99 protein-coding genes (2 of these 99 cut by a window edge) are annotated in these 115,343 nt (G+C 37.6%); 49 read left to right on the top strand and 50 right to left on the bottom strand.

The annotated features are described in order from the left end of the window. From BCL90_RS13370 to BCL90_RS13360, 3 genes are all read right to left on the bottom strand, one after another. Positions 1 to 98 carry the 5' portion of an Rne/Rng family ribonuclease gene (locus BCL90_RS13370; RefSeq protein WP_121284448.1) on the bottom strand. 1,453 nt of this gene lie to the left of the window's left edge, so 98 of the gene's 1,551 nt are visible here — the first part of the coding sequence; it begins with the start codon at positions 96 to 98; its stop codon lies off the left edge, out of view. Positions 99 to 376: 278 nt separating this feature from the next. Next, a complete protein-coding gene (locus BCL90_RS13365; protein WP_121284447.1) occupies positions 377 to 1,255 on the bottom strand; it encodes a tetratricopeptide repeat protein in 879 nt (292 codons plus the stop codon). Between the two features lie 11 nt (positions 1,256 to 1,266). Continuing rightward, positions 1,267 to 1,569 carry an HU family DNA-binding protein gene (locus BCL90_RS13360; protein WP_025143406.1) on the bottom strand — a complete coding sequence of 101 codons (303 nt, stop codon included), beginning with the start codon at positions 1,567 to 1,569 and terminating at the stop codon, positions 1,267 to 1,269. 169 nt (positions 1,570 to 1,738) lie between these two features. Here BCL90_RS13360 and mutY point away from each other — a divergent pair, with 169 nt between their 5' ends. Together mutY and BCL90_RS13350 are read left to right on the top strand one after the other, a co-directional pair. Next, positions 1,739 to 2,800 (top strand): A/G-specific adenine glycosylase, encoded by a 1,062-nt coding sequence (mutY, locus tag BCL90_RS13355; RefSeq protein WP_121284446.1) that lies wholly within the window; start codon positions 1,739 to 1,741, stop codon positions 2,798 to 2,800. A gap of 55 nt (positions 2,801 to 2,855) precedes the next feature. Then, positions 2,856 to 3,293, top strand: coding sequence for a single-stranded DNA-binding protein (locus BCL90_RS13350; protein ID WP_121284445.1), 438 nt, complete (start codon positions 2,856 to 2,858; stop codon positions 3,291 to 3,293). A gap of 143 nt (positions 3,294 to 3,436) precedes the next feature. Here the strand turns inward: BCL90_RS13350 and BCL90_RS13345 are convergent, their stop codons facing one another. Beyond that, positions 3,437 to 4,861 carry a DUF4270 domain-containing protein gene (locus BCL90_RS13345; protein WP_121284444.1) on the bottom strand — a complete coding sequence of 475 codons (1,425 nt, stop codon included), beginning with the start codon at positions 4,859 to 4,861 and terminating at the stop codon, positions 3,437 to 3,439. A 21-nt stretch (positions 4,862 to 4,882) separates the two neighbouring features. After that, a complete protein-coding gene (locus BCL90_RS13340; protein ID WP_244094986.1) occupies positions 4,883 to 5,707 on the bottom strand; it encodes a glycogen/starch synthase in 825 nt (274 codons plus the stop codon). A 149-nt stretch (positions 5,708 to 5,856) separates the two neighbouring features. On the opposite strand from BCL90_RS13340, the gene panC reads away from it, so the two are divergent. From panC to BCL90_RS13320, 4 genes are all read left to right on the top strand, one after another. Continuing rightward, complete coding sequence (gene panC / locus BCL90_RS13335; protein ID WP_121284442.1) at positions 5,857 to 6,702, top strand: pantoate--beta-alanine ligase; 846 nt, start codon at positions 5,857 to 5,859, stop codon at positions 6,700 to 6,702. 186 nt (positions 6,703 to 6,888) lie between these two features. Further along, positions 6,889 to 7,239, top strand: a complete 351-nt coding sequence (gene panD, locus BCL90_RS13330) for an aspartate 1-decarboxylase (protein WP_121284441.1) — start codon at positions 6,889 to 6,891, stop codon at positions 7,237 to 7,239. Between the two features lie 4 nt (positions 7,240 to 7,243). Further along, a complete protein-coding gene (locus BCL90_RS13325; protein ID WP_121284440.1) occupies positions 7,244 to 8,224 on the top strand; it encodes a lysylphosphatidylglycerol synthase transmembrane domain-containing protein in 981 nt (326 codons plus the stop codon). Positions 8,225 to 8,683: 459 nt separating this feature from the next. Beyond that, complete coding sequence (locus BCL90_RS13320) at positions 8,684 to 9,823, top strand: acyl-CoA dehydrogenase (protein WP_121284439.1); 1,140 nt, start codon at positions 8,684 to 8,686, stop codon at positions 9,821 to 9,823. A gap of 63 nt (positions 9,824 to 9,886) precedes the next feature. Here BCL90_RS13320 and BCL90_RS13315 read toward each other — a convergent pair whose 3' ends face one another. Next, positions 9,887 to 10,231 (bottom strand): phage holin family protein, encoded by a 345-nt coding sequence (locus tag BCL90_RS13315; protein ID WP_121284438.1) that lies wholly within the window; start codon positions 10,229 to 10,231, stop codon positions 9,887 to 9,889. Between the two features lie 62 nt (positions 10,232 to 10,293). Here BCL90_RS13315 and BCL90_RS13310 point away from each other — a divergent pair, with 62 nt between their 5' ends. The 5 genes from BCL90_RS13310 to BCL90_RS13290 all read left to right on the top strand — a co-directional run bounded on the left by BCL90_RS13310 (position 10,294) and on the right by BCL90_RS13290 (position 17,142). Continuing rightward, entirely contained in the window at positions 10,294 to 10,680 is a 387-nt protein-coding gene (locus BCL90_RS13310) for a hypothetical protein (RefSeq protein ID WP_134380385.1), read from the top strand. Between the two features lie 121 nt (positions 10,681 to 10,801). Then, on the top strand, positions 10,802 to 11,266 hold the full coding sequence (rimP, locus tag BCL90_RS13305) for a ribosome assembly cofactor RimP (RefSeq protein WP_121284436.1): 465 nt from the start codon (positions 10,802 to 10,804) through the stop codon (positions 11,264 to 11,266). 67 nt (positions 11,267 to 11,333) lie between these two features. After that, a complete protein-coding gene (gene nusA, locus BCL90_RS13300; protein ID WP_121284435.1) occupies positions 11,334 to 12,578 on the top strand; it encodes a transcription termination factor NusA in 1,245 nt (414 codons plus the stop codon). Positions 12,579 to 12,640: 62 nt separating this feature from the next. After that, positions 12,641 to 15,739 carry a translation initiation factor IF-2 gene (gene infB, locus BCL90_RS13295; RefSeq protein ID WP_121284434.1) on the top strand — a complete coding sequence of 1,033 codons (3,099 nt, stop codon included), beginning with the start codon at positions 12,641 to 12,643 and terminating at the stop codon, positions 15,737 to 15,739. Between the two features lie 170 nt (positions 15,740 to 15,909). Then, positions 15,910 to 17,142 (top strand): ATP-binding protein, encoded by a 1,233-nt coding sequence (locus BCL90_RS13290; protein ID WP_121284433.1) that lies wholly within the window; start codon positions 15,910 to 15,912, stop codon positions 17,140 to 17,142. 33 nt (positions 17,143 to 17,175) lie between these two features. Here BCL90_RS13290 and BCL90_RS13285 read toward each other — a convergent pair whose 3' ends face one another. Further along, entirely contained in the window at positions 17,176 to 17,430 is a 255-nt protein-coding gene (locus BCL90_RS13285; protein WP_121284432.1) for a helix-turn-helix transcriptional regulator, read from the bottom strand. A gap of 189 nt (positions 17,431 to 17,619) precedes the next feature. Between BCL90_RS13285 and BCL90_RS13280 the strand changes: the two genes are divergently transcribed. The 3 genes from BCL90_RS13280 to BCL90_RS13265 all read left to right on the top strand — a co-directional run bounded on the left by BCL90_RS13280 (position 17,620) and on the right by BCL90_RS13265 (position 22,418). Beyond that, on the top strand, positions 17,620 to 18,921 hold the full coding sequence (locus tag BCL90_RS13280) for a S41 family peptidase (protein ID WP_121284431.1): 1,302 nt from the start codon (positions 17,620 to 17,622) through the stop codon (positions 18,919 to 18,921). A 141-nt stretch (positions 18,922 to 19,062) separates the two neighbouring features. Beyond that, positions 19,063 to 20,562, top strand: a complete 1,500-nt coding sequence (locus BCL90_RS13275; RefSeq protein ID WP_121284430.1) for an MAC/perforin domain-containing protein — start codon at positions 19,063 to 19,065, stop codon at positions 20,560 to 20,562. 401 nt (positions 20,563 to 20,963) lie between these two features. Further along, positions 20,964 to 22,418, top strand: coding sequence for an MAC/perforin domain-containing protein (locus tag BCL90_RS13265; RefSeq protein WP_121284428.1), 1,455 nt, complete (start codon positions 20,964 to 20,966; stop codon positions 22,416 to 22,418). A 116-nt stretch (positions 22,419 to 22,534) separates the two neighbouring features. Here the strand turns inward: BCL90_RS13265 and BCL90_RS13260 are convergent, their stop codons facing one another. Next, a complete protein-coding gene (locus tag BCL90_RS13260; protein ID WP_121284427.1) occupies positions 22,535 to 23,605 on the bottom strand; it encodes an acyltransferase family protein in 1,071 nt (356 codons plus the stop codon). Between the two features lie 76 nt (positions 23,606 to 23,681). On the opposite strand from BCL90_RS13260, the gene BCL90_RS13255 reads away from it, so the two are divergent. Further along, positions 23,682 to 24,572: a glycosyltransferase gene (locus BCL90_RS13255; RefSeq protein WP_121284426.1), complete on the top strand. Its 891-nt coding sequence runs from the start codon at positions 23,682 to 23,684 to the stop codon at positions 24,570 to 24,572. Here BCL90_RS13255 and BCL90_RS13250 read toward each other — a convergent pair. The 7 genes from BCL90_RS13250 to BCL90_RS13220 all read right to left on the bottom strand — a co-directional run bounded on the left by BCL90_RS13250 (position 24,559) and on the right by BCL90_RS13220 (position 32,253). Continuing rightward, positions 24,559 to 25,338: a glycosyltransferase family 2 protein gene (locus BCL90_RS13250; protein ID WP_121284425.1), complete on the bottom strand. Its 780-nt coding sequence runs from the start codon at positions 25,336 to 25,338 to the stop codon at positions 24,559 to 24,561. The two genes, BCL90_RS13255 and BCL90_RS13250, sit on opposite strands and share 14 nt — an antisense overlap. A gap of 38 nt (positions 25,339 to 25,376) precedes the next feature. Beyond that, a complete protein-coding gene (locus tag BCL90_RS13245; RefSeq protein ID WP_121284424.1) occupies positions 25,377 to 26,342 on the bottom strand; it encodes a glycosyltransferase family 2 protein in 966 nt (321 codons plus the stop codon). Between the two features lies 1 nt (position 26,343). Further along, positions 26,344 to 27,444, bottom strand: a complete 1,101-nt coding sequence (locus tag BCL90_RS13240) for a glycosyltransferase WbsX family protein (RefSeq protein ID WP_121284423.1) — start codon at positions 27,442 to 27,444, stop codon at positions 26,344 to 26,346. 2 nt (positions 27,445 to 27,446) lie between these two features. After that, positions 27,447 to 29,282 carry an ABC transporter ATP-binding protein gene (locus tag BCL90_RS13235; protein WP_121284422.1) on the bottom strand — a complete coding sequence of 612 codons (1,836 nt, stop codon included), beginning with the start codon at positions 29,280 to 29,282 and terminating at the stop codon, positions 27,447 to 27,449. A gap of 183 nt (positions 29,283 to 29,465) precedes the next feature. Continuing rightward, the gene (locus tag BCL90_RS13230; RefSeq protein WP_121284421.1) at positions 29,466 to 30,266 is read right to left on the bottom strand and encodes a DUF5672 family protein; all 801 of its coding nucleotides are present in this window, start codon (positions 30,264 to 30,266) and stop codon (positions 29,466 to 29,468) included. Further along, positions 30,263 to 31,330, bottom strand: coding sequence for a glycosyltransferase family 4 protein (locus BCL90_RS13225; protein WP_121284420.1), 1,068 nt, complete (start codon positions 31,328 to 31,330; stop codon positions 30,263 to 30,265). Before BCL90_RS13225 ends, BCL90_RS13230 begins: the two co-directional genes overlap by 4 nt. A gap of 47 nt (positions 31,331 to 31,377) precedes the next feature. Next, positions 31,378 to 32,253, bottom strand: a complete 876-nt coding sequence (locus tag BCL90_RS13220; protein WP_121284419.1) for a glycosyltransferase family 2 protein — start codon at positions 32,251 to 32,253, stop codon at positions 31,378 to 31,380. A 57-nt stretch (positions 32,254 to 32,310) separates the two neighbouring features. On the opposite strand from BCL90_RS13220, the gene meaB reads away from it, so the two are divergent. Continuing rightward, positions 32,311 to 33,207 carry a methylmalonyl Co-A mutase-associated GTPase MeaB gene (meaB, locus tag BCL90_RS13215; protein ID WP_121284418.1) on the top strand — a complete coding sequence of 299 codons (897 nt, stop codon included), beginning with the start codon at positions 32,311 to 32,313 and terminating at the stop codon, positions 33,205 to 33,207. A gap of 93 nt (positions 33,208 to 33,300) precedes the next feature. Here meaB and BCL90_RS13210 read toward each other — a convergent pair whose 3' ends face one another. Further along, complete coding sequence (locus tag BCL90_RS13210; protein ID WP_121284417.1) at positions 33,301 to 34,590, bottom strand: aminopeptidase P family protein; 1,290 nt, start codon at positions 34,588 to 34,590, stop codon at positions 33,301 to 33,303. Positions 34,591 to 34,761: 171 nt separating this feature from the next. On the opposite strand from BCL90_RS13210, the gene BCL90_RS13205 reads away from it, so the two are divergent. From BCL90_RS13205 to BCL90_RS13175, 7 genes are all read left to right on the top strand, one after another. Then, positions 34,762 to 36,105, top strand: coding sequence for an OmpA family protein (locus tag BCL90_RS13205; protein ID WP_121284416.1), 1,344 nt, complete (start codon positions 34,762 to 34,764; stop codon positions 36,103 to 36,105). Positions 36,106 to 36,202: 97 nt separating this feature from the next. Beyond that, positions 36,203 to 36,340 carry a DUF6728 family protein gene (locus BCL90_RS26150; protein WP_315417948.1) on the top strand — a complete coding sequence of 46 codons (138 nt, stop codon included), beginning with the start codon at positions 36,203 to 36,205 and terminating at the stop codon, positions 36,338 to 36,340. A gap of 10 nt (positions 36,341 to 36,350) precedes the next feature. Next, on the top strand, positions 36,351 to 36,731 hold the full coding sequence (locus BCL90_RS13200; RefSeq protein WP_121284415.1) for a RidA family protein: 381 nt from the start codon (positions 36,351 to 36,353) through the stop codon (positions 36,729 to 36,731). A gap of 305 nt (positions 36,732 to 37,036) precedes the next feature. Next, entirely contained in the window at positions 37,037 to 39,142 is a 2,106-nt protein-coding gene (recG, locus tag BCL90_RS13190) for an ATP-dependent DNA helicase RecG (RefSeq protein WP_121284414.1), read from the top strand. Between the two features lie 462 nt (positions 39,143 to 39,604). Further along, positions 39,605 to 42,877 carry a SusC/RagA family TonB-linked outer membrane protein gene (locus BCL90_RS13185; protein ID WP_208529778.1) on the top strand — a complete coding sequence of 1,091 codons (3,273 nt, stop codon included), beginning with the start codon at positions 39,605 to 39,607 and terminating at the stop codon, positions 42,875 to 42,877. Between the two features lie 35 nt (positions 42,878 to 42,912). Beyond that, the gene (locus BCL90_RS13180) at positions 42,913 to 44,787 is read left to right on the top strand and encodes a RagB/SusD family nutrient uptake outer membrane protein (protein WP_121284412.1); all 1,875 of its coding nucleotides are present in this window, start codon (positions 42,913 to 42,915) and stop codon (positions 44,785 to 44,787) included. Between the two features lie 239 nt (positions 44,788 to 45,026). Next, complete coding sequence (locus BCL90_RS13175; protein WP_121284411.1) at positions 45,027 to 46,313, top strand: MFS transporter; 1,287 nt, start codon at positions 45,027 to 45,029, stop codon at positions 46,311 to 46,313. 603 nt (positions 46,314 to 46,916) lie between these two features. On the opposite strand, the gene BCL90_RS13165 is transcribed toward BCL90_RS13175, so the two are convergent. From BCL90_RS13165 to BCL90_RS13155, 3 genes are all read right to left on the bottom strand, one after another. Continuing rightward, positions 46,917 to 47,132, bottom strand: coding sequence for a PLDc N-terminal domain-containing protein (locus BCL90_RS13165; protein WP_121284409.1), 216 nt, complete (start codon positions 47,130 to 47,132; stop codon positions 46,917 to 46,919). Positions 47,133 to 47,150: 18 nt separating this feature from the next. After that, positions 47,151 to 48,902 carry an ABC transporter ATP-binding protein gene (locus tag BCL90_RS13160; protein ID WP_121284408.1) on the bottom strand — a complete coding sequence of 584 codons (1,752 nt, stop codon included), beginning with the start codon at positions 48,900 to 48,902 and terminating at the stop codon, positions 47,151 to 47,153. A gap of 102 nt (positions 48,903 to 49,004) precedes the next feature. Next, complete coding sequence (locus BCL90_RS13155) at positions 49,005 to 52,214, bottom strand: TonB-dependent receptor (protein ID WP_121284407.1); 3,210 nt, start codon at positions 52,212 to 52,214, stop codon at positions 49,005 to 49,007. A gap of 265 nt (positions 52,215 to 52,479) precedes the next feature. Here BCL90_RS13155 and BCL90_RS13150 point away from each other — a divergent pair, with 265 nt between their 5' ends. After that, positions 52,480 to 53,922: a hypothetical protein gene (locus BCL90_RS13150; protein WP_121284406.1), complete on the top strand. Its 1,443-nt coding sequence runs from the start codon at positions 52,480 to 52,482 to the stop codon at positions 53,920 to 53,922. A gap of 205 nt (positions 53,923 to 54,127) precedes the next feature. Here BCL90_RS13150 and BCL90_RS13145 read toward each other — a convergent pair whose 3' ends face one another. Both BCL90_RS13145 and BCL90_RS13140 read right to left on the bottom strand, forming a co-directional pair. Continuing rightward, positions 54,128 to 55,444 carry an amidohydrolase family protein gene (locus tag BCL90_RS13145; protein WP_121284405.1) on the bottom strand — a complete coding sequence of 439 codons (1,317 nt, stop codon included), beginning with the start codon at positions 55,442 to 55,444 and terminating at the stop codon, positions 54,128 to 54,130. Then, positions 55,434 to 58,454 carry an amidohydrolase family protein gene (locus BCL90_RS13140; RefSeq protein ID WP_121284404.1) on the bottom strand — a complete coding sequence of 1,007 codons (3,021 nt, stop codon included), beginning with the start codon at positions 58,452 to 58,454 and terminating at the stop codon, positions 55,434 to 55,436. Before BCL90_RS13140 ends, BCL90_RS13145 begins: the two co-directional genes overlap by 11 nt. A gap of 112 nt (positions 58,455 to 58,566) precedes the next feature. On the opposite strand from BCL90_RS13140, the gene BCL90_RS13135 reads away from it, so the two are divergent. From BCL90_RS13135 to BCL90_RS13085, 10 genes are all read left to right on the top strand, one after another. Next, the gene (locus BCL90_RS13135) at positions 58,567 to 59,013 is read left to right on the top strand and encodes a cytochrome B (protein ID WP_121284403.1); all 447 of its coding nucleotides are present in this window, start codon (positions 58,567 to 58,569) and stop codon (positions 59,011 to 59,013) included. A 930-nt stretch (positions 59,014 to 59,943) separates the two neighbouring features. Next, positions 59,944 to 61,341 (top strand): anthranilate synthase component I family protein, encoded by a 1,398-nt coding sequence (locus BCL90_RS13130; RefSeq protein ID WP_208529779.1) that lies wholly within the window; start codon positions 59,944 to 59,946, stop codon positions 61,339 to 61,341. 55 nt (positions 61,342 to 61,396) lie between these two features. After that, on the top strand, positions 61,397 to 61,987 hold the full coding sequence (locus tag BCL90_RS13125) for an anthranilate synthase component II (RefSeq protein ID WP_121284401.1): 591 nt from the start codon (positions 61,397 to 61,399) through the stop codon (positions 61,985 to 61,987). 117 nt (positions 61,988 to 62,104) lie between these two features. Then, a complete protein-coding gene (gene trpC / locus BCL90_RS13120; protein ID WP_121284400.1) occupies positions 62,105 to 62,887 on the top strand; it encodes an indole-3-glycerol phosphate synthase TrpC in 783 nt (260 codons plus the stop codon). 365 nt (positions 62,888 to 63,252) lie between these two features. Further along, the gene (hflX, locus tag BCL90_RS13110; protein ID WP_121284398.1) at positions 63,253 to 64,443 is read left to right on the top strand and encodes a GTPase HflX; all 1,191 of its coding nucleotides are present in this window, start codon (positions 63,253 to 63,255) and stop codon (positions 64,441 to 64,443) included. 373 nt (positions 64,444 to 64,816) lie between these two features. Further along, complete coding sequence (rbfA, locus tag BCL90_RS13105) at positions 64,817 to 65,194, top strand: 30S ribosome-binding factor RbfA (protein WP_090503026.1); 378 nt, start codon at positions 64,817 to 64,819, stop codon at positions 65,192 to 65,194. Between the two features lie 6 nt (positions 65,195 to 65,200). Next, positions 65,201 to 65,830 (top strand): PAQR family membrane homeostasis protein TrhA, encoded by a 630-nt coding sequence (gene trhA, locus BCL90_RS13100; protein WP_121284397.1) that lies wholly within the window; start codon positions 65,201 to 65,203, stop codon positions 65,828 to 65,830. 6 nt (positions 65,831 to 65,836) lie between these two features. Then, positions 65,837 to 66,523: a peptidoglycan DD-metalloendopeptidase family protein gene (locus BCL90_RS13095; protein ID WP_121284396.1), complete on the top strand. Its 687-nt coding sequence runs from the start codon at positions 65,837 to 65,839 to the stop codon at positions 66,521 to 66,523. A gap of 181 nt (positions 66,524 to 66,704) precedes the next feature. Beyond that, on the top strand, positions 66,705 to 67,358 hold the full coding sequence (locus BCL90_RS13090) for a TonB family protein (protein WP_121284395.1): 654 nt from the start codon (positions 66,705 to 66,707) through the stop codon (positions 67,356 to 67,358). Then, on the top strand, positions 67,359 to 67,748 hold the full coding sequence (locus tag BCL90_RS13085; protein WP_121284394.1) for a hypothetical protein: 390 nt from the start codon (positions 67,359 to 67,361) through the stop codon (positions 67,746 to 67,748). On the opposite strand, the gene BCL90_RS13080 is transcribed toward BCL90_RS13085, so the two are convergent. Next, positions 67,737 to 68,609: a diacylglycerol/lipid kinase family protein gene (locus BCL90_RS13080; protein ID WP_121284393.1), complete on the bottom strand. Its 873-nt coding sequence runs from the start codon at positions 68,607 to 68,609 to the stop codon at positions 67,737 to 67,739. The two genes, BCL90_RS13085 and BCL90_RS13080, sit on opposite strands and share 12 nt — an antisense overlap. A gap of 60 nt (positions 68,610 to 68,669) precedes the next feature. Between BCL90_RS13080 and BCL90_RS13075 the strand changes: the two genes are divergently transcribed. Further along, entirely contained in the window at positions 68,670 to 69,644 is a 975-nt protein-coding gene (locus BCL90_RS13075) for an App1 family protein (RefSeq protein ID WP_121284392.1), read from the top strand. Positions 69,645 to 69,934: 290 nt separating this feature from the next. Here BCL90_RS13075 and BCL90_RS13065 read toward each other — a convergent pair whose 3' ends face one another. Then, positions 69,935 to 70,303, bottom strand: a complete 369-nt coding sequence (locus BCL90_RS13065; RefSeq protein ID WP_121284390.1) for a YccF domain-containing protein — start codon at positions 70,301 to 70,303, stop codon at positions 69,935 to 69,937. A gap of 106 nt (positions 70,304 to 70,409) precedes the next feature. Between BCL90_RS13065 and BCL90_RS13060 the strand changes: the two genes are divergently transcribed. Further along, entirely contained in the window at positions 70,410 to 70,760 is a 351-nt protein-coding gene (locus tag BCL90_RS13060; RefSeq protein ID WP_134380388.1) for a hypothetical protein, read from the top strand. A 60-nt stretch (positions 70,761 to 70,820) separates the two neighbouring features. Here BCL90_RS13060 and BCL90_RS13055 read toward each other — a convergent pair whose 3' ends face one another. Both BCL90_RS13055 and BCL90_RS13050 read right to left on the bottom strand, forming a co-directional pair. Then, the gene (locus BCL90_RS13055) at positions 70,821 to 72,020 is read right to left on the bottom strand and encodes a DUF1501 domain-containing protein (RefSeq protein WP_121284620.1); all 1,200 of its coding nucleotides are present in this window, start codon (positions 72,018 to 72,020) and stop codon (positions 70,821 to 70,823) included. 92 nt (positions 72,021 to 72,112) lie between these two features. Continuing rightward, the gene (locus BCL90_RS13050) at positions 72,113 to 73,558 is read right to left on the bottom strand and encodes a DUF1800 domain-containing protein (RefSeq protein ID WP_121284388.1); all 1,446 of its coding nucleotides are present in this window, start codon (positions 73,556 to 73,558) and stop codon (positions 72,113 to 72,115) included. Between the two features lie 70 nt (positions 73,559 to 73,628). On the opposite strand from BCL90_RS13050, the gene aat reads away from it, so the two are divergent. Further along, positions 73,629 to 74,261 (top strand): leucyl/phenylalanyl-tRNA--protein transferase, encoded by a 633-nt coding sequence (gene aat, locus BCL90_RS13045; protein ID WP_121284387.1) that lies wholly within the window; start codon positions 73,629 to 73,631, stop codon positions 74,259 to 74,261. A gap of 187 nt (positions 74,262 to 74,448) precedes the next feature. On the opposite strand, the gene BCL90_RS13040 is transcribed toward aat, so the two are convergent. From BCL90_RS13040 to dapF, 8 genes are all read right to left on the bottom strand, one after another. Beyond that, positions 74,449 to 75,051: a TMEM175 family protein gene (locus tag BCL90_RS13040; RefSeq protein ID WP_121284386.1), complete on the bottom strand. Its 603-nt coding sequence runs from the start codon at positions 75,049 to 75,051 to the stop codon at positions 74,449 to 74,451. Between the two features lie 109 nt (positions 75,052 to 75,160). Further along, positions 75,161 to 75,943, bottom strand: a complete 783-nt coding sequence (locus BCL90_RS13035) for a 3-keto-disaccharide hydrolase (protein ID WP_121284385.1) — start codon at positions 75,941 to 75,943, stop codon at positions 75,161 to 75,163. A 65-nt stretch (positions 75,944 to 76,008) separates the two neighbouring features. Continuing rightward, positions 76,009 to 76,326, bottom strand: coding sequence for a YgaP family membrane protein (locus tag BCL90_RS13030; protein WP_121284384.1), 318 nt, complete (start codon positions 76,324 to 76,326; stop codon positions 76,009 to 76,011). A 260-nt stretch (positions 76,327 to 76,586) separates the two neighbouring features. Then, on the bottom strand, positions 76,587 to 79,478 hold the full coding sequence (locus BCL90_RS13025; protein WP_121284383.1) for a DEAD/DEAH box helicase: 2,892 nt from the start codon (positions 79,476 to 79,478) through the stop codon (positions 76,587 to 76,589). 1,186 nt (positions 79,479 to 80,664) lie between these two features. Further along, the gene (locus tag BCL90_RS13015; protein ID WP_121284619.1) at positions 80,665 to 82,065 is read right to left on the bottom strand and encodes an efflux transporter outer membrane subunit; all 1,401 of its coding nucleotides are present in this window, start codon (positions 82,063 to 82,065) and stop codon (positions 80,665 to 80,667) included. A 10-nt stretch (positions 82,066 to 82,075) separates the two neighbouring features. Next, entirely contained in the window at positions 82,076 to 85,258 is a 3,183-nt protein-coding gene (locus BCL90_RS13010; protein WP_121284381.1) for an efflux RND transporter permease subunit, read from the bottom strand. 48 nt (positions 85,259 to 85,306) lie between these two features. Next, a complete protein-coding gene (locus tag BCL90_RS13005) occupies positions 85,307 to 86,476 on the bottom strand; it encodes an efflux RND transporter periplasmic adaptor subunit (RefSeq protein WP_121284380.1) in 1,170 nt (389 codons plus the stop codon). A gap of 784 nt (positions 86,477 to 87,260) precedes the next feature. Then, a complete protein-coding gene (dapF, locus tag BCL90_RS12995; protein ID WP_121284378.1) occupies positions 87,261 to 88,043 on the bottom strand; it encodes a diaminopimelate epimerase in 783 nt (260 codons plus the stop codon). 393 nt (positions 88,044 to 88,436) lie between these two features. On the opposite strand from dapF, the gene BCL90_RS12990 reads away from it, so the two are divergent. Then, positions 88,437 to 89,984 (top strand): trypsin-like peptidase domain-containing protein, encoded by a 1,548-nt coding sequence (locus BCL90_RS12990; RefSeq protein WP_208529780.1) that lies wholly within the window; start codon positions 88,437 to 88,439, stop codon positions 89,982 to 89,984. A gap of 57 nt (positions 89,985 to 90,041) precedes the next feature. Here BCL90_RS12990 and BCL90_RS12985 read toward each other — a convergent pair whose 3' ends face one another. Next, the gene (locus tag BCL90_RS12985; RefSeq protein WP_121284376.1) at positions 90,042 to 90,386 is read right to left on the bottom strand and encodes a four-helix bundle copper-binding protein; all 345 of its coding nucleotides are present in this window, start codon (positions 90,384 to 90,386) and stop codon (positions 90,042 to 90,044) included. Positions 90,387 to 90,901: 515 nt separating this feature from the next. Here BCL90_RS12985 and BCL90_RS12980 point away from each other — a divergent pair. The 6 genes from BCL90_RS12980 to BCL90_RS12955 all read left to right on the top strand — a co-directional run bounded on the left by BCL90_RS12980 (position 90,902) and on the right by BCL90_RS12955 (position 96,166). Beyond that, positions 90,902 to 91,405 carry a hypothetical protein gene (locus BCL90_RS12980; RefSeq protein ID WP_121284375.1) on the top strand — a complete coding sequence of 168 codons (504 nt, stop codon included), beginning with the start codon at positions 90,902 to 90,904 and terminating at the stop codon, positions 91,403 to 91,405. A 323-nt stretch (positions 91,406 to 91,728) separates the two neighbouring features. Beyond that, on the top strand, positions 91,729 to 91,920 hold the full coding sequence (locus BCL90_RS12975; protein ID WP_010599638.1) for a cold-shock protein: 192 nt from the start codon (positions 91,729 to 91,731) through the stop codon (positions 91,918 to 91,920). Between the two features lie 297 nt (positions 91,921 to 92,217). Beyond that, positions 92,218 to 92,352, top strand: coding sequence for a GxxExxY protein (locus tag BCL90_RS12970; RefSeq protein WP_208529809.1), 135 nt, complete (start codon positions 92,218 to 92,220; stop codon positions 92,350 to 92,352). Positions 92,353 to 92,632: 280 nt separating this feature from the next. Beyond that, positions 92,633 to 93,313: a succinate dehydrogenase cytochrome b subunit gene (locus BCL90_RS12965; RefSeq protein WP_121284374.1), complete on the top strand. Its 681-nt coding sequence runs from the start codon at positions 92,633 to 92,635 to the stop codon at positions 93,311 to 93,313. A gap of 17 nt (positions 93,314 to 93,330) precedes the next feature. Beyond that, a complete protein-coding gene (locus tag BCL90_RS12960; protein WP_121284373.1) occupies positions 93,331 to 95,310 on the top strand; it encodes a fumarate reductase/succinate dehydrogenase flavoprotein subunit in 1,980 nt (659 codons plus the stop codon). A gap of 85 nt (positions 95,311 to 95,395) precedes the next feature. Further along, positions 95,396 to 96,166, top strand: a complete 771-nt coding sequence (locus tag BCL90_RS12955; RefSeq protein WP_121284372.1) for a succinate dehydrogenase/fumarate reductase iron-sulfur subunit — start codon at positions 95,396 to 95,398, stop codon at positions 96,164 to 96,166. A 450-nt stretch (positions 96,167 to 96,616) separates the two neighbouring features. Here BCL90_RS12955 and BCL90_RS12950 read toward each other — a convergent pair whose 3' ends face one another. The 8 genes from BCL90_RS12950 to BCL90_RS12915 all read right to left on the bottom strand — a co-directional run bounded on the left by BCL90_RS12950 (position 96,617) and on the right by BCL90_RS12915 (position 102,707). Next, entirely contained in the window at positions 96,617 to 97,015 is a 399-nt protein-coding gene (locus tag BCL90_RS12950; RefSeq protein ID WP_121284371.1) for an energy transducer TonB, read from the bottom strand. Positions 97,016 to 97,041: 26 nt separating this feature from the next. Further along, complete coding sequence (locus tag BCL90_RS12945) at positions 97,042 to 97,674, bottom strand: TonB-dependent receptor plug domain-containing protein (protein ID WP_121284370.1); 633 nt, start codon at positions 97,672 to 97,674, stop codon at positions 97,042 to 97,044. Between the two features lie 12 nt (positions 97,675 to 97,686). Further along, a complete protein-coding gene (locus BCL90_RS12940) occupies positions 97,687 to 99,678 on the bottom strand; it encodes a M56 family metallopeptidase (RefSeq protein ID WP_121284369.1) in 1,992 nt (663 codons plus the stop codon). After that, positions 99,675 to 100,052, bottom strand: coding sequence for a BlaI/MecI/CopY family transcriptional regulator (locus BCL90_RS12935; RefSeq protein WP_121284368.1), 378 nt, complete (start codon positions 100,050 to 100,052; stop codon positions 99,675 to 99,677). Before BCL90_RS12935 ends, BCL90_RS12940 begins: the two co-directional genes overlap by 4 nt. 212 nt (positions 100,053 to 100,264) lie before the next feature. Beyond that, positions 100,265 to 100,906, bottom strand: coding sequence for a response regulator transcription factor (locus BCL90_RS12930; RefSeq protein WP_121284367.1), 642 nt, complete (start codon positions 100,904 to 100,906; stop codon positions 100,265 to 100,267). Between the two features lie 2 nt (positions 100,907 to 100,908). Further along, positions 100,909 to 101,700, bottom strand: a complete 792-nt coding sequence (locus tag BCL90_RS12925; RefSeq protein WP_121284366.1) for a sensor histidine kinase — start codon at positions 101,698 to 101,700, stop codon at positions 100,909 to 100,911. After that, a complete protein-coding gene (locus BCL90_RS12920) occupies positions 101,667 to 102,314 on the bottom strand; it encodes a hypothetical protein (RefSeq protein WP_121284365.1) in 648 nt (215 codons plus the stop codon). Before BCL90_RS12920 ends, BCL90_RS12925 begins: the two co-directional genes overlap by 34 nt. 3 nt (positions 102,315 to 102,317) lie before the next feature. Then, positions 102,318 to 102,707: a hypothetical protein gene (locus BCL90_RS12915; RefSeq protein ID WP_121284364.1), complete on the bottom strand. Its 390-nt coding sequence runs from the start codon at positions 102,705 to 102,707 to the stop codon at positions 102,318 to 102,320. Between the two features lie 295 nt (positions 102,708 to 103,002). Here BCL90_RS12915 and BCL90_RS12910 point away from each other — a divergent pair, with 295 nt between their 5' ends. Then, positions 103,003 to 103,233, top strand: coding sequence for a response regulator transcription factor (locus tag BCL90_RS12910; protein ID WP_121284363.1), 231 nt, complete (start codon positions 103,003 to 103,005; stop codon positions 103,231 to 103,233). A gap of 136 nt (positions 103,234 to 103,369) precedes the next feature. Here the strand turns inward: BCL90_RS12910 and BCL90_RS12905 are convergent, their stop codons facing one another. Genes BCL90_RS12905 through BCL90_RS25720 form a run of 3 tightly spaced genes read right to left on the bottom strand, consistent with a single transcriptional unit; the run spans position 103,370 to position 105,253 of the window. Continuing rightward, positions 103,370 to 104,167, bottom strand: a complete 798-nt coding sequence (locus tag BCL90_RS12905) for an ABC transporter permease (RefSeq protein WP_121284362.1) — start codon at positions 104,165 to 104,167, stop codon at positions 103,370 to 103,372. 1 nt (position 104,168) lies between these two features. Then, positions 104,169 to 105,077: an ABC transporter ATP-binding protein gene (locus BCL90_RS12900; RefSeq protein ID WP_121284361.1), complete on the bottom strand. Its 909-nt coding sequence runs from the start codon at positions 105,075 to 105,077 to the stop codon at positions 104,169 to 104,171. A 5-nt stretch (positions 105,078 to 105,082) separates the two neighbouring features. Continuing rightward, positions 105,083 to 105,253, bottom strand: coding sequence for a hypothetical protein (locus BCL90_RS25720; protein ID WP_166792099.1), 171 nt, complete (start codon positions 105,251 to 105,253; stop codon positions 105,083 to 105,085). A 449-nt stretch (positions 105,254 to 105,702) separates the two neighbouring features. On the opposite strand from BCL90_RS25720, the gene BCL90_RS12890 reads away from it, so the two are divergent. Next, entirely contained in the window at positions 105,703 to 106,632 is a 930-nt protein-coding gene (locus tag BCL90_RS12890; RefSeq protein ID WP_244214194.1) for a sensor histidine kinase, read from the top strand. Positions 106,633 to 106,685: 53 nt separating this feature from the next. Continuing rightward, positions 106,686 to 107,435: a LytR/AlgR family response regulator transcription factor gene (locus BCL90_RS12885; RefSeq protein ID WP_055908986.1), complete on the top strand. Its 750-nt coding sequence runs from the start codon at positions 106,686 to 106,688 to the stop codon at positions 107,433 to 107,435. A gap of 244 nt (positions 107,436 to 107,679) precedes the next feature. Here BCL90_RS12885 and BCL90_RS12880 read toward each other — a convergent pair whose 3' ends face one another. The 4 genes from BCL90_RS12880 to BCL90_RS12865 all read right to left on the bottom strand — a co-directional run bounded on the left by BCL90_RS12880 (position 107,680) and on the right by BCL90_RS12865 (position 113,009). Continuing rightward, positions 107,680 to 108,438 (bottom strand): lysophospholipid acyltransferase family protein, encoded by a 759-nt coding sequence (locus BCL90_RS12880; RefSeq protein WP_121284358.1) that lies wholly within the window; start codon positions 108,436 to 108,438, stop codon positions 107,680 to 107,682. Between the two features lie 36 nt (positions 108,439 to 108,474). Next, positions 108,475 to 108,936 (bottom strand): IS200/IS605 family transposase, encoded by a 462-nt coding sequence (tnpA, locus tag BCL90_RS12875; RefSeq protein ID WP_121284357.1) that lies wholly within the window; start codon positions 108,934 to 108,936, stop codon positions 108,475 to 108,477. A 922-nt stretch (positions 108,937 to 109,858) separates the two neighbouring features. Further along, the gene (locus BCL90_RS12870; protein ID WP_121284356.1) at positions 109,859 to 110,413 is read right to left on the bottom strand and encodes an NUDIX domain-containing protein; all 555 of its coding nucleotides are present in this window, start codon (positions 110,411 to 110,413) and stop codon (positions 109,859 to 109,861) included. Between the two features lie 109 nt (positions 110,414 to 110,522). Continuing rightward, complete coding sequence (locus BCL90_RS12865; RefSeq protein WP_121284355.1) at positions 110,523 to 113,009, bottom strand: TonB-dependent receptor domain-containing protein; 2,487 nt, start codon at positions 113,007 to 113,009, stop codon at positions 110,523 to 110,525. 218 nt (positions 113,010 to 113,227) lie between these two features. Here BCL90_RS12865 and BCL90_RS12860 point away from each other — a divergent pair, with 218 nt between their 5' ends. Both BCL90_RS12860 and BCL90_RS12855 read left to right on the top strand, forming a co-directional pair. Next, positions 113,228 to 114,157 carry an NAD(P)-dependent oxidoreductase gene (locus tag BCL90_RS12860; RefSeq protein WP_121284354.1) on the top strand — a complete coding sequence of 310 codons (930 nt, stop codon included), beginning with the start codon at positions 113,228 to 113,230 and terminating at the stop codon, positions 114,155 to 114,157. A 332-nt stretch (positions 114,158 to 114,489) separates the two neighbouring features. Then, positions 114,490 to 114,966, top strand: a complete 477-nt coding sequence (locus BCL90_RS12855) for an OsmC family protein (RefSeq protein ID WP_121284353.1) — start codon at positions 114,490 to 114,492, stop codon at positions 114,964 to 114,966. A gap of 162 nt (positions 114,967 to 115,128) precedes the next feature. On the opposite strand, the gene BCL90_RS12850 is transcribed toward BCL90_RS12855, so the two are convergent. Next, on the bottom strand, positions 115,129 to 115,343 hold the 3' portion of the coding sequence (locus tag BCL90_RS12850) for a M1 family metallopeptidase (protein ID WP_121284352.1). 1,666 nt of this gene lie beyond the right edge of the window; 215 of the gene's 1,881 nt are visible here — the last part of the coding sequence; its start codon lies off the right edge, out of view; it ends in the stop codon at positions 115,129 to 115,131.

Here is a 115,343-nt window from a genome sequence, read left to right as displayed (position 1 = left end):
TTGATTTGTTCTTTGTGAAGCTCAACAAGTTGTTTGTCTTCAATCAATGCTATGGTAACTCCGGCAGGAGTCGAATTGATAATTAATTCTTTTACCAACAGCTACAGATTTAAGGCTTTCGCCCATTAACAAATGGATAGTAAATAAAACAGTGATATAGCCAGAAACATATATAATAAAAAATCATATAAATTGTTTAAACCTCATAGTGTTTACTATGAGGTTTAATTGGCTTAATCAAAATAAGAAACTATTTTTTCTTATGTCTGTTTTTTCTTAAACGTTTTTTACGTTTGTGGGTAGCCATTTTATGTCTCTTTCTTTTTTTACCGCTTGGCATAGTTTTAAGTTTTAAATGTTTTTATTAATCTGTTAATTAATTTTTATTCTTTAGTTCAGCCACCTTCTTATCAATGAATGATGCTAAGGTTGGGTTAGCCGCTAATTTTTTGCTTGATAAGTAAGCATTTACTGCTTCTTTATTTCTGCCTAAATTTTCTAAAGCTGTTCCTAAATAAAAATAGGCTTCAGGGGTTGGAGCTATAGCAATTACCGTGTTAAAACGAGGAATTGCTTTATCAAACTGACCTGATTTTATAGAGAACAATCCTAAATTCATATTCGCTTTTACATTTTTAGGTTCTTTAGCCACAACCTCCAGCAACATTGCAATACCTTGCATTGGTGCGCCCAAGCCATTTACTATCGTTACACCTAAGCCTGTTTTAGCTTCAATGTTTGTAGAGTCTTTCTCTAATGCATTTTTATAAGATACATTGGCTTTCTGCAATAAAGCAGGCTGCGCTATGCTATCTTGTGTGCTTTCAAAAGCTTTTATAAATTGATTTCCGGCCGCTAACCACGATTTTGCTGATGGTTCGCCTTCGGCAACAACTTCTAAATATAAGGCAGATGGAGTAATTTGTTCAACATCATCCCATTTCTGAGCCAGTTGTTTAGCAAGTTCAATCTTTTCTGCGCCATTTGCGCCTTTGTAGCTATTTTCTAAAGCTGTAATATCTGTGGCCAAATTTTTATTGATCACATTCTTTGCAGCTGTAGACGAAGTTTCGAGGTTTAATACCGATGCTGTAGATGGAGAAGCTGCTCCGGCCATTGGGCCACTTGAAGGCATTTTCCCATTTTCTTCAGTTGGTTTAACTAAACCCTTAATGTCTCTTGTAAATAAGAATGCAACAAGCAATACAATCGCTCCAATAACAATGGTTTGTTTTGATCTGATGTTGCTATTCATATATATAAGACTTAGGCTTCTACGTTAATTTTTTTTGAATTACTTTTCACTTTATCAACAAATACTTTTGCTGGTTTAAAGCTGGGAACAAAGTGTTCAGGGATAATTATTGCAGTGTTTTTTGAGATATTTCTCGCAGTTTTTTGCGCTCTCTTTTTAACAACAAAGCTCCCGAAGCCTCTAACGTATACATTTTCACCGCCAATCATGCTGGTTTTGATAACCTTGAAAAATGCCTCAACTGTTTCCTGTACATCAACCTTCTCAATTCCGGTTTTTGTTGATATTTCTGAAATAATATCTGCCTTAGTCATATTTTATTATTTATTATATATTATGTTTTAATATTACTACTGTTTTGGGGTTGCAAAAGTATTGCTTTTTAATGAGATAGGGAAATAAAAGATGATTTTTTTATCACTAGACTTATCAGGCTATTGCAAGTTTTTTTTTAATCGGATAAATAGACCGTAATTTGCAGTAATGACATTTCAAAATGAACTCATCAATTGGTATCGGCTTAACAAGAGAGATCTGCCCTGGAGGCATACCAATGATGCTTATACCATCTGGTTATCAGAGGTTATATTACAACAAACAAGGGTAGAGCAGGGCCTTCCTTATTTCAATAAATTTTTAGAGAATTTTCCTACTGTTAACGATTTTGCCAATGCTACCGAAGCAAAAGTTTTGAAGCTTTGGCAGGGATTGGGCTACTATTCGAGGGGAAGAAATATGCATGCAACTGCTCAAATTGTGGTGAAAGATTACCATGGAATCTTCCCAAATCTGCATGATGAGCTCATAAAATTAAAGGGAATTGGCGAATATACAGCTGCTGCAATCTCTTCTTTTTCGTCTGGAGAGGCGCGTGCGGTGGTAGATGGAAATGTATTCCGGGTACTTTCCAGGTATTATGGCGTTGCTACCGCAATCAATTCTCCGGCAGGGAAAAAGGAGTTTTTTACTTTAGCAAATGAACTGCTTTATCAGGATGATCCTGCCCTTTACAATCAGGCAATAATGGAATTTGGGGCCATGCAATGCAAGCCTAAATCGCCAAATTGTGGTATTTGTCCGCTTAACCAAACCTGTTACGCCTTTAACCATAAAATGGTAAATGAGCTACCTGTTAAGTTAAAAAAGGCGGCGCAAAAGCACCGTTATATTAATTATTTTGTTTGTTTTGATGGAGAACAGGTATTGGTAAGAGAACGGCAGGCTGGAGATGTTTGGCAGCATTTATACGATTTTCCAAGTATAGAAACGCTTATACCTGAAGATGCAGATGGCGGCTTTTTCGCCGATATGGTGAAAAATACCTTCGGGAGCAGTGCAGATTTTATGTTGATCAGCACAAAAAAGCACCTGTTAACTCACCAAATAATCCATATACAATTTTTTGCATTAAAAAATTATATATTTAACTTTAATAAACAAAAGGAACTTAATTGGGTTTCTTTAAGTAAATTAGATGAGTTACCGCAGCCAAAAGTAATCCATGATTTTGTTCTGGAATATTTTTATAAGGACAAAATGGAGTAACTAACCATCTTGTTTGGCGCGCATTTAGAAAACGAAAAACTAACCAAAAATATTTATGTCTGGGATTAACAAAGTTATTTTAGTAGGCCATTTAGGCAAAGACCCTGAAGTGCGACATTTAGACGGTGGCGTAACCGTAGCCAGTTTCCCATTAGCTACCTCGGAAACATACAACAAAGACGGTAAGAGAGTAGAGCAAACAGAATGGCACAATATTGTGTTATGGCGTGGCTTAGCAGAAGTTGCTTCCAAATACCTGCAGAAAGGCAAATTAGTTTACATAGAGGGCAAACTAAGAACAAGATCCTTTGAAGATAAAGAAAAGGTTAAAAAATATGTAACAGAAATTGTGGCCGAAAACTTTACCATGTTAGGCAGAAAAAGCGATTTTGAGCAAAGTCCGACAACGCCAACCCATCAAAACACTGAAACTAAAATTGAAGATGAATTTACAATCGGCCCGTCAGATGAAAATGGAGATCTTCCGTTTTAATTAAAGGCTAAAATGCATAAAAAAGCTAGCGCTCATCAGGTAGCTTTTTTTATGCACTTATTATTTCTTTGCCTTAAAATAATGATATAAAAAAACTCCTGCCGGTTTTGCTGGCAGGAGTTTTTACGATTACACTAAAAACATTAATTAATTTTAGTGTAATAAATATTCAGTTTTATCTTATTTGCAGTTGCATTGCTGGCGCCTATAATGGATCTTTCAGCAGAAGTAGCACTAGAAACTCTCTGAAAATCGGTATAAGATGTAGGAGCCAGGAATGTGCCGTAATCTTCAATGTTTTTATCAATCAAGCTCTGAACGTAACTGGTTACGACAAAAATATAACGTTTCTTTAACGAATCGAAATAACCACCAAAAAGTGCTGGGGTGCTGGAAAATGTTGTAAAATCAGGTAGGTCTGCAGGCTGGTGTGCAATATCCCAACGGTATAAAGAAAGTCGTTGAGCAGCATTAAAAGGGTATGCTGGCGCATTTTCACCAATCTCTACAACTAACTCTGCCTTATTGATAATTGCTTTTCCGTATGTGCTGGTAAATGTTGTCAATTCAGGGAACTTTAACATGGTTTTTACACCCGCCAAACCCTGTAAATAAGTTACGTTATATTGTTGAGTTGGATCTGTTGGAGTAGGAACATCAATTTGTTTTTGTATTTCTGTGCCTGTGTAATCGTGTTTAATATTGGCTGCTACTCCCGAAATTGAAGCACCTCCAGTAGAGTTTTGAACCAGCTTTCCGATAGGGAAATTTACACTTGTGGTATCTACGCCATTAGAGGAGTTCGTTTTTTTCCAAACCAGTTGCAGGTAAGAGTCAGTTCCCGAAAAGTTGAAGAATGCAATTCCGCCAACACCTGTAGAAGATGTTTTATTGATTTGTGCGTACAAACCTTTAAAAGATTCTATAAACTTAGTTTCAGTTGCGGTTCCTGCTGTACCCTGATTGAGTATGGCATTTTGGATGAATGCTTTATTTAAAGGAATTCTGATCTGTGCAGGTACAGTTTTTAAAGTATCAGCTTTGCCAGTGACAATATCATATACTTTTGTTTTGGTATTTGGTGCCAATTTGCCTGTAAAATTCCCCAATAAAGTATTGTTGATGGCTTGAATATCTGAACTTTTATAATTGGTTACCTTATTGGTCAGTTGGAATACATCTATACTATATTTAGAATTAGTGGTATCGCCATAAAATTTGGTTAACGTGCTGGATTCATCGAATTTTAATACTAAAACAGCTGAATCAAGCTGAGGTGCGGTTCCAAAATCGTAACTGGCGCTCACTGGATAAACAGTCATGGCTATACCAGCTTCTGTTTTGCCAAAAACAGGATCAGTCATGTAACCTAGTGGATAGCGGTTTAAACCTAAGGTGTTAGCTGCAGTTTCCTCAACCAATTGTGTGGTAACAGGAGATACTACCAGGGTTCCGGTAATGGCAGCATTTGGATCAACATCTAAACCAACACCATCTGGGTTTTTACACGATGCAAAAAGAAAAAGACCTATCAACAGGGTTAATAAGTCTTGTTTTGTAAATTTCATATTTTAAATAATAATACCTGATTAAGCTACTGAAACCAATTCATCATTTGAAATTTCTTCATAAAAAGTATAGAAGTTTTCAAAATTCTCGGTTAAGTTAAAAGCTAATGTTGGTTTATTGGAATCTTTAACAAATTTTAACACATCTTTGCTTAAGTTTTCATCCGCTAAAACCACTGCATCTGAGTGAGTTATAGCGCCGATGTGCATGCTGTCGCAATCAGATGGTAAAAATGCTTTTGTGTCATCCTCAGTCATATTGGCCATTATCGCTTTAGTAGCGAAATTGGCATTTAACTTTTCTGTAAAGCCATCCTCATAAATAGAATACACTACTTTAGAATTTTTAAAAGTAGGATCGTTTTTATAAGTAGTTTTGATATAAGCAGGAACCAATGCACTCATCCAGCCGTGGCAGTGAACGATATCCGGTGCCCAACCTAATTTTTTAACCGTTTCCAATGCACCTTTGCAGAAGAAAATTGTACGTTCATCGTTGTCATCAAAGAATTTTCCGCTGGCATCTTTAAATACCTGTTTGCGTTGGAAATATTCTTCATTGTCTAAGAAATAAACCTGCATGCGTGCAGCTGGGATGGAGGCTACTTTAATGATTAAAGGGTTATCGTTGTCATCAATAATGATGTTCATTCCCGACAAGCGTATTACTTCGTGTAAACGATTTCTTCTTTCGTTGATGTTACCGAATTTTGGCATCAAGATGCGGATTTCGAATCCTTTTTCCTGCATAGCCTGTGGTAATTGGCGCGTAATTTCAGAAATTTTAGTAAGCTCGAGGAAAGGCGACATCTCGTGTGTAACAATCAGCAGCTTCGTTTTTGCCATCTCCATATTCTAAGAAAATATTAAGTTAAATAAAAGATAATGAGCTGCAAAGGTAAGCATAATAATACTATTTATCAATATAGCAAGCATTTGTTTGGTTTCGTTTAGATTAATTTACACCTTTACGGCTTTAATTTAGATTGTCCAAATTGGAAATATTTAAAACCAAAGCAGCGCTCAAGGCTTTTTTGCAGCCGTTAAAAGCATCAGCTAAAAAAATAGCATTAGTGCCTACTATGGGCGCTCTGCATAATGGCCATATATCATTGATAAAACTGGCCCAGCAAAATGCCGATATCATTATCTGCAGCATTTTCGTAAACCCAACGCAGTTTACCGATCCGAAGGATTTAGAGAAATATCCCCGTCCCATTGAGCACGATTTAGCGATGCTCGAAGACGCAGGCTGTAATGGCGTGTTTATGCCCGATGTGGAGGAAATGTATCCGGCCGGAGCAGATGAAGCCTGGCATATTGATTTAGGCAATGCCGAATTTTTACTGGAAGGCGAATTTAGGAAAGGCCATTATCAAGGGGTAACACAGATTGTAAAAAAACTGTTCGATGCCGTTGAGCCTGATGTGGCCATGTTCGGGCAAAAAGATTTTCAACAGGTACTGATGATCAAGAATATGCTGGCTTATTTTAAGCTGCCTATTACCATTATCACCTGCCCGATAATTAGAGAAGATGACGGCCTGGCCATGAGCAGCCGCAATATCCATTTATCAGCCAGCGATCGCAAGCATTCATTGGTACTTAGTAAATCTCTGCAGTTCGTGATCGATCATTTTAATGAATATTCACTAGAAGAATTAGAAAGCAAAGCAAAATCATTCTATAATAATTTAGATGGTGTAGAACTCGACTACTTTACCATAGCCAATGGCGATACGCTGGAACCCGCTAAATCGAAAGATGAAAATAATCTTGTTGCCCTTGTTGCTGCAAAGGTAGGCTCAACGAGACTGATCGATAATATGATTATAAAGTGATGGAAAATGGGAGAGGTAAGATGGAAGAGGGATAAGATTAATGGTTCATCGTCTTATAGTTGATGGCAAGGGCCTGAAGCTATCATCTATGAACCTTTTCATGATGTACACGACCAACTATCATCCATTTTCCATATTACATCTTCCTTTAGTGTGAAACTCCAAACTGATTACTAACTTTGCCAAATGGTTATCACAATATTAAAATCGAAAATACACCGTGTTAGGGTAACACAAGCCGAATTGAACTATGTCGGCAGTATTACGATAGATGAAGATTTAATGGATGCAGCTAACATTATCGCTAATGAGAAGGTGCAGATTGTAAATAATAATAATGGTGCGCGTTTCGAAACCTATGTAATTAAAGGCGAACGCGGAACCGGAACCATTTGTTTAAACGGTGCCACGGCTCGTTTGGCGCAATTAGGTGATATTCTTATCATCATGTCTTACGGCTCATTACCAATAGAAGATGCCAAAAAATACAATCCAATATTAGTTTTTCCTGACGATAACAATCATTTGCTAAAATAACCTTGTGATATTCGATCTCAAAACAGCGCTAAAGTACATCATCCTGTTTTTAATCGGGATAGGGGTGCTATATTTAGCTTTTAGAGGTCAGGATTTAGAAAAGATTTGGCAGGAAATTAAAACAGCCAATTACTTTTGGGTGGTAATTTCTGCCATTGCTGTTTTAATTGCGCATGTGTTACGGGCTTTGCGCTGGCAGATGCTCTATCAGTCTATCCATTACCAGGTAAGTTTCTGGAATGCTTACCACGCGGTAATGATCGGCTATCTGGCCAATCTTGCTTTGCCACGTTTCGGAGAGATTGGTCGCTGTTCCGTTATACATAAAGCAGAAAAGGTACCCATGTTTGCTTCCATAGGTACGGTAATTACCGAACGGTTATTTGATGTACTGGTACTTTTTCTTACCAGTTTGGCGATGCTTATTTTTCAGTATGATATTGTAGCAGATTTTCTTTATCAAATCATATATCTCAATCTCATTAAAAAATTAAGTGCTATTAATTATTTATGGTTAGTTGGCGCAGGTGTTCTTATACTGCTGCTCATTGCTGTTGCAATATATTTTCTCCGTCAAAAATTCAGTAAAAAATTCTTACGCATTTTTGTAAGTCTGCGCCAGGGATTTGGCTCGTATAGCAAGTTAAAACAAAAAAGATTATTTTTAACTTATACACTAGGGATTTGGCTTTTCTACTCGCTTTCCATGTATTTCGCTTTTTCTTCTATACAAGCTACTTCCGGATTGCATTTTAATGCTGCATTTACCGCAATTGTTTTCTCAGGTTTTGCAATGGCAGCCCCTGTTCAGGGGGGTATTGGTGTTTTTCATTGGATGGTTGCCCAATCATTGGTGTTATATGGCATATCTTTTAATGATGGCTTAGCTTACTCAACAATCATTCACTCTTCTCAGGTTTTATTGATTCTGGTTTTAGGGAGTTTAAGTTTGTTCTTGATTTTGACTAAAAAAGAAATCAAATAATTCTTTTTCTGAGGCGTTTTAACACGCTATACGCTATATCTTTTTGGTTGTCCATAGCACCTAGCACACTATCTTTAGTTAAATAAACCTGACCGGCAGCGTTATCCAGATCCTTCCATCTGGATTAAGCAAAGGGCAGGGCTATCCAAACCGAAGTATTGCTGCTCTTGCTTTCCAAAAAAAATAACAATTAAATATTTGTTTAGGAAAGCAGGGAAGTAACTTATAGGTCGATTCCTGTCCCGTCATCCGTTATAGTCCAGATGAAGGATCTGGAGCTGCCACTACTGCCGGGTTTAGGTGGCCTGAATTGTACAACTATTTTTGGTTAGCAAACCAAAGCCTAAGCAAAGTTTTTGCCGCAAGGAAAAATAAAACGAAAATAAATTACTATGCAGCCATAGTAATTTCGATCAGAAATGCTACATTTGATTTACTAACCTTTTATACATAAATGTTATGCATTTTGAATTAAGTGAAGAGCAAATAATGATTCAGCAGGCTGCCCGCGATTTCGCGCAGCAAGAGTTAAAGCCTGGGGTAATCGAGAGAGACGAACATCAGAAGTTTCCGGCCGAGCAGGTAAAAAAACTTGGAGAACTTGGTTTTTTGGGGATGATGGTGAGCGAAAAATATAATGGAAGCGGACTCGATGCCATTTCTTATGTGCTGGTAATGGAAGAGTTATCTAAAATCGATGCCTCTGCCTCAGTAGTGGTTTCGGTAAATAACTCTTTGGTTTGTTATGGATTAGAGGCTTATGGGAGTGAGGCCCAAAAGGAAAAATATTTAAAGCCACTGGCTGCAGGGGAAAAAATAGGTGCTTTTTGTTTGTCGGAGCCCGAAGCGGGGTCTGATGCGACCTCACAACGCACAACAGCAGAAGATAAAGGCGATTATTATCTATTGAATGGTACAAAAAACTGGATCACCAATGGAAGTACCGCATCAACTTACCTGGTTATTGCACAAACTCATCCTGAATTAAGGCATAAAGGCATAAACGCTTTTATTGTAGAAAAAGGAATGGAGGGTTTTACCGTTGGGCCAAAAGAAAATAAATTGGGTATCCGTGGTTCCGATACGCATTCGCTGATGTTTAATGATGTTAAAGTGCCAAAAGAAAATAGAATAGGCGAAGATGGCTTTGGTTTCAAATTTGCCATGAAAACATTAGAAGGGGGCAGGATTGGTATTGCGGCACAGGCTTTAGGCATTGCACAAGGTGCTTTCGAGTTAGCTACACAGTATGCCAAAGAACGTAAATCGTTTGGGAAACCCATTTCTGAGCATCAGGCTATTGCTTTTAAACTGGCAGATATGGCCACCCAGATCGAAGCTGCCAGGTTGTTGGTTTATAAGGCTGCCTGGCTAAAGGATCAGGGATTGCCTTATACTCAGGCTGGTTCTATGGCCAAGTTGTTTGCTTCGAAAGTTGCTATGGATGTAACCATTGAAGCCGTACAGGTTCATGGTGGGTACGGGTTCGTTAAAGAATACCATGTAGAGCGGTTAATGCGTGATGCTAAAATTACCCAGATTTACGAAGGAACTTCTGAGATCCAGAAAATGGTGATATCTAGAGAAGTTATTCGGTAGTTTCGAGCCTGGAGTTGGGAGCTTGGAGTCACTTGTCCAAACTCTCAACTCAAAACTCCTAACCTAATCCTTCTCTCCGGCAACAGCACTAAATATCGCCTTAATCAAAGCGACTACAATCGCTAAAAATGCTGCAGCAATAAAACCTGAAGTGTTAAAAGAGGTCATCATGTTATCAACCAGTAAAATCATTAAAACGGTGATGATAAATGATACCAACCCTAAGGTTAAGAAATTGATTGGAAAAGTTAATAACCTAAGGATGAATCCGATGGTTGCATTTGCAAGAGCAATCAGTACCGAGGCGATAATGGCATTTCCAAAGCCATCAATACTTACCCCTGGCACCAGTTTTGCACCGACAAAAAATGCCAGTCCTGTTAAAAGGATTTCAATAATAAATCTCATAATTGTTATTTTTGTAAATGTTTAAATGCTTTTTAAAATACACGGTTTTAATTGTTGTTTCCATGTTTGCACTTTCATGTTCGAATACAAACAATAAACCGGTAATTAAGTTTGCTGGCGATAGTGCATCAATAGTAATTAAAAATATTGATGAGGCGAGCCTCTTACAGGTTAAAAATGCCTATAAAGCTAATGCAGATACACTTAATGTGATTTCGGTTCTGATAAAACCCGGAGAACTGGATAGTATTCAGGATGAGCTGGAAGTGCCCGGCAAGATCAAGGTACTAGGCGATTCGCTGGTATTCAGTCCCAATCAGCCTTTTATTAAGGGTAAAGAATATCTGGTGGAAAGTTATATTGGGGTGAAATTTGCAACCGCTGGCGATCTGATGATGGGGAAAGGTAAACAGAATCTAAAAGCACAGCGACAAACACTTAAACGGTAATAATCAGCATAATAATTAGTGCAGGTGTTTGATTTTTTGTAAAAAATTACTACATTTGCATCGTAATCGAAGAAAAGAGAAGGGGACAGTGTCCCCTTTTTCTATGAAATCAGGTTAAAATATGCAGGTAGAAAAGAGAGTTGCAGCCCTCGTAGAGGAAAAAATAGCAGATCGGCCAGAACTGTTTTTGGTTGAAGTAAAAATGTTGCCAAATAATAAACTAATTATTCATGTTGATGGCGACGAAGGGATTAGCATACAGGATTGTGTGGCCATAAGCAGGCATGTTGGTTTTCATCTCGAAGAAGAAAACGCAATAGAACAGGCTTATAATTTAGAAGTTTCTTCGCCAGGTGTTGGCGAGCCTTTAAAACTCATCCGTCAGTACAATAAAAATATTGGTCGTACGGTAAGCATTAAGCTTAAAGAAGGATTAAAAAAAGAAGGAAAGCTATTAGCGGTTACAGAAAATAACCTGCAGATTGAAGAGTCGGTTAAAGAAAAAGGGAAAAAGGCGGTAGCAATTCAAACAGATGTTCCGTTTAATGATATATTAGAAACAACAGTTTTAGTAAGTTTTAAATAGTAGGATTGGCTTGTTGCATAGGATAATCTGTGTAATCTTAACAATCGATTTAATCATAATTAAAAAAATGAGTACTACAACAATTAATTTGATCGACTCTTTTCAGGAGTTTAAAGATTTCAAAAATATAGATCGCCCAACGGTGATCAGTGTGCTGGAAGAAGTTTTTCGTAGCATGTTACGTAAAAAATACGGAACAGACGAAAACTGTGACGTTATCGTAAATCCGGATAACGGTGATTTGGAGATCTGGAGAACGAGAAAAGTAATGGAAGATGGATTTTCTGAAGATGATGATTTAGAAATCGAACTTGCTGAAGTTTCTAAATTAGACAGTACTTTAGAAGTGGGAGATGATTATATCGAACAGATTACTTTAGAGAGCTTTGGTCGCAGGGCAATTTTAGCAGCACGCCAAACCTTGGTTTCTAAAGTGTTGGAATTAGAGAAAGACGAAATCTTTAAAAAATATAAAGACAGGGTAGGCGAAATTGTAACAGGTGAGGTTTATCAGGTTTGGAAGAAAGAAACTTTGGTTTTAGATGATGAAGGTAACGAGCTTTTAATGCCTAAAACAGAGCAGATTCCGGCTGATTATTTCAAAAAAGGTGATTCTGTGAGAGCAGTAATCTCTAAAGTGGAAATGATCAACGCCAATCCGAAAATTATCATTTCAAGAACAGCACCAGAATTTTTACAACGCCTGTTCGAACAGGAAGTTCCGGAAATTTTCGATGGTTTAATTACCATTAAGAAAATTGTTCGTGAGCCAGGAGAACGTGCTAAAGTTGCTGTTGAATCGTATGATGACCGTATCGATCCGGTTGGGGCGTGTGTAGGTATGAAAGGATCACGTATCCACGGTATCGTTCGCGAATTGAAAAACGAAAACATTGATGTGATTAATTTCACAAATAATATTTCATTATACATTACTCGTGCTTTAAGCCCGGCAAAAATCACCTCTATTAAATTGGATGATGAAACCAAACATGCATCGGTTTACTTAAAACCAGATCAGGTTTCATTGGCAATCGGACGTGGCGGACATAATATTAAACTGGCTGGTAAATTAACCGGTTATGAAATTGATGTGTACCGTGAAGCTGGAGAAGAGAGCGATGAGGATGTTGATTTAGAAGAATTCTCAGATGAGATTGATAGCTGGATCATTGATGAATTAAAGGCTATCGGTTGCGATACTGCTAAGAGTGTATTAGCACTTACAGTAGAAGATTTAGTGAAACGCACCGACCTTGAAGAGGAAACCATTAAAGAAGTGGTTCAAATTTTGAAGTCAGAATTTGAATAAGTGGTGTAATTGCCAAATAAACACTACTTTTGTATTAAATAAAAAACAATAACAGGAGCTAAATGTCAGACGACAAACCAATCATTTTAATTAAAGCTATTAAAGAACTTAATATAGGCATGGGTACGGCCGTTGAGTTTTTAAACAAAAAGGGATTCTCTGCCGAGAAAAGCCCTATGTTTAAACTTACGGGAGACATGTATAATGCCTTGTTGAAAGAGTATCAGGGAGATAAGATCGTAAGAGAAGAAGCCAAACAAATAGTGATTGGTAAAATACGTCGTGACGAGCCTGAGACTGAAAAGCCAGTAGAAGCGCCGAAGAAAAATACCGATTTTGAGAAAAATGAAGAGATTTTAATTAAAAATACTCAATCATTTACCCCTCCGGTAGAAAAACCAAAGGTTGTAGAAACACCTAAGGCAGAAGCGCCAACACCAGCACCTGCGGCAGCAGTAGAGCCAGTAAAAGAAACTAAGGCAGAAGAAAAAGCAGAGGAAACCGGATTACCAGGCGTTAAAATTGTAGGAAAGATCGATTTAAATGATCTTAATCCTAAAACACGCCCGGCTAAGAAAGAAGAAACGCCTGCTGCACCAGCGCCTGTTGTAGAACCTCCAGTGGTTAAAGCACCAGAACCTGTGAAACCAGTGGAACAACCTAAAGTGGAAGCAAAACCGGTTGAGGTTAAAAAGGAAGAAGCTTCTGCTGCACCAGCACCAGTTGTAGAACCTCCAGTTGCCAAAGCACCGGAGCCTGTAAAACCAGTTGAACAACCTAAAGTGGAAGAAAAACCAGCTGAAGCAAAACCGGTAAGCAACGAGCCTGAAGTAATGAAAGCACGTAGCGTTAAATTAACTGGTCCGAATATTATTGGTAAAATTGTTTTACCAACAACTCCGGATAGAAGAAACGGTCCGGTAGCATCATCTAGCGATAGTGAAGCCGCTAAACGTAAGCGTAAACGCAAAAAAACTCCGGGAGCACCGGGCCAGCCAGGTCAACACGGTGGTCAGGGGCAGCAAGGACAAAATAACCCTGCAGGTCAGGGCCAAGGCCAAGGTGGCGCACCAGGCCAACCTCGTACACCATACCAGGGTAACAGACCAGGTGGCGGTACACCATACCAGGGTAACAGACCAGCCGGACAAGGCGGAACTCCTTATCAGGGAAATAGAAATAACAACAATAACAGACCAGGTTTCCAAAATAGAAATGCTACACCAAGCGGACCTAAAGAAGAACCTACTGAGAAAGAAATTCAAGATCAGATCAAAGCAACACTTGCCCGTTTAAGTGGTGCGGGTAAATCGGGTAAATTTGCACAACGTGCTAAATTACGTCGTCAGAAACGTGATGATGTGGCTTATAATGCAGAAGAGGCCGCAAACGAACTTGAATCGCAATCGAAAATATTAAAAGTAACAGAATTTGTTACGGCTAATGAGTTAGCGAGCATGATGGATGTACCGGTTACCAAAATTATTGGTACTTGTATGAGCCTTGGGATGTTCGTTTCCATTAACCAGCGGTTAGATGCTGAAACTTTAACCATTGTGGCAGATGAGTTTGGTTACGAAATTCAATTCGTAAAACCAGATGAAGATGAAGAGAACGTAATTGAAGAGGAAGATAAAGAAGAAGATTTAATCGAAAGAGCTCCGGTTGTTACGATTATGGGGCACGTCGATCACGGTAAAACCTCATTGCTGGATTATATCCGTAAAGCAAATGTGGTTGCTGGTGAGGCAGGTGGTATTACCCAGCACATTGGTGCTTATATGGTAACTACGCCAACCGGTAAAAAAGTAACTTTCTTAGATACTCCAGGTCACGAAGCCTTTACAGCGATGCGTGCACGTGGTGCTAAGGCAGCTGATATTGCCATTATTGTTATTGCTGCAGATGATGCAGTGATGCCTCAAACAAAAGAGGCGATTAATCACGCACAGGCAGCAGGTGTACCATTGGTATTTGCTTTCACTAAAGTAGATAAACCAGGTGCAAATGCAGATAAAGTACGTGAGCAGTTATCGGTAATGAATATCCTGGTTGAAGATTGGGGTGGTAAATACCAGTCACAGGAAATCTCAAGTAAAAGCGGCTTAAATGTTGATTTACTTTTAGATAAAGTATTGTTAGAAGCTGAATTATTAGAACTGAAAGCAAATCCGAATAAGAGGGCTACAGGTACTGTAATTGAGTCGGCATTAGATAAAGGACGTGGTATTGTAACTACGGTATTGGTTCAGGCTGGTACGTTAAGAGTTGGAGATCCAATCTTAGCAGGTAGTTACAGCGGACGTGTAAAAGCATTAACCAACGAGCGTGGTGCTAAAGTAGATTCAGCAGGTCCATCACAACCGGTACAGGTTTTGGGTATGCAGGGTGCACCTACAGCAGGTGACAGGTTTAATGCTTTAGAAAGTGAAACCGAAGCACGTGATATTGCAAACAAACGGATGCAGTTACAACGTGAGCAGGGATTACGTACACAGAAACACATTACCTTGGATGAGATCGGTCGTCGTTTGGCAATTGGTAACTTTAAAGAGCTTAACATCATTGTTAAAGGTGATGTGGATGGTTCAATTGAGGCTTTAGCCGATTCATTGTTGAAACTATCAACTGAGCAGATCCAGATCAATATCATCAGTAAAGGTGTTGGTCAGATTTCAGAGTCTGATGTATTGTTAGCTTCTGCTTCTGATGCGATCATTATTGGTTTCCAGGTTCGTCCATCAACAGGTGCACGTAAACTTGCAGAAGCTGAGCAAATTGATATCCGTTTATATTCTATTATCTACGATGCAATCAACGAGATTAAATCAGCGATGGAAGGTATGTTGGATCCGGAATTTGAAGAGAAAATTGTGGCTAACGTTGAGATTCGTGAGACTTTCAAAATCACTAAGGTGGGTACCATTGCAGGTTGTATGGTATTGGATGGTAAAATTACCCGTAACAGCAAAATCCGTATCGTTAGAGATGGTGTTGTAGTGTACACAGGTGAACTGGCATCTTTAAAACGCTTTAAAGATGATGTGAAAGAGGTGAATAAAGGTTACGAGTGTGGTTTAAACATCCAGAACTTTAATAACATCGAAGTTGGCGATATCGTAGAAGCTTACGAACAAGTTGAAGTAGCAAGAAAGCTCTAATTGCTTTTAAGAAATATGATTTAAAGTGGCCTCAAAAGGGTCACTTTTTTTGTTGGCGCATAATAGTTGCCTTAAAATTATCGGATAATATTGAGTTTGTATCTTAAAATTATCGGATAATATTGAGTTTGTATCTTAAAAATATCGATATTTGTATTTCAATTATCGATATGGAAAGATCAACTGCATTAAAATCGCTAAAAAATCACCTTAATAAACCTCAGCACACCATCATTATAGGGCCAAGGCAGATCGGCAAAACCACACTTGTTAAGCAGTTGGCAGAGCAATTGCAAATGGATAACGAGCTAGTGTATTTTTTAACCTTCGAAGATCCTGTCATTTTAGAGGCCGTAAATCATCATCCTGAAAATATATTCAATTATACCTTGTTGCCGGCCGATCTTCCTGCAGATAAGCGGTTATATGTTATTATCGATGAAGTTCAGTATGCAAAAGACCCCAGTAATTTTTTAAAACTTTTATACGATAAGTATTCCCCAAAATTAAAAATCATCGCTACAGGTAGTAGTGCGTTTTACATTGATAAGAGTTTTAAAGATAGTTTGGCGGGAAGAAAAAAGGTGTTCGAATTTTTTCCTTTGGCATTTGATGAATTTTTGCACTTTAAAGGTGAGGATGATTTAATCGCTGAGTGGGAGCAAATGAAAAAAAGAGTTACTTACCAGGGGCTCCAGCTTAAGCGTATAAATGCGCTGTTCGATGAATATTTGGTTTACGGTGGTTATCCTGCTGTTGTTTTAGCAGATACGGAACAGGAAAAGCAGGAAATGCTTAAAGAGCTTGTAAACAGTTATATGAAGAAAGATGCCTTAGAAGCGGGTATTAAGGAAGAACTTAAGTTTTTTCAATTGGCCAGGTTATTAGCCGATCAAACAGGCAATCTGGTGAATAATCATGAGCTGGGAAATACCTTGCAAATGGCCAGTTCTACGGTAGAAAACTACATTTATTTAATGCAGAAAACTTTTATCGTACAATTGCTTTCTCCCTTTTATGGTAATGTGCGAAAAGAATTAACCAAAATGCCAAAGATTTATTTTAATGATAATGGCTTGCGCAATGTTTTGTTAAATAATTTTACGAAGTTAAACGATAGAGCAGATAAAGGCGAATTGCTCGAGAATTATGTTTACTGCAGGTTAAGGCAGTTGCATGATTCTGATAGTTTACATTTCTGGCGCACTGCGGATGGTAATGAAGTAGATTTTGTGGTAGAAGAACAATTAAAACAGGGCCTGGCTTACGAGGTTAAATATCATGATGTGCAGTTTAAACCTAATAAGTATAAAAAATTTGTAGAGGCTTATCCTGATTTCAATCTGGAATGTGTTTGTAAATTAATTACCAGAGATGATTCAATAGAAGCGATTCGGTTATAGCTTGCTGATCAGAAGATGATATCAAATGATACATCAAAAATACGGATGCTCTTTTTGTTTTTGGGAAATTATCTTGGCTTGCTTAAAGGCTGATTGAATGATGATGTCCTGAATGGAAATTTCGTAAAGTTCAGCAATTTTGCCCAGTTGCGAGAGTGAAAAATCTACTTCATTGTTTTCCCACTTTCGGTAAGCAACCCTGCTTATTCCGATTACATCAGCGGCGTATTGCTGTGTATAGCTATACTTATCTCTGTACCTTCTTAAGGTAACCCCTATATCTAACATACTAAAAAACGTTAACGGCTATGTATTTTTATTATTTACCTGTTGTATATTAATAATGTAAATAATGATAATAAGGAATTGTCAAAAATAGCAAATAAAATCGGTTTATTTGTGTAGGTTTTAAATTGTCGAAAAACAAATAATAATCAAAAGGATTATTGTATTTAATTAAACTTTAGCTTTAAAAAATTGAAAATCTATAATACAGGTTGTACGTATGATTATAAGTTCATAAAAGGGATTCTCTTTTTATTTCTAATAGTGGCTTGCACTAGCTGTAAAAAAGATAAGCAGATCGAGATAGATAAGGAGGAAATTGTTTCGCCAACTACGGGTACAAGAACAGAATTTACGCTTGATTCTATTTTTTTATATGCAAAACAGGTTTATTTATGGAATGATGTGTTACCTGGTTACAGCACTTTTAAACCAAGAGAAAAATACGGAAATGCCCAATCTGAAATAAGCGCATTTAGAAATGAACTTTTCGATATTTCCCAATTTAAACTTAATCAGGCAACAGGTAAGCCATTTGAACTTTCAACTTACAATAACTTACCAAAGTACTCCTACCTCCAGATAGGAAGGACTTCTGGTGGAGGGAATCGGGCCGGGGCAATCAGCGGAGAAGCTGTGTTGGCTAAACGCCTTATTCGTTTAGACGACAAGGTGATTGCTTATGTAGCCTTGGGTTCATTCCCATCTTTAAGCACAGCTAAATCTAAATTAGATCAGGTTTTTGATGAAATTTCAGCGGATAAACCTAAATATCTTGTTTTAGATTTACGTTCTAATGGAGGCGGCTATGTTGAAACTGCAGAGTATGTTGCCAATTTAATTGCACCCAGTACATTAAATGGCAAAGTAATGTATTCAGAACAATTTAATCAGATACTTCAAAGCGGTAAGGCAACAATTCTGCGTCATCAGCCCTACCTGGACGAGAATGGAAAAACCGTTACGTATAATGGACGCCTGGCAACACTGGCCGATGTTGATTATACAGAAAGTGGCAATATATATAAATTCAATAAAAAGGGAAATCTGGAATCAATACAAGATGTGTACATTATAGTATCTGGCCAGACGGCTTCAGCGAGCGAATTATTGATCAGCTGTTTGAAACCTTATTTCAATGTGAAGTTAATAGGTGAAAAGACTTATGGAAAACCAGTTGGTTTCTTTGGGATAAATATCGATCAATATTCGGTTTATCTCAGCAGTTTCCTCATTAAAAATGCACAAGGATGGTCTGATTACTTTAATGGTATGGAACCGGATTTGAATGTTACGATGCCAAACAACCCAACATTAGGAGATACTGAAGAAGCATGTTTAAAAGCAGCTGTTGCTGCAATTGATGGTAAAATACAATTACAGCCCAAAAAAAGTGCAAGTATTTTAAGGCTAAATTTAAATAGAATACCATTAGCACTCATTGATAAAGATTCAATTGGGATGATTGAAAATAGATTGAAGTTAAAGTATTAGTTTTTTATATTCTAGTATAGTTTCGTTTGTATGTTTAATTCTGTATTGTTTTATAATTAATTATTAATATTGATAACCCTACATTGTCATAATTAATTTTTCTTGTCGGTAGTTTTGTGAAAAAATAACAAATAAATACTGATGAAAAACAATTACAAATTAAAAATTCTTTGCATGCTGTGCGTAATTACAGCAGCATTTAGCAGTTGCAAGAAGAATGAACTTTCAGAAGAGAAAGGACTTATAGGGAATCATAAAAATTTAGCAATTGCTGGTGACGGCAAGTGGGATTTGTTGGGGCATGGTTATGATGTCACCGGCGAGTTATTCGAAAGAGAGAGCGCTTCTGATGTATCTATAATTGATATAGATAGATTTAACTTAGATTATCCTGGTAGAATTGTTACACCCACAGATTCAAAAGGGGATTATGAAGTATATTATGGTGCTAACGCCTATGATTACATAAAAGATGTTAACAACAAGAGAACTTTTGGTGGTACTGGAACAGGTGGAGACTCGAAAGGAGACTCACTTTATGGTACGGCAAATTTTTCTAAAACAAACGAAAATCAAAATACCTATACCTACAATAGTAAGTATTCTTATGCAACTTATGAGTCGTGGTATAGGATAAAAACTATTGATTTTACAGGGGATGCTACTGTTGATTTATTAAGAAATTATTTAACACCATTATTTCTAGCTAATTTGGCTAGTTACAGTCCAGAACAATTGGTTGAAAGATACGGAACCCATGTGCTGCTAGGTATAGACATAGGAGGTCGTTTGAGATATGACTATAAAGGAGCTATCGTTAAGGAAACTACATTTGACCGAAAAGTTCGCGCAATAAAAGCTGGATTCTCTATTGGTATAGCGAAAATATTTAGTGTTGATCTAAGTGCAGATGTAAACAAAGAAGAAAAAACTACTATTTCAAATGAGACGACAGAGAAATTATTTAGAGGTACATTCTACGGTGGTAATAATTCTGGAACAAGTTTTTCCGGTGATGCATTAGGAAATACTTCTACAAACATCAATCTTGTTAGTTGGCAACAAAGTATTAATGTTAATAATGCATCATTAATTGATATTAATAAATCTGTACCTCTTTATGAATTTATTAGCGACCCGGTGAAAAAAGAGCAGGTTAAAATCGCAATTAAAAAACATATAGCTGATAAGCAAATAAAGCTAGCTCCTCAGGAAATTTATGAGTTTTATACTCCTAGCTTAGACAAGCACGCGTATAACATAAATTCGAATATGCATCTTCAATATCTAAGTGACGCTTGGCATCCAAATGGCCAGCCATTTAAAGCCTATTCAACTCCTTATGATAACGCTATTCCTATCTATCAACATTATAATGGACAATTAAATGACCGTATACTTTGGGCTGATCCAAACCCAGGATGGGGAGGATATAGTCAGGATGGGATATTATTTTATGCATATACAACAAATGTAACGGGAACTGTACCTGTATATTCATTTATAAAGTCGCGCTTTCAAAAACTACCATTTAATCGTTCCGTTCTTGTTGGTCGCGATCATTATTATAGTTCAAATAATAAGCCTTTTAATGCTGATTGGAAGAATGATGGTATTGCATTTTATGCTTTTCCAAACTAAAGTTAGGTTGGTTAAAAATGGCATTATTAAAAATGCCAAATTGGTGTATTGGAATGTAAAAGCATCACAGATTTTAATATTTAACAAAAGAAGCTGTCTCTTGTATTTTGAGACAGCTTCTTTTGTTATCATCACTTTTTATTCTTTCTTAAACCAAAAGCAACAAACCGTAGATTGTTTATTCATAAGCTCCAAATTCGGATGTTTAACAAGCACTTATTTTAGGGAACTAACGTAAATTCTTTTAATTATAAATCAAGATATTTTGTGTGCTGTATTTTATTAATTTATCTGTTTAATTCTATTGCAATTTATTATTAAATATCATATTGATAACCTGATCTTATCATAATTAATTTTTCTTGTCGGTAGTTTTGTGAAAAAATAACAAATAAATACTGATGAAAAACAATTACAAATTAAAAATTATTTGCCTGCTGTGCATGGTTACCGCGGCATTTAGCAGTTGCAAGAAGAATGAAGTTGCAGAGGAAAAAATATTAACCAATAATCACCATAACTTTGCCTTTACCGGGCATCCGAAGTATCATGTTCTAGGATATGGCTACGATGCAACTGGAAGATTGGCTAATGCCGAATCATCTACAATACCAGTATTAAATGTTGAGAAGTTTATTACTGAAAATCCTGGCCTCTTTAGGCAAAATGATGATGTAAATGATTATTTTCAATATTCATACGGTGAAAATGCGGAAAGCTATTCTAATAAACTGACTCAAAAATATCACCTAAGTTTAGATTTAAATTTTCTTAAAGTGGCAAAATTATTTAAAACGGAGTTAGACGCTTCCTTTGCTAAAAAAGATAGCGTTTCTTCAAAATACATTTATGCTACCATTAGAAAAATGATTAAGCAAAAGAGCATGAGAATCTATTTTACTACAGAAAATCTTATAAATAATTACTTGACAGATCAATTTAAAGCAGATTTAGTCTCATTATCTGCAACTGATTTGGTTAAACGTTATGGAACACATGTATTAACTGATATTGAACTGGGAGCTCGATTAGATATGAATTATGAAGCTCAAACTAGCAACAGTAAAAGAGAAGAGGCAGCCACAGCTGGTGCAAGTATTAGTGCCGGAAAAATCTTTAATGTAACTGCAGATTTGAAAACCAATAGTGTAGATGCGAGTTCAAATTATAATCAGAAATTATATTATAATACTGTTGGAGGCGATGGTAGTAAAGGTTTGATCGGAGAGTTAGCATTAGACAATAGCACTATTAAAATGACTATTGCTAATTGGCAAAGTTCGTGTACTAAAGATAACGCAGCTTTGATTAATATTGGGCAGGATGGTTTACTGTCATTAGAAGATTTAGTTAGTGATCCAGTAAAGAAACAACAGGTAAAAGCTGCAGTTGAACAATATATTATTGATAGACAGATGGTTCTTGTGCCTGAAAAATATACTCCATCTCCAGTTGGAGTTTATTATAGTCAGGGTCTAAATGTGTGGAGATATGAATTTAATATTGATAATATTCCATATCTACGTGACGGAAGCTGGCAGTATAAGCAAACTTATTTTTCTGCTTTCAAGGTGCAGGCCACCGGTACAGTTCCTGTTTATGAGTATTGGGCTCCTACAACAAACGATTGTCTTTGGGATCGTAATGGAAGCATATCAAGTGATCCGTATTGGCACTTCGGTGGGGTTAAATTTTATGCTTATGCGACAAAACAACCAGGTACTGTGCCAATATATAGATATTATCATCACAGATCAGGAAGATCACATTTCTTAGGGGCAGATCCGGGCCGGCCATATCCACAGAATGAGTGGACAAATGAAGGTGTGGCTTTTTATGCTTATCCCCCACAATAATTAAGGTTAGTTAACATTTAAATGCGGTAATTTCCATATTGGAATTTGCCGCATTTTCATTTTGATCGGTTTAAAGGGCGTTTAAATGAAATCTAATTTCTATTAATGTAGTGAAATCATTGTCCCACAGTCCATTTCCATTTTTTAGATTTACCAATATAATATACTAGAGCATAAGTAGCAGCATAGATAAGGGCAAAAACCGCAAACTGTAGAAAAAATAAATTCCATACACTTTGTGTTGCATAAACAATATGTAGAGGGCCTAAAATCATTGGTAGAAAAATAATTATTAATATGTGATGCAGTAAATGAATTCCGAAAGTCATTGACCTTGGTTTTAATTTTTCTATTAAGGAAAAGTTGCAGTATTTGTAAAGAAAAACAAACGATACTAAAGAAAAAATAATGTTTGAAAACCTAAGGGTATTTCCTGAGTCATTTGATCCTAACTGTATTAAATTAATTGTTTCTACACATGAAATAACAAAAGTAAGCAATAGTGTTAGTGATATAAGTAAAAATGATTGTTTATTAACCCAGTTTTGAAATTCAGCAAAATACTTGTGTAAAATAACGCCTAACCACAAATAAAATACAAAGCCAACTAATGCTGTTGTGTGTCCCGTTGGTAGCCAATGGAAATATAAATTAACAGAATAGAACAAAGATAAAACAGACAAGATAGCCCCAAATGCAATGTTGTACATATATTTCCTAAATACCAGCAGTATTGAAATACAGATCATAAAATTTATTATAAACCAAAAACTTGTCTCAACAATAATAAAATGAAGCCTATTTAAAATGTATTCCAAAGGATGGCTAAAACCTAAAACTTCTGATCCTTTAAAATACCTAACACTTTGATCTATATAGAATAAAACTATTAAAACACTTACCCAAAAAATCCAGGGTCTGAAAGTTGTGTGAAGTCTGCGCCCAAGATATTGTTTGGTAGTATATTCATTAAATTTATCACCAATAAGGAAGCCAGCTAGTATAAAAAAAACAATTGTTCCAAATTTTATGAACTGTAAAGAAACAGTTTGAATGATTTGGTCATGCAATGTGATTAGTTTTAAGCCAAGGAAAGGAGAACTATGTTCCATCACAATTCCGATCATCGCTATAAATCTCATTGTGTCAATAAAGTCGTAATTTTTAGTAATTTTTGATGTAGTCATTTGCTGCAATTTTACAGATTTTGATAGTTAATTTATATATTTTTGTTGTTTCATTAATGTTAAGTAATGTTAATTTATGATTAGTATTATAATTTGCTCCATCAACACAGCTAATTTATCTGATATAAAGAAAAATATATCAGACACAATCGGGATCGAATATGAGATTATAGCTGTTGATAATCGTGTAGAATCTAAGGGGATTTGTGAAGTTTATAATTTTGCTGCCCGAGAATCCAAGTTTGATATTTTATGTTTTATGCATGAAGATATAAAAATGCATTCTGAAAATTGGGGCAGTAAAGTTTTGAGTATATTTAGACAAAATACTAATGCTGGTGTTGTTGGAGTTGCTGGAAGTACTTATAAATCATTAACACCATCAAGCTGGCATTGTTATGATATTGATGCTAGTGAAGCTTTAAATTATAATATCATTCAGAATTACAAATATTCTCAAAAAGAGCGGGTACTAGAGTTCTCTAATCCACGTCAAGCAGACTTAGAGCGGGTAGTTTGCCTGGATGGTGTATGGTTATGCTGCACCAAATCAGCCTTCAATTTTTATCAATTCGATGAGAAACTTTTAAATGCCTTTCATGGTTATGATCTGGATTTTTGCCTCGGTGTAGGGCAAAAATATAGCGTTTTCGTTACTTTCGATATCCTTATTGAGCACTTTTCTGAAGGTAATTTTAACAAGATTTGGTTGAAGGAAATTTTGAAAGTACATCAGAAGTGGAGCAGCAAACTGCCTGTTAATTTAATAGGCCTGCGAGATGAAAAAATTGCTGTTGAAGAGAAACGAGGCTTTAAAAACCTATTGATACGAATGCATAAAGAAAAATTCTCAGCTATGGAAATGCTAATGGTCATTGTAAACGCTAGAAAATCTAAAATAATGACTTTTAAGCTTTATGTGAAGTTGTTGAATTTTTGGTTGAAGGTTATTTTTAGAGGCCATTAGTTTTTTTAACCACTTTCTTAATTTCTCTTTTTGATTTGAATAGTCTATTTATGTACGATAAATAACTTCTTCCTTCCCATTTGTACTCATAATAAAATCTCTCTCTTGTAGTCATTTTTAATTGTTCTTCCTGATCAAATGTTTTTAATGTTTTACTTTCGAAGTGATCAACAATTGAAGAAGTGACTAAGACATGTTTAATTCCATGTTTTTTTAATGTATTTGCATAATCATTATCTGCATACCAGAATTTAAACTTCTCATCAAGTTTGCCGATTTTTTTGAGAATATCTCTTTTGAAAAATAAACACCATCCGGTAATTTCTCTTCTCACCTCATATCCCTCATAATTTCCTGTATGAGGATTTAGTCCGATTGAAGGATGATGAATAGAACAACATGAACTTGCACTTTGAATTGCATTATCTGTGGACATTGCCTTTAGAATCTCCGAACACCAATTTGCATGAAAAAATAGATCGTTATTGCATATACAAATATAAGGATGGTTTGAGTGGCCTATTCCAATATTCATATATCTGTGGTAGCCGAATTTTTTATTAGAATAAAGTGTTTCCGTATTGAGATATTGGTGGGGTTTTATCGCATGGTTCGATTCGATAACCGTAACGTTAAAACGAATATGTTTTGGATCCTCCGAATGAATTAAAGAATTAACTGTCTGCTCGGTCATTTGCTTTAAGCTTTCTGTTTTAGCATAGCTTAAAATGACGATATCAATCCAAATAGGTTCTTTATTAATCATAGATTTCAATGAAATTTATATATTATAATAGTATAGACTTAATTACGGCGCTTTGATTTAGTCACAAATGTTTTTCGCTTTAGATTTATCGATTTTATAAATGCAAGAAGAAATGCAGAGCCATTATTCATTTTTTTATAATATCGAAACAGGCTTCCTATTTTTTTAAAATCAGTCTCGGCCATGAGGAGCTTAAATGTATTAATGAGTAATTTTTCATTTTTTGAGCTGAGCTCTTTTTTTTCATTGCCTGGAAGTGAAGAGCTCTCAAGATAGCCTTTAACAAAGTTCCTGAACTCACCCTGTGCCACAATTATGGAATCTGATTGTTGAGTAGCACTATCAGCATGAACGCGTACTAAGGCAAGCGCTTTATTATCATCAAGGAAGCCGAAATTGAAATTGTTTATAGCAAATCTAAACCAAAAATCCCAGTCTTCTACATATCTCATATTCTCATTAAAGGTCCCCGTCTTGTCTATATGTTTTTTTCTAAACAAAGGGCCTTGTATGGCAGTTGGATTACACTCAATAAAAGTAGAAATAGTTTGATGTCCTGCACCATTGATTAGCGGCATAATCTTTTCATTCTTTAAGGCAAAATCAGTATATAATAAATTTTCATCGCTACTCCGGAAAAATCTTGTGCTAACCATACAAATGTCCACATCCTTATTTGCTTCAAGAAATTGGATTTGTAATTTAACCTTATCTTCTGTGATAAGATCATCGGCATCAAGAAATTGAATGTAATAACCTCTGGCTAGGCTTAATCCTTTATTTCTCGCTGCAGATACTCCTTTTTGATTTTGTTTAAGATAAATCAATCTATCATCTTTGTCTAAAAAGGACTTTACAATTTCTTCTGTATTGTCTGTTGATCCGTCGTCGATAATAATCGCTTCCCATTCAAGATAACTTTGGTTTAGTAAACAGTCGAGTGTATACCCTATTAAATGGCCATAGTTATGGGTTGGTATAATAAAAGAAACGGTTTTTTTCATATCAAGTATTCAACCCATCCTTTAATGCTTGTAGATATCTTGTACCCCAAAGTTCATCAGGTTCTAAATGGCAACCTTCACCCCATTCGTTCCATGCATTAATAAATAAAAGTTTCTCATTCTCAGGAAGATTCTGCTCGGTATATTCTTTCATTTTCTTTGTCCAATGAGCAAATAATTCAGGTGTAGAATCTATATAGATTGTTGCATTTTTCTTTCTTCTTGCAGAATTGTCCCAAGAAGGGCAAATACATCTGAAATACTTATATCCTGGATTATCTCTATTTATCATGTTTTTTACAACTCTTGTATAAGAATATATTCCATTATCAAAATGTACGGATTTCTTGATCCCTGTCTTGTGTAATAATTTTTTAACAAGATAAAGTGCGATATTTTTTTTTGCAATTTTATTTCCTCTTAATAAACTATCAGGAGCAAATTCCATCCCAGCATCGAATCCATGATCAGATGGATTTAATTGTCTTTTAAAATTTTCCATCCGAATTAAAAACAAATCTGGGAATCCTGCCTTTTTTGCTTCTCTTCGCCATATATTGGTTGCTTCTTTGATATCTGGGTGTAATTCAGATCTATAAACTAAAAAAACAGGTTTGCCATCAATTTTAATATACCGTTGATCTTTAAAGAATGGGAGTAAATAGTTTATATGATTAAAATCGTCTTCAAGAGAATAATTTTGTTGTTTTAATACTTGTTGATCATCCCCATCCCATCTTCTCGTCCAATTTTCATTTGCCCATGATAAACAAAATGGAAAATCTGGCTCACTTGATTGAAGTAAATGATGTAAAGGTTTTTCTAACAAGAGCTTTCCATTAAACCAATAATGATAGAAGCAAAAACCATAGATTCCATACTCTTTAGCTAAAGCAGCTTGTTCAATCAACACATCATTTGAACTCAAATCATAATAATTTTTATTTAAAGGTACATGTGGTTGATAGTGATTTTTGAATAATGATTGTGCTTTTTTTACATTTGTCCACTCTGTAAATCCATCGCCCCACCATTCGTTATTTTCTTTAATTGTATGATATTGGGGTAGGTAAATAGCGATTGGTTTAATTTTATATTTCATGATTAATTATTAAAAGCTTGCATATCAATCAGTCTTCTGTAAAGGCCGTTTTGAGTCATCAATTCAGTATGACTTCCGGTTTCTACTACTTCGCCATTATCAATCACTATAATTCGATCGGCGTGCTGAATGGTACTTAAACGGTGTGCAATAACAATTGATGTTCGATTCTTCATTAAATTGTTTAAGGCTTCCTGAACCAGTTTTTCCGATTCTGTGTCTAAGGCTGAAGTAGCCTCATCCAGCAGCATAATTGGTGGGTTTGCTAAAACTGCCCTGGCAATGCAAACACGCTGCCTTTGCCCTCCGGATAATTTGTTTCCACGATCACCAACTGATGTTTGATAGCCATTTTCTGTATTTAGAATAAAATCATGGGCATTTGCAATTTTAGCAGCAGTAATTACTTCTTCCTCGCTTGCATTTGGTTTTGCAAAGGCAATATTGTTGAAAATGGTATCGTTAAATAAGAAAGACTCTTGATTGACAGTTCCCATTTGTGAGCGGAGATCTTCAATCCTTAAGTCTTTATAATCTACTCCATCCAATTTAATAGTGCCTGATTTAGGGTCATGAAAACGTGGAATTAAATCCATCAATGTGCTTTTTCCGCCACCTGACGGACCAACTAAAGCAATGGTTTGACCTTTGTTTATTTCAATATTTATGTCCTTTAAAATTTGCTTTTCTCCATAGCTGAAGTTGACATTTTCCAGAACCAATGATTTATTAAATGCGTTAATTTGTATTGCATTACCTTTATTAACCATTTCGGGTTTAGTATCTATCAGTTCTAAAACACGTTCTCCTGCAGCAATTCCAGAATGAATTCCGCTAAATGAATCAGTTAATGCTTTTGCCGGACGCATTACCTGAGAAAAAATAGCAATATAGGCTATAAAATCAGCAGCTGCGAGCGCATTTTTATCATGGTGTAAAATTAAACTTCCACCATACCAGACAATAACAGCGATCATTAAAACACCTAAAAATTCAGAAACAGGTGAACCTAATTGCTGTCTTCTTACCATTTTCCGGTTTAAATTGGAATAGAAGATATTTTCATTATTGAACTTATCCTTAGTTCTTTCCGTTGCATTAAATGCTTTAATTATTTTTATGCCGCTTAATGCCTCATCCAGAAAGCCGATCATTTTTGCGAAAGACTCATGCGCTTCCTTTGCCTGTTGTTTTAGCCTTTTTACAATTTTACTAATAATAAAAGCGGAAATCGGGATTACTAAAAGTGAGAATAAGGTAAGTTTAGCAGAAATATTAAATAACAAAACTACATATACAATTAAAGTAACGGGTTCTTTAAAAACTACCTGCAAAGTATTTGTTACTGTAAATTGTACTACCTGAACATCAGAAGCAACTTTTGAAATAATATCACCTTTGCGCTCATTACTAAAAAAACCTACATGCAGGTTCATCACATTATCGAATACCCTTTTTCTGAAATTTAGCAATGTATGTACCCTTAAATCTTCCATATAACGTTGAGAAAAGTATCTGAATAGATTTGATAATAACACAGATATCACGATGATGGCGCATACATAAAGCAAAGTTTTTTCAATAGAATTTTTGGCTATTGAATCAGTTACCAGTTCTCTGAGTTTTCCTAGCAAACTGAATGATTCTGTAGCTTTATCTGTAAGTGTCGGCGTTTGAGGTGCAGGTTTATTCGCATTTAATAAAGTTTCAAATAATGGAGACAGAAGCGCCAGGTTGAATGTTCCAAACAGAATGGATAATAATGTTGCAATCACATAGGGAATAGCAAACTTCTCAATTGGTTTTGCAAACGATAATAAGCGGAAGTAAATTTTCATTTATGAAAAATGTATATGATAAATTTGGAGAACGGCCTGAGATTTCTCCTGAAAAATCTAAATAAAACTTAGCAAATGTACGGTTTTCCAATAAACCTATTTAAAAGGTTTTACTGCAGTAGTTTAAAATTACATTCTACTTGTATAAATTGTATACATCTTTTCATTAAACTATTTAAGTTTCTAGATTTTGTAACCTATTTTGCTAAATACTATACGCCAATAGTCTGCGTACCGATCCCAGTCGTGGCATCCAAATGGTAAGTCACTTTCTTTTAGTAGTTTAAGTCTTATTGGCGGTACTTCTACTGCAAATTTCAAAGCTTTTTCACAACTTGGGATATTTAAAACTCTTTTTTCTTTATTCACCTCAATGCTCCAAAAAACATCTTCATTGTGTAGATTTCCATTAGATGAAAGATATTCGTTAATCACAGGTTGCATTAATAGACATAAATTATAGAATTTATGAACACGCCTCAATGAAAAGCCACCATTGCCCACTTGATTGTTTAATTGATATTGGTTGGGTTTATTATTGTCAGAACAGTTAAAACGTGAATTAATATTTTGCTTTATTTTCAGAAAATACATTTCAACGGGGTTTTTATGATAAGTTTTCCTAATCCATGGAGCACCGATATAATCCCAGTTTTGATTGCACCAGAAATCCAACTGATCGGAAAAGACGAAGCAGTCCATCTGATAGATCAAGATATATTCATAATTAAGAAATGCCTTATAAAACTCAGCGGATAGCATTAACTTATTATAGCCTGAAATACTTTCGAAATAGTTATTACTGAAACTTATGGTGTTGTGAAGGTTCAATAATTTGGTTTCATCTGGCAAATTAAGATCCATCGGCTTTATTGCTATCTTATCATGATTACCTAAAACTTTTTCACACTGTTTTAATGCAATCTTTTCATAATCAGAGATCTGAATTCGATAGAACGGAATTACTATTGCAACCTTTTTCAATACGATTTATTTTCAATACATTCCTGATAAAGGCTTAGATATTGACTTGCAGCAATATCCCATGAAAATTTTTCTGCCTGCAAAATCATTTCTTGAGTGCGATTTCTTTCTTTGAAATCTTTCATACCATTATAGAATACTTCCTGCATCTGTTCAGGTTCAAAATTATCAAAATAATAAGCAACATCGCCGCCAACCTCAGGCAAAGAAGTGAATTTAGACAGAAACACGGGTTTTCCAAAATGCATGGCTTCGATTACAGGAAGACCAAAACCTTCGGCAACTGAAGGAAATAAGAAAGCATCACAGTTTTTATAGTACCAGGCTTTGTCTTCATCACTAACTGGCCCGGTAATGTGTACCCTATCCAAACAGTTATATTTTTCTGCTTCTTCTAAAATTCGTTGTTTGTGAGGTGTTTCCCTGCCTGAAATTACCAGTTCAAAATCGTTATCTTTTAATAATGCAGGTAATAAGTGAAAGCCTTTTTGTACGGAGAGCAAACCAATGGTAAATAGAAATTTCTTTCCAGGTTTAAAAGCTGGCTGATGGTTTTCATCTGAAATTAATTTATCGGCCCCGTTATAAATTACACTGATTTTATTTGCTGACTCCGGGAAATAGTGTTTTACATCATTTGCAACAAACTGTGATATGCATACAATTTTATCACACTGTGATATTAGCTTGCCTAGTTTTTTTAGATATACCTGAATTCTGTGTGGCTTGCTAAACTTTAAATGCACTTTGTTCATGTCATGAACAGTCATTATTTTTTTTGCATTTACTTTGCTCGGTCTTAGTCTGCAGGTTTGATCAGAAAGATGAACAACATCGAAGTCATTTTTCCCTTTAAAGAATAACCGGTCTAATCTGGATAGATAAATGAGGTCAACCAAACCATTAAAAAGGTATTGAGTGTGTTTAAAAAGATAAAACTTTAATTTAAATTTTCCTTTGTTTTCATGTATTAATGCGTCACCCAACCCTTTTCCAAACGAGAAATAGCCGCAATTGGCATCCTTCATCGAATCAAAAGTTACTAAAACGTTGGGCTTTTTCATTAAAATGTTATTTGATGGTGCAAATATATATAGATTTAAATTGTGGTCTACTTTACAATTTTATAATTCCGATACTCAAATAACCGTAATCCGGTTAAGTCTTCAATTTTTTGCAAAACCTTTCTGCGGAAATTCATTTTGGGGGTTTCTTTGGTTAAATCTTTTTCAAATTTCCAGTTTGCTGCGGCAATTCTTTCCAGCATCACTTTAGGGTGGGTGCCTTTAAAATGGACCAGTCGATCGGCATTGTGCATATCGTATGTATCCTGAATGGGATAATTTTCTTCTATCCACTCTTCCGTTTGATAAAACTGATTAAAGTTGCGCACTTTACCTTGTAATCCTTTTGGGGGTTTCACCCAGCCATAATGGTAAATGTAAGCATCAATTAGCTTAACCTTGAGTTTTCTGTCGTTAATTCTGAAACCCTGGGCATCCCGGTAAGAGTGAACTCCTGGAAGGTTTTTGATAATCCTAACCTCTCTTCTGTACCAACGTCTGGATTCGGCCAGATAATCATAAGAGGCATAAAAATGTTTATATTTTAAGAGTAAGGCCTCAACATTGCTATTGTTAAGTTCATCTTCCATTTCTTTTTTAATCAAGGGGAGATAATCTTCATGTATGGCTTCGTCACCTTGAATGTAGATCATCCAGTCGGTATCTTTCCCTATTTCAGCTAGTGCCTTATTGGTTTCATCAGCAAAAACACGACCGCCTTCCCGTATACTTTCATCCCAAATGGTATCAATTGTTCTAATTTTAGGATCAATGCTTTTAACCATTTCAGAAGTTTGGTCTGTAGAGTTTCCCAATGCAACAATAAAATCGTCGCACAATGGCAGCACAGAAAGTATCGCCTCTTTTGCAGGGTAGTCGTTAACAATAGCATTTCTTAAAAATGTAAAACCGGTAACTTTCATTATTGGGCGCTTTGTAGCTAATAATTTTTGTTAATTTGTACAAAGATAGTTTTATTGATGAATACGCATCTATCCATTTTAAGCGAAGTAAAGGCGGGCAATTATAAGGTTTTGGCAAGAACATTAACGCTTGTTGAAAACGATATTAAACCGGCAGATTCGATTTTAAGAGATTTAGATAGTAAGGCTACTGTCCCCGTTTTGGGTATTACCGGACCTCCCGGCGCTGGCAAAAGTACTTTGGTAAATGTGGTAACCGATCATTTAGTTGCCGAGGGGAAACGCATTGCCATATTGGCGATAGATCCAACCTCTCCATTTAATTTTGGCTCTTTGCTGGGCGATCGTATCCGGATGGCGGGCCAGTTTAATAATCCGAATGTTTTTATCCGATCTTTGGCTACACGTGGCGCTTTGGGCGGCATTTCGGCAAAAACAATCGAAATGGTTGACGTTTTAAAAGCTTCGAATTTTGATCTGATTATTGTTGAAACTGTTGGGGTTGGACAATCGGAAGTAGAAATTGCGGGATTGGCAGATAAAACTGTTGTTGTATTGGTGCCAGAATCCGGAGATGAAGTTCAGAATATCAAATCCGGGTTAATGGAAATTGCCGATTGTTTTGTGATTAATAAGGCTGACAGGGAAGGAGCAGATACTTTTGCCAATAATCTAAAAAAAATAGTTCATCAGGGTGTAAAGGCTATTCCAATCTTAAAAACTGTTGCTGATAAAAATATAGGGATCGACGAATTGTGTAAATGGATTATCAAACCGGAGGTATTTAATGATGACCGAAAAGCTTTTTTATTTGCAGAAAAGGCATGGAAACTCATACAGCATCAAAAAATGCAGCATATCGATAAAAAAAGGCTGCGAGAAAAAATTCAGGCAGCCTTAAAACAAGATGATTTTAATATTTATCGTTTTGCGGACGAGTTTGGTAATAGTTAACAGTTGAGATTGCCTTATTGCTAAATTGTTAAGGCTGGTTAATCGGTTAATTGTTTAAACTGTAAACTGCAAATTGAATACTGCTAACTGGAATTAACTATTCATAATCTCCTCAATTTCTTCAGCTTCTAATGGGATATCGGCCATTAAATCTATATTCCCATTTGCTGTGATGAGGATATTATTTTCTAAACGGATACCTAAGCCTTCCTCCGGAATATAAATGCCTGGTTCAACCGTAAGAATGTTCCCGTTAGCAAAAGGGGTATACCTTCCTGCAAAGTCGTGTACATCTATGCCTAAGTGATGCGAAGTGCCGTGCATAAAATATTTTTTATAAGCTGGCCAAGATGCGGTTTGATTCTTCACGTCAGTTGTAGAAATAAGCCCGAGATTAATCAGTTGTTCCGTCATAATTTCGCCAACTTGTTCGTGGTAGGTATTCCATATAATTCCTTCGCCAATTAATTTAATCGACGCTTTCATTACATGCAGTACGGCATTGTATACATCCTTTTGTCTTTGCGTAAACCGGCCATTAACCGGAATAGACCGGCTCATATCTGCATTATAGTTGGCGTATTCTGCACCAAAATCGAAGAGTATTACGTCTCCATCTTTACAAGTCTGGTTATTATCGTTGTAATGTAGGATGTTTGCGTTATGACCGGAAGCAATAATAGGCGTATAGGCATGACCTGTTGCGCCCTGACGGACGAATTCATGTATAATCTCTGCTTCAATTTCATATTCTTTAACCCCAGGCTTTGTGAATTTTAATACCCTGATAAAAGCATCACGGGTTATTGCCGATGCCTTTTTAGTTAATTCGATCTCTACATCAGATTTAACGGCACGTAAATTTCTCATAATTGGTGCCGAGCGTTCATAATGATGCAATGGATATTTTGATTTCATTTTCTCAATGAAACGAATATCGCGATAAGGAACCTCATGGGCGTACCGGTCATTCTCATTTGTATTTAAATAAATATGCTCAGCATAGTTAACAATACTATGTAAAATGTTGTCAAAATCTTCTAACCAATATATTGATTGGATGCCTGAGGCGGCTTTTGCCTGTTCTTTGGTGTACTTATATCCTTCCCAAACTTTGATATAGTCGTTGGTCTGTCTTAAAAACAGGACTTCTCTGTGCAAAGGATTAGGACAATCAGGATATAATAGTAGAATTGTTTGTTCCTGATCAATGCCTGATAAATAAAATAAATCTGGATTTTGCTTAAAAACGAAACTTTGGTCTCCACTTCTAGGGAATTCATCACTTGAGTTAAATATTGCTAGTGAATTGTTTTTTAGGTTATTAGCGTATTTTTTTCTGTTTAAAATAAATAATGACTGATCAATCGTAGGGTATTTCATGGAAATAGTATTTTATATTGGTAATGGCCAAATGTAATAAAATGATTAGTTCCCGTAAAGTTTGGAACGGAGTTTGTATAAAAGTTTGAAAATTTAAAATTTTGATTAATTTTGCCTTTACTGAAAAATTAATCAATTAAATTGTTTAACCCTTAAAAAAGAAAAAAGATTATGAATTATTCTACTTTAAAGAAAAGTGTTGCGCTTTCTTTAGTGGCATTAACAGGAGTTGCTTCTCTTGCTGTCGCTCAGGATGCTCCTGCAACCACTTCTGCTGTCAAGGTATTTGGCGGTAGAGGACAGTACAGAACTTGGTCTATCGGCGTACACGGTGGTGTTTTAATGCCAGTTGTTGCTATCGGTGGTACTAACGATTTTAACAAATGGGATGCTAACTTAGGTTACGGTTTAAACATCCGTAAACAATTAGGTCACTCATTCGGTTTAGAATTAAACGGAACACGTGGTAAACTTTCAGGTAATAACGAAGGTATTACTTCATCAGTTAAAGATTTTGAAACTGAATTACAATATGCTGTAGATTTACGTGGTGTTGTAAATGTTGGTTCTATCGATTTCTTACGTCGTGAGAATGCAGTAGGTTTCTTCTTAACTGCCGGTGCTGGTTATATGGCTTATGCTCCAAAAATTACTACTAGTGCTGGTCAAACTATCGACTGGAAAGGTAGTGCTGTTGGTCCTGCTGATGACAGACATGATGCTAAAGATTACGTAAAAGGTTTTTACATTCCAGTTGGTGCTGGTGTTAAATTCAAAGTTTCTGAGCGTGTTAACTTTAACTTAGGTTACACTATGAACTTTGTTGATGCTGACAACTTAGATGGAGTTTATGCAAAAGGTCAAACTAAAGATAAATTCTCTTACGGTTATGCTGGTTTAGAATTCTCTTTAGGTTCTTCTGCTAAACCAAGTTTAGAGTGGACTAACCCATTAGCTACTATGTACGATGAGTTAAAAGATCCAACTTTACGTCAAGAAGTTGAAGCATTGAAAAACCGTGTTTCTGCTGTTGAGAAATCTGTTGAAGATTTGAAAAAAGATACTGATGGTGACGGTGTTGCTGATCAATTCGACAAATGCCCAGGAACTCCTGCTGGTACTGCTGTTGATGGTTCAGGTTGTCCACTTCCTAAAATGGTAGCTGATTCAACTGCAACTAGCAATGTAACAGGTTTCGAAAAAATCGGTTTCGATTTCAACTCTTCAGTTTTAAAAACTGAGTCTTACCCTACTTTAGATAAATTATCTTCAGTGTTACGTGAAAACGGTGGTAAAGTAACTGTAAACGGTTACGCTTCAAGCGAAGGTACTGCTGCATATAACTTGAAATTATCTAAAGACAGAGCTAACTCTGTTAAAACTTACTTAGTAAACTCTGGCGTTAACGCTAGTCAAGTTGCTACTAAAGGTAATGGCGAAGCTAATCCAATTGCTTCTAACGATACTGAAGAAGGTCGTATCCAAAACCGTCGTGTTGAAACTGCTAGAAACTAGTATTTCAATATAAGATTTAAAAAAGTCCTGATGAAAATCAGGACTTTTTTTATGCCTTTTAGTTTTCTGTGTTAAGCTTTTTAGCTAAGTTTGTATCATGTACTTCTTTAGAAAAAAGGATCCAAACAGGCCAAATAATATCAATCTGAGAATTATGCATTTTATTAATGCATTGGCCATCTTAATTTTTCTTGCAGGTATCATCTACAAGCTTGTTCAGTGGCTTGCTAAATAACCCTAATTGTATGAAACAAATTATTAAAACAAACAATGCTCCAGCTCCAATTGGACCATATAGCCAAGCTGTACAAGCCGGAAATTTTTTATTCGTATCGGGCCAGGTTGCCATTAATCCTGAAAATGGAGAATTAAATATTGGCAATATTGAAGAGGAGACTCACCAGGTGATGCGCAACCTTAAAGCTGTTTTGCTTGAGGCAGGTTTAACCTTTGAAAATGTAGTAAAGTCTACTATTTTCTTAAGCGATATGGGCACCTTTGCTCAGGTAAATGAGGTTTATGGGCAATATTTTACTGCTGATTTTCCAGCCCGCGAAACAGTTCAGGTTTCGGTGTTACCTAAAAATGTCAATGTTGAAATCTCTGTAATTGCCATTGTTGGTTAATTTACAGAAAACAAGAGTAAATATTTTATTGCAGACATTGTTCCTTACATTATCTGGGGACAATGTCTAACCTTTGCTTACATAAAAGGTTCTCCTACACACCTATACCTTACTGAGAATGCCACTTCTGCCCTGGGTATTTAATATATCTCAATCCAATTGTTGCTTTTACCCGCGCATTTTTCTACTTTAAAGAGAAAATAGATCTGCATCAATTTTTTGCTTATTTGCTTTTGCTGCTACCGATCGTTATTTTTAATGCGGCTTTGCTAAAAAATGTTGTTTACAAGAAATAGTAGAATATTTTGTTTAATTCGGTATTAGATACACCTGTTGAGTTTTTGAAAGGCGTTGGGCCAAGCCGTGCCGATGTTTTGAAGAAGGATCTCGGCTTATTCACTTATCAGGATATGCTTGCGCACTATCCCTTCAGGTATATAGACCGTACAAAATATTTTAAGATCAATCAGATCAATCCCGATTCGCAGTATATCCAGATTATCGGGCGTGTAATCAGTAAAAAAGTAATAGGCGATAAAAGAGCTAAACGCATTATTGCTGTTTTTAAAGATGAAACGGGAATCATGGAATTAGTTTGGTTCCAGAGCCTAAAATGGGTTGACGATAATATTACCGTGGGCACAGCTTACGTTGCCTTTGGGAAACCAAGCATTTTTAACGGAACATTCAGCATTTCCCATCCTGAAATGGAGCTGTATCAGCGCAAACAGGTGGGAAGAGGAAATTTAACCTTGCAGCCGGTTTATAACTCAACAGAGAAGCTTAAAAAGTTTAATCTCGATTCAAAGGGTCTGCAGCGTTTAATCGCTGGCCTGTTAGATCAGATTATTCCGCAAGTGCCCGAAAATTTACCACAATACATCATCGATAAATATCAGCTGCCAGATAAAAGGACGGCTTTGCTGAACATTCATTTTCCTAAAAATCAAAAGGACTTAAACGCTGCTGAAAGACGGTTAAAGTTTGAGGAGCTGTTTTTTATTCAGCTGCAGCTTCTGCATAATAAACACTTGCGTCAATTAAAATTTAAGGGTGCAACCTTCGATAAAGTTGGTGAAAAGGTGAACCGTTTTTATAAGGAATTTTTGCCGTTTGAGTTAACCAATGCTCAGAAACGTGTAGTTAAGGAAATCAGGATTGATACACAACGCGGTGTGCAAATGAACAGGCTTGTTCAGGGAGACGTAGGGAGTGGTAAAACCGCTGTTGCGTTGATGAGCATGCTGCTGGCAAATGATAACGGCTATCAGGCTTGTATGATGGCTCCGACCGAAATTTTGGCCCGTCAACACTACGCCTCTATTACCGACCTTGTATCGGGAGACCTGGTGCGTGTTGCTATCCTTACCGGAAATACTAAGAAAAAGGAGCGTACTATTTTGCACGCGCAACTGGAGAATGGAGAAATCGATATTTTGATTGGAACGCATGCATTGATTGAAGATAAGGTTCAGTTTAAAAATTTAGGGCTGGTTGTGATTGATGAACAACACCGTTTTGGTGTGGAACAACGTGCTAAGCTTTGGCGGAAAAATATTATCCCTCCTCATATCCTTGTGATGACGGCTACACCAATTCCGCGTACTTTGGCAATGACCCTATATGGTGATCTTGATGTTTCTATTATTGATGAATTACCTGCTGGCAGAAAACCCATCGAAACAAAGCACCTTTTTGAAGGCCAGCGACTTAGGATGTTTGGTTTTATGAAGCAGGAAATTGCTAAAGGAAGGCAGGTTTATATTGTTTATCCTTTGATTAAGGAAAGCGAGAAATTAGATCTTTTACATCTCGAAGCTGGAATTGAGCAGCTGAGTTACCAATTTCCCCGACCCGATTACCAGATCAGTATTGTGCATGGACAAATGCCAAATGCAGATAAACAGTTCGAAATGCAACAGTTTATTGATGGTAAAAGTCAAATTATGGTGGCTACAACTGTAATTGAAGTAGGTGTTAATGTACCTAATGCTTCTGTAATGGTGATTGAAAATGCTGAACGGTTTGGTCTTTCACAGCTTCACCAGTTGCGTGGCAGGGTTGGCCGTGGGGCAGAACAATCTTTTTGTATCTTAATGAGTGGGAACAAACTCAGTAAGGAAGGCAAGATCCGTTTAGAAACGATGGTACGGACCAACAACGGGTTCGAAATATCGGAAATAGATCTGCAGCTTCGTGGTCCTGGTGATATTACCGGTACGCAGCAAAGTGGTGTGTTGGATCTAAAACTTGCAGATCTGGCTAAAGATCAGATAATTTTATCCGAAGCACGGAATACAGTTATTGAACTTTTCTCGGAAGATCCCCAATTAGAAAAACCTGAAAATGCTATTATAAAGGCATATCTGCAAAAGCTGGAAAGAGGAATTTCTTTTGATAAGATAAGCTAATTTGTATTGAGTTTAATTTTCTAATATTATAATTTTCTTTTCTCTCCTTTTTGCAATAAAATTCGCTATTGTATTATTTGTTTTACTTGTCGTAGTTTTGTAATAGTTTTTTTACGATTCAGCCCCTTATAATTATTATTTTACCCCCTTTTTTAAATTCCTAATATTCCTATCTTGCGTCTAACCAATTATGAACTGTTTAATTGACAAGTCTAAGTCAGGCGTACCTTATTCAGTAGTTTTATTTCGTCATAATTAGTTGTGTCTCAGATAAGGGGATTCATAATGGTTTACCGTGATTTATTGACTATCTATCAGAAGGCAAGAGTTCTATAGAGAAATTGATGTAGATAATTAATTCAATAAATCAAGTTATAATAATGCAAATACTGACAGTTCATGATTACTCATGAATATTAAATTGTATTACAATCAATATCTAACCAAAATAAATTGAAAACTATGAAAAAAAATCTATTGAGGACTTTTGCCAGAAGTAGCATGTTTCTTGTTTGCGGTGGTTGTCTGGTCTTTTCTCCACTTGCCAGCATGTCTGCCGAAACATCATTGCATGAAAAGGAACCCTTTGATTTTTACAAAATACCCCTCAAGGATATTATTGTGAAGGGGAAGGTTACAGATGCCAAAGGCCCAATTCCAGGGGTAAGCGTGAAGTTGAAGGGAGGCACAGCAACAGCGGTAACCGACGGCTCCGGAAATTTTAGCATTAAAGTGCCAGAAGATGCAACGCTGGTATTTACCTACGTAGGTTACGTAGATCAGGAGGTTCAGGTAAAAAACCAAACCAACATTAATGTACGGTTATCAGAGAATAACCAAAACTTATCTGAAGTAGTAGTAGTAGGATACGGAACCCAAAAAAAGGCGGTTGTATCTGGTGCGGTTGCTTCGGTTAAAGGTACTGAACTCGCTAAATCCTCATCGGTAAACTTAACCAATTCACTAGCCGGGCGCTTACCTGGTGTAACGGCTTTACAGGGGAGTGGAGAGCCAGGTTACGACGGTTCTACCATCAGAATCCGGGGGACAAACTCGCTCGGAAACAATAATGCACTAATTGTAATTGATGGTATCCCTAACCGTGCGGGAGGTATAGAAAGGTTAAATCCAAACGATATTGAAAGTGTATCGGTATTAAAGGATGCATCTGCTGCTATTTACGGTTCGCAAGCGGCGAATGGGGTAATCTTAATTACCACCAAATTGGGTAAATCAGGAAAGCCACAGTTTTCATACGACTTTAGTTATGGTTTACAACAACCTACACGTATACCGAAAATGGCTAATTCAGTACAATATGCCGAAATTCTGAATGAGCTGAATATTTTTGGTTCCGATATTAATCCAAATGAATGGTCGGCGGCATGGAACAGTTTTAAATCTACCGGTTCTTATACTTCTACAACTGGAAAAACAATTAACGCCGCTTATAAAGCTGATGAGATCAGGAAGTTTGGCGATGGTTCAGATCCGCTAAGATACCCTAATACTGATTGGTTTAAAACGACTTTTCAAAACTGGTCGCCTCAGCAAAGGCATAATGTTCAGATTAACGGTGGCAGTGAAAATGTAAAGTACCTGGTTTCGTTGGGCTATCTGAATCAGGACGGATATTATAAAAATTCTGCCACAGGTTACAAACAGTACGATATGCGGTTTAATCTCGAAGCAAAGTTGAGTAAATATATTACCACAACTTTAGGAGTATCGGCCAGAGAAGAAGATCGTAATTTCCCAACAGTTGGAGCCAGTGATATCTTCAGGTTTTTAATGAGGGGACGTCCAAATGAAATTGCGGTATGGCCAGATGGCAAGCCCGGAAAGGATATTGAATATGGTTATAACCCGGTAGTATCCACTACAGATTTAACGGGAACTAATAAAGATGTTAGAGATTACTTTCAAACTACCGGTAAAGTAGAAATTAAAATTCCTGGCGTGGAAGGATTAAAGGTAACAGGTATAGCTGCAATAGATAAATATTCTGGCAGACAGAAAAACTGGCAATTACCCTGGACACTTTACGATTGGGATAAAAAAACGTTTCAGGCCGATGGTGTAACGCCAGTATTAACAGGTACGGTAAGGTCGCAATATACCGATCCCAGGTTAAGGGAAACTGCTGGTGGGCAATTGGCGATCAACCTGACGGGAATGATTAATTATGATAAAAAAATTGGTGATCATACGATTGGTTTGATGGCTGGGGTAACCCGCGAAAAAGTTGATAATGATGGTTTTACGGCTTTCAGAAGATATTTTATTTCACAATCTGTTCAGGAATTATTGGCTGGTGATGAACGCGAGCAATCATTAGGTAATAATCCAGGCGATCCAAACAACTTATTCAAGAGGGCACGTTTAAGTTATTTTGGAAGGGCAGGATATAATTATAAGGAAAAATACCTTGCCGAATTTTTGTGGCGGGTAGATGGTTCTTACATCTTCCCAACCGATAGGCGTTTTGGTTTCTTTCCAGGCGTATCAGTTGGCTGGCGCTTATCAGAAGAGCCTTTCTTCAAGGAAAATGTTAAGTTCGTAAACAATTTAAAACTTAGGGCATCGTATGGTCAGATGGGAGCTGAGGCATATTTCGGAGATGCGCTGCAAGAATACCAATACCTCAGTTTAATGAATTTTGGAACCTATACGTTTAACGATCTTGTTACTAAAACGTTAACAGAAGGCAAAGTGCCTAATTTCAACTTTGGATGGGAAGTAGCCAATAATACCAACGTAGGTTTGGATGCATCCTTTCTAAATAACAAATTATCACTTGAATTAGATTATTTCTATAATAAACGTACAAACATTCTAATTAGCAGAGGTAGTTCAGTGCCTGAAAGCTCGGGCATTACCGATCGTTTGCCACCTGTAAATCTGGGAAAGGTAAACAACAAAGGTTTTGAATTTAAATTAAGCTACAATGACCAGGTTGGTGATTTAAACTTTGGAGTGAGTGTAAACGGGGGCTATGCGAAAAATAAAATCATTTTTTGGGATGAAACCCCTGGTGCTCCTGAATGGCAGTACTCAACTGGCCGCATAACCAATTCGTGGTTGGTATACGATTATGATGGTGTTTTTAAAGATCAGGCAGAAATTAATGCCAATACATTAAATTATGGTGCGCTAACCAGCACCTTACGTCCTGGTGATATGAAGTTTAAGGATATTAATGGTGATGGCAGAATCAATGCCGATGATAAAATCCGCCTGGATAAAAACGGCACACCAACTTTTACCGGAGGTTTTAATTTAAACCTGCAATATAAAGGGTTCGATTTGTCAGTACTCGTGCAGGGCGCAACCGGAGGAATGCAAATTGTAGGTATAACCGAATCTGGTGATATTGGTAATTTCCTGGAGTGGTCATACTTAAACCGTTGGAGCATTGATAATCCAAGCTCAGTAAATCCGCGTTTATCAAACCGTGGAGCTACCTATTATACTGATAGCAACAATGCATTAAACAATACTTATTGGTTGCGGAGCAATAATTACCTCAGGCTTAAAAATGTAGAGTTAGGCTATACCTTGCCAAATACCCTGGTAGAAAAAGCAGGACTGAATAGCGTAAGGGTTTATGCGAACGGATTAAACCTGGCTACGCTGGATAAAATCAAGATATGGGATCCCGAATCACCAAATGCGAGTGGCCAATATTATCCACAGGCCAGGGTAATCAATTTTGGTATTAAAGCCGCTTTTTAAAAGTGTAATCAAGTTTAACCGTTACAATCAAGAATATGAAAGCAATAAATAAAAATATAAAGCTCTATATATTAATTTTCACTACCATTTTTACAGCATCCTGTAAAAAAGATTTTTTAAATGTAGAATCACCTGGCCAGGTGCCGGCAGAATCAGTATGGAAAGATCCGGCAACCGCACAAGCCTTCGTTAATGATATCTATAACGGATTGGGTATTGGAGGTTTCTCTGAACAAATGCTAGCTTCTGTTTCAGATGAAGCCCTGTTTACCCACCCAACCCGCGGTATAGATCTGGTTAATAATGCTACCATTAATCCTTCTACATTAGGTTGGGTAGACGATACCTGGGCATATAAACAAATGTATAACCGCATCAGGGCATGTAATATTACCATCGAAAAAATAACCAGTGGCGATAATGGTTTGAGCAGCCAATCGTTAAAAGATCAGTTATTGGGCGAAGCGTATTTTTTAAGGGCTTATTTCTATCAGCAGTTATTACGCTTTTATGGCGCTGTACCCCTTATTACAAAAGTTTATGTGTTAGATGATAACTATAACGTAAAAAGAAATACGTACGAAGAATGTGTAAATTTTATTGTTAAAGATTGCGATGAAGCCAGCAGGTTGTTAACAGGTAAAACGTTAGATAAAGGGCGTACTACTGTAACTGCTGCATTGGCCTTAAAATCAAGGGTATTAATTTATGCTGCAAGCGACCTGCATGACAGGGCAAAACTTACTTCGAAAATTACAGGAATTGCTGCCCAAAAATTAGATTTTTTAAGTTATGCAAGTGGCAGCCAGGCCGATCGTTACCGATTGGCACAAACAGCTGCGAAAGCCGTGATGGATCTGGGTACAGGTTATAAATTAAATCTTTCTGCGCCCGCTACAGTAACAGATGGCCAGTTAAATTATAAAAGTATTGCCATGGGCGGAGCTAGTAAAGCACCGGGTATAGATGCTACTGCGTCATCAGAACTTATTTTTGCCCGTTATTTTATCATCCAGAACAATATTAAACATGCACAGCAGAATGGTCCGAATGGTTACCATAATTGGGCGGGAAATACACCTATTGGTTTGTTGGTTGATGATTATGAGATGAAAGATGGCAGTAAATTTAGCTGGACAAATACCACGCAGAAAGCTAATCCTTATCAGGATAGAGACCCTCGTTTTTATGCCACCATTTTATACGATGGTGCAGGTTGGAAACCGCGTGATAAAGCTTCGGGTGATGTTGATCCGGCTAGCCAAATCCAAACCGGTATTTATGATTTAATGGATAACTCTGGCAGAATTGACTTTAAAGGTTTAGATACACGTGCGAGTTCTATTGAAAACTGGAATGGCAGCTGGACTGGATACTATTACCATAAATTTATCGATCCGGATCCAACTATTGTTGATGCTTCTATGTCGCAGAATGTACCGTGGCCGTTTTTTAGGTATACTGAAGCGGTTTTTAATTATATCGAAGCGAGCATAGAACTTGGAGAATTAAGTAATGCTACCACCTGGTTAAACAAAATCCGTTTCAGAGCAGGTATGCCAGCTGTAACCGCTACAGATCAGGATGGACTTAGAGAAGCTTACCGTCACGAACGCCGTATCGAAATGGCTTACGAAGAACAACGTTATCATGATACCCGGAGGTGGTTAATTGCAGCTGAAACATTGGGCAGAAAAACCACTTATATTAAGGTTACCGGTAAATTCAAACCTGGCAAAACCATGTCGGCCCCTTATCATTATGATAATACCGTTTATGATTATACTTATACTCCAGTTGTAGAAAATGCACAGGAAAATAGGAGTTGGAACGATAAACTTTATTTCAGGCCATTTAGCCGAGATGAAGTAAACAAGAATAATTTGCTCGAGCAAAACCCGGGATACTAAACGTATCATTTAAATTTTAACCCGATGGATAGTATAAGGCTATTCATCGGGTTTTTTGCTTCAGTAAGTTGCTGAAATGAAGGTTTGTCAATAGGAAAAGGGTAGATGTTTAGTTTATATACTCACCGAATAACGAGCTCTTTACTTTATCAACTATATGCATAAATAATCCATCTTAAGCATTTATCTATTACTATTATTCATTTTCAAAGCTTAATTTTGCAGATAAATTCTTTTCAGTGTCAGATTCAAATTCCGTAATTGTTAAACAAGATCCATTCGCTGCCTTGCGGTACAAAGAATTCCGTTCTTACATCGGACTGAGATTTTTCTTTACTTTTGCCTATCAAATGCAAGCTATTGTACTTGGTATCTACATTTATCATTTAACTAAGGATCCCCTTGCACTAGGATTAATTGGACTTTGCGAAGCCATTCCGGCAATAACAATTGCACTCTATGGTGGTTATATCGCAGATAAAAGTGAAAAAAGAGGATTATTACTAAAAATATTCTCTGTTGTGTTTTTATGCTCGGTAACTATGCTGATCGTAACAAGCATTTACATGAAGCCTTATCTGTCTAACGATTGGATTGTAAAAATTCTATATGGTATGGTTTTTTGCATTGGTCTGGCAAGAGGTTTTTTCGGCCCCGCAAACTTCTCTTTGCAGGCTTCTATTGTTCCCAAAGAGATATATCCAAATGCAAGTACGTGGAGTAGTTCCAGCTGGCAAATGGCATCAATATTAGGTCCTGCAGCAGGAGGTTTAATCTATGGTTTTTTTGGGATTACAGTAACCTATATTGTGATTATTTCATTTATATTTATTTCATTAATCTGTATCTTTTTTCTAAAAGTGCATCCGCCTAAATTTCTTCCTAAAATGAGTATTGGGCAAAGCTTAACAGAAGGGATACAATTTGTGTTTAAAACCAAAATGATGGTTTGGGCGATGAGCCTGGATCTGTTTTCTGTGTTTTTCGGGGGGGCTGTAGCTCTTCTGCCTGTTTTCGCTAATGATATTTTAAAAGTGGGACCCGAGGGATTAGGTTTTATGCGTGCTGCGGCCTCAACAGGCTCTGTGATTACCATGTTGGCAATGACCCGTTTTTCGCCGATGGGAAAGCCCTGGAGAAACCTGCTTATTGCTGTTACCGGATTTGGTGTAAGTATTATTTGCTACGGGTTGTCTAAGAGTTTCTATTTAACACTATTTTTCTTGTTTCTGGAAGGATCATTCGACAGTGTGAGTGTGATCATCCGCCAAACCATCATGCAATTGCTTACGCCTGATGAGATGCGTGGGAGAGTATCAGCTGTAAATAGCATGTTTATAGGTTCGTCAAATGAAATTGGCGCCTTTGAATCTGGTTTGACCGCTAAATTAATGCGAACTGTTCCTGCAGTCGTTTTTGGTGGAAGTATGACCATTGGAATCGCATTTATTACCTGGTTAAAAACGAAGTCGTTAACCAGGCTGAGTTTGCAGGATATTAATGAACAAACCACTAAGGCTGTTTAGTTACTAAAAGAGTTGTCAACTTTAATAGCCTTTTGCTGAAAAGTTGACAACTCTGAAATTCATGTTTTAATTACCGATAAATTCTATTTTTATTGCAAATAATTTGGGCATGCCCCAAGCTGCGCAAGGGTCGGGCTATCCGTTTCAATCTTTTTTGAAGAAAAATCAAAAAAGGATTTCCACTGCTATCCCTCATGCAAAACCCATAGCAGTTAAAAAAGCGTCAGTTATACATTTGCCCTGGCCACCTAAACCCGATGGCACGGATGCCGGTAAAGTATATTGTTTTTATCAATGATATCGGCAGGAGGAACAGCGGGACTGAACCAAACCGAAGAACTACTGGAATTGCTTTCCAAAAAATAGACCTATTCTACTAACAGCATTTTAATTTTTTGTGCAGAAATTAAAATGGTCCGTGAGGACACGAACCATGGCGATAGAAATAAATTCAGGATGACGATTCCCGGTGTAGCGTTGTCAACTTTAATAGCCAGTTTGCTAGAAAGTTAAAAACTCTAGAATTTAAATATTTATTGTGTCTTTGTTTCTTGGTGGTGAAAAGCAAAAAATGGCCCGTGAAGGCACGGGCCATGGCTAAAATTAAAATTTTTTATTCTTACCCCAGATCAAATAAATAATCGAGCCCAGAAATGGGGCGAAAAGGATAATGATAAACCAGAGTACTTTTACCGTAAAACCCATGCTGCTGTTTCTCGATATATGGTACAATGCGGCTAATATTAAAGCCAGCCATAATATGGCTGCTATAACAATGATAATTGCGATGTGATTGCTCTCTACTTGTGCCAGTAACATGATTAAGAATATTGTTCCTTAAGCTTCAACAATCCTTTCGCCAATTTGTTGGCGCCACATGGCCTGATATAAGCCATTTTGTGCAATTAGTTCTTCATGTTTTCCCTGCTCAATAATGTGGCCTTTCTCTAATACATAAATTTTATCGGCATGCTTGATGGTAGATAACCGGTGCGCAATTAAAATGGTAATGTGATCGGTTAAATTTGAAACCGAACGAATGGTTTTGGTGATCTCCTCTTCTGTAATTGAATCAAGCGAAGATGTTGCTTCATCAAAAACCAAAATATCAGGTTGGCGTAATAATGCCCTGGCGATTGATAAGCGTTGCTTTTCTCCTCCCGATACCTTCACGCCACCTTCACCAATCAGTGAATCCAGACCCTTATCTGCCCTTGCCAATAAAGTTTGACAAGCAGCCTGGTTTAATACTTTATAACATTCCTCATCTGTAGCTTTAGGGTTTACAAACAACAGGTTTTCCCTTATCGTTCCCGAAAACAGCTGTGTATCTTGTGTAACAAAACCAATTTTTTCGCGTAAGGCATCTAAATCAATTGCGTTGCTGGAAATGCCATTGTATAAAATCTCACCCTCTTTTGCCGGATATAAGCCAACTAGTAGTTTTACTAAAGTTGTTTTTCCAGAACCGGAAGGACCGACAAAGGCAATGGTTTGACCGTTATGGGTTTTGAAAGAAATGTTTTCCAGGGCATTACGGTTGGCGGTTTGATGTTTAAAGCCAACTTCGTTAAAGGTTAAATCTTTAATTTTTTGAATTGAGGTTGGGTTCTCTGGTTTCTTATCAATTGGTGTACTCAGTATCTTTTTAAAGTTCCCTAAAGAAACTTCCGCTTCACGCCAGGCTAAAATTACATTTCCGAGTTCCTGCAATGGTCCGAAAAGGAAAAAGGAATAAAAAAGGAAAGTTAAATACTGCCCCGCTGTGATGGAATTATCAAAAATAAGCAATAGCAAAACCAAAATCATGGTACTCCGGACCAGGTTGACCGTGGTACCCTGAACAAAACTCATACTCCGAACATACTTTACCTTTTTGAGTTCGAGGCCTAAAATTTTATAAGTGGTTTTGTTTAATCTTTCAATTTCCTGGTTGGCCAGTCCCAGACTTTTTACCAGTTCAATATTTCTTAATGATTCTGTAGTAGAACCCGCCAAAGCAGTTGTTTCACCAACGATAGAACGTTGAATGGTTTTAATTTTCCGACTCAAAAACCAACTGACAAAACTGATGATTGGAATGGCTGTAAAATAAACCAAAGTAACCTTATAACTTATAGAAATGGAATAAACGATTACGAAGATCATTCCGATTAAGCTTACAAATAAGATGCTGATAAATGCGGTGATGAATTTTTCTGAGTCTAAGCGTACCTTTTGTAAAATACCCAAAGTTTCACCACTGCGCTGATCTTCGAAAACCTGGTAGGGTAATTTCAAAGAATGCTGTAAACCATCGGCATACATTTTGGCACCTACTTTTTGTACGATTACACTCGTAAAGTAATCCTGAAAATTCTTGGCTATTCGTGAAACCATGGCTGCACCAATGGCCAAGCCAATTAAACCCAGTGAGCCCCAAAGATACTGGGCATAGGTTAATTTGTCTTTTTGATTGATGAAACGGTCTAAAATTCTTCCGGTAATATATGGATCTAAAAGTGAAAAGCCAATATTGAAACCTGCAAGCAATAACGCCAGAACCACAATCCACTTGTAGTTTTTCAGGTAGTCTAATAATAATCCCATTAAAGTTTTGTTGTTTTAAATGCAAACATAAAAAAAGGGAACGGATAAAAATCCATTCCCTTTTTTTATGACTTTAAGCTAAGATACTTAGCTAACGTTTGTTTAAAATCCGTAACGTAAACCGATTTGGAACTGGTAAGGATTACCCGATGGGGTTACAATACCGGCATTGTTTACATTGTAATTAAATTTCTGGTTGGTGGCATCAAACGCCGGGTTTTGCAATGCATATAAAGCCTGCGAACCCAACGACTCGTTAACACCCCATGTTTTTTTGAAGATGTTGCCTACGTTGAACGCATCAACAGATAATTCAATCGTGTGGGTTTTGTACAGCTTGAATTTTTTGGTTACCCTAACATCAACAATACCGTAAAATCCATTAATACCACCATTACGCTGTGCAATCTGACCTGAGTATTTATTGATATAATCTTTCAAACTCTGGCTGGCCAAAGGATTATCCAAGATATTCTGTAAACCGTTACGCACGTTTGTGGCAACATTTGGGTTGTTCCTGTCGAAAATGAATGCCAGATCATTCGTGCCAACGAAATCACCATTGGTATTGGCGCCCGATAGTAAGCTGTAACGTGTTCCACCGATACCAGAGTAGCGTACACCGATGTTAAAACCTGCTAAACTTGGTGATGTTGCATAAAAAACAACTTTGTTTCTGAACTGATTATCAGAATAAGTCATGTTGCTTAAATTACGTGGATCATCTTTTATCGGTAATGATAAAGTTGATGTATTGGCCACGTTTCCGTTAAATGAAGTATTATCTTTTGTATCGTTGTATGTATAACTTACCGTAACCTCGCCATCTCTGAAATACTGCCAGGTAGCATCAAGCACAACCGCAAACTGGTTTACCTTACCATCACTGTTCATTTCTAATACACGGCCAATTTTATCGCTGATACGTCCTTTTTGCCAATCTGCTGCACCATTGGTAAGTGGGATACTTGCTAGAGGAACATATACTCCACGGTTGTCTTCATTCGATAACCTGAAATATGGATTAGCAACCATGTTGCGGTCTACATATACATAGTTGTTCCTGCCTAAAGTTGCATAACCTGCAATACCTACCCTTAATTTAGGAGTAAAGAAGTGACTATAAGACAAGTTTGATTTATAAACAACCGGCACTTTAGCATTTTCGCCGTAGGTGTTGATGGTTGCAAGCTGATATTGACTTAATGTTGGCGCGCTTGAAGGATCGTTTCTGTAACCTGTTAAATAGGCTGTAGGGATGCCAAGACGTGTATCAACCGTTCCGTAATGTTTACCATCAAAAGTTAAGTTGTTAATGGTGACATAGTTATTGATGTCAGAGGCAAATATACCTGCTCCAAAACGGACAAAGTCTGTTCTTTGTTCATTGATATCCCAGGTAAACTGTGCACGGGGCTGGATAACGAACGATTTTAGTTTATTATCGGTACGTACACCCAATTGATCAAATACCAGTTGATTTAATGGTGAGGAAGGATAATGCGCATAATCTAAACGGATACCAGCGGTTAAATCTAAACCTTTGGCCAGTTTAGTCTGCATCTGTGCATAAATACCGGCATTGATAATGTTCGAACGCACACTCGGATCGGCCATTAAAGGCACTTCCCTGAAATAACGGTAAGCGGTTCCATTCTCGTAATTATCAAAGTTAGGTACTTTAGTGGTTACTACAGGTGTTACACCGGGAGCGCTGGTAACTACATCTTTTGTACCTGCCTGAACATGGAAACGGCCATTCACCTCACTACCATACAATGATTTAGCATGGGTGTACATAAAATCGACACCAAAAGTATATTTTACCTTGTCGGTATTATAATAAAGGTTATCTACAAATTGCAATACGTTATTGGTAAAACCTTCCTGTGCAAAACGATGACCACCCATTTCGATATTGGTTGCCCTGTTTGTGCCGTTGATTACAGAAGTTACGCCTTCTACGATTACACGTGGAATATTCGATGAAGGCAATTGATCACCAGGAGAACTTTTTTGGTAAGTGTATAAATGCTGAACCTTTAATTCGTTTGTTAATTTCGAACTGATTGAGGTACGTAAAGTAGCCAACAAACTGTTATCAACATTTTTATCGTTACCGGTAGATTCATATAAATTGATGGCCGTATTATCTTCCAGGCCTAAATTATTACGGTCGTTGGTATAATTATCGCGGATGGTTAATAAGTTTTTTTCATTAATCTGCCAGTCTAAACGAGCGAAACCTGCGTCCGATCCTCTTTGTTTAGGGAATGAACCATACTGTTGCGAGTTTGCAACGCCGTATTTAGAGCGGGCAACGTCAACAAAGTAATCAAGTGTAGAACGGTTAATATTGTAACGCAACTCATCTGCCGGAGATTGAACATCTGCAATTAACAACGGGCGAGCATCTCGTTGATGATCCCAAGCCACAAAAAAGTGTAATTTATCCTTAATAATTGGTCCGCCCAATGAGAAACCGTACTGGTAGGTAGAAAAATCTGCCTGACGTTTATTTCCCCTTATATCGTATCCGCTTGATAACCAATCGGCACGGCCATAGGTAAAAGCGCTTCCGCTTAATGTATTGGTACCTTGTTTGGTTACCGCACTTACCGTACCACCGCCGCTACGTCCGTAAGTAACATCATATTGATTGGTTACTACTTTAAATTCGCGTACAGCTTCGATCGAAATAGAATATGGTGCACCGCTGCGGCTGGTTGTACTTCCTGCCGATGTTGGGTTTTTTGCATTCATACCATCAATGGTGTAGTTGGTAGAAGAACCCAGCTGGCCAGAGATGTTACCGCCTCTGCTTAATGGAGATAAGTCCATTAATGAGGTAAAGTTACGTCCATTAACAGGCAACTGCGTAATTGCTTTTGCTGAAATGGCTGTAGCTGCGCCGATGTTCTCGATTTTGTTTTTTAAGGTTGTGCCTACCACTTGCACGGCTTCTAAATCCTGAGAAGCCTCTTGCATATTGATGGCCACTTTTACCGCATCGCCTTGATTTAAGTAATAACCTGTTCTGGTTTGCTCTCCAAAACCCACATAAATGGCTTTTACAGAATAAGGACCGCCCAACGGAAGCTCCTTAAAAGTATACTCTCCTTGTGCATTTGTAGAGGTTTTAGTGGTAAAACCGGTTGAGTTGTTCCGGATCTGGATGGAAACGCCTGGAATGGGTTTCTTTTGTTCATCCGTTACAATGCCCGAGATTGATGCCTGTGTTGTTTGTGCCATTACCGAATTAGTGGCATAGCATAAAAACAGTATCACTGCAATTAGTAAATTTTTAATCATGATCAGTTTTTTGATTTGTTATCTGACCGCAAAGGTGTTATTGTAATGTTAAGCTGGTGGCGATTTTATGTTATGAAATAGTTTAGAAATGCGGTCAATGTTAAGAAAACAGTATCAGCGGCATTTGAATAGTTGTTCGTACGTTTTTTGGATTTTATAAATGCCTTTTTAATGTATTGCACTTGCGTGAATATTTTACTTAAAAGTAATTTTAATATTACATATTGTTAATTTTAAATCTGTCTTTTCATGAAAAAAATCAGATATGAAAAAAATTAGCACTCTATTAGTCCTATTGGTACTAATTGTCTCATCTTGTAAGAAAGAGCCGCGGATTTCAAAGGAAACAAAGCTGTTTTCGAGATCCAATTCCAAGTTAACCAGTTCACGCCCATTAAATCCCGGTGATCCAAATTTAGATGCAACCTGGGACTGGACCCAGCACAGTTGGACTGCTTACTTCAACAATGCCAATGGATCTGTTGGTAGTGTTACTACATTGAATCCTTTTATTGATGGCGCTCAAAAAGTTTACGGTAATGTTGATGTTTCAAAAGCAGATATGTATCCTGCCAATGGATGGATGCTGGTATCGCGCGATTTTGGAACCCCAACCGAAGCCAATGCCTATCCGTTTTTATTGCTTTATAATAAACATAGGGGCATTTTGAGGGTATGTGTATTGAGGACTTACGATGTTCAATCATCTTATCAACAAATCACCCTTGGTTATGCTACCAATACAACGTATCCAAAATTCTTTTTATACAGTAGTACAAAGCCTCCTTATGCATGGACTGTTGAATATCCGGCTAATCCGGTTAATACTCAAAGCAGCGACTACAAGCAAACGGCAGTTACTTTTGCAGGAGTGCAACAGTGGATGATTGCAGATTTTGATGTCAATGGATATAGTGCAACTTTTGATGAAAATACCTCATTCAATATTAGTGTTTCTGAAGTGACACAATCTGATGTTGTTTTAAATGGAAACATACAATTAGATGGTACTGCTCAACCACAGGCAGCTGGAGGGCCTAGCGCAATAGGAATAATTAAAAATGCAGAAAGCTTTTATGCTAAAACTGCAGAAGGTGTTGCAAAGGTTTTAAAAATACCTGAGACAGATGCTGCAGGTAGGATTGCAGGAGGTGGCGCGCTATTTTTAAAGAGTATATTGGGATTAATAACAGGTTTTTCGGGAGGGGAATCGGCAGTGCCCTATAATATTAAACTGAAGGGAACAATCAACCAAACCGGATCGATTAAATTAACATCACCAAAAACATCTTTTAGTGTGTATTTAAAACCATTAACAGGTAGTGTAGCCTACCGTGCTGTACAAAATATTCCCTGGGGAGTTTTTTATCTGGAAACTTCAAATGCGATTGTTGAGGACTTTACTCATTACACTTGGGTAACGGATGAATATGGTTATCCAGGAGAGGTTTATGATGGCTTTAGTAGGTCAGTAAAATTCAATCCAAATTTCTTTGCTAATTCACTAGTGATTAACCCAGCGATTGCTAATGATGTAGCAAGTGTAGAAGCATGGGGTGCCAATACAGGGGTTGACTTTGTTCCAGTATCGGTATTTGACCAAGCTGAAAGGTCGATATGGGCTGCTAAAAATGAATATCCATTACAACTTGGAGTAAAAATTACATTTAATAATGGAAATATTGTCTATAAGCTTTTTTCATTTTAATTCTGGCAAGGTTAGTTATAAAAATAGATTTACCTCCAGTTACTGTAAATAAAGAGGTTATATCATAAATATAGATTTGTCATCCTGAGCCTTTCGAAGGACCTATTTAAATACGCTTTAAGGTGTTTCGACAAGCTCAACATGACAGCATCTGGGCTGAATTGCCTTTATGATATAACCTTTTTGTGTTAAACTGGGAGTTAACTTACTTCTTTTCAGCGATATATTTATCACTAAACTTTTTATCCAATTGTTTATGCAGATTATCCAGGTTAATATCCCTGCCCTGAATAAAAGCCTGTTCTACTTTATTGGTGCGCATATCCAAAGCATCACCGGTAGAAATAAATAAAGTAGCGTCCTTACCTGTTTCTATGCTTCCAATGGTTTTATCTACACCCATCGCTTTTGCTGCGTTTAAGGTAATGGTAGATAGCGCCTTTTCTTTATCCAATCCCCATGCTGTAACCGTACCCGCCATAAAAGGCAAATTGCGCTGTTGCCAGTAACCATCAATACTTAATACTACATTTAAACCTGCATTAGCCAATACGGCAGCATTTTTATATGGCATATTTACATCATCGTCATTGTTATTGGGTAAGACATGTGGCTGTTTTACCACCAGGGTAATGTTGTTTTCTTTCAGGAAATCGATGATCAGATACGCTTCATCTGCTCCGTTGATTACCGGGGTGATACCAAATTTCCTGGCGAAATTAACTGCTGCAACAATATCCTTCTGGCTATCCGCAGTGATAAATAATTTTTCGCTGCCGGCAAATACTTTCTTCATCGCTTCGAAACGGGTATTGATTACTTCGGGTTTCCCCATTTCGGAATAGGCTTTTGCTTCAGCAAAAAACGACGTTAACTGCGCAATTGCAGCCTGCGTTCTTTCTGCTAGCACTTCCGGCGATAACTGTGGTCTGCCGAAGCCACCAAAGCCACCTCTAAAACGAGGTGTAACCGGCCAGGTAACATGCATGGCATCGTCGGTTTTAATTGCCGCATCTTCCCAGTTCCAGGCATCAAGCTGAACCACTGATGAACTGCCTGAAACGGTACCGCCCTGTGGCGTTGGCTGTGCCATTAACACACCATTACTGCGCAAGGTGGCCGGAACTTTCGAATCTGTATTGTAAGCCACGATAGAACGGATGTGCGAATTAAAATCACCTATTTCCTGAAAATCCAGGGTCGCTTTTACGGCTTCAATTTCTGTTAAACCCAAATTGGTGGTGGCTGCAATAAAGCCAGGATAAATGTGTTTGCCTGTAGCCACAATACGCAGTACATCATCCTGTGGCACTTGTCCGTTAGCCGTAACCGAAATAATTTTTCCGTTGCCAAAAAGGATGGTTCCGTTTTCAATCACTGTTCCATTACCCACGTGTACGGTTGCACCGGTAATGGCGATGGTTTTACTTTGTTTTTTAGCTGGCGAAATGTTAGCCTGTGCAAAACACATCAGGCTTGTTGTCGATAAAGCCAGGCTGAGTAGATATCTGTTAGTGTGCATGTTCTTTCTCGGTTAATTCTGCTGAATAGTTTTCTAAAGTTTCACAATTGTACAGGCGTGGTGCATCGCCCAAGGGGCGTTGCGTACGGCCACCTTTACTTTTGCTCTCTAACATCTTTTGGATCAGACGTGCTTTTTCTGCCTGTTGCGTTTTAATTACCTGCGTGTCTTTATCAATATCCCAGTAGGCAATGCCATCTACAAAAGTTTTTTCCACCCTTGCATAAATAGAAAGCGGATTGGCTGTCCAGATTACCACATCGGCATCTTTGCCTGCTTTTAAGCTACCTACTTTGTCGTCAATATGCAGCATCCTTGCCGGATTAAGCGTTACGAATTTCAGTGCATCTTCTTCAGGTACATTACCGTATAAAACTGATTTGCCTGCTTCCTGGTTTAAATGACGGGCCATTTCTGCATCATCAGAATTGAAAGCAGTGGTTACACCAACATTGTGCATAATTTTTCCGTTGTAAGGAATAGCCTCGGCCACTTCGTTTTTATAAGCCCACCAATCAGAGAAGGTCGAGCCTGCAATGCCATGCGCTTTCATTTTATCGGCCACTTTGTAACCTTCTAAAATGTGCGTAAAGGTGTTGATTTTGAAGCCTAAACTATCAGCGACATGAATTAACATGTTAATTTCGCTTTGTACATAAGAGTGGCAGGTAATGAAACGTTTGTTGTTCAAAATTTCTACAATGGCATCCAGTTCAAGGTCTTTACGTACGCTGTTTCCTTTTACCGAAAGCGCTTTGGCATATTCTTTTGCCCGGGTAAATTCATCCACAAAAGTTTGCTCAACACCCATACGCGTAACCGGGAAACGGGCGCCGGTACCAAAATTACTCTGTTTAACATTTTCGCCAAGCGCAAATTTGATAAAACCATCGGCACCTGCAAATTTCAGTTCCTCTGGCGATTTACCCCAACGTAATTTAATCAATTGCGACTGGCCACCAATAGGGTTTGCCGAACCGTGTAAAATATGAGAAGTGGTTACCCCTCCAGCCAGTTGACGGTAAATGTTTACGTCTTCTGAATTGATGATATCGGCCACACGTACTTCAGCAGAAACCGATTGTGCACCTTCATTAATGCCACCCGCGCCAGCAATATGCGAGTGTTCATCAATAATACCAGCGGTTACATGTTTGCCTGTAGCATCGATCACTTTAGCGCCGCTTGCCGAAAGATTTTTACCAACGGCTTTAATTTTTCCATTTTCTAAAAGTACATCCGCACTTTGAAGGATGCCGTCTTTTTCGTTCGTCCAAACGGTGCTGTTTTTAATCAGTACGGTTTCTTGTTTAGGGAGCTCGGTACTACCGAAAGCCGAGAAAGGATAAATGACCGGCCCCAAGGCCAAAGTAGCATTAGGTTCTTCTTTTTTAGGTGTTTCTTTAGCTGCTTCTTTATAAGTAGCCGTAAATCTTCCTGTTTTACCATCAGGCAATGCCGATTCGCCTTTTAAGGTAACCGGATTTGCCGAAGTGATGTAACCGCTTAAACGGATATCGCCTATTGGATTTTTCTTTAAGTTGAAATTGATGCTGATCCAATCGCCATTTCTGGTAAAGGTGGCCGTAGTTTTTACGCTATCTGCACCAGCTCTTTCAACTGCCGCGGTAGATCCGCCACCCGTGCCGGTAATTTTTAAGGTTAAAGCGCCAACACCATCAACATTTAAATTGTAAGTGCCACGTACATCGCTTACGTCCATCTTATTTACCACAAAACGTTTGCCCTGTACCCAGTTTTCGAAAATGATGTTCCCGTTTTTGAACAGGTTATCAGATGAGATTAAAAAGTTAGCAACTTTTCCTTTTTCCAGGGAACCAACTTTATCGCTGATGCCCAAAAGCGAGGCAGGGATTTCAGTAACAGATTGTAAGGCTTGTTTTTCAGTTAAGCCATTTTCTATCGCTGTGCGGATGTTCGCCCAAAAATCGCGATTGTTTTCTAATCCAAATGCTGTTAAGGCAAATTTAATTCCCGCTTTTTCCAATGCAGCAGGATTGGTTGGCGCCAGTTCCCAACCTTTCATTTGTGATAATGTTATATTTCTGGCTTCTGCCGGATCTTCCACATCGTAGGCTTTAGGGAAAGTTAAGGGAATGATTAAACTTGCTCCGGTAGCTTTAACTTCATTAATGCGCTGGTATTCATCGCCAGTAGATTTAATGATGTATTTCTTGCCGAATTCTTTCCCGATTTTATCGGCACGCAGGATGTTCTGCCAGCCGTCAACTTCAAAAATCTGTGGCATGGCTTGTTGTTTGGCAAATTCATCCAGCGAGATATTATATTCATCTTTTTGCTTGCCATACCATTGTGCATCGTAGTAGGTTTGGCGTAATAAGGCAATAGAACCCATTAATGAAGTAGGGTAATCGTTTGATGAACTTCCTTTGTTAAATGAATAGTTTGCTGCGGTCTGGTCCTTTAAAAATACGCTATTGTCGGCGCCCTCGTTTAAAGTTACCACAGCAGAAACTCCACGTGCAATACCGTCGCGGTTAATTACATTTACACTCCCGAAACCAACTTTGCGTAATTCATCCGCTTTTTTGCTGTCGGTAGAAAAGATGCTTTTTACATAAGTTTCTGGCCTGATGGATTCATTCCAGCCATAGGCACCTTTTTTGGTGGATACAAAAATAGACTGACGCTGGCCGCCGAAACTGCGTTGCTGTGCAGGTGCTTCGGCCAGACCATAGCTCGTAAAAGCATCAACCAGTGATGGATAAATAAATTTTCCTTTTAAATCAATCACCACATAACCTTTGGGCACGGCTAAGCCAGCTCCAATAGCCTGAATGGTTTGTCCTTTAATTAAAAGGGTAGCATTTGTTAGGGTTTGGTTGGCATTTGCCACTATCGTTGCATTGGTGAAGGCAAACATTCCAGGCCTGGTATCAAAAGAGCCGTTAACAGGAAAGGAGGTTTGCTGTGCAAACAGAAATGTAGCAGAAAATACCAGCCAAAGTGCAGGTAAAATTTTCTTCATAATAAGCTTAGGTTTTAATTTGTTTAAAACTAATATAAATAAGCGTTCAATCTGTTGAATATCCTATTTTTTACAATTAATGTCTATTTTTGAATCATAGAAATTTATTAATATGAACGATATTTTAAAAAGTGCCCACTCTGGATGGCGCTATGTGGTTTTTCTTTTATTGATTATAGCTGTTGCTAAGGCTTTAGCTGGCTGGTTCGGGAATAAAACCTATACGGAAGGCGATAGAAAGCTAAATGTTTTCGCTTTAATCAGTGCACACATTCAATTGTTAATTGGTTTGGTGCTTTATTTTAGCGAGGGCTGGTATAAGTTGAGCAGTGCGGGTGCACCAGCGGTACGTTATTTTAAAATGGAGCACATCACGATGATGGTAGTTGCAATTATTTTAATCACGGTAGGTAATGCAAAGTCGAAAAAGTTAACTGAAGCTGTTGCCAAACACCGTACCATCGCTATTTTCTTCGGATTGGCGCTAATTTTAATTATTATAGCTATTCTATTAATGGTTAAGGCAGTACCCGGAAGATCGTTTTTTGGGGTTTCTTAAATGGATATTTCTTGCAATTAATATAAATCCTGCTTTAAAAGAGCGGGATTTTTTTCGTTTTAATGCACTCGCTTTTTACCACAAAGTACACAGAGGAAGAGCACGGAGGTCGCTGAGTCTTCATTGGTGGTGAAGCTCCCTCGAGCCGTCATTTCGAGCGAAGTGCAACGCAGCCGAGAAATCTGTCTCGAGATAGATCTCTCCATTTCGCTGCGCTCCAGTCGAGATGACGATATTGTGTAAAAGATTTTTCGCTGCGCTCAGGATGACAAAATAAGTTAGGATCCGCAGATTACGCTGATTTACGCAGAGGGAAACTTGCTATCTTATATTTCCTTACATTCCTTATATGGTTAACAATAAATTTTTGCTTGCTTTGCGCTGACCTTAGCGTTCTTTGCGGTTAGAAAAGAGATCTTACCTTAAAAGATCTTTCGCTGCGCTCAAGATGACAAAATAAGTTAGGGCCTGCAGATTACGCTGATTTACGCAGAGGGAAAACTTGCTATCCTTAACATTCCTGATATGTTCAGCAATAAGCTTTTGCTTGCTTTGCGCTTACTTTAGCGTTCTTTGCGGTTAGAAAAGAGATCTTACCTTAAAAGATCCTTCGCTGCGCTCAGGATGACAAGTGGATTAACACTCACGCCTTCGGACTTCTGACTCCAGACTAAACTTATTTTCATAAATATTTCGGTTTTTCAAAATTCTTTATATTTTTGTGGCTCATGATCAACAATATACATACATGGCTTTGGCAAAGTAATTCGAATGAATTGCGCTGGCTGCGTATGAACAAAATATAGTTTATCAACCTAAACCTTATTAAAGAACCATTAAAGCCCGGCGTAGAACCACACGCCGGGCTTTTTATTGTTGAAAAAAATACGAGAATGCAAACCATAAGCCTTACACCATTTTACCTTTATCATGTATAAAATAAATACGACTTACAAAAAAATGCTTGCCGATACTACTACGCCAGTGAGCATTTATTTACGCTTACGTGATGTGTACCCTAACAGCATCTTGTTGGAAAGTTCAGATTACCACAGTAGAGAAAACTCCATGAGTTTTGTTTGTGCTGATCCTGTTGCCGGAATTATCTTAAAGGGATCACGGTTGGAAACCTATTTCCCCGATGGAGCAGTAGAAATTACCGAAAGTAAAAACCTGATTGATGAAATCGCGGATTTTAAGGACAAATTCAAAGAAACCGAATTGCCTGAAATCAAATTCATTTCGAGTGGCCTGTTTGGCTATTTTACCTGGAACGCTGTGCAGCATTTTGAAGATATCAAGTTTACTTCCGCAACACCTGAAGGGGAGGAGATTCCGGAGATGCAATACCACTTGTACCGTTATATCATCGCCATCGATCACTTCAAAAACGAAATTACGCTGTTCAAAAATACTTTCGAAGGAGAAGAAGAAGGTGGACTTGAAAAAATGGAATACCTGATCCAGAATAAAAACTACCCTGAATATAAGTTTCAACTGCGTGGTGAGGAAAGTTCGAATTTAACCGATCAGGGTTTTATGGATTTGGTGGAGAAACTTCAAAAGCACATTTACCGGGGTGATGTTTTTCAGATCGTTCCTTCAAGAGCATTTAAACAGGCATTTTCTGGCGATGAATTTAATGTGTACCGTTGCCTGCGTTCGATAAACCCATCGCCTTACCTGTTTTACTTTGATTACGGTAATTTTAAATTATTCGGCTCTTCACCGGAGGCACAGATTACGATTAAGAATAATTCGGCAAATATTTTTCCCATCGCCGGAACATTTAAGAGAAGCGGAAACGATATTGAAGATGCTGAACAGGCCCGTAAATTAGAACAAGACCCTAAAGAAAGTGCTGAGCACGTAATGCTGGTTGATTTGGCCAGAAACGATTTAAGCCGGCACTGTAACCGAGTTGAAGTAAAATCTTTTAAAGAAGTGCAGTACTATTCGCACCTGATCCACTTGGTGAGTAAAGTAAGTGGTCATTTGCAGGAAAATGTAAGTGCTTTTAAAGTCGTTGCCGATACCTATCCGGCAGGTACTTTAAGTGGTGCGCCAAAATACAAAGCCATGCAGCTGATTGATGAAAACGAAAAACTGGGCAGGAATTTTTATGCCGGTGCCATTGGTTTTATGGGTTTCAATGATGATTTTAACCACGCCATCATGATCAGGACGTTTATGAGCAAAAATAATGAACTGCATTACCGTGCAGGGGCTGGCATTGTAGCCGATTCTGTCCCTGAAAATGAGATGCAGGAAGTAAATAATAAAATTGCCGCATTGCGCAAAGCGTTGCAGATGGCAGAGGGAATTTAGTGAAGATGTAAAATGGATGAAGTGAGATGGATGATGTAAATAAGGAGAAAATACAATGGAAAATATAAATAAAAAAACCGTGTTGGTTATTGATAACTACGACAGTTTTACGTACAATCTTGTGCATTTAATTAACGAAGTAGGTTACGAAGCAGAAGTTTGGAGAAACGACAAATTCGAGCTGGCCGATGTAGAAAAGTATGATAAAATTTTACTTTCGCCGGGTCCGGGTATTCCGGAAGAGGCGGGCTTGTTATTGGATGTAATCAAAACCTATGCGCCAACTAAAAGTATTTTTGGCGTATGTTTAGGTCAACAGGCCATTGCCGAAGTATTTGGCGGTACTTTATTGAACTTAGGCAGGCCCATGCACGGAATAGCCACACCGGTAACCGTTGTAGATGGCGATGAGCCTTTATTTTGGGAATGCCCGCAAACTATAAATGTTGGTCGCTACCACAGCTGGGTAGTGAGTAAAGATAATTTCCCTTCATGTTTAAAAATTACGGCCAGAGATCATAAAAACGAAATCATGGCGTTAAGACATGAAACGTTTGATGTACGCGGGGTACAGTTTCATCCCGAAAGTGTATTAACGGAGCATGGCAAACAGATGATGGAGAATTGGTTAACGTCGACTCCCTAGGGCTTTATTCATCCGGTCGTCATTCTGAACTTGATTCAGGATTTTACTGGGATTAGTTAACTTTTAGATGGTTAAACAAATCCGATAGCTATCGGATCAGCAAGACAAATTAGTAAAATGAACATATTAGATAAAATCGTATTACGTAAAAAGGAAGAGATTGTTGCTGCAAAAGCTTTGGTTTCTGTTCAGGATTTAGAAAATTCGTTGCATTTTAACCGAACGCCTTATTCTTTTAAGGAGTTTCTACTGGCTGAAGACCGTACTGGGATTATTGCAGAGTTTAAGCGCCGATCGCCATCAAAAGGTTTAATTAACGGAATTGCCGATGTTGCAGAGGTAACGCAGGCTTATAACGCTGCAGGCGCATCTGCACTTTCGGTTTTAACGGATTTAGATTTTTTTGGTGGTAAAACCGATGATATTCTGGCTGCCCGGGCGGCAAATAATATTCCGATCTTAAGAAAAGATTTTATGATTGATGAATACCAGATCCTGGAAGCAAAAGCCTGGGGTGCTGATATTATTCTGCTGATCGCTTCAATTTTAACCCCTCAGCAAATCAATGATTTCGGGAAATTTGCCAAAGGCTTAGGCTTGAATGTGCTTTTAGAAGTGCATAACCTGGAAGAGTTGGAGCGAAGCATTTGCCCGAACCTGGATGCTATTGGTGTAAATAATAGAAACCTTACCGACTTTACGGTCGACATCCAGACCTCCTTCGGACTGGTGAACAAAATCCCGGATGAGTTTTTAAAGATCTCAGAAAGCGCCATCAGTAATCCGCAAACCATTAAGGAATTAAAAGCAGCAGGTTTTAATGGTTTTTTGATCGGTGAGAATTTTATGAAAACGGATAATCCGGGAAATGCTATTAAAGAATTTGTAGCACAAATATAGTTCTCGTTAAACCTCGCAGGTTTTGGAAAGCTGCGAGGTTTATATTGCACTTTGCCTCTAAACTAAGCACTTCAGTCTTTTGTTAAATAAACCTGATAAAGCGGAAAACCCACAGCGAGGTACGAGCGAGGATTTGAAGCGATAGCAGGGCTTTTGTAACCGAAATGCACAGATCCCTGTTTTCCTAAGAATAATATTTTAGACCGCCTTAATGACCTTAATGCATCTGTGTGTTGAATTGGCCGTGTTGCCATGGAAGCGATAACAATCTCTTTTCTCCAAATTGAATTAAAAACTTTTATTGCATCAACATGGTTTGTTAATGGATTTACACATTGGCAAATTTCGTATATTTGTCTAATTACATGGGAAAACAAAAAACATATGATACTGCCGTAGTGCAGGAACGGGCAATTTTAGTTGGAGTGGTTACACCTGGCGAAAAAGAAGCCCAAACGAAAGAATATTTAGATGAGCTGGCCTTTTTGGTAGATACAGCTGGTGGGAAAGTGGAGAAGGTTTTTACGCAAAAAATGCTTAAGCCGGAGCGTGCCACATTTGTGGGTACAGGTAAGCTGGAAGAAATTAAAGCGTACGTAAAATCAGAAGAAATTGATGTAGTAGTTTTTGATGACGAATTATCGCCGTCGCAACTGCGTAATATCGATCGTGAGCTTGGGGTTAAGGTTTTGGATAGAAGTAATTTAATTCTTGATATTTTTGCCAACAGGGCCCAAACTGCACAGGCAAAAACACAGGTAGAACTGGCACAATTACAATATGTTCTGCCGCGGTTAACGGGTATGTGGACCCACCTGGAACGCCAGAAAGGTGGTATCGGGATGCGTGGTCCGGGTGAAACCCAGATAGAAAGTGACAGAAGGATTATTTTAAATAAAATCTCTTTGTTAAAAGAGCGTTTAAGAAATATAGACCGGCAAAACGAAACACAGCGCAAAAACCGTGGTCAGTTAATTCGGGTAGCTTTAGTAGGTTATACCAACGTGGGTAAATCTACCATCATGAATATGTTGTCGAAATCGGAAGTATTTGCAGAAAATAAACTGTTTGCCACTTTAGATACGACTGTTCGTAAGGTGGTAATCGAGAATTTGCCTTTTTTACTTTCTGATACCGTTGGGTTTATCCGCAAGCTGCCTCACCATTTGGTAGAATGTTTTAAATCTACGTTAGATGAAGTGCGCGAAGCTGATTTGCTGATTCATGTGGTTGATGTATCGCATCCAAACTTCGAAGATCAGATCAATACGGTTAACGAAACCTTAAAAGATATCGGCGCAATTGATAAAGACATGATTTTAGTTTTCAATAAAATTGACGCTTATGTTTCGCCAGAGATTGATGATGAAGAGGATGATGGTAAGCTTACTTTAGAAGACTTCAAAAAAAGCTGGATGAGCCATGATAAAGTGCCGGTTTTGTTTATATCGGCTACAGAAAAAGAAAACCTGGAAGAGTTTAAAACATTATTGTACGATAAGGTTAAAGCTGCGCATGTGGCAAGGTATCCGTATGATAGCAATTTATTATATTAGATTAAATTCCGTCGATATATTGCGGAAATAAGTCTTACAGCTTTTAAACATAAGCCTCAGTTTGATAATATTTAGATATTTCTAACTTAGAATCGTCACCCTGAATTTATTTCAGGGTCTATTTGCAGTTGAGATGCTGAAATGAATTCAGCAGGACGATCGCCCTAGAATAATATTAACCGAACTCGGGTTGTGGGTTCAAAAGTTTTACATTTTTAGAATATTTATTATTGATACCATTTAATATCAGCAGACTAGTGATGGTCTGATAATTGATTATTGGCTATTGATAATTTTAAAACCTTATCAATTTAATATTATCTACCTTGTATGGTCTGATAATTGATTATTGGTAATTGATAATTATAACATTATGGAAAGTAAACGTCAGCAGAAATTTGCAGGAGTATTACAAGAGGAGTTGGCACAGGTTTTTCAGCGTGAAGGTGCTGCATTTTTGCCTAATACATTGGTAACCATTACCCGCGTAAGGGTTTCGCCCGATCTGGCCGTAGCCAAAGTTTACCTGAGTTTTTTTAATACCAATAATACCACACTTTCAATCAATACGGTTAATTCGCATGCCGGAGAGATCAGATATAAATTGGGAAGCAGAATCCGTCACCAGGTAAGGGTGGTACCAGAACTTACTTTCTTTGTGGATGATACCAACGAGTATGTTGAGCGTATGGATCATCTTTTTGATAAAATTGCCAAAGAGCCCAGACAAAAAGACGAAGACAGCGAATAATTTTTTGTGAGGAAGCTAAGGGAACCCGTTAATTTCTTCACTCATTTTATACCGGCATTAATTGCAATTCCGGCTGGCTATATGTTGCTTCAGAAATGCAATACGCCTGTTGAATATACCGCTGCCTGGATTTATAGCATCGGCACCTTTATCCTTTTTGGTGTAAGCGCCATGTACCATGGTTATCCGGCTAGCGATTATGGTGTGCGCTTTTGGCAAAAATTCGATCATTGCTGCATCTACCTGATGATAGCAGGTTCTTATACGCCAACTGCTTTACTGGTTTTTGATGGCTGGCTGCGGTGGAGTTTGTTCGCTATTGTATGGATTATTGCCATTGTGGGCTGTCTGCTCAAAATCTTCAACCGATTAAAAAGTACAGCCATATCGTTATCCATTTATATCTTAATGGGTTGTTTAATTGTGCCTTTGCTACAGAAAATGCTTGGGACTTTGCCCATCGGTGCAATTTTCTGGTTATTGCTTGGAGGCATTTTTTATATTGGCGGAACTTATTATTATGCGAAGGATAAACAACTGTCAAGATGGATGCACAGTCATGAATTATGGCACCTGTTTGTAATCGGCGGAGCTTTATCGCACTACATTTATAACTTCGTATATATCTTTAAATAATTTCAGATGCAAACTTTCGAGCAGGTTATTCAATCAAATGCTGCATTGATCCAAAAAGTTGTTGATTTTGATGTAAAACACGACCAGTTTCTGCCTTTGGATTTTACAGCGGCCAATACGGAATTAACAGACAGAATTTTAGATGATACCGATCTGTTTTCTGATTGGGTAAATGAAAAGCTGGCTAAAAACAATGCGCGTTACGGAATTGGCGGATACAACGAACACCGCACTATTTACTCGCGAAGCACACATTTTGATACTGAAGAGGAACCCCGCAGGTTACATTTAGGTGTAGATATTTGGGCTCCGGTTGGAACACCTGTCTATAATTTTTATGATGCCAACGTTCAGAGCTTTGCCAATAACAACAACTTTGGTGATTATGGTACAACCATTATTTTAGCTTATGAAATAGATGGTTTTAAATTTAATGCATTATACGGGCATTTAAGCCTGGATTCGTTAAATGGGCTGGAGCAGGGTAAATTTATCCCTGCAGGAGCCAAAATCGCAACCTTAGGCTCAAAAGAAGAGAACGGTTACTGGCCACCACACCTTCATTTTCAATTAATCGAAAATATGGAAGGATTAAAAGGCGATTATCCGGGCGTTTGTAAGTTTAGCGAAAGGGAAAAGTATTTAGCCAATTGCCCTGATCCGGATTTAATTTTGAAGGTTACTTTTTCTTAGTTTTTAACCGCAGAAATATTTTAATGTAATCGTCATTGCGCTATGCTGCAGTCGAGATGACGTCTCTGTAATAAAGTTATCGATGATTTTTCCGTGTTTTCTGTGCTTCCGTGGCAAACAACTCCTCTTCTCTCTGCGAAAAACTTTGCGTTCTCTGCGGTTAAAACCGTAAATTAGTACAATGAAACACCTGTTCACCATTTGTTTACTTTTCAGCTGTTCATGGGCCATTGGCCAGGTTCAGTTCAAATCTGGTAAAAGTGGTTTTACAAACTTTTTAAGAGAAAACACCATTTATCCCCAGTTTTCTAAAGATAATTGTATTCAGGGGACGGTAAACGTGAGTTTTAAGCTTAATGCACAAGGCAAGGTCTATTTCTCAAAAGTGAGCAAAGGAATACTGTCTGACCTAGATGAGGAAGCATTGCGGTTAGTGCGTTTAAGTAGTGGTAAATGGCAGGTTCCGGTGGGTTACGATACTACGGTTTCGATTATAGCACCCGTAAATTTTGTACTATCGGGCTATAATTGTGAAGGAAAATCCAGCGAAGCCATTCAGGAAGCAATCCGTACTTATTTGGCTGAAGAAGGTTTAACCAATTCCGTAATTAATTTCTATAAAAATATCGATCAGGCAAAACCTGGGCAGGAAGCCCAGATAATTGCCGTTAAAAACCAGTTGGGCATTGATGATGAGTATCTGAGCGACCGGATTAAAATGGCGCTAAAGAAAATCAAACAAGGCGACAATCAAGGCGCCTGTGAGGATTTTTTATTTGTTAAATATATAGGGAGTAAAATGGCTGATGATTATTTAGCAAAGTATTGTAAGTAAATGAAAAACGCCAGCAGATTTTTTGCCTTATTGGATATGATCAGTATCCTGTTGCTTGCTAAACAGTTTTGGCAGATTTTAACACATCTGAACGAAATCCCTGATCAGATTCTTTCGCAGGCCAAAGTTATTTTACTGTTGCCTTTGTTTGTATCGCTTTTTGTATCGGTAGCAGGTTTAATCTTATTTAAGAAATTCGGTTTTATTACCTATTATATTCAGTTTCCATTCCGTTTAGTGGTATGGATATTTTCTATTGGCTTTATTACTTATTTACCGGAAGTGTTAAACCTTGGCGAAAGGTGGTTTGATATTTTATTTCGGATCTGTTTCATTGCCGAATTTTTCAGATTATATTTTACCATTAAAATTCATCGCTCATCCTTCTGAAGCCTTTTGTAAAACCACTGTTATGGCTGCCGGGAGAATTTTTGCTTCAACAGTATTTACCCTGCCAATGTATTCTCCATCAACCTGGAAGTGTGCTTTGTGTTTCGAAGAAATCTTTACTTCAGCAGTTTGAAATACTTCTATTTTTTTAGGGTTGAAAGGTAATTTGGTGATCCAAATTTTTAAGATTTCAAGATAGGAGTAATCTTTTACCAAAACCACTTCGAAAAGTTCGTCGTCTAATTTTCCGTCTGGGTTTATCTTTAATCCAGAGCCATACATAGTTGCGTTGGCAATGGCCACCATGGCTGCTTTAGAGGTAATGGTTTCGTTTTTAAGTTTCAGCTGCACTTCCATTCTGCTGTGGTTCCATAAGGCATGCCAGGTGGCTTTTGCATAACCCCACATACCGCGCTGGGGCAGGGTATCAAATTTCTTCACCAGGTAGGCATTAAAACCTAAATCGGATAAATGAATGCAGATTTCATCGTTAAGTTTAACCACATGGATTTTTTGCAAACGGCCTTCATCTAAAATGGCTAAAGCCAGTTCAATATCAGTTGGTATACCTAATTCTTTCGCCATTCCATTAGCTGAACCGGCAGGGATAATACCAATGGGCGTTTCGGTATGCAACATACATTCAGCTACCAGTTTTAAGGTGCCGTCGCCACCAACTGCTACCACACGATCTGCTTTTGAACTTTTAATCCGTTCCTTTATCTTTTCTAAAGAGCAGTCTTTTGGCAGTTCAAAAAGATCGATTTCTGTATTTTTTGCTTCGAAATAGGTAGAAATTACTTCCTTCAAGTTAAGATCATGACTGCCTGAGCCCGGGTTGATGATGAATAATAATTTCATGTGCTACCTAATGGTTTATACATCAACAAACAACTTTTGGTAAACTCTGTTTTAATACAGATGAATAAATCTGTTAGTGTTAAAGTATATCACGGCTATGGCCACACGCATAACCTGGTTGTTTATGGTCATGTTTTTAAACGCAAGGCGAAAACAAAGCAGGTTTATAGCAATAATTTGTTTATTAACATTGTACATCTTTTAAAGCTCTTTATCCTAAAACCTTATGCTTTTGTTGAGGTGCGCTTGCAATTTTTTGATCAGATTGTTTACAATAAAACCGAAGGAGATGGCTTTTTTAAGTTCGAATGGAAAGCCGAGCAGGATGTGCCTGCAGGCTGGCATTTTGTAAAAGTGGAAGCTGTTGATAAAGACAGAACAGTTTTAAGTGCTGGAGAAGGCAAGGTATATGTGCCACATATTACGCAATATGCTTTTATTTCTGACGTGGATGATACCGTAATGATTTCTCATTCGGCAACTATTGGAAGAAGATTGAGAGAATTGTTTATCAAAAATCCACATACCCGTAAAACCTTTCCGGATGCAGCCAATCACTATCAGCAATTGGCCCTGTCGCATACCGATGCAAATCAGCCCAATCCTTTTTTTTATGTAAGCAGCAGCGAATGGAATCTCTATGATTATCTAGTCGAGACTTTCAGGTTTAATAAACTGCCAAATGGTGCTTTCCTTTTAAATACCTTAAAACGATGGAAAGATTTAGTTAGAACAGGTAAAACAGGGCATGAGGGTAAATTATTGAGGGTAATGCGGATTTTAGATGCCTTTCCCAATCAGAAATTTGTGTTTTTTGGTGATAACTCGCAGCAGGATCCAACGATTTATTCCAAAATAGTGGAGAAATATCCTAAAAATATCGAAGCAGTTTATATCCGTAATATACGTCCTGAAAAAGAATTAGAAACCAGACAATTGCTTAAAAAAGTGGAAGATAAAGGGGTGAGTGCGTGTTTATTTAATAATAGTGAGGAAGCGATTGAACATTCTAAATCCATAGGACTTATCCAGTAGTTTTTGGAGCGCAATTGTTGTGCGCTTCGGTCGCGGTAGTCCCGCTTTCCTTCCTGCCCCGATGTAATATCGTGGGCATCCATTCAATCGGGGCTAAGCACAGTATTTTTTGCCAATGGGAACAGGCCAAAGTTCAATAAACCTGACAGGAGCGAGCACCGAACTCAGAGAGGTAAAGCGGATGGCAGGACTTTCTGATCCGATAAACACAGAACCCTGCTTTTCAAAAAAATACAAGAGTAATATGACGAATAAGTCGTGTAAATGACGGAAAAATATAGATTTATTCATCAGGAAATCGATTTGCCAAACGGTGTAAAAGCTAAATTCATTAACTTAAAATGCTGGCGTCCGAATGGAATACCAACAATGGTAATGCAAAGCAGAATTCCGAAAAACAAGTGGGTTAAGGCTATCCAGAAACCACCGCATAAAATCCAGATCAAATTCATGACGGTAGACAGGCAGCCTGTGTTCGAAGATGTATCCGTAATTTTAACCCCAAAAGGAGCCAGGCCTACGATGGCAAATTTAAAACATTGAATGCCAAAAGGAATTCCTACAATGGTTAGGCAAAGGATTAAGCCTCCGATAATGTATTCGAAAAAAATAAAGATGCCGCCAAAAATAATCCAGATGATATTGCCTAAAAAGTTCATTGTGTTTTTTAGTTTAAGATTTAATACTGAGAATTTTGTTACAGCTCGTTAATGCTTTCTGCTTGTTTTCTTCGTAATTTAGAATTACACACAAATGAAACACAACATGAAAAAAATTATTCTTGCTGCGGCATCCGTCGCTTGCTTTGGACTGTCGAGTGCCAAAGCCCAAAATGTAAATGGCTTTAACTTAAGCGCCATCAAGGTTGAATATATTGAGCTCAAGCCGATTTACAACGGCGGCAATACATATATTGCCAGAATAGATTATGGACAAAAATTTAAAAGGGATAAAGAACTGAACTTAAGAGGTGATGATGGAAACGATTTACTTTTCAATTCCCAGATGGATTGCCTCAATAAAATGAAAGGATATGGCTATGAACTTTTTAATACTTATACCGATCAGATCGATAAAGACACCAGTAGACCTGTATATGTGTTAAAAAGAAAATAAATCGAAAAGAAGTCAAGTTTTATAGCCAGTGGGTTGTTAAACTTGACTTCTTTGTAATAGCTATATAAAATCCAGCGTATTAAATTTTTTGTTCAGAATATCAGCATTGTTTACATCGAGCCATTTATCTAAAATGGTACCATAAACCTGCCTAAAATCCAATTGATATTTTAAATCGCCGGTATCGAGATCGCTCAAGTTTGGTGCGGCATTAAAAATCCCTTGTTTCTTTAATTTTCCACCGAAAACAAACATATTATTTGCCGTTCCGTGGTCGGTACCGTTACTGGCGTTTTGTTCTACCCTGCGGCCAAATTCGGAGAAGGTAATCACCAAAGTATCCTCCAGTTTATTATTCGATTTCAGATCTTTTAAGAAAGCAGCCATGCCCTCGCTATACTGTTTAAGCAGATTACCTTGTTGGCCAATCTGATTAACATGTGTATCAAAACCACTTAACGATACATAATATACCCTGGTTTTTAATCCAGAAGAAATAAATTTTGAAACCGTTTTCAATTGGTTAGCAAAACCCGAAGTTGGATAAGTGGATTTCGATTGATAAACTTTGGAGGTGTTTTGTATATAGCTGGCAGAAGAGGAAGTTTCAATCATGGTTTTGTATAAATAACCTAAATTATCTTCATCTAAATGTTCCTTATCATTCTGCAGCATGGCCTTAAAAAACGGATCGTTCGTATTGCGGAACAAAGCTGCAGGATCTTTTAATGCAATTCCTTTTTTGGTTTGCCCTTTCATGGCCAGAGAAAGTGAGTCATCAACTTCTATTGCCGTATAAGGGAATTTACAGGTTTGGCAATTGCTATCTAAATAGCGGCCAATCCATCCGGTTGATAAAAATTGATTACTATCACTACCGGTTTGCCAGATATCCATGGAGCGGAAATGCGAACGATCCGGATTCGGGTAGCCAACATCGTTAATAATGGTCATCCAGCCTTGATCGTAAATTTCTTGCAAGGCAGCCATGTTCGGATTTAGCCCTTGCATGTCGTTCAATCTGATTACCTCTTCAGGTTTAATGGCGATACTTTTTCTTTTTTGATAATAAATGTCGTTCCCAAAGGGAATAACCGTATTTAAACCGTCATTTCCACCAGAGAGCTGAACCACAACGAGGTTTTTGTAAAGGCTCAGCTCATCAAGTGCCATGGCCTCAAGTGGTTTCATAAAAGCCGGAACGAATAGCGAACCTGCTGCAACAAATCCTGTATTTCTTAAAAAATTTCTTCTGTTCATGGTGTAAAGTTTTTTTGTTGATGGTTCATGGCCTGGGTGTTTAGCTAAGCGGCGATCAAACATGAGCCATCAAACCATTAATCAATATTCATCTAGCACAACTGGTATTCTGGCATACTGGTAATTTCGACGGCCGTACTTCGCAATCCTTTGTTATCACTTACCATTGTGGTTATTTTGGTATTTAATTTTGGTTGCAGTAAAAACTCGGTAAGTGCTAATGGCGTTAATCCTTTTGGTAAAGTGTTTAAAAATTTAGGCCAGTCTGCATTTGCGTTTACGTACGATTTTGGTTTCATATTGGCATTTGCATTGGTGGTAGCCGTGCGGCTTAAAGCAATTACGGCTTCATCTTCAGGATCAGCTTTACCACTAAAATCGATTTCTCCATCATTTAAAACAAGCGATGGAATCCGCATCCTTAACATTAACGATGAACTATCAATCCAGCTTTGTCCGCCAGGCCAGCCCGCAACATTAGGCGGGTTAAATAAATATTGTCCTAAACTGCTTTGCAGCTGTATTAAAACCTGTGGTTTGTTATAAGTAACATAAAACTCACGACTTAAACCCACTAAAAATTCAGCTGGTGATTTAATTTTTGTACCTACATTTTCCGGGCTATAAAACCAATCAGAAGTAAACATTTTTTTCATCATTGCAGCAATGTCGTATTTCGAATTGTAAAAATGTGTGGCGAGTTCTTTAACATGTGTTTCATTGGGGTTATCATTAACAAAGAATTGATACACCTTCCTGGCAATGAACTGTGCGGTTTCTGGTTTTTCGAGAATAATATCAATGATGTTTTCGCCTTCAAAATTCCCGATTTTACCGAAAAAGGTTTTTGTTCCGGTATCGTGCAGATTTTGCCTGAAAATAAATGAGCCATCTTTATCATACATCCAGCCTGTAAATGAGCGGGCAGATTCTTTAATATCCTGCTCGGTATAATTCCCCCTTCCTAAAGTGAAAAGCTCCATCAGTTCGCGGGCGAAGTTCTCATTTGGCTTCCCTTTTTTATTCTGTTGGTTATTCAGGTATTGCAGCATCGCTGGCGACTTTGAAACCTCTACCAACAAGGTTTTAAAACTTCCTAAGGCATTTGCTCTTTGGATGTTGTTTAGTTGTTGTGCAAAGAATGGATTATTACTGCGGCAGGCAAAATGACCATGCCAAAAGAGCGTCATCTTTTCCCTCAAGGGAGCATCTGTATTAATCATCTTAGTAATGAAGGCAATATTCAGGTCGCGGCTCACTTCGTTTTGCTCGCGTATAATCTGCTGACGCATTTTCTTTTCATCATCCGTCAGGTCTTTTTTAGCATATAAACCTGCCTGTACCAAAAGCTGTCGTTTTGATTCAAAATCGTTTATTAAATTAATTGGATCATCTTTTTGGGAATCTTTAAGCAAGTTATCGACCACTTTATCGAGATTTTTTTTGCTTAATTTTTGTAAGTCGGTATAAGAAACCCCGAAGCCGGCCCGGTTGTAAAGATGTTTTACTTTTAAGAAATTATCTTTTGTGCTCATCATAGACTGTTTTACAATATGACTAATTTAAAACGTCAGGGTTTAATCTTTGTTTTCTTTCTTATTTTTGTATATGTTTTTTCAGTTACTTGATGATCACCCAGGCTTTCCGGATCCGGCTTTGGCAGAAGAGGATGGTTTGCTGGCCATTGGAGGAGATTTAAGTACCGAGCGGTTATTAATTGCCTATTCTAATGGTATATTTCCATGGTTTAGCGAAGGCGAACCGATCCTTTGGTATTCGCCACATCATCGTTGCGTAATTTATCCTGATAAAATCAAAATCAGTACAAGCATGCAGAAAATTTTAAAACAGGAGGTTTTCAAAATTACTTTTAACCAGGCTTTTGCCGAGGTGATCCGGAATTGTGCAACTACGGAAAGAAAAGGGCAGGATGGAACCTGGATTACCAACGAAATGCAAAATGCTTATATCAATCTCCATCAACAGGGCTATGCCCACAGCGTAGAGGTTTGGCTGGAAAATCAATTGGTGGGTGGATTATACGGGCTAAAAGTTAACCGTGTGTTTTGCGGCGAAAGTATGTTTAGTCATGTAAGTAATGCCTCAAAAGCTGCGCTTATTTTTTTAAGTAAAATGAATATCGATTTAATCGATTGTCAGTTGCCAAACGATCATTTAATGAGTTTAGGCGCTGAAATGATCAGCCGGGAGTTGTATATGGAAATGCTTCAGGCTCTTTGAAGCTGATGTGGCTGTAAGTTTTAATGTTTCTCTTACTGCCTGTGTTCAATAAACCCGGTAGTAGCGGTTCCGATTCTTTACCGATCAATCGGCACTAAATTAGCATCGGAAGTAGCGGATAACGGGACTGCTGTTTCAGAAGGATTACTGAGCGCTCATTTTCAAATGAAAAGCAAAAAATGATATCTCACTTATTATCATCAGTTAAACCCTGCTCACGCATGGCATTTTCAATTCTTCTGTCAGGAATAAACCAGATGCAGGCGACCACGAAATAAAGCGCAACGCCAATCCAGGGGTTGATAAAACTTAATCCGATACCTGCAATATAAAATAGCAATGAGAATTTCCCTTTAGCATCATTACCTATGGCATGTACCACCAAAGAGTGCTGACCTTCTGTTTTTTTAATCACAATTACCAATAAGGTATAGGAAATGGCTGCAAGAAGTAATGCAACACCATATAGAATAACAGGCCATAAGGCAAAGTGGTGTTCGCCCATCCAGCCCGCCGCAAATGGAAATAGTGAAAGCCAGAAGAGGAAATTTAGGTTAGCCCAAAGCATTGATCCATTTACTTTTTTAACGGCATGTAATAGATGATGGTGATTATTCCAGTAAATGCCAACATAAATGAAACTTAGGATATAACTGATAAATTTAGGGATCAACGGTTTTAAGGTTGCTAAAGTTTCGCCATGTTCTGGTACTTTAATTTCCAAAACCATAATGGTAATGATAATTGCAATTACACCATCGCTAAATGCTTCTAATCTGCCTTTGTTCATAAAAAATCCGACCTTAAATAATCTGGTTACAATTATCAGTCAAATTATTGTATAAAACAAAACCTGCAAGCTTTTGGCCTGCAGGTTCCTTATTGTTGTTTTGTTGAAATTATAATTCTCTCACCCAGATGTTTCTGTAGCTGATTGCAGGGCTTGGGTCTCCGTGATCTTGTAATTTGATTGAAGAAGGACCATGCTTTTTATATTCAGGAGCACCGATATACCTTGTTGCACCCTTTAATATAAATCCGTTCTGTAAAAGTACGCCATTTAAAAATACGGTAACACTTGCTGGTTTTTGTACTGTTCCGTCTTCATTAAAACGTGGTGCATTCCAAATGATATCGTAATATTGCCATTCACCAGGTTTTTTGTTGGCGTTGGCTAAAGGAATTGCTTGTTTATAGATGCTACCTGTTTGTCCGTTCACATAGGTTTTGTTATTATAAACATCTAAAATCTGAATTTCGTAACCATCATCACCACCACCGGTTGAAGCTAAAAATACTCCGCTATTTCCACGTGCCTGACCTTCGCCAGAAATGTTTTCAGGGATTTTCCATTCCAGATGCAGTTGGTAATCGGTAAACTTTTTATTGGTTTCAATATTTCCTGTTCCTTTTTTTACGGTAAAAAATCCATCGTCAATTGTCCACGCAGCCGGTTTCGATGGATCTTTAACAGAATGCCATGCATCTAAATTTCTACCGCTAAAAAGAATGATCGCATCAGATGGTGCATCTTGAGGCAATTTACCTGGTGTAACAATTTTAGGAACTGGCTCCCAAACCTCCGTTGTTTTTGGATCATTGGCAGGGTCTGGTTTCTTATCTTGCGCCATAGCTTGTCCTGCAAAAAGTGCAGGAATAAATAATAGTGTGTACTTGTTCATGATTGTGGTTTAACTTTTTAAAGTTAACCAGTTTATTAAGAAATGGAAATTTAGTATTTAAAATTTTACCCTAAATCGTCAACAACATAGGTTTCACTGATAATTACTTCGTCAGGTGCAACATCTTCCCTGCGTTGCTCTGCTAAATCGCGCATTGGGCAATAGCCTGTAATGCCACGGTATAATAGTCCTGCACCAATTGCAGCACCAGTTAATCCAATTACAGGATGTGAAAAAATGCTGGTAATGCCTTTAAAAAGTAAATATGTTCCTGCTGCGCCTGATAACCAACGCTCAGATTTTGAAACATTTTCGAATAACTCTGGATATTTCCATGCTTCTTTAACATTATTTACTGCAGTATTAAAATCTTGATTTGTCATGATGGTAGAATTTATGTTCTACTGTATAACAAGTAAGGAGGGAATGAGTTTTGAAAAGAATTTTAAATTGTAACGGAGCTATCAATGAGACTTCCTAAAACCGGCGTCATTTCGACTGAAGCGTAGCGGAATGGAGAAATCTATTTAGTTATCTGTCATTCTAAATGCAATGAATAATCTATAAGCTATGAAATACAGGGGCTGAACCTATTCAATAAAGATCCTTCATTGCATTCAGGATGACATTTTTACTATAAAGCTTAATTCAGTATATCCCTAATATCCTCTTTACTCAACGATTTAAAGAAACTTTCTTCTGTGGTGATCAATGAATTTGCCAACGATTTTTTACGGTTCTGTAAAGCCAGGATTTTCTCTTCAACAGTATCTTTTGCGATGAATTTATAGATAAAAACCTTTTTGTCCTGACCGATACGGTGCGTTCTGTCAATAGCTTGTTGTTCTACTGCAGGGTTCCACCATGGATCCAGAATAAAGACATAATCGGCTTGTGTGAGGTTTAAACCTACGCCACCGGCTTTTATCGAAATCAGGAAAACCTTTAAGTCGGTATTCTGCTGAAATTCAGAAACGATCTCACCACGGTTACGGGTTGATCCATCCAAATAAGCAAATGGTATATGCTCTGCTTCAAAATGTTTTTTGAAGATATCAAGGTGTTTTACAAACTGAGAAAAAACCAAAACCTTGTGTCCGCCCTTAAGCACATTATCTAAAGTGTGGATTACATTTTCAAATTTGCCCGAATCGGATATGTACTCCCCGTCTATCATCACAGGGTGATTGGCCAGCTGGCGTAAAGCAGTTAAGCCCTGTAAAAGCTGCACCTGTTTTTTCGCAAAAGTTCCATCATCCATGCTCTGTAATAGATCATTACGGTAGGCCGATTTGGTTTTTTCGTAATAAGCGGCCTGGTCTTCACTCATATCGCAATAAATTACCTGTTCCGTTTTAGGTGGTAACTCTGCAGCCACTTGCTCTTTCGTTCTGCGGAGTACAAAAGGTTTGATAATTGATTGCAGTTTACGAGCTTTTTCTTCGTCCTTTTTCTTTTCGATCGCCTGCACATATTCTTCGAAGAAAAATGCCTGTGTGCCCAATAGCCCTGGATTTAAGAAAGTTAACTGCGACCATAAATCGCTTACTGAATTTTCTACCGGTGTACCGCTCAAAATCAGTTTGTTTTTCGATTTTAAGCTTCTAACGGCTTTGAACGATTTGGATGCCGGGTTTTTAATGTTCTGACTTTCGTCGAGAATAATATAATTGAAATAGAAATTTTTCATTTCATCTACATCAACTCTCGTAACGCCATAAGTGGTAATGATAATGTCGTAATTAGCAAAATTAGCGACATCTTTATTGCGGTTGGTGCCTGTATGGGCTAATATTTTAAGCTTTGGTGTAAACTTTTTTGCCTCTGTTAACCAGTTATAAATTAAAGATGTTGGCATAATGATCAGCGAGGTGGTTTGTGTGTCCAACAGTTGATCGTCTTCTTTAACTTTTTGCAGCATGGCCAAGGTCTGGATGGTTTTACCTAAACCCATATCATCAGCTAAACAGCCGCCAAAATTATACTCGCGTAAAAAGCTGAACCAGTTATAGCCTGCCTTTTGGTAATCGCGCAAAGTTCCTTTAAAGTGAACGGGCATCTGCGTATCGGCAATATCTTCAAAATCCGAAAGACGCTGAAGTTTACGCTCGAGGGTAACATTAGCCAAACTATCTTCGGCCAGATCATTGATTAAGCCGATATGATGTTTCTTTAATTTAAGTGTTTGTCCGGCTTCTGCCAAACTAAACAGACTACCATATTGAGTAAACCATTTATCTGGAATAATGGCCACTTCGCCATCAGGTAATAAAAACTCACGCTTTTTATGTAAAATATGCTGTTTTAACGATAGAAAAGGAATCTGATATTTGCCAAACCAAACCACAGCATGGATATCGAACCAATCGTTTCCTTCTTTAACTTCCAGATCGATTTTGCTGGCCCCTAATACAAATTTTTTCTGCCCGGTAGCCTGTTCAATTTCAAAACCCGATGCCTCTAAGATTTCGATATGCTCATTTACCCAATTTATTGCTCCATAGCTTGGATTTTCATCTGCTGAAGCTACTTCAAGGTTGGTGAATAATGAACTCGTTTTTTTAAGTCCTAAGGATAACAATAAATTAAACTGTTTTTTCTCCCATTCAGCCGAACGTTTGATACGGTGAAAAATATAGTTATCAGCCGTTTTTTCTAAACGCACGGTTACTTTATGTGCGTTTTCGACAGGGAAAGTATATTCCCCGTATTTAAAGTATAACTGGATTTGCGAAAGACCGCCATCTACATATAAAACCTTGATTACAGGTGTAGCCTCGAACTGTTCCGTCCTGATTTCGAAACCTTCTGCATACACATGGTGTTTCTCGATTAAAGGGGCAACAAATTTTTCGAAGTAGGTGGCTTCGGTTGTTTTCGGTATGGCAATAAAACGTTTATTTAAAAACGGTTGTAGTTTTTTCCCTTCAATATCCTGATCAAAAAAGTATAACACATCGTTCAGCAATAACCAGGCAGGTTTGTTGCTGATGATCTGCGCTTCTTTAAACATAAATTCGATGCGCAGGTTCTGGTATTTGATGGTTGGAAAATAACGTGTTTCAGTTTCGTTTCTCCGGAAATGGAAAAGGATGGATGCAGGCTCATCAGCAAGTTCTATTTTGCGTTCTACCGGCCAGCCATCTTTGTCCATAACATAAAGCTCATTTTTGACCTTTAAGATTTCTAAAGCTTCGGCAAGTTTCTTTTCAATTTTAGGACGAACATTTTCATAAAACTTATCGTCGAAAATTTTGGTGAAGAATTCAGTAGGCCTGATTAATTTTTTGTAATACTTTTTAATCAGCGAATCCTGCTCAATATCATCTAAAATTTTGATCAGCTTATAATCGATGTCACTTAAGCAGGCATTAAACTCCTCTGCCGTGTGGGTAAAAATCCGTTGGTAGGTAAAAGAAAAATCACCCTGGGGATTAAGCTGAACTACGTGTGGTTCAATTAAATAGCCGAGGTACTCATGTTTACACAAAGAGTACACCACTTTACAGGCTTTAGAACTATCGACACGTAACATTGATGGATATAAAATTTTTGTAAGCTAAGCCGCTTAAAAAACTTTAAACTTACAATATTTTGAGATTACATCAAAAGAACTGACCGTTTTTGGGATAAAAAATATATGGATTTTAAACTTGAGTTATTCTTATGATGTAAATATCTCTGGTTTACGCTCGGTAAATAACGTCACCCACGAATTACATTTGATATTTTATAAATAATCATAATCAGTTAGCCTGCCAAAGCCTATCGTGTGGACACATCTTTGTTAATTCCATCTTTGTTTTTTTAGTACACATTCATTAAGTCGGTCTTCATGCTGAATTTATTTCAGCATCTTTCCTGCTATTAAGACCCTGAAATGAATCCGATAGCTATCGAGATCAGGGTGACGACACTAGTACCAAAATACCTAAAGAATAGCTCTAAAAGCCACATTATTAATCGAACTCAAGTTAATACATAACCATTGTCTTTTTCCGCTCTATGCCGCGGGGGCATGGTACTTTGGAGCGCCAAAGTACCCAAAGCGCTTTGTCAATCCAGCAATGAGCCTTTTGCACAGTCCTACACATATCAAAAAAACAGCGGCACTTCGTTTTGTGTTCAATATTTCTTTAAACTTTAAATTAACGTTTACGAACACAAAACCACTGCGTTTCAGGTTTGTTTGTGCCAATTGTAATGAACTGCTCCTGTTTTTTTGATTCTCCTGGCCCTTGGGATTGACGGCGTTCTTCGGTAAAACCTGTAAATTTATTAAAGCAAGCTAGCAAAACGTATAAAAACCCAAACCAAAAGATGTGTCCACACGAAAGGCCAAAGCAGGAAGTTTTTAACGTGAAAGTATAATACTGCCATCTAGTGGTTGCATTCAGTCCGGAGATTTCGGCAGGGCAGGCACCATTATCGCACATGCGGAATCTCAAAACGCTTGCATTATGGATTCCAATAACCCCGATAACATACTGGTTGCGAATGACGATTCCTGGCGGAGGCCTATCAGTTCAATAGAATTCCCCTTCGTTTAATTGATTTTGAAAAATAAATTAAACCCCTCAGTATAAAAAAAACTCCGTGTTATCCGTGTCTCCGTGGCAAAAGCATAATGCGATGACCTGTGGGGACACAAGCCATGGAATGGAATGAAAAAAGGCATCCTGAAATTCAGAATGCCTTAACTTAACATGTGTTAATTATGATTATTTCCAGCCACCGCCTAGTGCGCGGTATAGATTTACTACGGACTGTAATTTTTGTAATCGGTCATTAATCCCGCTTAATTGAGCGGTTAACAAACTTTGTTCTGAAGTTAACACATCAGTATAGTTAGTCGCTGAGCTATAGCGCAATAATTCTTTGGTAAAATCTACTGCTTTGGTTAATGAGGCGATTTGTTTTGCCCTTGTTTCCTCTTTTTCTGCAGCGGTTTGATAAGCATACAATGCATTTGACACTTCCTGTCCACCAGTTAACAGCGTTTGTTGAAAGTTGTAAAAAGCAATCTGTTGATTAGCTTCAGCTGTTTTGAGGCGGGCTTTGTTCGCTCCTCTTGCAAAAATTGGCTGCGTTAAACCACCCACTAAATTATAGAAGATAGATTTGCTGAAGAAATCCTGTAATTGTAAGCTTGATAATCCGCCTGTTGCAGTAATCGTTAAAGCAGGGTAAAAGTAAGCTTTAGCTACATTGGTATTTTCAAAAGCTGATCTGAAACCAAATTCAGCAGCAATCACATCCGGACGGTTTTTTAGCAATTGTGCAGAAACCCCGGTTTGTAAATTCGCATAAGGGGTTTGCTGATCTAAAGTGGTGCGGTTAATCATGTTTGGCGCTTTAGCAACCAAAACACTTAGTGCATTTTCAGCTTCTTTGATGCTTCTTTTTAAATCAGGTACGGTTACCTGGGCCGCATATAAATTGGCCTCACTTTGTACAACTGCTGCTCCATTTACTACAGCTCCCTGTTTTAATTCCCTCATGGTTTCCACGTCCTGTGTTCTAACCTTAATGGTTTGTTCTGTAATGGCCAATTGTTTATCGAGTGCCAATAAAGTATAATAATTGTTGGCAATGGTGGCAATTAATTGTGTTTGAACAGCTCTTTTTGCGGCATCACTTTGTAATAAAGTTGCATACGCACCACGTTTTGCACTCGTCAATTTTCCCCATATATCAGCTTCCCAACTGGTACTTAACTGTGCTTTATAGGTTTGAGTTTCTAAATTAATATTAATCCCGGGAGGAAAGTTTAAGGAGGCCTGCGATTGTTTATTATCCGTAACATTTACATCAGCCTGTAGGCTTGGCAATAATGCCCCACGACTCTGTATTAGTGTTGCTTCGGCAATTTTAATCCGCTCAATCGCCTGTTTAAGGTCTAAATTTTCATTTATCCCTTGTTGGATCAGCGATTGTAAAGTGGTATCCGAAAATAATGTTTTCCACTGCAGATCTGCCATCGTAGTGGTATCTGTTGTACTATTATCGCGGTATAAACCTTCGCTTGTTACCTGGGGGCGTTCGTATTTTTTAGTTACGCAGGCACTCAGGGTAATAATGGCTAAACCGGTTAAAAGGGAATGCTTATATCTAAAATTCATTTTCTTAATATTAATGTTTGCTGTTCGCAGTAGCCAATTCATATTCCTCTGGCGTTTGTTCATGGTCAATACCTTCGTTAAAAGGCGATTTATTACTGATGCGCTCCTGTAAGGATTGGAATATGATAAACAGAGCCGGAATTACGAAAACTCCAAATATTGTTCCGATCAACATACCACCAACAGCACCGGTACCAATTGAAGTATTACCCGCTGCACCAACACCTGATGACAACATTAAAGGTAATAAACCAAGGATGAAAGCGAACGAGGTCATCAAAATCGGGCGTAAACGGGCTGTTGCACCATCAATTGCCGCATTGGCTATGCTCATGCCTTTTCTTCTTCTATCTACTGCATATTCTACGATCAAAATGGCGTTCTTGGCGAGTAGTCCCACAAGCATGATCAGGGTAATCTGCGTATAAATGTTATTATCTACCCCGAAAATTTTGTCAAACACGAATACACCTGCTAAACCAACTGGTAAAGAGAATAATACCGCTAATGGTAAAATGTAACTTTCGTATTGTGCAGCAAGCAAGAAATAAACAAAGATTACGCAAAGTAAGAAAATAAAGACCGTTTGACTTCCGCCAGCCATCTCCTCACGTGATAAACCAGAAAATTCATAGCCATATCCTGCCGGAAGATTTTTAGCAGCCTCTTCCTGAACAGCCTTTAAAGCATCACCTGAGCTATAGCCTGCATTTGGATTACCTGTTACCGCAATTGAAGTAAACAAATTGAAACGCGAAATGGCCTGTGGTCCGTATACTTTGGTTAAAGTAATAAATTCTGATACCGGTGCCATTTGCCCAGCAGAATTTCTAACAAAAATACGGGTTAACGTTTGCTCGTTTGCACGATACTGGGCATCTGCCTGGTACATCACCCTGAACTGTTTACCGAATTTATTAAAGTTTGAGGCATAAACACCACCATAATAGCCCTGCATTACACCCAATACATCACTAACCGTTAACCCAGCCTGTTTAACCTTTGCCACATTTACATCAATCTGATATTGTGGAAAATTTGGGTTAAAAGAGGTAGAAGCATATTGGATCTCAGGACGTTTACTCAACGCGGCTAGAAATCCATTTCCAACTTCGTTGAATTTTTTGATATCTCCGCCAGTTTTATCCTGCAACTGGAACTCAAAACCGCCACTGGTACCAAAACCCTGGATCGTTGGCGGAGCAAAGAAAATAATTTTAGCGCCTTTAATGCCTGCTGTTTTTGCAAACAACTCGCCAATTATGGCTTTTACATCGTGGCCTTTACGTTCATCCCATGGGGTTAATCGCGAAATTACCATACCATACGAACTGCCCGAACCACTGATCATACTACGACCCACAACCCTTAAAGTGTTTTTAATTTCAGGTATTTTGTGTGCAATACTATCAATCTTTGCAATTACAATATTGGTTTCCTCTTGCGAAGTTCCTGCTGGTAATGAGATATCGCTCATGATGGTTCCCAAATCCTCATTTGGTACGAAACCTTTCGGCGTGGTATTCATTGTCCAAACCAATACTACAGCAAAGAAGGCAATAGCCAATCCAACAATCCATTTTTTTCTGGAAAGAAAGCTTACCGATTTTTTATATTTCCCAGTTACGGCATCGAACGAAGTATTAAAAGCATCGTAAAAACGGTTTAAAAAGTTTTTAGATTTTTTGTGTTCTTCTTTGTGCGGTTTTAAGAATAAAGCACATAATGCCGGACTTAATGTTAAGGCGTTAATGGCCGATAAAATGATCGAAATAGCTAGTGTTAAACCAAACTGCTTGTAAAATACACCAGATGATCCGGAGATAAAACTCACCGGGATAAATACGGCAGCCATTACCAAAGTGATCGAAATAATCGCTCCACTAATATCGTCCATCGCATCTATGGTTGCCTTTCTGGCATCTGTATAACCTTCATCCAGCTTGGCGTGTACGGCCTCTACTACTACAATCGCATCATCCACCACAATACCAATGGCAAGCACGAGGGCAAATAAGGTTAGTAAGTTGATGGTAAATCCAAATAAACTCAGGAAAAAGAATGTTCCGATAATCGCTACCGGCACACTGATTGCCGGAATCAATGTTGAACGGAAATCCTGTAAAAAGATAAATACTACAAGGAACACCAAAATAAATGCTTCAATCAGGGTGTGAAGCACTTTTTCTATCGATGCATCCAAAAAGTCGTTTACGTTAACCAAAGTTGAGTAATGCACCCCTTTTGGAAAAGATTTTTGAGCTTCATCAAGGGTTTTGATAGAGTTTTCGATCACCTCTTTTGCATTTGAACCTGCTGTTTGGTTAATCGCAATACCCAAAGCCTGTTTTCCGTTAAATTTAACCGAACTGGCATAACTCTGTGCACCTAATTCGATCCTTGCAATATCTTTTAAACGGAGAATCTGACCGTTATCGGTGGTACGGATAATAATATTACCAAACTGGGCCTCATCTTTTAACCTACCCGTATATTTTAGGGTATATTGAAATGCCTGATCGCCAAGTTCTCCGAATTGACCTGGAGCGGCCTCCACATTCTGATCGGCAAGGGCAACGTTAATATCGTTAGGAACCAATCCGTAGGTTGCCATCACATCAGGTTTTAGCCAGATACGCATGGTATAATCCAACGTTCCGAATGCACTTGCATCACCTACACCATTGATCCGTTTAATCTGCGGGATAATGTTGATGTTGGCATAGTTCTGTAAAAACTTCTGATCGTAAGAAGGATCATCACTATATAAACCGAAGATCAATACGTTACTCGCCTGTCTTTTAGCTGTAATTACCCCAGATTTGGTAACCTCTGCAGGTAATAAACTGGTTGCACGCGCCACCCTGTTCTGTACGTTTACTGCTGCAAGATCGGGGTTGGTACCCAGCTTAAAGTTTACGGTAATGGTCGCGGTACCATCGTTACTGGCGGTAGAAGTCATGTAGGTCATGTCTTCCACACCGTTTATCTGCTCTTCCAGCGGAACAACAACGCTATTCATTACCACATCAGCATTTGCACCCTGGTATGAAGTAGAAACCTGCACCGTTGGCGGGGCAATTTCCGGATATTGTGAAACCGGCAACGTAGCTAAACCTAAAACACCGAGTATAACGATGATGATGGATATAACCGTTGATAAAACCGGTCTTTCTATAAATTTCTTAAACATAATTAATATTGATTACACTGCAATAGTGTGATTGGCAACATGATATTGTTATTTCTTGATATCAGCATAAACTGAATCGGCACTTTTCTCTTCAGGTTTAATTTTCGTTCCGTCTTTTAAGGATTGGAAACCCTCCAAAACAACTTTATCTCCAGCTTTAAGTCCTTTAGTTACGACATAGAATTTGCCTTTGGCCAAATCCATAATCTCAATTTCGGTGTTAATGGTTTTAGCAGAATCGCCCAAAACATAGACGAATTTTTTGCCCTGTAAATCAATAGTTGATTTCTGAGGAATTAAAATTGCATTCTCAATGTGTTGAGGAATCCTTACAGAAGCACTTGCGCCATTTTTTAGTAAAGAAGTAGGGTTGGGAAAAGTTGCTCTTAAACTTGCAGAACCCGTGCTGGTGTTAATCTGTCCGTTGATGGATTCGATTTTACCATTTTGTGCATAAACTGTTCCATCGGCAAGCACCAAACTCACAGCTGGGATGTTTTTCATCTGCTGGGCCAAAGTATTCCCTTTATAGGTTTTAGAAAAATCTAAAAGCTGTTTCTCATTTAAAGAGAAGTAAGCATAAACCTTTGAGGTGTTAGAAACTGTTGTTAAAGGTTGTGTACTGGTACTGCTTACCAAACTTCCATTTCTGAAAGGAATACTGCCAACCACACCATCAACCGGGCTTTTAACTGAAGTATAACCTAAGTTAACCTGCGCATTTACCAATTCGGCTTTTGCCTGTGCCAATGCTGCTTTTCTGCTTTGAAGTGTTAATTGAGCAGCATCAAGATCGTACTTGCTAATAATGTCTTTTTCTACCAAAGGTCTGGTTTTATTTACGGTTAACTGGGCAGCATTAACATCGGCTTCGGCACTACTGATGGCCGCTCTTGCTGTCCGTACCTGTTGTTCATATTGTGGTGCGTTAATCGTGAAAAGTAACTGACCTTTTTTAACCACTGCACCCTCATCTACAAAAATCTTTTCGATAAAGCCGTCAACTTTTGGGCGGATGTCGATATTTTGGATACCTTCAATCGTTGCCGGATAATCAGAATCTAAAGTAGTGTTTTGTGTATTTACGGTAAAAACCGGGTAAGCTTGTGGACCAGCTGCTGCTGCAGCTGCGGCTTTTTTAGCAGCATCATTGTTTCCGCAGGATGCTAAGAGCATACCCATGCTCATGCTAAAAAAGAGAGTTGTTACTTTTCTCATGGACTATTTCTGTGTGTGTATAAATTTGAATTTCCGGAATTAAGAGCGTCGTCAAAATTTAGGACTTTGATTTTCGCAAATAATTGTCCAAAAATAGAGCCTAACCAAAAATAAATCTGTCCAAATTCTGTCATTTAATCAATCGATTGATTTATTTTGTGTTTCAAAATGTGATTTTGCTTATTTAAAATGCTGTTTTTTAGCTTTTTAAGGGGGCGTTTTTAGCCTGAAATGAATGTGTAAATATCTTGAGACAGATGTTAAATGGTGTTAAAATTGCTTGTTATGAAGCAATTTTTATACTATTAATCCTGTTTATTTTAACAAACAAAAAGCGTTAGTAGTGTATGTTTTACATTATAACATATTATCTTGCTCTAACTTCTAATAATGAAGATATGAAATATTTTATGGTAATACTCTTATTGTTATGCTGTGGTTGTTTAGTGCCGGGAGCGCCTCATTGGTTTAAGTATAAATCAAATGGTAAATATGTTGATTCGGTTATTATAATTTCTTATCCCAATGCCTTAACTTATAAATATAAATCTGCAAAAAGAGATTATGATAGCATTTTAGTGCTTGATCCTATTCATAGAGTTTTTCGGAGGATGGAAATTAAAGAAAATTTTTATTTTAATGAAACACCACACTACTCTTTCCATAAAAGAGAGTCATGGAATTTAGTCAAAATGGAGAAAGTGGATTACGTCATTATTAAAAGGTATCACCTACATTCGGTTACTGTTGATACCCTTTGTTATATAAAGTGAGTTAAGGCTATTTACTCCACTTCGCCTTCAAAAACCAATTTGGCCGGGCCACATAAAAATACATTGGTAAATGCTTTACCATCGTAATCAAATTCTATTTTAATATCGCCGCCCAAAACCTTAATATCAGTTTTAACATGGCCGGTTTGGTTTTTGTGTTTTGCCATAGCCATGGCCACCGCTGTTACGCCGGTGCCACATGCATAGGTTTCATCTTCAACCCCGCGTTCGTAAGTGCGCACAAATAAATGATCACCTTTATCTTCAACAAAGTTTACATTTATACCTTTTTCTGCATAAGTTGAATTGTAGCGTATGCTCTTTCCTTCGGTAAAAACGTCAAAATCTTTTAAATCAATTTGCAGCGAAACGTAATGTGGCGAACCAGTATTCAATACATAAGCTTCGCCATCTTTGGTAATGGTATCTACATCAATCATTTGTAAATCAACCCATTCTCCATTTTCTGAAATTCTGGCATAATGCGGACCATCTACTGCCAAAAAGTTTGTTTCCCGGTCGATAATGCCGAGCTGTTTGGCAAATGCAACAATGCATCTGCCACCATTTCCGCACATGCTGCCCAGTTTACCATCTGCGTTAAAATAATGCATTTCAAAATCGTAATCCTCGTGCTTTGTAATGAACATTAATCCATCGGCACCAATGCCAAATCTTCTGTGGCAAAGGTATTTAACTAGCTGATTGTCAATGTTTTTTAATGGGCTGGTAGTGTGGTCTATTAAAATGAAATCGTTGCCTGCGCCCTGGTATTTATAAAAATTAATTTTCATGAAAGCTTCATTTTTTAATGCAATATTTGAGTTGCAAAAGGTAATAAGCGGATTGTGTTTTTTAATTTAACATTTTTTAACACAAAACTAAGTGCTTTGAGGATACAAATATCGTTTATATGGTATTAATTTTGAATAAACTTGCTAAAGAAAATTTAAGCAGATAAAAACTGCTGGAGCATCCTGCTTAAATCAAAATGAAAAACGCTCCCGCAAACAATAACATTTAACAAATGAATATGATAAGCTAAACAAATAGCTAGCAAAACGGCTTATTATAAATCACAGCTTTAAAACATAATTAACAAATGAAACCATTAAAAGCTAACCAATTTTAAAAGTATATTAAGCTTTTAATAGCTTCATGACCATTAAAAAACAATATACAAACACATGAAAAAAATATTAGGAATTACCGTGTTAGCTGCTTTTATAGGTGGGGCAGCAGCAATTGGAGGTTACAAACTATTTGAGCGTAACCAAACAGGCAGTACCATTACCGAAAAACAGAATTTGTATTTCGCCAATAATCCATTAAAAGTATCATCAGCAGGCGCTACAGATTTTACACAGGCCGCAGCAGCAGTTGCACCAGGTGTGGTTCACATTAAAACAACCTACGCAGCATCGAAAGGGCAGGGTTCTTCTTCTCCTTTTGATATGATGGAAGATTTCTTCGGCGGCGGTGGTCGCCAGATGCAGCGTCAACCAAGGGCTGCGTCAGGTTCCGGTGTAATTATTAGTCAGGATGGTTATATCGTTACCAACAACCACGTAGTAGAAAATGCAGAGAAGGTTGAGGTGGTTTTAACAGATAGGCGTAAAGTAGAAGCAAAAGTAATTGGCCGCGATCCGAATACAGATTTAGCTTTAATTAAAGTAAACGCAACAGGTTTACCAGTAGTGAAAATGGGTAACTCGGATAATGTTCAGGTAGGAGAGTGGGTATTAGCTGTAGGTTTCCCTTTAGATTTAAATACAACAGTAACAGCTGGTATTGTAAGTGCTAAAAATCGTAGTATTGGTATTATTGGTCGTGAGCAACAAGGTAACGAAATTACAGAAGAGGAATACCGCGAATACCAACGTACTGGTAAAAGACCAGATCGTCCGGCAAATACCAGTATCGAATCATTTATCCAGACAGATGCTGCCATTAACCCTGGTAACAGCGGTGGTGCGCTTGTAAATGCAAATGGTGAATTGGTAGGTATTAACTCAGCAATTGCTTCACAAAGTGGTTATAATCAGGGTTATGGGTTTGCAATCCCAGTTAACTTAGCCCGTAAAATTGTTGACGATTTTATGAAATATGGTTCAGTTAAACGTGGTTATATTGGCGTTAACTTTGTGCCATTAAGTGGTGAGGAAAAACCTGAAGGTATTAAAACCAACGAAATCAGTGGTTTGTATGTGAATGATGTGGTTGCTGGTGGCGGTGCTGCTGCGGCGGGCATTAAATCAGGCGATGTAATTAAAAAAGTTGATGGTGTGGTAATCAACGATTCACCTGATCTTCAGGAAAGAGTTGGTCGTTTAAACCCTGGCGATAAAGTTAAATTAACGGTATTGCGTGGTGGTGCCTTGAAAGACTATACGGTTACTCTTAAAGGCGAAGCCAGTGTAGGTTTAACTGCAAATAATAATGCAAGTAAAGGTGCCGAAGTAAGTAAACTGGGTGCAACTTTCGCTCCGGCTACCCAAGCGCAGAAATCGAAATATGGTATTAACAATGGTGTGGTTGTAACATCAGTTACCACCGGAAAAGCTTTCGACAATATTGGGGTGGAAAAAGGTTTAATTATTACCAAAGTAAACGGACAACCTGTAAATTCTGTGGCCGATGTTCAAAAAGCATTGCCTTTAGGAAGAAACAATATGGTGAGTATTTCTGGTGTTGGTGAGCAAGGTTCATATAACTACAGCTTCCCTGCACAATAATTAAAGAGTAATAAATAGTTTAAAAGGCTTCCCGGGTTTAAACCTGGGAAGCTTTTTTTAGTCTTGATTTATAGGTTCGTGGTTAGCGTGGCAAGCATCTGCACATTCTTCGCAAGCCACCGCACATTGTCTGCAGTGTTCATGATCATGTTTGCTACATTCAGCCGCACAGAGCCTGCATATTTCTTCGCAAAGTAGTAGATACTGGTGGGCGATAACTGAATCTCTTTGTAGCAATCTGGCCGCCTGGGTACAGATATCTGCACAATCCCTGTCGAGTTTAATACAATCAATCATCATGTTGATATCTTCTTCTTTTAAACAGGATGATGCACAATGTTCGCAAGCTAAAGCGCAATCCAATAAAGCCTGGATCAAAGCATGGTTGTTTCTCGTTTCCATATCAGTAGTTATTTTAGTTATAAATGTTTTGTATAGTAATAACCTGCTGGAAATTAAACTGTTTTTAAAAAATGAATTGAGGAGTTTTAGTTGATCTAATGGTCTGTGTCCCACAGACCATCTCGTCATATCTTTTTTCACAGATTATTTGTCATCCTGAACGCAGTGAAGGATCTTGATGTGAGATTCGATCAACGAATCATCATTGCGAGAAATCTAACTAAATGGATCTCTCCATTTCGCTGCGCTACAGTCGAGATGACGACCGTTTTATGGGAGTCAGTCAATGTTACTATAGTCCAAAGGGCATTTTTAAATTTACTTATCTAGGGCTATTTGTTAAAATACCTTAAATCTTTGCTAGTCAGCTCCCTTTCTTATACGCTAACCAATATTCATCCGTTTTTCATAATCAAGATTTAGTTTCGCTACTACCGGTTGATAATCAACCTTTACCGATACGCTAAATTATTTTTTTATAGTTCCATTTGAATCAGCAACAAAAACCGAATATTATGGCTTTAGCTAAGATTAACCTAAGTGTAAAACAATATTTCAATTTCATGTGCAGAACGGATTTTGAAAGGCGGATATTTCACGATACTTACAAAGAATTTCAAAAAAGATCCAAAATATACAGCTTCGATCAACACCTGCATACCTTTTCTCAGATGCAGCAAGCGAATGAAAAGGCAAATACGCTAAATCAAAAACTTCAGTATTCGGTAATGGACAGCATTGCAGCCTTAGAACATAAAATGCCTGTTTTAAATGATCTCGAAAATCATCCAGTCCTTTTCGATTTAGCCGAATTATATATTTATAATTCTGATCTGTTAAATAAAGCAGCTCATATAGTTTCGATCACCTATACAAGTCCGGATTTAATTTTACACGAAATCGTTGGTGATTTGCTCATCCTAAGCTATACTGCTAAAGCCCACGAAACATTAGTTGTAAAAATCACAGAAAACCTGATGGTGAATTATGAGCAGCGCGAAAGTCTTGTTTATAGTTAAATTTAAGCCTGGTTGCTGTAACGTAACTTTTGGTTCTGGATTTTCAATGTTATTCATCAATAATTAACAGTCGGAACAAAGTAGTTCATTTTGTTGTTTATGTTTTTTTTACGCAGAAAAGCGATTGGACAAGGCCTGTTTTGAACATGTTTTATGGATAAAACCGGGCGGTACATCAAAAATTAATGGATTAAATTTGGTCGCTAATAGGGCTTAAAAGGCAAATAGTCAATGTATTTAGTATATATTCTACAATAAAAAAAATAAAAAATTGATTTATAGGTATTTAACTCTATCTTTGGTTCAAATTAAAATACAATATAATGCAACAAGGAACAGTAAAATTTTTTAATGAAACTAAAGGTTTCGGATTTATCACTCCATCTAATGGCGATGCCGAAATTTTTGTTCATGCTTCAGGCTTAATCGATAACATTCGCGAGAATGATACCGTAAACTACGATGTAGAAGAAGGTAGAAAAGGCCTAAACGCGGTAAATGTTAAAGTAGCTTAAGAAAACTCGAACACATAAATCGTAAAAAGTCCCGATGCAAATCGGGACTTTTTTTTATGCCATTATTTTTTGAAGGTTAAGCGTTTCTTATAACCTCAATTCGATTAATATTTATATTGACTAATTTTGAGCCCTTGAAATTAGCATGACGATCCTGCTAAACAGACCCTGAAATAAATTCAGGGTGACGCTATGAATGAAGAATGTCCGTATATACCTTTAAAGAAATATTAATAAACGAACTAAGGTTAATAGTTTGATTATTAACATTAAGGACGTTAAGAAAACGCTGTCGGAATAAAAGCGATATCGAATATTCTACCTGTTCATCATGCACAACTCCAAACCTATATGAAACTTCTTAATGCTCCTCAGGGATTATTGATTAATTTTTCACAGAAAATATTACAAAAAGCATTGTGCCTAGAGTAAATGAATATTTCAGTATTTTACCAGACAGATAACTTTAACAATCTTGGTACACACACCTAATGCTCTTAATTCCTTAATGGTTAAAAACGTTAGGTCATGCCACACATTACTAATACTAGGAATCGAAACCTTAAATAATCTCCCATTCTTTCGATTAATTCCGAATATGCTTTAGAATGTTTCTAAATAAATGTTTTATCGCTGTTTTGTCATAATCGTTTATAAATTAAACTCATAATTAGATACTTTTGCAAGAAATTTAGATATAAATCCTAATCAAATGAGTGGTTTCGGAAATGCGTTTTCTTCATCAATAGGGAAGAAATTCATAATGGGTATTACAGGTTTGTTCCTGATACTTTTTTTAATTGTACACTGCGGTATTAATGCTTTAATTTTTATTAGCGACGGTGGTTTGACATTTAACGTAGGCGCACATTTTATGGCCACCAACTGGATTATCCGGGCTGGCGAGATTGCGTTATTTATTGGTTTGCTTGCACACATTTTTCAGGCTTTACGTTTAACATTGCAAAATCAGAAAGCACGTCCGGTTAAGTATGCAGTAAACGATGGTAAGGCAAACAGTAAATGGTACAGCCGTTCCATGGGCTTGCTAGGTACGCTTTTGCTGATCTTTTTGGTGGTTCACCTGAAAGATTTTTGGGTAGTTTCCCGTTTTACAGGCATCCCAACAGTTGATGCCAACGGACATGAAGATCTTTATGCGGTAATGAAAGAAAAATTTCAGGATCCGGTAAGGGTTGCCGTATATATTTTGGCTATGTTTTCTTTATGCTATCACTTATTGCATGGTTTTGCTTCTGCATTCCAAACACTAGGATGGAACCACTCAAAATATAATGGTATAATTAAAGGAGCTGGCGTTTGGTATTCGATTATTATTTCGATCCTTTTCGCAGCCATGCCGATTGCAGTTTATTTCGGTCTTATTCAATAATTTTTAGCACAAAAGATATGTCAGATATTAATTCAAATATTCCAGAAGGCGAATTAACCAGCAAATGGACAAAATATAAGTCTTCTGTGCCTTTGGTTAACCCATCGAACAAAAGAACTATTGAAGTAATCATTGTAGGTTCGGGTTTAGCAGGTGCTTCGGCAGCGGCTACTTTGGCCGAGATGGGTTACAAGGTAAAATGTTTCTGCTTCCAGGATTCACCACGTAGGGCACACTCAATCGCTGCTCAGGGTGGTATTAATGCAGCAAAAAACTATCAGAATGATGGTGATAGCGTTTATCGCCTTTTCTATGATACGATTAAAGGTGGCGATTACCGCGCCCGCGAAGCTAATGTGCATCGTTTGGCTGAGGTAAGTGCTAATATTATAGATCAATGTGTGGCACAGGGTGTGCCTTTGGCACGTGAGTATGGTGGCTTGTTAGATAACCGTTCATTCGGTGGTACACAGGTACAACGTACGTTCTATGCCGCAGGTCAAACTGGTCAGCAGTTATTATTAGGTGCATATTCTGCTTTAGAACGCCAGATTGGTATGGGTAAAGTGGAAATGTATACCCGCCACGAAATGCTTGAGGTTGTTAAAATTGATGGCAAAGCACGCGGCATTATTGCACGTAACTTAATTACAGGAGAAATCGAACGTCATTTTGGTCATGCAGTGGTATTAGGAACAGGTGGTTACGGAAACGTATTCTATCTTTCTACCAACGCGATGGGAAGTAACGTTACAGCGGCTTGGAAAGCGCACAAACAAGGTGCTTATTTTGCAAACCCTTGTTATACGCAGATCCACCCAACCTGTATCCCGGTTTCTGGCGATCACCAGTCTAAATTAACACTGATGTCGGAATCGTTACGTAACGATGGACGTATCTGGGTGCCTAAAAAGAAAGATGATAACCGTAAAGCTTCAGAAATTCCTGAAGATGAAAGAGATTATTATTTAGAGCGTCGTTACCCTGCTTTTGGTAACCTGGTTCCACGTGATGTGGCCTCTCGTGCTGCGAAAGAACGTTGTGATGCAGGTTATGGAGTAGGTGCTTCTAAATTGGCTGTATATCTTGATTTTAAAGCAAATACAGAACGCTACGGAAAAATCGAAGCTTCTAAAGCGGGTAACCACAACCCTGATAAAGAAACCTGTATGCGGTTAGGTACTGAGGTAATTAAAGCTAAATATGGTAACCTGTTCGATATGTATGCGCAGATTACCGGTGAGAACCCTTACGAAACCCCAATGCGTATCTATCCTGCGGTTCACTATACCATGGGTGGTTTATGGGTTGATTATAACCTGATGACCTCTGTGCCTGGTTTATATTGTACAGGTGAGGCTAACTTCTCAGATCATGGTGCTAACCGTTTAGGTGCATCTGCATTGATGCAGGGTTTGGCTGATGGTTATTTCGTTCTTCCTTATACTATTGGAGCTTACTTGTCGAAAGAAATTTCGGTAAAAGCAATTCCTACTGATCACCCTGCTTTTGCAGAGGCGGAAGAAAGAGCAGTTGGTATCTTAAATAAGCTAATTAATATTAAAGGAACTAAGTCAGTAGATCATTTCCATAAACGTTTAGGTCACATTATGTGGGAGAAATGTGGTATGGCCCGTAACGAAAAAGGTTTAAACGAAGCAATCCAGGAAATCAGAGCACTACGTGCTGAATTCTGGAGCGATGTTCGTGTACCTGGAACAGCTGATGAGTTAAATACCGAACTCGAAAAAGCAGGTCGTGTAGCTGATTTTATCGAACTGGGCGAGTTGATGTGTATAGATGCTTTAAACCGTAACGAAAGTTGTGGTGGCCACTTCCGTGAAGAGTATCAGACAGAAGAAGGTGAAGCATTACGTGATGATGAGAACTATGCTTACGTAGCCGCCTGGGAATTTAAAGAAGGTGTAAACTTCGAACTTCACAAAGAAGAATTGAAGTTTGAAAATATTAAAGTTGCACAAAGAAGTTATAAATAGTAGCAAGATGGTAAGTATCAAGTATCAAGACTTGAATTAAATCTTGATACTTGGTTCTCTTACTTGATACTTAAATCTCAATATCATGAGTACAGGAAATATGAACTTAACGCTAAAAGTTTGGCGTCAAAAAAATAACAATACCAAAGGCGCTTTGGTAGATTATAAATTGGCCGATATTTCACCGGATATGTCTTTCTTAGAGATGTTCGATGTATTAAACGAACAATTAATTAACAAAGGTGAAGAACCAGTTGTATTTGACCATGATTGTCGCGAAGGAATCTGCGGAATGTGCTCGATGTTTATCAACGGGCGTCCACACGGACCAAAAGACCTGGTTACTACCTGTCAGTTGCACATGCGTTCTTTCAAAGATGGCGATACCATCGTTGTTGAGCCCTGGAGAGCAGCTGCTTTTCCGGTAATAAAAGACTTAACCGTAGATCGTTCTGCATTTGATAGAGTTATTGCTGCTGGTGGTTTTATTTCGGTAAATACAGGTAATGCGCAAGATGCCAATAACTTACCAATTCCTAAAATGCAGGCAGATGCAGCTTTCGAAGCGGCAGCTTGTATTGGTTGTGGTGCTTGTGTGGCAACTTGTAAAAATGCTTCAGCAATGTTATTCGTTTCTGCGAAAATCTCTCAGTTGGCGCTATTGCCACAAGGCCAGCCAGAGCGTTACCGCAGGGTGCAAAGCATGGTTGCACAGATGGATGCTGAAGGTTTTGGTAACTGTACCAATACTGGTGCTTGCGAGGCCGAATGCCCTAAAGGAATCTCTTTAGAAAACATCGCTCGTATGAACCGTGATTTTGCATCTGCAAAATTTATTTCAGAAGAAACCATTTAAAAAATATACTGTGTACCTGGTTTAAGTGCCGGGTTCTTAAGCCTCCACGTTTGTGGGGGCTTTTTAGTTTACCAATTCATGGCCGCTAGGTACTATCATGTTTCCTTACTTATCAGATTGAAATATGCGAATTAATATGTAATGGTTTATTCTCAAACTGGTGATTAAAACTGATGCATATTTAACATTTGCCAACTGTTGTGAAAACATACGAAACTTTAGGTCCGAAAATCGAAAGTTTATATAATCAGATTGACTCAAAATAAAAGTTTGCGAAAGTGGTAATAATCTTATGTTTGCATATTAAATTTTTGCGTATTTGGAAATTTTATTCTGTAATATTTGTATATACATTAAAATTTTTCTAAATTTAGTCTTCCGAGACAGGAGAGAAAACATAAAACCCCGGCAATTTTGCTGGGGTTTTGTGTGTTTAAGCCAATTGCCAATTTAATTCATACTAAAGTTAACATTGATATTGTATTTCACACGAACAGGTTTTCCATTTAACAACCCAGGATTCCATCTTGGCGATTTGTTCAATACTCTCAAGGCTTCTTCATCCGTTTCTTTTGTGAGGCCTTTGGTAATTTGAATATCTGTTAGCGCCCCATTTTTCTCTACTACAAAAGAAGCAAATACTTTTCCCTGAGTGCTGTTTTTCTTAGCTATTTCAGGGTACTTAATCTCACGACCTAAGAATTCATAAAATTTCTTAATGCCTCCAGGATAATCGGGTACCTTTTCCAGGGAGGTAAAATCATAAATTTTGTTTGAATTGTTTTGTGCTTTTGCTTGATTTAAGCACATAGCGATGCCCGTTAGGGCTAAAAAGATTAGCTTTCTCATTGTTTTTTTGTTAAAATGTTGATTATTTAGTTTTTCCTGGGAATTGCTTTTGATTTTTTGCTGGTAATAATCACCACTCCATTTTTGCCTTTATCGCCGTATAGTTTTTGCGAGTTTGCATCTTTGAGCACCTCTATTGATTCGATGGATTCGCTTTTTAAGTTAGGATCAGCAACTTCTTTCCCATCTACAATGTAAAGTGGTTTTGCTTTATCATCGAAATCTCTGTTTAGCAAGTATCGCCTTATTACAGGAGTTTCACTATTGGGTAAAGGACGTATGTTAAATCCTGATACTTTCCCTTTTAACTTGGGATCGCCAGTTTTTATCGGGGCGGCCTTAAGATCATAATTATTACTCAGAGAACCATTTTTGGTTTTAACTTCTATTACACCTGCAAAACCATCAGCACCATACCTTGCTGTTGCTAAACTATCTTTTAAGATGCTTACAGCTTCAATGTTATTGGGATCAACATCGTTAAGTGAAGATGTGCCTCTTATATATTGTTTGTTCCCATCAATTACAATTAAAGGTTCTGTACTTAATGTTGAGATTCCCCGGATTATAACTTTAGGCGTTCTGGTACTATCTGCCTTTTGGGCAAAGCCGGCTAAACTAAAGCCCATCAGCATGGTAAATATGATTACGTTTTTCATATTGAATTTTGGTTAGAATTTTCTTTTGAGTTCGAAAAAATCAGTGCTCTTATCTATCGAAAGCTCTTTTGAGTTAAGCGGCCTGAAAACATTGCTTTTTGCGCTTTTGCTGGTCACTAAAATTACACCACCCCTGGCTTTTGGCCCGTATAGATTCATTGCAGTTTGATCTTTTAATACTTCTATTGATTCGATATTATTTGGGTTTATCGTATTCAATTGACTGTTATCTGATAATTTAACGCCATCTACAATGATTAGCGCATCAAGAGTTGTACCCTCCTTTAATCTGATCCGGTCGCCGGGAATACTACTTGTTTTAGTCTCTTGTATAGGTATAGGGTCGTTGAGTTTAAAATTAACGTTTATATTATATTTAACTCTTACAGCTAAACCATTCTGGATGCCTGGGTTCCACTTTGGCGATTCTTTTATAACCCTCATTGCTTCTTCGTCGGTACCACTTCCTAAACCACGTGTAATTTGGACATCGGTTAACGAACCATCTTTTTCAACTACAAAACTGAGGAAGACTTTACCTTGCACATTATTCTCTTGTGCCATCTTTGGATATTTAATGCTGCCACCCAGGTATTTATAAAACCTGGTTATGCCGCCTGGAAATTCCGGCTGTTTATCAATCGAAACGAAATCATATACTTTATCTGCATTTTCAGATTTAATGACATTGGTTTCAGTAGCAGTAGTTTTAGGGAGATAAGATATGATATTAATCCTGTTCAGATTTACATATTCGCCGGCTTTGGGTAACAATTTATTCTTGAACACTTTTGAAGATTCTGGAATGCTAAAACTAACCGTTAAAGCATATTTACCATCAGCTACAGTTTTAAATCCTTTATAAGATAAAATTGCTTTCATCACTTCTTCATCACAGCCAGCGCCTAGTGCTACATTTGATGTAACATTGGTAACTCTACCACCTTTTAAATTAAACCTTATCTGGGCATTTCCCTGAATCTGATCGCTATTGGCTGCGGTTGGGTATTTGATGTGCCTGCCTAGAAACTGATAAAATCCTGTCCAGTTTGGATCTGTTTTGCCATCAACCGAAATTTTAGGTGCTATAATTATTTTCCCGGGGGCTGTAACCATGTTTTCAACCATCTCAATGGGTTTATCCATAGGGATTTGATCGGTAATGGACAACAATTTCTCATTTTTACGAACAGTAGCCGATGAAAATACAATGAGAAGGGCAAATAGTGGAATAAAGATTCCATACTTCATAATCGCTATCTTTTTAGATCGCTCCTTATGAAGCATGAAAATTCTTTTTTTGATCAATGATTTTTCTAAGAAGCCATTTGTTAAGGTATTTGGTGAAATACCAAATGACTTGCTCAATAAAAGCATGGCATATTCAGCTTTATCACCCTGAAATTCGGCGGCAAGTTCATCAGCTAAAAATTCGTGGATATTTTTAATGGCTTTCTTATAAAGATAAATCACCGGGTTTAGCCAGGTAATAATCCCTATAATTTCGAAAAATAAAACATCCAGGGTATGCCATTGTTTGATGTGTGCTTCTTCATGAATATCAATCACATCCATTTGTGGTAATTCCTGATCAATTACTTTTTTGCCAAAAAAAGAGAAAGCTGAGCCAGCCTTATGTATAGTAATGAGTTTTTTAACTGCTAATAAGTTAACTGCCAATCTACCTAAGAAGAACAAACTACCTGCGCAATAAATATAAACGAATGCATTTCCCCAGTTAAAACCGGTGTTATGTTCTGTTACAATTGTTGCTTGTGCTAATACAGCCTCCCAATTAACTGAAGTATAAACCTGTTGTGCCGCTTTCTGTTCCGTAAGCCATTCTAAACGTATAAATGGTATGCATAGTGACAAAGCGCCTGCAGATACTAAATAGATGCGGTTTAAAGTAAAGTAGGTCTCCTTATCTAACAGTAATTTGTAGAAACCGAAAAAAACAATTAAGTATAAGTTCACCTGTAATAGGTAGTGGGCAAAACTCATTTTGGCTTATGTTTAATTTTATTAATCATTTTTAAAATTTCATCAACATCACTTAAATCCAGTTTTTCTTCTTTAACGAAGAAAGAAAACATACTTTCTACCGAATTTTCAAAGTAATTGCCTAACAGCTTTTCTGTTGCATGGCGCTTGTACTCTTCTTTACTGATTAAAGGGTAATACTGATGGGCCTTACCAAAGGCTTCGTGACCAATAAAACCTTTGGTTTCTAAAATTCTAATAATGGTTGATACGGTATTATAAGCCGGTTTAGGAAGGGGTAGTTCATCAATAACCTCTTTAACGAATGCCTTTTCCAATTGCCATAAAACCTGCATAATCTGCTCTTCGGCTTTGGTTAAATCTTTAATTTCCATAATAGTTAATAATAATAATAAGGATGATGGCAAATGAATTGCCTTAACTAAAGTTAAAACTAATTAGTTAGTTATCCAAATTTTATTTAATAATTATTTTGAAAAGTAAGTTCGGTGCAAATTTCTTTTTACTTAGGGATTGTTCTTTGCAAATAAATTGTAGGGTTTTATATGTATATATCTGTAATACAGCACTTTGTTTGTGTTTGTGGCTAGATGTTAATCAGGTTGTTTTTGATGCCATATACCACTAATCCGGTACGCGACTTCATATTTAGTTTAGCAAAAAGAGATTCCCTATAGTTGTCAACGGTGCGCGGACTAACATTCATGAGGTCAGCAATTTCTTTATAGGTAAGCTCAGTGCTGCAATGTTGCAGAAACGTAAGTTCTCTGTCAGAAAATGTTGGTTTAACTCCATCGTCTTTTAAAGCCACCAAAAGCCTGCCTGATACGAGCTCATTTACATAGAATCCTTTATCTATAATTACTTTAATTGCCCTTAATAAATCAGTGGGTGTAGATTCTTTCAGCATATAACCTCCGGCACCAGCTTTGAGCATCCCAATTATTGCTTTTTCATCTTCGAGCATGCTTAGTGCAAGTACATGGACATTTGGATGGTTGGCTTTAACCCATTTGGTGGCGGCAAAACCATCCATTACAGGCATGTTAATATCCATTAAAATAAGCTGAACTTCAGCGTGCTGATTAATTTTAGTTTGAAGATCGATTCCGTTCATGGCTTCGAACATAACCTCTATTTCATCAAATTCTGCTAATAAAATAGCTAATCCGGAGCGGAAGAGGGTGTGGTCATCTACAATTGCAATAGAAATACTTTGGTTCTGCATAATTAAGGGTAGGGGATTTCAATTGAAATAGACGTGCCTTCGCCAGGCACCGAATTTAGTGCTAATTTTCCATTGATCATCTCAATTCTTTTATAAATTGAATTTAGCCCCATTCCCGATTTTTTGGCTTTAATCATATCTGGATCAAAGCCTATACCATCCTCACTCACCTTTAAATGTAAAGCACCATTATCGAGATAAGAATCGATTTGTATATATTTTGCCTGGGCATGCTTTATAATATTATTGATAATTTCCTGCAATAAACGAAGAATGATCAGATCCTTATCAGGAGATGTGATCTGAAGATCTACCAACTGGTTATTAACTTTTAGTTGATATGTTCCTGCTTTATTAAGCCAGTTAATTTCCTGATCTATCGCATGGCCAATGCCATTTTCTACCAGTTGCTCTCCATGTAAGAGCTTGGCCAGCTCTCTTAATTCTTTGATGGAGTTACTAACTAGTGTTAGTGAATTATCGATTTTATTTTTGGCCTTTTCCCCATCATTTAAATTTATAGAGTTTAAGGTGAGTGTGGTAAGACTGAGCAACTGGCCAACATTATCATGTAATTCTGTTGCTATACTTTGCATTGTTTGATCTTGTACTTCAATGCGGGTTTGAAGCATTTCGGACTCAAATTTTTGCTGCATATGCTGTTTTTCCAAAAAATGGTTCTTTTTATGCCGGTTATAAGATCTGATATATAAAATCAAAAATACCGGCATCATTAAGAATACCAATGTGGAAACAGCAACTAAGAGTGCAATTTTCGTTGTTTCATTCTGCATATAAACGAATATACCCAAAGGCTATATAAAATAAGGTTTAACAATACGTAAATACAATATCTTAATGTTGCAACACCTATAATTTTTATTGTGAATAAGCCGTCAAAAATATTCGACATGGTGCTTCCGAAATAATAAAACAGTACACCTGTTACCCACCAAAACTCAGGATGGGTTTTGATATTGATAAAGTTTTCATCTTTTAACAATAGGTAATAATAGTAGAGGCAATAAAGGGTAAAAAATACAGACATTACGCTAATGGTAAGCGTATTTGCATCGGTAAAAGAATGCGTAAAAAAAAAAATAAAATAGGTAAGATAAACCACGCCCGAACCTATAAAAAAAATAGATTTCGGGCTGGTGTATTCTTTTAAACAACAATAAAGGCCATATAAAATGGTACTGCTTTCGAATATTAAAAAAATATTGAAAAGCCATAAATTGTGTATGTGTTTCGAAGCAAGATAAATAGCATAAAGTTCTGTACCCAAAGCAATAGCAATGTAGCAGGTGATTACCTTCCAAAAAACCTTCCTGTCTTTCCAAACTAACAAGATTGCGCTGGTTAAACAGATAATCTCCGATATAACTATGGGTGATACATACCTCATTCTTTATAAACTTGTTCCTTCACACATGTCCGGGCATGCAGCACCCCTGTTTTCAATATTGCTCAAATCATCTTTATGGTATTCTTCACTGTTTCCAGTGCCATCTCCATTACCCACGCCTGGTGTAGTTGGTACCAACAATAAAGTATTTCTGCCTTCATAAGATTTAGGAACACCTTCGATTGCTCCTTCTAAATATTGTGCGAAATAGATTCTTAAGCCATCATATTTGCCTTCACTCATTGATTTTGCGATTTCTAAAATCTGCTCAGCGGGAAACCATACTGCCTTTGTGTAAGATTCTGTAGCGGTCATCCCGTCTTTGGCATAGGCAACAACCATAGCCTTTGCAACCTTCGGATCGATAGGTTCCATATTTAATTCTTTGTTCATAAAATTTGAAGAGTTTGTTTGTAAAAAGCCTAAAAATCGACAATAATAAACGATCTATCAAGAAGTATTTACAATTAAATACCGTAAAAACACCTTTCTATTTAGGGCGTTTTGCGCTAACATCAAATAGGCCTCTGACACTAATTTTGGTATACAATAACAACTGACTATTTTGTGATTGTAAAATAAATGCCGTCTATTTCATTAAAACAAACAATTTGAACTGATGTAAGAATAAGTCTGTTTTTTAATAAAACTTGATTATTAGAAAAATTAACCATTAAACTCTCTCAAAATGATAAATAATACCCTATTGCAGGAAAATCATAATTCGATTAGCGAAAGGGAAGTCGAAATTGTACACCTGTTATCAATGGGCTACAACAGTAAAGAAATTGGCTCAATGCTTTTTATTAGCGAGCATACGGTTAATACGCACAGAAGAAACATGGTAAGAAAGCTCGACCTTAAAAATTCTTATCAGTTAATTGTCTGGGCATTCAAAGAAAGAATATTATCTCTATAAGAGTTAAAGATACGTATAACCTCTCATTCTAAACAGCAAAGCCTGCTATTTGATACTAAAGTCAAATTAGCAGGCTTTTGATTGTAGGTATGTTTATTCGGATATACTTTGAATTCTGTTGATGATTTAAGCGGGATTACTTTATGCTCTTTTTGGTTACGATAAAATAGCCAACGATGAAAAGAACCGCCGCATAAATTAAACTTGTCCATATTTCTTGCGTAAAAACAGGGAAAGCTAATGGATCAGCACCTTTTTTTACTTTCGTTATTCTTAAAGCCAGTGTTGGTAGCGAATAGGGGATAAGGTAGGCATATTTCCAGCCTACATTTGCAGTAATAATTCCCATAATGGTGCCAACAAAACCAATGCCCATTGGTTTAAGGAAATCGCTCCATAACAAACTTAATATAAACTGTAGCGATAAAATCCCTAGAGAAGCTAAGAATAATTTAGCGTAGGAGTTAATCAGAATATTTGATGGGTTGTATTGATTAAAATTAAATTTAGGGATTAATACCTGTAATAAGTGGCCAAATGTGTAGGTAAGTGTAGCAAATAAGAATAAGCAGATAAATATTAACAATACTGCATACAGGTATTTTGCCGCATAAATCGAAAATTTATTTAAGGGTTGGGCAAATAACATTTTCCAGGTATCGTTTTTATGTTCAATATTATTGACTGAAAAGGCCATGAATATGACATAAAAGGGCATGATCAAAAATCCCATTACGCCAAGTGCTGCACCGCTATAATGTGCCCATAAGAGCATTGGAGGATAATGGTTGGCGATGATTTTTTCAGCATCGTAATAAAAGCCAAAGCTGATTAAGCCGCAAATAATAATAGGTAATAATATGGCTGCCCAGAAAGCTAAAGTTTTTCGGGATTTGTAAAATTCTGATACTAAAGAAATATAAAGAGCGTGCATGTTAGTTTGTTTTAGTAATATCCAGGAATAAATTTTCCAGATCTTTTCGTTGCTGATAAAGACTGCTCACCATAAAACCATTTTGGATCAGTAATGTGTTTAGTTCTCCACTTTTTTGTGATGAGGCATACGGCAGGGTGATCATCTTATCTGTTTTTGCCACAATTTCATAACCCGAATTTGTTAAAAAGGTGCTTGCACTTTCGATATTATCGACCTCGATTTGGAGCATCGGTTTGCTGAGTAGATGAAGTTCGTTAATCGTGCCCTGAAATAATAATTGACCTTTGTTTATAATGCCAACATGGGTTGCTATTCTTTCTATTTCGGCCAATAAATGGCTTGAAACGAGTATTGTTTTTTGGTGTTTTGTAGCTAAATCGATCATCAGGTTCCGAACCTCAATAATGCCATTTGGATCTAAACCATTGGTAGGTTCATCCAATAGAAGTAATTCAGGATCTGAAATTAGTGCCTGCGCAATGCCTAGCCGCTGTTTCATGCCCAACGAATATTTGCTGGCTTTTTTATTTGCGGCTTCTGCCAAGCCCACTAGCGATAGCATTTCATCAGCTTTTGCTTTTTTAATGCCTAACAGGATACAACGGTTAACCAGGTTTTCTTTTCCTGTTAAATGACCATAAATGGCTGGTTGTTCAACCAAAGCACCTATGCGTTTAAGAATCGCGATGCGATTACTGTTTATTTCCTTACCAAATATAAATACCTGATCGGATGGCGACTTCAGCAGGTTCAACAGGATTTTTATGGTGGTTGTTTTGCCAGCCCCGTTCGGGCCTAAAAAGCCATATATGCTCCCTTTTGGTACTTGTAACGACAAATCTTTTACTATAGCCTGGTTGCCAAAGTTAAAGTTCAGACCTACGGTTTCGATAGCGTAATCACTCATTATTTCTATTTGAAAATAGCAGTTGCCTGTTTCACAATAGAACCAGATGTTTTTGTTGTTTTTACAGCTATTTCAGCATCATTCTGATTGGTGTTAACGGTAAGCGTTAAAATAATCATCATAAATACAGGTAATAATAAAAGTAAAAATGGCGATGTGTTTGCTAGCTTTTTCATGATTGATAGTTTTATTTGAGAGGTTGCGAAAAGACCATTAGTAATTACTGTTTGATTTTTGAAGTTGATTGCTGATGATGTTTCCATTTTGTTTTCGTTTTGATGATTCAAAGAAACTCAAGAAAAACAACCTGCTAAAATCTATTATACCAAGTGTTCAAGATTCTAGATCAACGGACATTTTTGGCGTTTGTCGATAAAAATTGCCTATTGGGCCGTTCGTAGAAAAAAAATGCCCGTTGGTAGATTGTGTAAGTAAATCGATAAAACTTTATTTATTTTGTGGCTTGAATGATATGCTGTTTGTTAATGTATATTGGCATTCATTACAATTTAATAGATATCGAATGAAACAAAGTAGGGGACCTTTAATATTACATGCTATTTTTTGGGGATTTATATGCCTTCTAATTATAGTTATATCTATGATGGGGAGTGAAAAGCATACCATGAAAGACTACTTTCTGTCGTATTTTGTTTTTGGCATCGTTAATGTTTCTGTATTTTATATCAATTATATTTTTCTGATCCCATCACTGATCAAAAAGAGAAAAAAGTACTGGTTATATGTCCTGTCATTTGTTCTTTTAATTGTTGTCGCAACATTTGTTAAAACTGTTATCGCTGTTTTAAATCCCGAAGAGATGCTTCGTTATACCTTCGATGGCAAAAGCCATAATATGTCTGTTAATAATTTTGCTATCAACACGGTTTTTATAATTGGTTTTTTCCTGGTTTCGAGCTGTATAATTAAATTCACTATTGATTGGTTTGCAAGCGAAAGAATTCAGCGCAACTTAGAAAGTGAACGCCGCGAGATGGAGCTTCAGTTTTTAAAGTCGCAGTTAAACCCACATTTTCTTTTCAACTCGCTTAATAATATCTATTCGCTTGCCTATCAAAAATCGGATAAAACAGCCGATGCGATTATGAAGCTTTCTGAAATTATGCGTTACATGATCTATGAAAGCAATACACCAACCGTAGCGTTAAGCAAGGAGGTCGATTATTTAACAAGTTATATTGAACTGCAAAAAATAAGGTTTAAAGATGGTGCCTATATTGAGCTTACCTTAAACGGCGAAATTGATAATCAAAAAATCGTTCCTTTAATGTTGATTTCGTTTGTGGAAAATGCATTTAAACATGGTGTGGTAACCGATCCGGCTGAACCTGTAAAAATCAATATTATTGCCAATCAGAAAATTTTGCATTTTAGTGTATTGAACAAAAAGAACCAGCAGAATAAAGATGCACAGGGTGGAGTTGGTTTAACGAATGTAGAACGACGATTACAATTGGTTTATCCTGATAGATATAAATTAAATGTTGTAAATTCGGCTACCCATTATACCTGCGAACTGATGATTGACATATAATCCGGTAACTAACCTTACCCGGATTAAATCATTAATTAAAATAATAACCTAAAATGAACCTAAACTGTATTGTTGTTGATGATGAGCCACTAGCGCTTGATATTTTACAGGATTATATTTCGAAAGTACCTTTTTTAACCATGGTTAAAAGGTGTGAAAACCCTATTGAAGCCTTGCAGATTGTCCAGGGAGGAGGGATTGATCTGGTATTTTTAGATATTCAGATGCCTGAGTTAACCGGAATCCAGTTTTTAAAAATTGCCGGTAATAAATGCCACTATATATTAACTACTGCTTACCCACAGTATGCTTTAGAAAGTTACGACCTGAATGTTTCGGATTACCTGTTAAAGCCAATTGCATTCGACCGTTTTTATAAAGCGGTAGAAAAAGTTCACAATCAGGTAAAACCGGTTGAAACTCCTGCCAGTGTGGCCCAGCCGATTGTTACGCCAGCACCATTTTCTGGCTCGCCAAATCCAGTTCAGGATTATATTTTTGTGAAAACGGAACATAAGATTCAAAAAATCTATCTGCACGATATTTTATTCATAGAAGGTTTAAAAGATTACATTTCAATTTTTACAAAGGATGAACGTGTAATCACCCTGCAGAGCATGAAAAAAATGGAGGAAGCTTTGCCTCAAAGCCAGTTTATCCGGGTGCATAAATCTTATATCGTGGCGGTTGATAAGATTGAAAGTATCGAACGTAGCCGCATTACCATCAACCAAAAAATTATTCCGGTTGGAGATACTTACCGTGATGAATTTTTCAGGGTGATTGGAAATAAGAATATTTAGAGTGATTGGCGTTAGGCGTTTAGCGCTTAACCGGTTTAACCAATTAACCATTTTGTTGCCACAGATTCACAGAAATAAGAAATACCTAACCAAAAAATCGTCATTTCGAGCGGAGTGCAACGCAGTCGAGATCTGTTTAGATAGATCTCTCCATTTCGCTGCGCTACTGTCGAGATGACGACCATTCTATGGAAATCTGTCTATGGTTGTCGGAATCGAAGGATTCTTAATGAGATTAATAAAATTATAAAGTAGCAGGCTGTGCCATCGGCTGACCCAAAACTTTCCTGATTTCGTTTTCTACTTCTAAGGTAATATCGTTTGCTGTTTTTATTCCAGGCTCTATCGGCTTTAAAACGGTCCATTTTAAGGCATTTCCTGTGGTTAGGGGAAACATACCAAAGCGGACAATTTTCCATGAGTTTTCTATGGACACCGGAACGATCAAAGCATTAGGAACTACTTTTAATATGGTAGCAATACCTCCAAATTGAAAGGTTTTCAATTGACCATCTTTCGCCCGGGTTCCCTCTGGGAAAATAACAGTACTCCAGTTATTTTCTTTCATTCTTCGGCCAAGTTTTATGATTTCAGAGATGGCCTGCTTATTGTCTTTCCGGTTGATGTTTGCCCCACCGCCTAAGCGCAGGTTAATGGATATGGATGGAATACCTTTGGTAAGCTCGATTTTAGAGATAAATTTTGCACTGTGTTTCCTTAAGAACCAAATTAACGAAGGTATATCGTACATACTTTGGTGGTTTGCGGCAAAAATAATCGGCCTATCTGTTGGTAGCTTATATTCGTTTTTAAAACTGATTGAATTAAAAAGGAAAATCTGGCAGTAGGTTAGAAAAAAATTAAGGATATCTACAGAGACCTTGTGCGCTTTATATCCAAAAAGCTTAAAACAAAGCCATTGTATAGGATGGAAGATGCAAAGTGTTAATCCAAAGAAAATATAAAAAATAGGGCTTAAAATATATCCGAAAAGCTTGCTCATCTGGTTAATTGAATAGGTGGCAAAGATAATAATAAATTATTCTGGTTCTTTGAATATGTATCTTTCTTCGTATTCGATCTCAAACGTTTTTAAGAAATGGGTGTACTCCTGTAAAAAGCTCTCCTTTTTATGGTGCTGTTCCTGGTTTTGAATGTATTGGATGACCTGTTGAATATGGCTTTTCGAATATGAAAATGCAGCATAACCTTCTTGCCAGGCAAATTTTGTTTTACAAAATCGCTGGTCATTAATCCATTTAGAACTTTCTGTTCTTACATTCTGGATCAGGCTAGAAATAGACTGATGTGGCCGCATGCCAATAAAAATATGAATGTGATCGGGCATACAGTTAATCTGTATCATTTTATGGTTATTGGCCTGAAATATTCCTGTGAGATATTTTAATAGCCTTTCTTTCCACTCCGGACGAATTAATGAAGCACGAAATTTAACAGCAAAAACAAACTGAATATGTAATTGGGTATAGGTATTCGGCATAGCGTTCTAAATTTAAATCATAATCAAACGTTCCTACGGAACGAAAATTGCGGTCTGCAATTTCTACCGAGGAAATGTCCATACTGGACATTAATAATTTTTAGGATGATTTAATATTTATGAATTGCACCAGCAATTTAAAACAAATGGCTTTATAGAACAAGTGCTTACGCAATATTTTTTGGTAATAACCCCAGTTCGATTATTAATATCCTTTAAAGGCATACTGCAGACATTTTTCGTTCATAGCCGTCACCCTGAATTTAATTCAGGGTCTATTTATCAATAAAGATGCTGAAATAAATTCAGCATGACGATCGCGCTTAGTTTCACGGGCTTAAAATTAGTTAGTATGAATAAATATTAATCGAACTGAGGTTAATAGGTAAATTACAACAACCCACTGTTAAAAGAACTAATAAGCCAGATATTTATCTGGGATACCAATAATTTTTGGAATGATTTAACATTTAGGGATTTCACCAACAATTTAAAACAAATGGCTCTATAGAACAAGTGCTAATGCAATACTTTTAGGTATTGGGCAATTTTTTAACAACCCACTGTTAAAAGAACTAATAAGCCGATATTTCTCTGGGACATCAATAATTTTTGGAATGATTTAAGATTTAGGGATTGCACCAACAATTTAAAACAAATGGCTCTATAGAACAAGTGCTAATGCAATATTTTTAGGTATTGGGCAATTTTTTAACAGCCCACTGTTAAAAGAACTAATAAGCCGATATTTCTCTGGGACATCAATAATTTTTAGGATAATTAATATTCAGGGGTTGTTCAGTAGATTAATATAAATAATTTAACATCTAATCATGCAATGTCCCATCGGGACATATGCCCGGTAGAAAAAATATATAATGTTTTTTATGTTCCGTTAGGAACATTTGGTGTTTTCCCCTGGTTACAATTCACCATTTAACATCATCAGTTTAGCTTTTAAGATTGCAGCAACGCTCATCGAGTCGGTAATCTGTCCATTCAAAACCATTTGATAGGCCTCATCAAATGGTAATTTTTTTACCGCGAGTTGTTCCGTTTCTTCTGGCATCGCGATACCTTGAATTAAACCCGTGGCAACATAGATTATGCTCAATTCATCACTCACAGAGTTGGATAAGTGCATTCTTTGTATTTCTTTCCAGTTTCTGGCACTCATTCCCGTTTCTTCCAGTAATTCCCTTCTTGCACTTTCTAATGGCGCTTCATGGAATGGCCCACCGCCTTCAGGAATTTCCCAGCTGTAGGCATTTAGTGCATACCTGTACTGACCAACCAGCCAGGTGTTGTAGGTTTCATCCAAAGGAAGAATTCCGATAGCCAGATTCTTAAAATGGACTGTGCCGTAAATCCCTTGCCCGCCAGATGGATTAATAACCTGGTGTTCGGTTAAACGAATCCAGTTGTTGTCGTATTTTAGCTCGCTTTCCAGCGTTTTCCAGGGGTTAATCTCTTCCATGGTCGCAAGATAGCAACTTGTTATAGTTTTAAGAGGAAAGGACTTGTATTGAAAAAAATTAGGACAAAAAAAGAGTGCTTAGATTTTTTCTAAGCACCCTTGGTTAAAATTAGAACGATCCTTCATCAGGGCGGTTGTCCTGCTCTTCTTTTTTCTTTTTGTTTGTACCGGTAAATGTAGTTTTTCCAAAACGGTAAGAGAAAGTTAAATTCCCCATTGTTCCCTGAAACTGGCGTTCAAAATCAACGATTGTAGCTCTGTCTTCGGTGGTCATGCTCCATCTTCTGGTATTAAATACATCTCTGACATTGAAACTCAAAGATGCTTTTTTGTTCGGGAAATCGTATTTGGCCCCACCGTCAATTCCATACATCGCATTACGTTTTCCCTGCGCCATCACTTCTGGCGCCCTATAGTCACCGCGTACCTGTAGTGATAGACTTTTAACTACTGTTAAATTTCCGGTCAGGTTGGCGTTCCAGCTAAAGCCACTACTTGATGGAATGTCAAATCGTGCATCACCAGCAAACTTGGCCTGGTACAAGTTTACGTTTGTGGTAAAGTTTAAAGCTTTAATAAGGTCAAAACGGCCAATTAATTCCAAACCGCTATTAATCTGGTTTGTTAAATTTTGAGGGGTTGAGGTAATAATTCCATTAACTGGTGTACTTCTTACGCGTTGGATCACATCATTGGTCTGACGGAAATACAAGCTTGAAGTTAAGGTTACTTTTTTCCAGTATTTACTATAACCTAATTCAAAAGAGTGTACATCTTCCGGTAATAAATTAGGATTACCGCCTCTGTAGTTTAATGGATCAGAAACATCTAAAAATGGATTGGTATCCCAAGGCCGTGGACGGTTTACACGACGGGTATAACTCAGTTGAAGCTGGTTATCGCCCGTCAGTTTCTGTGTTAAGAACACACTTGGGTATATCCTTTTGTAATGGATGTTTCCTTCCGCAGTGGTTAATACATTGTTCGTGTAGCCTTCTAAATGCGTATCTAAACGCGCATCTTCTCCCCTTAAACCTATTTGATAACCAAAATCTTTAATCTGGTTCTGGTAATTGAAATACAGTGCATGCACCTGATCTTTGCTATCAAAACCATTAATCAACTTATTGTTGCTGATGTAGATGCTGCTATTTGTTAAGATTGAATCTGCATATTGATCATTCTCGCCTAAGCGGATCTGGCTGCGGTAACCCACTTCAATTTTACCCGCTTTACCTACTGGTAATGCATAATCCGTTTGAATATTGTAATTGGTGTTGTTCCCGGTATTAAATACACGTTGTAAACTTAAGGTCTCATCAATAGGTACACCATTGCGGTTAGTGGTGTTTGTGCTATAATACTGATTACTATTATTGGTGCCATAAGAATAACCAAAATTAAAACTTAGTTCTTCCTTCGGTTTCTTAAACTTTTGTACATAATCTAAATTTGCATCATAACTTGTTCCAAAACCGTCGGTGCTATTGGTTCTGTTGCTTAATAGAACTGGCGACTGGTTTTTATCTAATTGTCTAATGTCGAGCTGCTCATTACGCTCATTATCCCTGGAGTTAAAACCACCAGATAAGCTGATTACACTTTTAGGTGTTAAATAATAATCGATACCCGCTTTGGCATTATGTCCTTTATCCAATGATTTGGAAACTGTATTTTGACTGGCAAATCTTGTTCTCAATGAATCTGATTTATAGGTAATGTCCTGAAAACCACCTCCAACACGATTACCGTAACGATAGCCGTAGTTTCCATAAATATTAACCTTACTGTTCTGAAAACTTAAGTTGGTATTGGCATTATAGTTATCGCGGTTACCTGCTGTTAAAGCAACTGAGCCATTAAACCCAAGTTTTGTATTTTTCTTAAGTACAATGTTAATGATCCCTGATTGGCCTTCAGCATCGTATTTTGCCGATGGATTGGTAATAACCTCCACACTTTCGATGGAGCTGGCCGGGATTGACTGCAGAATCTGCGCCACGTTGCCGCCGGCAATTAAAGATGGCTTTCCATCAATTAATACTTTAACACCCGAAGAGCCACGTAAACTCACATTGCCATCCATATCAGTAGAAACAGAAGGAACATTCTGCAATAAATCGCCGGCAGAACCGCCCTCGCTGATCACACTCTGATCTACTGCGAAAATCTTTTTATCGATCCCCATTTGCATGCCCTGTTTCTGGCCGGTCACGGTAATTTCACTTAATACATTACCCTTTGCCGCATTCATTTTAATGTCGCCAAAATTTAAGGTACCAGTACTGGCAGTTATCGTTACATTATCCCTAACCATGGTTTGGTAACCAACAAAGCTGATTTTAAAGGTAAAAGTCCCGGTAGGGATTTCAGTCATTACAAATGCACCATTCACATCTGTTTGAACTATTTTGGCGTTTTTTGCTGTGGCTTTATCAATTAAGATTGCTGTGGCAAAAGGAATGGTTTCTTGTGTTTTGGCATCTTTAAGTACTCCGGTAATTTTTGCCTTTCCGCTTGTTTGCGCGAAAAGACTAAATGAAAGGGTGAGCAGTAATAGGGTAATCTGTATTGTTCTTGATTGTAAAATTCTCATTAAAAATAAAATTTCGTGTGTTTTTATAAAGGGAGACAAAGTAACGGCAAGTAAGTTTAATAAATGGGCCGTAACTATTTTATTACAGCCATTTTATAGTAATATTTTTGTGGGTTAATTTACAGTTGGTAGTTCGTAATTAGCAGTTTTCAGTTTTGCCTAAAACAATGATGGAATATTACAATTGGTGAATGTGCAAAATGTTACTTTTGTTCATTATGAATAAAATATTAATTGTTGATGATTTGCACCCTGTATTTAAAGAGCAGGCCATTGCCATGGGCTACCAGGTTGATGATGAACCTCAGATTACGCGTCAACAAACTTTAGATAAAATAAAAGATTATACAGGTATTGCAGTAAGGACTAAATTTAGGATAGATGCCGAAATTTTTGCTGCTGCGCCGAATTTAAAGTTTGTAGCCAGGGCAGGAGCAGGTTTGGATAATATTGATGATAAAATAGCCTTTGAAAGAAATATTGAACTGATTAATGCACCCGAAGGCAACTGTGATGCCGTTGGAGAACATGCTACTGGCTTGCTTTTATCTTTGATGAATAACTTCCGCAGGGCGGATATGGAGATTAGGAACGGTGTTTGGGATCGGGAAGGAAACCGCGGTTACGAACTGAAAGGCAAAAAAGTCGGGATTATAGGTTATGGCTTTATGGGGCAGCATTTTGCGAAAAAACTGGCAGGTTTTGAGGTTGATGTAATGGCTTACGATAAATATAAAACAGGTTTTAGCGATGCTTTTGCCCGTGAGGTGAGTATGGAAGAAATTGTAAAACACAGCGATGTGCTTAGTTTGCATATTCCACTAACTGCCGAAACCAAACAGATGGTTGATGATGAATATTTCTTCCACTTCAAGAAGCCTATTTTTTTTATTAATACCGCCAGGGGTGAAATTGTGAACACGCCAGCGGTACTTAACGCGATAAAAACAGGAAAGATATTAGGGGCAGGGCTAGATGTTTTACAGACAGAAAAATTCCCTGCTTTGGGTGAACAGCCCTGGTATAATGAATTAAAGAATAACGAAAAAGTGATTTTAACTCCACATGTGGGGGGCTGGACGTTTGATTCTTACCGTAAAATTTCGGAAGTTTTAGCTGAGAAATTAAAGGGGCTTAGTTTTAGCTAATCAACACCTAGCAGGTTTTTAAAACCTGCTAGGTCTATTCTGCAGACTTCGAAAATCTTTGTTAACTAAACCTGATAGAGCGGAAAGCCCACAGCGCAGCGAGGACTTGGAGAGATAGCAGGGCTTTCAGAACCGAAGCGCAACCGAACCCTGCTTTTCAAATATTCACCACCTAAGCCATCTTAGTACATCTAAATGATGAGTGTTTACTGTTTTGTTTGTATAAGTCCTATGAAGTTTCGAAAACCTCATAGGTCTGGAAGTAAGTGCAAAAAACAGGAAATCTCCATTTTATTTTCTTAAATTGGCTATATAATCTAACCAATTTTATCATGCCGAAAGATCATTTATATTCTACCACAGTTACCTGGACGGGCAATAAAGGCTCGGGCACAATGGATTACCGTTCGTACGATCGCGATTATGTAATTTCAGTAAAAGGCAAAGCCGATATTTCCGGCTCATCAGATTCTGCCTTTTTGGGCGATAAATCTAAATACAATCCTGAAGACCTCTTATTGGCATCAATTTCCAGTTGCCACATGCTCTGGTACCTGCATTTATGCTCTAAGAACGAAATCGTAGTCATTGATTATAAAGATGAAGCAGTAGGTACAATGGAAGAATTGGCTGATGGAAGCGGAAGATTTAAAGAAGTTACGCTTCACCCGCAGGTTTTAATAGCCGATAAGGCACATTACGAACTTGCAGCGTCGCTACATCATGAAGCCAATAAAATGTGTTTTATTGCCAATTCATTGAATTTTCCGGTTAAACACGAGCCTGTTTGTAAAGCGGAGAACGGTTAACAATCTTCAGTTACGGTTCATATTTATCGTCCTCGTTTGTAACGAGGATGAAAGAGAAAGGCGATTTTATCGCCACAAATTGTGCTTTAAGCTGCATTTTTTAATTCACAATTTTCAGTTGGCTGTTGATATAACTGCCAACTGAAAATTGCAAACTGTTAATTATTTTGCTTCCCAAGCATTGTCTTTCGGTGTAGCATCTACATAAATGCCGTTATCCAAACTGATTGACTTTATTTTTTTAGTGGTGTTAACAGTGATATTAACTTCTTTCTGGTTTGCTTTCCAAACCGCTGGCGTTTGATGTATGGTGTCAACTTTACCATCAGCATAAGTGACTACCACATCAAAAGGGATTGCAAAACCACCGACATTTT

The organism is Pedobacter alluvionis, assembly GCF_003664035.1.
Lineage (GTDB): Bacteria > Bacteroidota > Bacteroidia > Sphingobacteriales > Sphingobacteriaceae > Pedobacter > Pedobacter alluvionis.
The sequence above is the reverse complement of the archived record's forward strand: the minus strand, read 5'-3'. Positions and strand labels throughout refer to the sequence as shown.

What these genes read in the sequence shown, in the direction of transcription:
- BCL90_RS13365 (WP_121284447.1), bottom strand. Translation starts at nt 1,255, where the DNA reads ATGAATAGCAACATCAGATCAAAACAAACCATTGTTATTGGAGCGATT.
- BCL90_RS13360 (WP_025143406.1), bottom strand. Translation starts at nt 1,569, where the DNA reads ATGACTAAGGCAGATATTATTTCAGAAATATCAACAAAAACCGGAATT.
- mutY (WP_121284446.1), top strand. Translation starts at nt 1,739, where the DNA reads ATGACATTTCAAAATGAACTCATCAATTGGTATCGGCTTAACAAGAGA.
- BCL90_RS13350 (WP_121284445.1), top strand. Translation starts at nt 2,856, where the DNA reads ATGTCTGGGATTAACAAAGTTATTTTAGTAGGCCATTTAGGCAAAGAC.
- BCL90_RS13345 (WP_121284444.1), bottom strand. Translation starts at nt 4,861, where the DNA reads ATGAAATTTACAAAACAAGACTTATTAACCCTGTTGATAGGTCTTTTT.
- BCL90_RS13340 (WP_244094986.1), bottom strand. Translation starts at nt 5,707, where the DNA reads ATGGCAAAAACGAAGCTGCTGATTGTTACACACGAGATGTCGCCTTTC.
- panD (WP_121284441.1), top strand. Translation starts at nt 6,889, where the DNA reads ATGGTTATCACAATATTAAAATCGAAAATACACCGTGTTAGGGTAACA.
- BCL90_RS13320 (WP_121284439.1), top strand. Translation starts at nt 8,684, where the DNA reads ATGCATTTTGAATTAAGTGAAGAGCAAATAATGATTCAGCAGGCTGCC.
- BCL90_RS13315 (WP_121284438.1), bottom strand. Translation starts at nt 10,231, where the DNA reads ATGAGATTTATTATTGAAATCCTTTTAACAGGACTGGCATTTTTTGTC.
- BCL90_RS13310 (WP_134380385.1), top strand. Translation starts at nt 10,294, where the DNA reads ATGTTTGCACTTTCATGTTCGAATACAAACAATAAACCGGTAATTAAG.
- rimP (WP_121284436.1), top strand. Translation starts at nt 10,802, where the DNA reads ATGCAGGTAGAAAAGAGAGTTGCAGCCCTCGTAGAGGAAAAAATAGCA.
- nusA (WP_121284435.1), top strand. Translation starts at nt 11,334, where the DNA reads ATGAGTACTACAACAATTAATTTGATCGACTCTTTTCAGGAGTTTAAA.
- infB (WP_121284434.1), top strand. Translation starts at nt 12,641, where the DNA reads ATGTCAGACGACAAACCAATCATTTTAATTAAAGCTATTAAAGAACTT.
- BCL90_RS13290 (WP_121284433.1), top strand. Translation starts at nt 15,910, where the DNA reads ATGGAAAGATCAACTGCATTAAAATCGCTAAAAAATCACCTTAATAAA.
- BCL90_RS13285 (WP_121284432.1), bottom strand. Translation starts at nt 17,430, where the DNA reads ATGTTAGATATAGGGGTTACCTTAAGAAGGTACAGAGATAAGTATAGC.
- BCL90_RS13275 (WP_121284430.1), top strand. Translation starts at nt 19,063, where the DNA reads ATGAAAAACAATTACAAATTAAAAATTCTTTGCATGCTGTGCGTAATT.
- BCL90_RS13265 (WP_121284428.1), top strand. Translation starts at nt 20,964, where the DNA reads ATGAAAAACAATTACAAATTAAAAATTATTTGCCTGCTGTGCATGGTT.
- BCL90_RS13260 (WP_121284427.1), bottom strand. Translation starts at nt 23,605, where the DNA reads ATGACTACATCAAAAATTACTAAAAATTACGACTTTATTGACACAATG.
- BCL90_RS13255 (WP_121284426.1), top strand. Translation starts at nt 23,682, where the DNA reads ATGATTAGTATTATAATTTGCTCCATCAACACAGCTAATTTATCTGAT.
- BCL90_RS13250 (WP_121284425.1), bottom strand. Translation starts at nt 25,338, where the DNA reads ATGATTAATAAAGAACCTATTTGGATTGATATCGTCATTTTAAGCTAT.
- BCL90_RS13245 (WP_121284424.1), bottom strand. Translation starts at nt 26,342, where the DNA reads ATGAAAAAAACCGTTTCTTTTATTATACCAACCCATAACTATGGCCAT.
- BCL90_RS13240 (WP_121284423.1), bottom strand. Translation starts at nt 27,444, where the DNA reads ATGAAATATAAAATTAAACCAATCGCTATTTACCTACCCCAATATCAT.
- BCL90_RS13235 (WP_121284422.1), bottom strand. Translation starts at nt 29,282, where the DNA reads ATGAAAATTTACTTCCGCTTATTATCGTTTGCAAAACCAATTGAGAAG.
- BCL90_RS13225 (WP_121284420.1), bottom strand. Translation starts at nt 31,330, where the DNA reads ATGAAAAAGCCCAACGTTTTAGTAACTTTTGATTCGATGAAGGATGCC.
- BCL90_RS13220 (WP_121284419.1), bottom strand. Translation starts at nt 32,253, where the DNA reads ATGAAAGTTACCGGTTTTACATTTTTAAGAAATGCTATTGTTAACGAC.
- meaB (WP_121284418.1), top strand. Translation starts at nt 32,311, where the DNA reads ATGAATACGCATCTATCCATTTTAAGCGAAGTAAAGGCGGGCAATTAT.
- BCL90_RS13210 (WP_121284417.1), bottom strand. Translation starts at nt 34,590, where the DNA reads ATGAAATACCCTACGATTGATCAGTCATTATTTATTTTAAACAGAAAA.
- BCL90_RS13205 (WP_121284416.1), top strand. Translation starts at nt 34,762, where the DNA reads ATGAATTATTCTACTTTAAAGAAAAGTGTTGCGCTTTCTTTAGTGGCA.
- BCL90_RS26150 (WP_315417948.1), top strand. Translation starts at nt 36,203, where the DNA reads ATGTACTTCTTTAGAAAAAAGGATCCAAACAGGCCAAATAATATCAAT.
- BCL90_RS13200 (WP_121284415.1), top strand. Translation starts at nt 36,351, where the DNA reads ATGAAACAAATTATTAAAACAAACAATGCTCCAGCTCCAATTGGACCA.
- BCL90_RS13185 (WP_208529778.1), top strand. Translation starts at nt 39,605, where the DNA reads ATGAAAAAAAATCTATTGAGGACTTTTGCCAGAAGTAGCATGTTTCTT.
- BCL90_RS13180 (WP_121284412.1), top strand. Translation starts at nt 42,913, where the DNA reads ATGAAAGCAATAAATAAAAATATAAAGCTCTATATATTAATTTTCACT.
- BCL90_RS13165 (WP_121284409.1), bottom strand. Translation starts at nt 47,132, where the DNA reads ATGTTACTGGCACAAGTAGAGAGCAATCACATCGCAATTATCATTGTT.
- BCL90_RS13160 (WP_121284408.1), bottom strand. Translation starts at nt 48,902, where the DNA reads ATGGGATTATTATTAGACTACCTGAAAAACTACAAGTGGATTGTGGTT.
- BCL90_RS13155 (WP_121284407.1), bottom strand. Translation starts at nt 52,214, where the DNA reads ATGATTAAAAATTTACTAATTGCAGTGATACTGTTTTTATGCTATGCC.
- BCL90_RS13150 (WP_121284406.1), top strand. Translation starts at nt 52,480, where the DNA reads ATGAAAAAAATTAGCACTCTATTAGTCCTATTGGTACTAATTGTCTCA.
- BCL90_RS13145 (WP_121284405.1), bottom strand. Translation starts at nt 55,444, where the DNA reads ATGCACACTAACAGATATCTACTCAGCCTGGCTTTATCGACAACAAGC.
- BCL90_RS13140 (WP_121284404.1), bottom strand. Translation starts at nt 58,454, where the DNA reads ATGAAGAAAATTTTACCTGCACTTTGGCTGGTATTTTCTGCTACATTT.
- BCL90_RS13135 (WP_121284403.1), top strand. Translation starts at nt 58,567, where the DNA reads ATGAACGATATTTTAAAAAGTGCCCACTCTGGATGGCGCTATGTGGTT.
- BCL90_RS13130 (WP_208529779.1), top strand. Translation starts at nt 59,944, where the DNA reads ATGTATAAAATAAATACGACTTACAAAAAAATGCTTGCCGATACTACT.
- BCL90_RS13125 (WP_121284401.1), top strand. Translation starts at nt 61,397, where the DNA reads ATGGAAAATATAAATAAAAAAACCGTGTTGGTTATTGATAACTACGAC.
- trpC (WP_121284400.1), top strand. Translation starts at nt 62,105, where the DNA reads ATGAACATATTAGATAAAATCGTATTACGTAAAAAGGAAGAGATTGTT.
- hflX (WP_121284398.1), top strand. Translation starts at nt 63,253, where the DNA reads ATGGGAAAACAAAAAACATATGATACTGCCGTAGTGCAGGAACGGGCA.
- rbfA (WP_090503026.1), top strand. Translation starts at nt 64,817, where the DNA reads ATGGAAAGTAAACGTCAGCAGAAATTTGCAGGAGTATTACAAGAGGAG.
- BCL90_RS13095 (WP_121284396.1), top strand. Translation starts at nt 65,837, where the DNA reads ATGCAAACTTTCGAGCAGGTTATTCAATCAAATGCTGCATTGATCCAA.
- BCL90_RS13090 (WP_121284395.1), top strand. Translation starts at nt 66,705, where the DNA reads ATGAAACACCTGTTCACCATTTGTTTACTTTTCAGCTGTTCATGGGCC.
- BCL90_RS13085 (WP_121284394.1), top strand. Translation starts at nt 67,359, where the DNA reads ATGAAAAACGCCAGCAGATTTTTTGCCTTATTGGATATGATCAGTATC.
- BCL90_RS13080 (WP_121284393.1), bottom strand. Translation starts at nt 68,609, where the DNA reads ATGAAATTATTATTCATCATCAACCCGGGCTCAGGCAGTCATGATCTT.
- BCL90_RS13075 (WP_121284392.1), top strand. Translation starts at nt 68,670, where the DNA reads ATGAATAAATCTGTTAGTGTTAAAGTATATCACGGCTATGGCCACACG.
- BCL90_RS13065 (WP_121284390.1), bottom strand. Translation starts at nt 70,303, where the DNA reads ATGAACTTTTTAGGCAATATCATCTGGATTATTTTTGGCGGCATCTTT.
- BCL90_RS13060 (WP_134380388.1), top strand. Translation starts at nt 70,410, where the DNA reads ATGAAAAAAATTATTCTTGCTGCGGCATCCGTCGCTTGCTTTGGACTG.
- BCL90_RS13055 (WP_121284620.1), bottom strand. Translation starts at nt 72,020, where the DNA reads ATGAACAGAAGAAATTTTTTAAGAAATACAGGATTTGTTGCAGCAGGT.
- BCL90_RS13050 (WP_121284388.1), bottom strand. Translation starts at nt 73,558, where the DNA reads ATGATGAGCACAAAAGATAATTTCTTAAAAGTAAAACATCTTTACAAC.
- aat (WP_121284387.1), top strand. Translation starts at nt 73,629, where the DNA reads ATGTTTTTTCAGTTACTTGATGATCACCCAGGCTTTCCGGATCCGGCT.
- BCL90_RS13040 (WP_121284386.1), bottom strand. Translation starts at nt 75,051, where the DNA reads ATGAACAAAGGCAGATTAGAAGCATTTAGCGATGGTGTAATTGCAATT.
- BCL90_RS13035 (WP_121284385.1), bottom strand. Translation starts at nt 75,943, where the DNA reads ATGAACAAGTACACACTATTATTTATTCCTGCACTTTTTGCAGGACAA.
- BCL90_RS13030 (WP_121284384.1), bottom strand. Translation starts at nt 76,326, where the DNA reads ATGACAAATCAAGATTTTAATACTGCAGTAAATAATGTTAAAGAAGCA.
- BCL90_RS13025 (WP_121284383.1), bottom strand. Translation starts at nt 79,478, where the DNA reads ATGTTACGTGTCGATAGTTCTAAAGCCTGTAAAGTGGTGTACTCTTTG.
- BCL90_RS13015 (WP_121284619.1), bottom strand. Translation starts at nt 82,065, where the DNA reads ATGAATTTTAGATATAAGCATTCCCTTTTAACCGGTTTAGCCATTATT.
- BCL90_RS13010 (WP_121284381.1), bottom strand. Translation starts at nt 85,258, where the DNA reads ATGTTTAAGAAATTTATAGAAAGACCGGTTTTATCAACGGTTATATCC.
- BCL90_RS13005 (WP_121284380.1), bottom strand. Translation starts at nt 86,476, where the DNA reads ATGAGAAAAGTAACAACTCTCTTTTTTAGCATGAGCATGGGTATGCTC.
- dapF (WP_121284378.1), bottom strand. Translation starts at nt 88,043, where the DNA reads ATGAAAATTAATTTTTATAAATACCAGGGCGCAGGCAACGATTTCATT.
- BCL90_RS12990 (WP_208529780.1), top strand. Translation starts at nt 88,437, where the DNA reads ATGAAAAAAATATTAGGAATTACCGTGTTAGCTGCTTTTATAGGTGGG.
- BCL90_RS12985 (WP_121284376.1), bottom strand. Translation starts at nt 90,386, where the DNA reads ATGGAAACGAGAAACAACCATGCTTTGATCCAGGCTTTATTGGATTGC.
- BCL90_RS12980 (WP_121284375.1), top strand. Translation starts at nt 90,902, where the DNA reads ATGGCTTTAGCTAAGATTAACCTAAGTGTAAAACAATATTTCAATTTC.
- BCL90_RS12975 (WP_010599638.1), top strand. Translation starts at nt 91,729, where the DNA reads ATGCAACAAGGAACAGTAAAATTTTTTAATGAAACTAAAGGTTTCGGA.
- BCL90_RS12965 (WP_121284374.1), top strand. Translation starts at nt 92,633, where the DNA reads ATGAGTGGTTTCGGAAATGCGTTTTCTTCATCAATAGGGAAGAAATTC.
- BCL90_RS12960 (WP_121284373.1), top strand. Translation starts at nt 93,331, where the DNA reads ATGTCAGATATTAATTCAAATATTCCAGAAGGCGAATTAACCAGCAAA.
- BCL90_RS12955 (WP_121284372.1), top strand. Translation starts at nt 95,396, where the DNA reads ATGAGTACAGGAAATATGAACTTAACGCTAAAAGTTTGGCGTCAAAAA.
- BCL90_RS12950 (WP_121284371.1), bottom strand. Translation starts at nt 97,015, where the DNA reads ATGAGAAAGCTAATCTTTTTAGCCCTAACGGGCATCGCTATGTGCTTA.
- BCL90_RS12945 (WP_121284370.1), bottom strand. Translation starts at nt 97,674, where the DNA reads ATGAAAAACGTAATCATATTTACCATGCTGATGGGCTTTAGTTTAGCC.
- BCL90_RS12940 (WP_121284369.1), bottom strand. Translation starts at nt 99,678, where the DNA reads ATGAGTTTTGCCCACTACCTATTACAGGTGAACTTATACTTAATTGTT.
- BCL90_RS12935 (WP_121284368.1), bottom strand. Translation starts at nt 100,052, where the DNA reads ATGGAAATTAAAGATTTAACCAAAGCCGAAGAGCAGATTATGCAGGTT.
- BCL90_RS12930 (WP_121284367.1), bottom strand. Translation starts at nt 100,906, where the DNA reads ATGCAGAACCAAAGTATTTCTATTGCAATTGTAGATGACCACACCCTC.
- BCL90_RS12925 (WP_121284366.1), bottom strand. Translation starts at nt 101,700, where the DNA reads ATGCAGAATGAAACAACGAAAATTGCACTCTTAGTTGCTGTTTCCACA.
- BCL90_RS12920 (WP_121284365.1), bottom strand. Translation starts at nt 102,314, where the DNA reads ATGAGGTATGTATCACCCATAGTTATATCGGAGATTATCTGTTTAACC.
- BCL90_RS12915 (WP_121284364.1), bottom strand. Translation starts at nt 102,707, where the DNA reads ATGAACAAAGAATTAAATATGGAACCTATCGATCCGAAGGTTGCAAAG.
- BCL90_RS12910 (WP_121284363.1), top strand. Translation starts at nt 103,003, where the DNA reads ATGATAAATAATACCCTATTGCAGGAAAATCATAATTCGATTAGCGAA.
- BCL90_RS12905 (WP_121284362.1), bottom strand. Translation starts at nt 104,167, where the DNA reads ATGCACGCTCTTTATATTTCTTTAGTATCAGAATTTTACAAATCCCGA.
- BCL90_RS12900 (WP_121284361.1), bottom strand. Translation starts at nt 105,077, where the DNA reads ATGAGTGATTACGCTATCGAAACCGTAGGTCTGAACTTTAACTTTGGC.
- BCL90_RS25720 (WP_166792099.1), bottom strand. Translation starts at nt 105,253, where the DNA reads ATGAAAAAGCTAGCAAACACATCGCCATTTTTACTTTTATTATTACCT.
- BCL90_RS12890 (WP_244214194.1), top strand. Translation starts at nt 105,703, where the DNA reads ATGAAAGACTACTTTCTGTCGTATTTTGTTTTTGGCATCGTTAATGTT.
- BCL90_RS12885 (WP_055908986.1), top strand. Translation starts at nt 106,686, where the DNA reads ATGAACCTAAACTGTATTGTTGTTGATGATGAGCCACTAGCGCTTGAT.
- BCL90_RS12880 (WP_121284358.1), bottom strand. Translation starts at nt 108,438, where the DNA reads ATGAGCAAGCTTTTCGGATATATTTTAAGCCCTATTTTTTATATTTTC.
- tnpA (WP_121284357.1), bottom strand. Translation starts at nt 108,936, where the DNA reads ATGCCGAATACCTATACCCAATTACATATTCAGTTTGTTTTTGCTGTT.
- BCL90_RS12870 (WP_121284356.1), bottom strand. Translation starts at nt 110,413, where the DNA reads ATGGAAGAGATTAACCCCTGGAAAACGCTGGAAAGCGAGCTAAAATAC.
- BCL90_RS12865 (WP_121284355.1), bottom strand. Translation starts at nt 113,009, where the DNA reads ATGAGAATTTTACAATCAAGAACAATACAGATTACCCTATTACTGCTC.
- BCL90_RS12860 (WP_121284354.1), top strand. Translation starts at nt 113,228, where the DNA reads ATGAATAAAATATTAATTGTTGATGATTTGCACCCTGTATTTAAAGAG.
- BCL90_RS12855 (WP_121284353.1), top strand. Translation starts at nt 114,490, where the DNA reads ATGCCGAAAGATCATTTATATTCTACCACAGTTACCTGGACGGGCAAT.